Origin of the sequence: Pseudomonas sp. NPDC089422 (genome assembly GCF_044749405.1) — a bacterium.
Taxonomy (GTDB): domain Bacteria; phylum Pseudomonadota; class Gammaproteobacteria; order Pseudomonadales; family Pseudomonadaceae; genus Aquipseudomonas.
In genome coordinates, this window is record NZ_JBIVHW010000006.1 from 56,764 (window position 1) to 168,555 (window position 111,792).

At 63.8% G+C, this 111,792-nt stretch carries 101 protein-coding genes and 1 tRNA gene (2 of these 102 cut by a window edge); 54 read left to right on the top strand and 48 right to left on the bottom strand.

Annotated elements, in window-relative coordinates; genetic code table 11:
• Window positions 1-3,569, bottom strand: the 5' portion of a protein-coding gene (locus tag ACIPZ8_RS12825; RefSeq protein WP_400723402.1) for an AAA family ATPase. The gene continues 1,480 nt to the left of window position 1, outside the view; the window shows 3,569 of its 5,049 coding nt (coding positions 1-3,569); its start codon is at window positions 3,567-3,569; the stop codon falls past the left edge of the window.
• A gap of 239 nt (window positions 3,570-3,808) precedes the next feature.
• Between ACIPZ8_RS12825 and ACIPZ8_RS12830 the strand changes: the two genes are divergently transcribed.
• The 3 genes from ACIPZ8_RS12830 to ACIPZ8_RS12840 all read left to right on the top strand — a co-directional run bounded on the left by ACIPZ8_RS12830 (window position 3,809) and on the right by ACIPZ8_RS12840 (window position 5,653).
• A complete protein-coding gene (locus ACIPZ8_RS12830) occupies window positions 3,809-4,789 on the top strand; it encodes a response regulator (protein WP_400723405.1) in 981 nt (326 codons plus the stop codon).
• On the top strand, window positions 4,786-5,151 hold the full coding sequence (locus ACIPZ8_RS12835) for a response regulator transcription factor (RefSeq protein WP_400723408.1): 366 nt from the start codon (window positions 4,786-4,788) through the stop codon (window positions 5,149-5,151). Before ACIPZ8_RS12830 ends, ACIPZ8_RS12835 begins: the two co-directional genes overlap by 4 nt.
• 73 nt (window positions 5,152-5,224) lie before the next feature.
• Window positions 5,225-5,653 (top strand): DoxX family protein, encoded by a 429-nt coding sequence (locus ACIPZ8_RS12840; protein ID WP_400723411.1) that lies wholly within the window; start codon window positions 5,225-5,227, stop codon window positions 5,651-5,653.
• A 32-nt stretch (window positions 5,654-5,685) separates the two neighbouring features.
• Here ACIPZ8_RS12840 and ACIPZ8_RS12845 read toward each other — a convergent pair whose 3' ends face one another.
• On the bottom strand, window positions 5,686-7,176 hold the full coding sequence (locus ACIPZ8_RS12845) for a YifB family Mg chelatase-like AAA ATPase (protein WP_400723414.1): 1,491 nt from the start codon (window positions 7,174-7,176) through the stop codon (window positions 5,686-5,688).
• A 254-nt stretch (window positions 7,177-7,430) separates the two neighbouring features.
• Here ACIPZ8_RS12845 and ACIPZ8_RS12850 point away from each other — a divergent pair, with 254 nt between their 5' ends.
• On the top strand, window positions 7,431-9,443 hold the full coding sequence (locus ACIPZ8_RS12850) for a DUF4034 domain-containing protein (RefSeq protein WP_400723417.1): 2,013 nt from the start codon (window positions 7,431-7,433) through the stop codon (window positions 9,441-9,443).
• A 34-nt stretch (window positions 9,444-9,477) separates the two neighbouring features.
• On the opposite strand, the gene ACIPZ8_RS12855 is transcribed toward ACIPZ8_RS12850, so the two are convergent.
• Window positions 9,478-9,906, bottom strand: a complete 429-nt coding sequence (locus tag ACIPZ8_RS12855; protein WP_217840915.1) for a molybdopterin-binding protein — start codon at window positions 9,904-9,906, stop codon at window positions 9,478-9,480.
• A 22-nt stretch (window positions 9,907-9,928) separates the two neighbouring features.
• A complete protein-coding gene (locus ACIPZ8_RS12860) occupies window positions 9,929-10,192 on the bottom strand; it encodes an accessory factor UbiK family protein (protein WP_103448521.1) in 264 nt (87 codons plus the stop codon).
• A gap of 376 nt (window positions 10,193-10,568) precedes the next feature.
• Between ACIPZ8_RS12860 and glnK the strand changes: the two genes are divergently transcribed.
• From glnK to sutA, 3 genes are all read left to right on the top strand, one after another.
• On the top strand, window positions 10,569-10,907 hold the full coding sequence (gene glnK, locus ACIPZ8_RS12865; RefSeq protein WP_002555808.1) for a P-II family nitrogen regulator: 339 nt from the start codon (window positions 10,569-10,571) through the stop codon (window positions 10,905-10,907).
• Window positions 10,908-10,954: 47 nt separating this feature from the next.
• The gene (locus ACIPZ8_RS12870; protein WP_400723421.1) at window positions 10,955-12,289 is read left to right on the top strand and encodes an ammonium transporter; all 1,335 of its coding nucleotides are present in this window, start codon (window positions 10,955-10,957) and stop codon (window positions 12,287-12,289) included.
• 428 nt (window positions 12,290-12,717) lie between these two features.
• A complete protein-coding gene (gene sutA / locus ACIPZ8_RS12875; RefSeq protein ID WP_056794110.1) occupies window positions 12,718-13,047 on the top strand; it encodes a transcriptional regulator SutA in 330 nt (109 codons plus the stop codon).
• 82 nt (window positions 13,048-13,129) lie between these two features.
• On the opposite strand, the gene ACIPZ8_RS12880 is transcribed toward sutA, so the two are convergent.
• From ACIPZ8_RS12880 to ACIPZ8_RS12905, 6 genes are read right to left on the bottom strand one after another with little or no spacing between them, the layout of a single operon-like run.
• Window positions 13,130-13,825: an HAD family hydrolase gene (locus ACIPZ8_RS12880; protein WP_400723424.1), complete on the bottom strand. Its 696-nt coding sequence runs from the start codon at window positions 13,823-13,825 to the stop codon at window positions 13,130-13,132.
• Window positions 13,822-14,721 (bottom strand): tyrosine recombinase XerC, encoded by a 900-nt coding sequence (xerC, locus tag ACIPZ8_RS12885; protein ID WP_103448524.1) that lies wholly within the window; start codon window positions 14,719-14,721, stop codon window positions 13,822-13,824. The genes ACIPZ8_RS12880 and xerC overlap by 4 nt, the downstream gene beginning before the upstream one ends.
• Entirely contained in the window at window positions 14,721-15,425 is a 705-nt protein-coding gene (locus ACIPZ8_RS12890) for a DUF484 family protein (RefSeq protein ID WP_400723427.1), read from the bottom strand. Before ACIPZ8_RS12890 ends, xerC begins: the two co-directional genes overlap by 1 nt.
• Window positions 15,426-15,438: 13 nt before the next feature.
• Entirely contained in the window at window positions 15,439-16,269 is an 831-nt protein-coding gene (gene dapF, locus ACIPZ8_RS12895) for a diaminopimelate epimerase (RefSeq protein ID WP_400723430.1), read from the bottom strand.
• Between the two features lie 4 nt (window positions 16,270-16,273).
• On the bottom strand, window positions 16,274-17,521 hold the full coding sequence (gene lysA / locus ACIPZ8_RS12900) for a diaminopimelate decarboxylase (RefSeq protein ID WP_400723433.1): 1,248 nt from the start codon (window positions 17,519-17,521) through the stop codon (window positions 16,274-16,276).
• Between the two features lie 9 nt (window positions 17,522-17,530).
• A complete protein-coding gene (locus tag ACIPZ8_RS12905) occupies window positions 17,531-17,734 on the bottom strand; it encodes a lipoprotein (RefSeq protein WP_054886459.1) in 204 nt (67 codons plus the stop codon).
• A gap of 218 nt (window positions 17,735-17,952) precedes the next feature.
• Between ACIPZ8_RS12905 and cyaY the strand changes: the two genes are divergently transcribed.
• The 3 genes from cyaY to rnk all read left to right on the top strand — a co-directional run bounded on the left by cyaY (window position 17,953) and on the right by rnk (window position 19,042).
• Window positions 17,953-18,285: an iron donor protein CyaY gene (gene cyaY / locus ACIPZ8_RS12910; RefSeq protein WP_294339718.1), complete on the top strand. Its 333-nt coding sequence runs from the start codon at window positions 17,953-17,955 to the stop codon at window positions 18,283-18,285.
• Between the two features lies 1 nt (window position 18,286).
• Window positions 18,287-18,499, top strand: a complete 213-nt coding sequence (locus tag ACIPZ8_RS12915; protein WP_054886457.1) for a DUF1289 domain-containing protein — start codon at window positions 18,287-18,289, stop codon at window positions 18,497-18,499.
• A 132-nt stretch (window positions 18,500-18,631) separates the two neighbouring features.
• Window positions 18,632-19,042 (top strand): nucleoside diphosphate kinase regulator, encoded by a 411-nt coding sequence (gene rnk / locus ACIPZ8_RS12920; protein WP_110637922.1) that lies wholly within the window; start codon window positions 18,632-18,634, stop codon window positions 19,040-19,042.
• A gap of 15 nt (window positions 19,043-19,057) precedes the next feature.
• Here the strand turns inward: rnk and ACIPZ8_RS12925 are convergent, their stop codons facing one another.
• The 4 genes from ACIPZ8_RS12925 to ACIPZ8_RS12940 all read right to left on the bottom strand — a co-directional run bounded on the left by ACIPZ8_RS12925 (window position 19,058) and on the right by ACIPZ8_RS12940 (window position 23,604).
• On the bottom strand, window positions 19,058-19,900 hold the full coding sequence (locus ACIPZ8_RS12925) for a hypothetical protein (protein WP_400723438.1): 843 nt from the start codon (window positions 19,898-19,900) through the stop codon (window positions 19,058-19,060).
• 77 nt (window positions 19,901-19,977) lie between these two features.
• The gene (locus tag ACIPZ8_RS12930; RefSeq protein WP_400723441.1) at window positions 19,978-22,842 is read right to left on the bottom strand and encodes a class I adenylate cyclase; all 2,865 of its coding nucleotides are present in this window, start codon (window positions 22,840-22,842) and stop codon (window positions 19,978-19,980) included.
• A gap of 147 nt (window positions 22,843-22,989) precedes the next feature.
• Window positions 22,990-23,235 (bottom strand): TIGR02647 family protein, encoded by a 246-nt coding sequence (locus ACIPZ8_RS12935; RefSeq protein ID WP_103448533.1) that lies wholly within the window; start codon window positions 23,233-23,235, stop codon window positions 22,990-22,992.
• A gap of 69 nt (window positions 23,236-23,304) precedes the next feature.
• A complete protein-coding gene (locus ACIPZ8_RS12940) occupies window positions 23,305-23,604 on the bottom strand; it encodes a hypothetical protein (RefSeq protein ID WP_400723445.1) in 300 nt (99 codons plus the stop codon).
• 147 nt (window positions 23,605-23,751) lie between these two features.
• Between ACIPZ8_RS12940 and ACIPZ8_RS12945 the strand changes: the two genes are divergently transcribed.
• The gene (locus tag ACIPZ8_RS12945) at window positions 23,752-24,414 is read left to right on the top strand and encodes a glutathione S-transferase (protein ID WP_400723448.1); all 663 of its coding nucleotides are present in this window, start codon (window positions 23,752-23,754) and stop codon (window positions 24,412-24,414) included.
• Window positions 24,415-24,447: 33 nt separating this feature from the next.
• On the opposite strand, the gene argH is transcribed toward ACIPZ8_RS12945, so the two are convergent.
• Window positions 24,448-25,842, bottom strand: a complete 1,395-nt coding sequence (argH, locus tag ACIPZ8_RS12950; protein ID WP_027916957.1) for an argininosuccinate lyase — start codon at window positions 25,840-25,842, stop codon at window positions 24,448-24,450.
• A gap of 309 nt (window positions 25,843-26,151) precedes the next feature.
• On the opposite strand from argH, the gene ACIPZ8_RS12955 reads away from it, so the two are divergent.
• The 7 genes from ACIPZ8_RS12955 to rsd all read left to right on the top strand — a co-directional run bounded on the left by ACIPZ8_RS12955 (window position 26,152) and on the right by rsd (window position 32,527).
• Complete coding sequence (locus ACIPZ8_RS12955; RefSeq protein ID WP_400723451.1) at window positions 26,152-26,895, top strand: LytR/AlgR family response regulator transcription factor; 744 nt, start codon at window positions 26,152-26,154, stop codon at window positions 26,893-26,895.
• Window positions 26,896-27,009: 114 nt separating this feature from the next.
• Window positions 27,010-27,951: a hydroxymethylbilane synthase gene (gene hemC, locus ACIPZ8_RS12960; RefSeq protein ID WP_400723454.1), complete on the top strand. Its 942-nt coding sequence runs from the start codon at window positions 27,010-27,012 to the stop codon at window positions 27,949-27,951.
• Window positions 27,948-28,730 carry a uroporphyrinogen-III synthase gene (locus ACIPZ8_RS12965; protein ID WP_400723457.1) on the top strand — a complete coding sequence of 261 codons (783 nt, stop codon included), beginning with the start codon at window positions 27,948-27,950 and terminating at the stop codon, window positions 28,728-28,730. Before hemC ends, ACIPZ8_RS12965 begins: the two co-directional genes overlap by 4 nt.
• A gap of 31 nt (window positions 28,731-28,761) precedes the next feature.
• Window positions 28,762-29,862, top strand: coding sequence for a uroporphyrinogen-III C-methyltransferase (locus ACIPZ8_RS12970; protein ID WP_400723460.1), 1,101 nt, complete (start codon window positions 28,762-28,764; stop codon window positions 29,860-29,862).
• Complete coding sequence (locus ACIPZ8_RS12975; protein WP_400723463.1) at window positions 29,859-31,097, top strand: heme biosynthesis HemY N-terminal domain-containing protein; 1,239 nt, start codon at window positions 29,859-29,861, stop codon at window positions 31,095-31,097. Before ACIPZ8_RS12970 ends, ACIPZ8_RS12975 begins: the two co-directional genes overlap by 4 nt.
• A 220-nt stretch (window positions 31,098-31,317) precedes the next feature.
• A complete protein-coding gene (locus ACIPZ8_RS12980; RefSeq protein WP_400723466.1) occupies window positions 31,318-31,824 on the top strand; it encodes a disulfide bond formation protein B in 507 nt (168 codons plus the stop codon).
• Between the two features lie 232 nt (window positions 31,825-32,056).
• Window positions 32,057-32,527, top strand: coding sequence for a sigma D regulator (rsd, locus tag ACIPZ8_RS12985; RefSeq protein ID WP_400723469.1), 471 nt, complete (start codon window positions 32,057-32,059; stop codon window positions 32,525-32,527).
• A gap of 9 nt (window positions 32,528-32,536) precedes the next feature.
• On the opposite strand, the gene ACIPZ8_RS12990 is transcribed toward rsd, so the two are convergent.
• A complete protein-coding gene (locus ACIPZ8_RS12990; protein WP_400723472.1) occupies window positions 32,537-33,196 on the bottom strand; it encodes an FKBP-type peptidyl-prolyl cis-trans isomerase in 660 nt (219 codons plus the stop codon).
• Window positions 33,197-33,702: 506 nt separating this feature from the next.
• Between ACIPZ8_RS12990 and ACIPZ8_RS12995 the strand changes: the two genes are divergently transcribed.
• Window positions 33,703-34,728 carry an AlgP family protein gene (locus ACIPZ8_RS12995; protein WP_400723475.1) on the top strand — a complete coding sequence of 342 codons (1,026 nt, stop codon included), beginning with the start codon at window positions 33,703-33,705 and terminating at the stop codon, window positions 34,726-34,728.
• Here the strand turns inward: ACIPZ8_RS12995 and ACIPZ8_RS13000 are convergent.
• Window positions 34,704-35,186, bottom strand: a complete 483-nt coding sequence (locus ACIPZ8_RS13000; protein WP_400723478.1) for a TIGR02444 family protein — start codon at window positions 35,184-35,186, stop codon at window positions 34,704-34,706. The two genes, ACIPZ8_RS12995 and ACIPZ8_RS13000, sit on opposite strands and share 25 nt — an antisense overlap.
• 50 nt (window positions 35,187-35,236) lie before the next feature.
• On the opposite strand from ACIPZ8_RS13000, the gene ACIPZ8_RS13005 reads away from it, so the two are divergent.
• Together ACIPZ8_RS13005 and ACIPZ8_RS13010 are read left to right on the top strand one after the other, a co-directional pair.
• On the top strand, window positions 35,237-37,147 hold the full coding sequence (locus ACIPZ8_RS13005; RefSeq protein ID WP_400723481.1) for an ATP-binding cassette domain-containing protein: 1,911 nt from the start codon (window positions 35,237-35,239) through the stop codon (window positions 37,145-37,147).
• Between the two features lie 152 nt (window positions 37,148-37,299).
• Window positions 37,300-37,932: a LysE family transporter gene (locus ACIPZ8_RS13010; RefSeq protein ID WP_159412814.1), complete on the top strand. Its 633-nt coding sequence runs from the start codon at window positions 37,300-37,302 to the stop codon at window positions 37,930-37,932.
• A 29-nt stretch (window positions 37,933-37,961) separates the two neighbouring features.
• Here the strand turns inward: ACIPZ8_RS13010 and ACIPZ8_RS13015 are convergent, their stop codons facing one another.
• Window positions 37,962-38,714, bottom strand: coding sequence for a slipin family protein (locus ACIPZ8_RS13015; protein ID WP_400723484.1), 753 nt, complete (start codon window positions 38,712-38,714; stop codon window positions 37,962-37,964).
• A 2-nt stretch (window positions 38,715-38,716) separates the two neighbouring features.
• The gene (locus ACIPZ8_RS13020) at window positions 38,717-40,063 is read right to left on the bottom strand and encodes a nodulation protein NfeD (protein WP_400723487.1); all 1,347 of its coding nucleotides are present in this window, start codon (window positions 40,061-40,063) and stop codon (window positions 38,717-38,719) included.
• Between the two features lie 98 nt (window positions 40,064-40,161).
• On the opposite strand from ACIPZ8_RS13020, the gene ACIPZ8_RS13025 reads away from it, so the two are divergent.
• The 3 genes from ACIPZ8_RS13025 (at window position 40,162) to ACIPZ8_RS13035 (ending at window position 41,632) form a co-directional block, all read left to right on the top strand.
• Window positions 40,162-40,620 (top strand): aminoacyl-tRNA deacylase, encoded by a 459-nt coding sequence (locus ACIPZ8_RS13025; protein WP_400723490.1) that lies wholly within the window; start codon window positions 40,162-40,164, stop codon window positions 40,618-40,620.
• Between the two features lie 61 nt (window positions 40,621-40,681).
• Window positions 40,682-40,924: a DUF2789 domain-containing protein gene (locus tag ACIPZ8_RS13030; RefSeq protein ID WP_085678501.1), complete on the top strand. Its 243-nt coding sequence runs from the start codon at window positions 40,682-40,684 to the stop codon at window positions 40,922-40,924.
• A 69-nt stretch (window positions 40,925-40,993) separates the two neighbouring features.
• Complete coding sequence (locus tag ACIPZ8_RS13035) at window positions 40,994-41,632, top strand: NADH:ubiquinone oxidoreductase subunit N (RefSeq protein ID WP_103448550.1); 639 nt, start codon at window positions 40,994-40,996, stop codon at window positions 41,630-41,632.
• 7 nt (window positions 41,633-41,639) lie between these two features.
• Here the strand turns inward: ACIPZ8_RS13035 and ACIPZ8_RS13040 are convergent, their stop codons facing one another.
• From ACIPZ8_RS13040 to ACIPZ8_RS13050, 3 genes are all read right to left on the bottom strand, one after another.
• On the bottom strand, window positions 41,640-42,077 hold the full coding sequence (locus tag ACIPZ8_RS13040; protein ID WP_400723494.1) for a CBS domain-containing protein: 438 nt from the start codon (window positions 42,075-42,077) through the stop codon (window positions 41,640-41,642).
• A 132-nt stretch (window positions 42,078-42,209) separates the two neighbouring features.
• Entirely contained in the window at window positions 42,210-43,940 is a 1,731-nt protein-coding gene (locus ACIPZ8_RS13045; protein ID WP_400723497.1) for a dipeptidase, read from the bottom strand.
• A gap of 157 nt (window positions 43,941-44,097) precedes the next feature.
• A tRNA-Arg gene (locus tag ACIPZ8_RS13050) sits at window positions 44,098-44,174 on the bottom strand.
• Window positions 44,175-44,372: 198 nt separating this feature from the next.
• Between ACIPZ8_RS13050 and ACIPZ8_RS13055 the strand changes: the two genes are divergently transcribed.
• From ACIPZ8_RS13055 to ACIPZ8_RS13090, 8 genes are all read left to right on the top strand, one after another.
• Complete coding sequence (locus tag ACIPZ8_RS13055) at window positions 44,373-45,122, top strand: GntR family transcriptional regulator (protein ID WP_400723500.1); 750 nt, start codon at window positions 44,373-44,375, stop codon at window positions 45,120-45,122.
• Window positions 45,119-46,843, top strand: a complete 1,725-nt coding sequence (locus ACIPZ8_RS13060) for a fumarate reductase/succinate dehydrogenase flavoprotein subunit (RefSeq protein WP_400723503.1) — start codon at window positions 45,119-45,121, stop codon at window positions 46,841-46,843. The genes ACIPZ8_RS13055 and ACIPZ8_RS13060 overlap by 4 nt, the downstream gene beginning before the upstream one ends.
• Window positions 46,844-46,881: 38 nt before the next feature.
• Window positions 46,882-47,127 (top strand): ferredoxin family protein, encoded by a 246-nt coding sequence (locus ACIPZ8_RS13065; RefSeq protein WP_008096634.1) that lies wholly within the window; start codon window positions 46,882-46,884, stop codon window positions 47,125-47,127.
• A gap of 122 nt (window positions 47,128-47,249) precedes the next feature.
• A complete protein-coding gene (locus ACIPZ8_RS13070; protein ID WP_400723506.1) occupies window positions 47,250-48,656 on the top strand; it encodes an ABC transporter substrate-binding protein in 1,407 nt (468 codons plus the stop codon).
• Window positions 48,657-48,671: 15 nt separating this feature from the next.
• Window positions 48,672-49,454 (top strand): ABC transporter permease, encoded by a 783-nt coding sequence (locus ACIPZ8_RS13075; RefSeq protein ID WP_400723509.1) that lies wholly within the window; start codon window positions 48,672-48,674, stop codon window positions 49,452-49,454.
• Window positions 49,454-50,305: an ABC transporter ATP-binding protein gene (locus ACIPZ8_RS13080; RefSeq protein ID WP_400723512.1), complete on the top strand. Its 852-nt coding sequence runs from the start codon at window positions 49,454-49,456 to the stop codon at window positions 50,303-50,305. The genes ACIPZ8_RS13075 and ACIPZ8_RS13080 overlap by 1 nt, the downstream gene beginning before the upstream one ends.
• Window positions 50,302-51,267, top strand: coding sequence for a HEAT repeat domain-containing protein (locus tag ACIPZ8_RS13085; protein WP_400723515.1), 966 nt, complete (start codon window positions 50,302-50,304; stop codon window positions 51,265-51,267). Before ACIPZ8_RS13080 ends, ACIPZ8_RS13085 begins: the two co-directional genes overlap by 4 nt.
• Window positions 51,267-51,542, top strand: a complete 276-nt coding sequence (locus ACIPZ8_RS13090; protein ID WP_400723518.1) for a DUF971 domain-containing protein — start codon at window positions 51,267-51,269, stop codon at window positions 51,540-51,542. Before ACIPZ8_RS13085 ends, ACIPZ8_RS13090 begins: the two co-directional genes overlap by 1 nt.
• 39 nt (window positions 51,543-51,581) lie before the next feature.
• Here the strand turns inward: ACIPZ8_RS13090 and ACIPZ8_RS13095 are convergent, their stop codons facing one another.
• Both ACIPZ8_RS13095 and ACIPZ8_RS13100 read right to left on the bottom strand, forming a co-directional pair.
• Window positions 51,582-52,445 carry an ABC transporter ATP-binding protein gene (locus ACIPZ8_RS13095; RefSeq protein WP_400723521.1) on the bottom strand — a complete coding sequence of 288 codons (864 nt, stop codon included), beginning with the start codon at window positions 52,443-52,445 and terminating at the stop codon, window positions 51,582-51,584.
• Complete coding sequence (locus ACIPZ8_RS13100) at window positions 52,442-54,046, bottom strand: ABC transporter permease (RefSeq protein ID WP_400723524.1); 1,605 nt, start codon at window positions 54,044-54,046, stop codon at window positions 52,442-52,444. Before ACIPZ8_RS13100 ends, ACIPZ8_RS13095 begins: the two co-directional genes overlap by 4 nt.
• A 297-nt stretch (window positions 54,047-54,343) precedes the next feature.
• Here ACIPZ8_RS13100 and ACIPZ8_RS13105 point away from each other — a divergent pair, with 297 nt between their 5' ends.
• The gene (locus ACIPZ8_RS13105) at window positions 54,344-55,381 is read left to right on the top strand and encodes an ABC transporter substrate-binding protein (protein WP_400723527.1); all 1,038 of its coding nucleotides are present in this window, start codon (window positions 54,344-54,346) and stop codon (window positions 55,379-55,381) included.
• Window positions 55,382-55,417: 36 nt separating this feature from the next.
• On the top strand, window positions 55,418-56,323 hold the full coding sequence (locus tag ACIPZ8_RS13110) for a TauD/TfdA dioxygenase family protein (RefSeq protein ID WP_400723530.1): 906 nt from the start codon (window positions 55,418-55,420) through the stop codon (window positions 56,321-56,323).
• A 128-nt stretch (window positions 56,324-56,451) separates the two neighbouring features.
• On the opposite strand, the gene ACIPZ8_RS13115 is transcribed toward ACIPZ8_RS13110, so the two are convergent.
• Window positions 56,452-57,366, bottom strand: a complete 915-nt coding sequence (locus ACIPZ8_RS13115) for a LysR family transcriptional regulator (protein ID WP_400723533.1) — start codon at window positions 57,364-57,366, stop codon at window positions 56,452-56,454.
• A gap of 193 nt (window positions 57,367-57,559) precedes the next feature.
• On the opposite strand from ACIPZ8_RS13115, the gene ACIPZ8_RS13120 reads away from it, so the two are divergent.
• The 5 genes from ACIPZ8_RS13120 to ACIPZ8_RS13140 all read left to right on the top strand — a co-directional run bounded on the left by ACIPZ8_RS13120 (window position 57,560) and on the right by ACIPZ8_RS13140 (window position 66,372).
• The gene (locus ACIPZ8_RS13120; protein ID WP_400723536.1) at window positions 57,560-59,896 is read left to right on the top strand and encodes a TonB-dependent receptor; all 2,337 of its coding nucleotides are present in this window, start codon (window positions 57,560-57,562) and stop codon (window positions 59,894-59,896) included.
• 18 nt (window positions 59,897-59,914) lie between these two features.
• Window positions 59,915-61,591, top strand: a complete 1,677-nt coding sequence (locus ACIPZ8_RS13125; RefSeq protein WP_400723539.1) for an aryl-sulfate sulfotransferase — start codon at window positions 59,915-59,917, stop codon at window positions 61,589-61,591.
• Window positions 61,592-62,074: 483 nt separating this feature from the next.
• A complete protein-coding gene (gene gabD / locus ACIPZ8_RS13130) occupies window positions 62,075-63,517 on the top strand; it encodes an NADP-dependent succinate-semialdehyde dehydrogenase (protein ID WP_400723542.1) in 1,443 nt (480 codons plus the stop codon).
• Window positions 63,518-63,697: 180 nt separating this feature from the next.
• Window positions 63,698-64,975, top strand: a complete 1,278-nt coding sequence (gene gabT, locus ACIPZ8_RS13135) for a 4-aminobutyrate--2-oxoglutarate transaminase (RefSeq protein ID WP_054887246.1) — start codon at window positions 63,698-63,700, stop codon at window positions 64,973-64,975.
• 137 nt (window positions 64,976-65,112) lie between these two features.
• Complete coding sequence (locus ACIPZ8_RS13140; RefSeq protein ID WP_400723545.1) at window positions 65,113-66,372, top strand: HDOD domain-containing protein; 1,260 nt, start codon at window positions 65,113-65,115, stop codon at window positions 66,370-66,372.
• 27 nt (window positions 66,373-66,399) lie between these two features.
• On the opposite strand, the gene ACIPZ8_RS13145 is transcribed toward ACIPZ8_RS13140, so the two are convergent.
• Both ACIPZ8_RS13145 and desA read right to left on the bottom strand, forming a co-directional pair.
• Window positions 66,400-67,386 (bottom strand): GGDEF domain-containing protein, encoded by a 987-nt coding sequence (locus tag ACIPZ8_RS13145; protein ID WP_400723548.1) that lies wholly within the window; start codon window positions 67,384-67,386, stop codon window positions 66,400-66,402.
• Window positions 67,387-67,527: 141 nt separating this feature from the next.
• Window positions 67,528-68,709 (bottom strand): delta-9 fatty acid desaturase DesA, encoded by a 1,182-nt coding sequence (desA, locus tag ACIPZ8_RS13150; protein ID WP_400723551.1) that lies wholly within the window; start codon window positions 68,707-68,709, stop codon window positions 67,528-67,530.
• 147 nt (window positions 68,710-68,856) lie between these two features.
• Between desA and dibA the strand changes: the two genes are divergently transcribed.
• Complete coding sequence (gene dibA / locus ACIPZ8_RS13155; protein ID WP_400723554.1) at window positions 68,857-70,752, top strand: phosphodiesterase DibA; 1,896 nt, start codon at window positions 68,857-68,859, stop codon at window positions 70,750-70,752.
• 276 nt (window positions 70,753-71,028) lie between these two features.
• On the opposite strand, the gene ACIPZ8_RS13160 is transcribed toward dibA, so the two are convergent.
• From ACIPZ8_RS13160 to tcyJ, 9 genes are all read right to left on the bottom strand, one after another.
• Complete coding sequence (locus ACIPZ8_RS13160; RefSeq protein ID WP_400723557.1) at window positions 71,029-71,673, bottom strand: methionine ABC transporter permease; 645 nt, start codon at window positions 71,671-71,673, stop codon at window positions 71,029-71,031.
• Entirely contained in the window at window positions 71,663-72,772 is a 1,110-nt protein-coding gene (locus ACIPZ8_RS13165) for a methionine ABC transporter ATP-binding protein (RefSeq protein ID WP_400723559.1), read from the bottom strand. The genes ACIPZ8_RS13160 and ACIPZ8_RS13165 overlap by 11 nt, the downstream gene beginning before the upstream one ends.
• A gap of 1 nt (window position 72,773) precedes the next feature.
• Window positions 72,774-73,574 carry a MetQ/NlpA family ABC transporter substrate-binding protein gene (locus tag ACIPZ8_RS13170; protein ID WP_400723562.1) on the bottom strand — a complete coding sequence of 267 codons (801 nt, stop codon included), beginning with the start codon at window positions 73,572-73,574 and terminating at the stop codon, window positions 72,774-72,776.
• Window positions 73,567-74,958 (bottom strand): LLM class flavin-dependent oxidoreductase, encoded by a 1,392-nt coding sequence (locus ACIPZ8_RS13175; protein WP_400723565.1) that lies wholly within the window; start codon window positions 74,956-74,958, stop codon window positions 73,567-73,569. Before ACIPZ8_RS13175 ends, ACIPZ8_RS13170 begins: the two co-directional genes overlap by 8 nt.
• Entirely contained in the window at window positions 74,958-76,139 is a 1,182-nt protein-coding gene (locus ACIPZ8_RS13180; RefSeq protein WP_400723568.1) for an SfnB family sulfur acquisition oxidoreductase, read from the bottom strand. The genes ACIPZ8_RS13175 and ACIPZ8_RS13180 overlap by 1 nt, the downstream gene beginning before the upstream one ends.
• 28 nt (window positions 76,140-76,167) lie before the next feature.
• Complete coding sequence (locus ACIPZ8_RS13185) at window positions 76,168-77,409, bottom strand: SfnB family sulfur acquisition oxidoreductase (protein ID WP_400723571.1); 1,242 nt, start codon at window positions 77,407-77,409, stop codon at window positions 76,168-76,170.
• 237 nt (window positions 77,410-77,646) lie between these two features.
• Complete coding sequence (gene tcyN, locus ACIPZ8_RS13190) at window positions 77,647-78,405, bottom strand: L-cystine ABC transporter ATP-binding protein TcyN (protein WP_400723574.1); 759 nt, start codon at window positions 78,403-78,405, stop codon at window positions 77,647-77,649.
• A gap of 1 nt (window position 78,406) precedes the next feature.
• A complete protein-coding gene (gene tcyL, locus ACIPZ8_RS13195) occupies window positions 78,407-79,075 on the bottom strand; it encodes a cystine ABC transporter permease (protein WP_027917633.1) in 669 nt (222 codons plus the stop codon).
• On the bottom strand, window positions 79,072-79,866 hold the full coding sequence (tcyJ, locus tag ACIPZ8_RS13200) for a cystine ABC transporter substrate-binding protein (protein WP_400723578.1): 795 nt from the start codon (window positions 79,864-79,866) through the stop codon (window positions 79,072-79,074). Before tcyJ ends, tcyL begins: the two co-directional genes overlap by 4 nt.
• 273 nt (window positions 79,867-80,139) lie before the next feature.
• Here tcyJ and epsC point away from each other — a divergent pair, with 273 nt between their 5' ends.
• Both epsC and betT read left to right on the top strand, forming a co-directional pair.
• Window positions 80,140-81,072, top strand: coding sequence for a serine O-acetyltransferase EpsC (gene epsC / locus ACIPZ8_RS13205; protein WP_400723581.1), 933 nt, complete (start codon window positions 80,140-80,142; stop codon window positions 81,070-81,072).
• A 213-nt stretch (window positions 81,073-81,285) separates the two neighbouring features.
• Window positions 81,286-83,247 (top strand): choline transporter BetT, encoded by a 1,962-nt coding sequence (gene betT / locus ACIPZ8_RS13210; protein WP_400724092.1) that lies wholly within the window; start codon window positions 81,286-81,288, stop codon window positions 83,245-83,247.
• 25 nt (window positions 83,248-83,272) lie between these two features.
• Here the strand turns inward: betT and tauD are convergent, their stop codons facing one another.
• The 4 genes from tauD to tauA are packed head-to-tail and all read right to left on the bottom strand — an operon-like array spanning window position 83,273 to window position 86,778.
• Window positions 83,273-84,106 carry a taurine dioxygenase gene (gene tauD / locus ACIPZ8_RS13215; protein WP_400723584.1) on the bottom strand — a complete coding sequence of 278 codons (834 nt, stop codon included), beginning with the start codon at window positions 84,104-84,106 and terminating at the stop codon, window positions 83,273-83,275.
• Window positions 84,107-84,156: 50 nt separating this feature from the next.
• The gene (tauC, locus tag ACIPZ8_RS13220) at window positions 84,157-84,996 is read right to left on the bottom strand and encodes a taurine ABC transporter permease TauC (RefSeq protein ID WP_400723587.1); all 840 of its coding nucleotides are present in this window, start codon (window positions 84,994-84,996) and stop codon (window positions 84,157-84,159) included.
• The gene (gene tauB, locus ACIPZ8_RS13225) at window positions 84,993-85,781 is read right to left on the bottom strand and encodes a taurine ABC transporter ATP-binding subunit (protein ID WP_400723590.1); all 789 of its coding nucleotides are present in this window, start codon (window positions 85,779-85,781) and stop codon (window positions 84,993-84,995) included. Before tauB ends, tauC begins: the two co-directional genes overlap by 4 nt.
• Window positions 85,782-85,806: 25 nt before the next feature.
• Window positions 85,807-86,778 carry a taurine ABC transporter substrate-binding protein gene (gene tauA / locus ACIPZ8_RS13230; RefSeq protein WP_400723593.1) on the bottom strand — a complete coding sequence of 324 codons (972 nt, stop codon included), beginning with the start codon at window positions 86,776-86,778 and terminating at the stop codon, window positions 85,807-85,809.
• 508 nt (window positions 86,779-87,286) lie between these two features.
• Between tauA and ACIPZ8_RS13235 the strand changes: the two genes are divergently transcribed.
• From ACIPZ8_RS13235 to ACIPZ8_RS13265, 7 genes are all read left to right on the top strand, one after another.
• Window positions 87,287-88,636 carry an OprD family outer membrane porin gene (locus tag ACIPZ8_RS13235; RefSeq protein WP_400723596.1) on the top strand — a complete coding sequence of 450 codons (1,350 nt, stop codon included), beginning with the start codon at window positions 87,287-87,289 and terminating at the stop codon, window positions 88,634-88,636.
• A gap of 163 nt (window positions 88,637-88,799) precedes the next feature.
• Window positions 88,800-89,438, top strand: a complete 639-nt coding sequence (locus ACIPZ8_RS13240) for a peroxiredoxin (RefSeq protein ID WP_400723599.1) — start codon at window positions 88,800-88,802, stop codon at window positions 89,436-89,438.
• Between the two features lie 282 nt (window positions 89,439-89,720).
• Window positions 89,721-90,686 (top strand): sulfonate ABC transporter substrate-binding protein, encoded by a 966-nt coding sequence (locus ACIPZ8_RS13245; RefSeq protein WP_400723602.1) that lies wholly within the window; start codon window positions 89,721-89,723, stop codon window positions 90,684-90,686.
• A gap of 60 nt (window positions 90,687-90,746) precedes the next feature.
• Complete coding sequence (gene ssuD / locus ACIPZ8_RS13250) at window positions 90,747-91,895, top strand: FMNH2-dependent alkanesulfonate monooxygenase (protein ID WP_400723605.1); 1,149 nt, start codon at window positions 90,747-90,749, stop codon at window positions 91,893-91,895.
• A gap of 10 nt (window positions 91,896-91,905) precedes the next feature.
• On the top strand, window positions 91,906-92,703 hold the full coding sequence (gene ssuC, locus ACIPZ8_RS13255; protein WP_159412850.1) for an aliphatic sulfonate ABC transporter permease SsuC: 798 nt from the start codon (window positions 91,906-91,908) through the stop codon (window positions 92,701-92,703).
• Window positions 92,700-93,512: an aliphatic sulfonates ABC transporter ATP-binding protein gene (gene ssuB, locus ACIPZ8_RS13260; protein WP_400723609.1), complete on the top strand. Its 813-nt coding sequence runs from the start codon at window positions 92,700-92,702 to the stop codon at window positions 93,510-93,512. Before ssuC ends, ssuB begins: the two co-directional genes overlap by 4 nt.
• Window positions 93,513-93,557: 45 nt before the next feature.
• On the top strand, window positions 93,558-93,773 hold the full coding sequence (locus ACIPZ8_RS13265) for a molybdopterin-binding protein (RefSeq protein ID WP_008095172.1): 216 nt from the start codon (window positions 93,558-93,560) through the stop codon (window positions 93,771-93,773).
• 46 nt (window positions 93,774-93,819) lie between these two features.
• Here the strand turns inward: ACIPZ8_RS13265 and ACIPZ8_RS13270 are convergent, their stop codons facing one another.
• From ACIPZ8_RS13270 to ACIPZ8_RS13290, 5 genes are all read right to left on the bottom strand, one after another.
• Complete coding sequence (locus ACIPZ8_RS13270; protein ID WP_400723612.1) at window positions 93,820-99,297, bottom strand: dermonecrotic toxin domain-containing protein; 5,478 nt, start codon at window positions 99,295-99,297, stop codon at window positions 93,820-93,822.
• Between the two features lie 82 nt (window positions 99,298-99,379).
• Window positions 99,380-100,015 carry a TetR/AcrR family transcriptional regulator gene (locus ACIPZ8_RS13275; RefSeq protein WP_400723615.1) on the bottom strand — a complete coding sequence of 212 codons (636 nt, stop codon included), beginning with the start codon at window positions 100,013-100,015 and terminating at the stop codon, window positions 99,380-99,382.
• Entirely contained in the window at window positions 100,015-101,592 is a 1,578-nt protein-coding gene (gene gshA, locus ACIPZ8_RS13280) for a glutamate--cysteine ligase (RefSeq protein WP_400723618.1), read from the bottom strand. The genes ACIPZ8_RS13275 and gshA overlap by 1 nt, the downstream gene beginning before the upstream one ends.
• Window positions 101,593-101,746: 154 nt before the next feature.
• The gene (locus ACIPZ8_RS13285; RefSeq protein ID WP_400723621.1) at window positions 101,747-102,130 is read right to left on the bottom strand and encodes a PaaI family thioesterase; all 384 of its coding nucleotides are present in this window, start codon (window positions 102,128-102,130) and stop codon (window positions 101,747-101,749) included.
• On the bottom strand, window positions 102,130-104,454 hold the full coding sequence (locus ACIPZ8_RS13290; RefSeq protein WP_400723624.1) for a Tex family protein: 2,325 nt from the start codon (window positions 104,452-104,454) through the stop codon (window positions 102,130-102,132). The genes ACIPZ8_RS13285 and ACIPZ8_RS13290 overlap by 1 nt, the downstream gene beginning before the upstream one ends.
• Window positions 104,455-104,671: 217 nt before the next feature.
• On the opposite strand from ACIPZ8_RS13290, the gene ompR reads away from it, so the two are divergent.
• Both ompR and ACIPZ8_RS13300 read left to right on the top strand, forming a co-directional pair.
• Window positions 104,672-105,412: a two-component system response regulator OmpR gene (ompR, locus tag ACIPZ8_RS13295; RefSeq protein WP_085273867.1), complete on the top strand. Its 741-nt coding sequence runs from the start codon at window positions 104,672-104,674 to the stop codon at window positions 105,410-105,412.
• A gap of 13 nt (window positions 105,413-105,425) precedes the next feature.
• Window positions 105,426-106,739 (top strand): ATP-binding protein, encoded by a 1,314-nt coding sequence (locus ACIPZ8_RS13300; RefSeq protein ID WP_400723628.1) that lies wholly within the window; start codon window positions 105,426-105,428, stop codon window positions 106,737-106,739.
• Between the two features lie 58 nt (window positions 106,740-106,797).
• On the opposite strand, the gene rimK is transcribed toward ACIPZ8_RS13300, so the two are convergent.
• Window positions 106,798-107,703: a 30S ribosomal protein S6--L-glutamate ligase gene (gene rimK / locus ACIPZ8_RS13305; protein ID WP_015268602.1), complete on the bottom strand. Its 906-nt coding sequence runs from the start codon at window positions 107,701-107,703 to the stop codon at window positions 106,798-106,800.
• On the bottom strand, window positions 107,700-108,182 hold the full coding sequence (locus ACIPZ8_RS13310) for an ATP-dependent zinc protease (protein ID WP_085678653.1): 483 nt from the start codon (window positions 108,180-108,182) through the stop codon (window positions 107,700-107,702). Before ACIPZ8_RS13310 ends, rimK begins: the two co-directional genes overlap by 4 nt.
• Window positions 108,183-108,291: 109 nt before the next feature.
• Here ACIPZ8_RS13310 and ACIPZ8_RS13315 point away from each other — a divergent pair, with 109 nt between their 5' ends.
• The gene (locus ACIPZ8_RS13315) at window positions 108,292-108,693 is read left to right on the top strand and encodes an RNA-binding S4 domain-containing protein (RefSeq protein WP_400723633.1); all 402 of its coding nucleotides are present in this window, start codon (window positions 108,292-108,294) and stop codon (window positions 108,691-108,693) included.
• A 29-nt stretch (window positions 108,694-108,722) separates the two neighbouring features.
• Here the strand turns inward: ACIPZ8_RS13315 and ACIPZ8_RS13320 are convergent, their stop codons facing one another.
• Entirely contained in the window at window positions 108,723-109,517 is a 795-nt protein-coding gene (locus tag ACIPZ8_RS13320; RefSeq protein ID WP_400723636.1) for a phosphatase PAP2 family protein, read from the bottom strand.
• Window positions 109,518-109,636: 119 nt separating this feature from the next.
• Between ACIPZ8_RS13320 and hslO the strand changes: the two genes are divergently transcribed.
• Complete coding sequence (hslO, locus tag ACIPZ8_RS13325) at window positions 109,637-110,536, top strand: Hsp33 family molecular chaperone HslO (protein ID WP_085678662.1); 900 nt, start codon at window positions 109,637-109,639, stop codon at window positions 110,534-110,536.
• Between the two features lie 179 nt (window positions 110,537-110,715).
• Window positions 110,716-111,792, top strand: partial view of a phosphoenolpyruvate carboxykinase gene (locus ACIPZ8_RS13330; RefSeq protein WP_400723639.1) — the 5' portion only. 471 nt of this gene lie beyond the right edge of the window; only the first 1,077 of its 1,548 coding nucleotides appear in the window; its start codon is at window positions 110,716-110,718; its stop codon lies off the right edge, out of view.

Consider the following 111,792-nt stretch of genomic DNA (forward strand, 5'->3'; position numbering starts at 1 on the left):
GCGGCGGTCGCGGCGATCTGCGCCTGGTCGAAGCAGCGGATGGCCGCCAGGCCATCGCCTTCGAGCTTGGCGATCACCCCTTCGATCAGCAGCAGCTTGCTGCGGAAGGTCACCGGATTGAAGCCGGCCCAGCGGCCGAAGCGCTCGCGCAGGGCCTGCAGCTCGGCCAGCTTGTCGTCAAGGCTGCCGGGGGCTTCCGGGCTGCCCAGGGCCAGGCCGCGGAACAAGTGGTAGTCCGCCAGGTTGATATGTGCCGGTGCTGCCCAGGCGTTGTCGCCCGCAGCGTTCAGGCTGTGCATGGCTTGCGCGACATTGCCCAGATAGAAGGCTGACATGCCGCTGAACAGCTGCTGGAAGAACAACGTGGTGGGTGAGTTCACCTGCGCAGGCGCAAGCGTGCAGGGTGCACCGCTCAGATCGGCGACGAATGCCTGCTGGGCTTGCAGGATCTGCTCGATATCGCTGTAGCCGTAACCGCGCACGGTAGCCAGGCCTTGTGTCACTTCCTCGGCCACGTCCGGCAGATAGCGGCCCATGAACAGGGAGTCGGACACCAGATGGTTGCAGGCATAGCAGGTCATGGCCACGTCACCGCTCAAGCGTGTCGAGTCGAGTGCTTCCAGCGCCGTGCGGCGGGCGAACTCCATGGGCGAGGTCCAGGCACTGACCTGGTCCAAGGCCAGCAGCGCGCTGGTGAGGTCGGCCTCGAAACCGTGTCGCTCGATCAGCTTGAGCGCAGCCAGGCAGCAGGCATGGCCGTCGTGGTAGCTGCCGAAGCGCTCGGCGATCATCACCCCGTACCAGGCGAGGCCGTAGCTGCTGCCCGGGGCGACACCGTGCAGCAGCGACAGCTCCACGAGCTTGGCCAGGTGCAGGAAGCAGATATCGTCCTTTACGAAAAACGATGACGACAGGGTGGTCAGCAAGCCAATGGCAACCGCTACTTCTTCCGAGTCTGAGCGGGGTAGCGACGCCAGGCAATGGCGGCCTTGCTGTTCGATCAGGTCCTGCACAAGCGCATGGCTGGCCTCCACCCGCTGCGAGTCGACACCGCAAGTCAGGCTGATGCCCAGCAACTCGAGGCCGGCGACGGCGCTGCTGATGGCGGCCTGATAATCGCCGCGCACGGTGTACAGGCGTGCCTGCAGCCGGCATACCTGTGCCCGCTCCAGCGTCGAGCGCGCGCGCTGGCGGCACGCCATGACACGGCCCTCGGCTGCGGCCATGCGCGACAGCTGCAAATCGCACTCCGCCGCCATGCAGGCGATGGCAAAGGCATGGGTGGCGTGGCTTTGCGGCGTGGCACCCTGGCACAGCAGCTGCTCGCACGTCTGCAGGTAGGCCGCAGCTTGTTCGCAGGCGCCATTGTCGCGCGAGCGCAGCGCCGCTTCACGCAAAAGCGGCAGAAAGCGATCGCTGTCATCCGCTGCAAACCCACGAGGGCCGGCGCGTTGCAGCTGATTGGCGACCTCGAACACAACCGCCTGCACGTCGTCGCGCCACGCCTGGAGCATGGCCTGCGCAATGCTTGCATGCAGTTGGCCGCGATCATGCGCAGGCGTGAGTTGGTAGGCGGCCTCCATCACGCGGTCATGGGCGAAGCTCAGACCTTTCAGTCCCAATAGCAGGAAGCCCGCGTCAACCAGCGCCTTCAGCGGTTTGCCTGGTAGCGATGCAAGCAGCAGGCGCAGCAGGTGTTCATCGCAGCGGCTGCCTGCCGCGCTGGCGATCCGTAGTACATCGCGCTGGGGCGCCGGCAGGCGTGCCAGGCGGTGGATCATCAGATCGGCGACGTTGTCTGAGTAGCGTTGCCGGGCCACGGCTTGCAGGCACCACGACCAGCGCATGGTCTGGGTATCGAAGGTGAACAGCCGGTCCTCGACCATGGCCCTGAGGATCTGGTTGATGAAGAACGGGTTGCCTGCGGTCTTGCCGTGAATCAGCTCGGCAACCTGCAACGCCTCGTCGGGGCTGACGTGGTAGCGCTCGCCGACCAGCTCGGTGACAGCAGCGACGGTCAGTGGGCGCAGGTTCAGCGTGATGCTGCGCAATGTGGCGGGCGTGGCAAGTGGCGTACCAGTGGTTTGCGTATCGTTGCGTCGGGCGAAGATCAGCAACAGGTTGTCGGGCGCCTGGGCGAGCAACTGTGCCAGCAGCTGTTGGCTGGCACCGTCGGCCCACTGCAGGTCATCGAAACACAGCGCCAGCGGGTGGCCAGGGTGGCTGAACACTTGCAGGAATTCGACGATGGCCCGCTGTTCTTTCTGCAGTGCCAGGCGCGTAGGCTTTTCCGGCAGCTCGGGCAGGGGGCCGATGATCAGTTGCAGGTCTGGGGCCAGTTTGCCGAGCAACCGACCATGGCCTTTGATGCGTTGCAGGATCTCGCGGCGCAGGGTGTCCAGCTCCTGGCTGTTCTTGGCCAGCAGCTGGGTGGTCAGCGAGCCGAGGATCTCGACCCAGGGGGCATAGGGCACAGCCTGTTCCGGGCTGTTGCACTTGCCGACAGCCCAGTAGCCTTCGGCATGGGCTTTGAGTGCAGCCTCGACCAGGCTGGACTTGCCCATGCCCGCAGCGCCGTTGATGAACAGCACCTGGGATTTGCTGTGGGCACGCAGGGCGTCGAGCATCTGGGCGATGAGCTTCAGTTCGGCACTGCGGCCATACAGTCGCTGGCGGCTGGGCGAAACCGGGTCGGCGCAGCCGGGCTCGAAGGGGGCGATGGTCTTGCTGGCGGCCCATTGCCGTTGGCAGTGGGCCAGGTCCACGGCCAGGGCCCGGGCACTCTGGTAGCGGGCGTCGGGTTCCTTCGCCAGGGCCTTGGTCAGGATCCGGCTCAGCGGCTGCGGTACCTGGCTGTCGACCTCACAGGCGCTGCGTGGCTGAACGCCGGCATGCAACTGGCGCCAGTGCTGGGTATCGCGCCCGGCCAGCGGCAGCTCGCCCAGCAGCAGTTGGTAGAGGATCGCGCCCAAGGCATAGATGTCGCTGCGCCGGTCGCTGCTGCTGCCATGGGGGCAGACCTGCTCCGGTGCCAGGTAGGCCCAGTTGCCGAGGGCGTTGCCCTGTTCGCTGATCAGTTCTGGCGTATCGGCTCGAAAACAGCCCAGTCGCACCCGCTGGTCCGGCTGCAGGCACACGTGTTCGGGCTGCAACGCACCGTGCAGTACATTGTGCGCGTGGGCTTGAGCCAGGGCGTTGGCGGCGTTTACCGCGATGTCGAGAAAGGGCGCCAGGGCGACCGGGCCTTGGCTGATCAGGTCGGCGATGGAGCGGCCGGCCGGGTACACCAGCAACGGACCTTCGGCGGACCGGACGAACGCTGAGGGGATTACTGCCCATTGCGGGTCCAGTTGCAGGCGGTAGTCACGCTCCAGGCGCTGGCAGGCTGCGGGGGCCTCGAGCGGGGCGCGCACGGCGATCCAGGCCTGGCAGGTGGCGGGGTCGCGCAAGCGGAAGTAGCTGAGCTCACCTTCCTGGCCCAGTTGCGTGATATCGCATCGATTGAGCCAGTCGTCGTCGATTGACTGGTCGAAATCGATGGGCCTGTTTGCGAGGCGTTCATCGAGCATAAAGCACCCCCTGCTAGCGACATCCTGACGCGCGAGTATACGCAGCAGCTCCCTCAAGAATGCGGCCTGCAGCCGGCTTGGCAGAAACGGGTACACCGTTGTCCGTTATCAATACCTGGCGGCTGGTGGGCGCTTGTATAGGCTGAGGCCAACCTATCCCTCGGGATAATTGTCTGAATGCGGATGCTCACCTAGGCTGCCCGAGGCTGCGCAAACGCCCATGCCCGCGCGAGGAAACCATGATCCGAATAGGCAATGCCCAGGTGTCGCTGGAGCGGCGAGAAGCCTTTCTCGATGGCAAGCCGATCCCGTTGGGCGGGCGTGCATTCGAGGTGCTCGCCACGCTGATCAAGGCCAAGGGCCGGGTGGTCGGCAAGGATGAGCTGTTCAGCCAGGTGTGGGCCGGCACAGTGGTCGAGGACAACAACCTGCAGGTGCAGGTGTCGCTGCTGCGCAAGGCCTTCGGCGATCGCGGGCTGATCCAGACTGTGCCGCGCCGGGGTTATCGTCTTGCTGCGCAGGTCAGCTTCGACGCACCTTGCCTGATGCTGGGCCAGTCACCCTTGTGCGCTGTGGCCAATGCCACCGAACCGCTCAGCGACGCTGCGAACGTGCCGGTGCTGGTGGTGGATGACGACCCTTCGGTGCGCCAGGCACTGGGCCGCCTGCTGCGCTCGCAGGATATTCCGCACCGGTTGTTCGCCAGCGCCGAAGAGCTGTTCGACGCTCGCCTGGAAAGCCCCTGCGCCTGCCTGCTGCTGGACATGCATCTGCCCGAAACCACCGGCCTTGAGGTTCAGGCTGCGCTGCGCCGGCTGGCGCTGCCCTGGCCGATCGTGTTCATGACCGGCTTCGGCACCATCCCCATGACGGTCCAGGCGATGCGCGCCGGGGCCGTCGAGTTTCTGACCAAGCCCTTCGACGAAGACCATTTGCTGGCGCTGCTTGGGTCGGTGCGCGTGCGTGCCGTGACCGAGGGGCACAAATGGCAGCATGCGCGACAGGTCGAGGCGAAGTACCAGCACCTGACCCAGCGCGAGCGCCAGGTGTTCTCGCTGGTGGTCGGCGGCCTGTCGCACAAGCAGATCGCCAAGGCGATCGGCACCAGCGAGGTGACCACCAAGGTGCACAAGAAGAACATCATGAACAAGATGCAATCGCGCTCGCTGCTGGAGCTGGTGGCCATGCATAACGTCATCGAGGCTCGGTCTGGCGCATGAGCAGAGCGGTGTGCATCGTCGATGACGATGCTTCGGTGCGCAAAAGCCTGGGCAACCTGCTGCGCTCAGCGGGGTTCGAGTGCCTGGCCTTCGCGACGGGGGAGGCGTTTCTGGCTTCGGACCTGGCACGGGAGGCCGGGTGCGTGCTGCTCGACCTGAAAATGGCAGGGATGAACGGGCTGGAGGTGCAGCGTGAGCTGGCGCGGCGGGGTTGGCGCTTGCCGGTGATTTGCATGTCGGCGCACTGGGACGAGGGTGGGCTGCAGGCGGCGCTGCGCAATGGCGCGAGAAGTTGCCTGGGCAAGCCGTTTTCCGAAGAGGTATTGCTCAGGGTGGTCGAAGAAGCGTTGCCCGCTGAGTGAGCACACCTGAGCAATCAATTGTTACGCAATTGGGCAATGCTCGTTGGCTTGATAGCACCGTGAGACTTTTGCCATGCCACGCCTCCTGACCTTGCCCGCCGCCCAATCGCCGGCCCTGATCGCCAGCGGCCTGCTGTTCATGCGGGTGATGGCAGCCGTGCTGCTGTTTTCCATCCACGGGTTGCCCAAGCTGCTGGACTGGAGCGGGGAGTTGCAGCGCATCGAAGATCCTTTTGGCCTGGGGGCGCCACTGACCTTGGGCCTGGCGGTGTTTGCCGAGGTGGTCTGCCCGTTATTGCTGGTGCTGGGCGTGGCAGCGCGGCTGGCCTGCCTGCCGGTGCTGGCGGTGTTGCTGGTGGCGCTGGTGGTGGTGCATCCGGACTGGTCGCTGGAGCAGGGGCAGTTTGCCTGGTTACTGGTGGCACTTTATGGGGGGCTGGCGTTGACCGGGCCTGGGCTTTACTCGGTATCTGGATTGATCGGTCGAAGTAGATTTTCCTGATGGATTTTGGGGCTGCAAAGCAGCCCCAGGTTCTAACTGCTGCCCGGCCGGTACTGCAGGGCCTCGGCCAGATGCCCTCGGCTGATCGCCCGGCTACCTTCCAGGTCTGCCAATGTCCGCGCCACCTTCAACAACCGATGCGCCGCCCGCAAAGAAAGCGTCAGACGCTCGCAGGCACTTTCCAGCCAGGCCTGGTCTGCCGTTGCCAGCTGACAATGGCTGCGCAACCCCTCAAGGTTCAGAAACGCATTGGCACAGCCTTGCCGCCGCTGCTGCGCCTCGCGCGCCTCGGCTACCTTGGCCGCCACATCCGCACTGGTCTCCCCACATGGCTGGTTGTTGAGGGTGGTGGTCTCGCGGGCCACGGTCAGGTGCAGGTCGATGCGGTCCAGCAACGGGCCTGACAGCTTGTTGCGATACCGTGAGATCTGCTCGGTACTGCAGCGGCAGCGGCCAGTGGGGTCGCCCAGGTAGCCGCAAGGGCAGGGGTTCATCGCTGCCACCAGCTGGAAGCGCGCCGGGAAACGCACCTTGTCGCGCGCCCGTGCAATCACGATCTCGCCCGATTCCAGCGGTTCGCGCAGGACTTCCAGCACGCGCCGTTCAAACTCTGGCAGCTCGTCGAGAAACAGCACACCATGGTGCGCCAAGGTGATCTCGCCAGGTTGCGGCCGGCTGCTGCCGCCCACCAGCGCCGGCCCCGAGGCCGAATGGTGCGGGTGGCGAAACGGTCGCTGCGGCCAGCTGCTCAGCGGCGTGTGGCCACTGACCGACTGGATCGCCGCTACCTCCAGCGCCTCGTGTTCATCCAGTGGCGGCAGCAGGCCGGGCAGGCGGCTGGCGAGTAACGTCTTGCCTGTACCGGGCGGGCCGGTGAACAACAGGTTATGCGCTCCGGCTGCGGCCAGCAGCAATGCCCGCTTGGCCGCGACCTGGCCTTGCACTTCACTGAGGTCAGGGTAGGGTTGCTGCCGCAGAACCAGGCCATTGGCGGCAAATGGCGGTAGCGGCACCTGCCCGTTGAGATGCGCCACCAACTCCAGCAGATGCCCCACTGCATACACCACCAGCCCGCCCGCCAGGCTGGCTTCTTCGGCATTCTCCCGTGGCACCACCAATGCCCGGCCGGCCTCGCGCGCCGCCAGTGCCGCCGGCAACACGCCCTGCACCGGGCGCAACTTGCCAGACAGGGCCAGCTCGCCCAGGCATTCCATTTCAGCCAGGGCAGGCAACGGCACCTGGCCATCGGCGGCCAGGATGCCCAGGGCGATGGCCAGGTCATAACGCCCGCCGTCCTTGGGCAGGTCGGCCGGGGCGAGGTTCTGGGTAATGCGCCGCTGCGGGTAATTCAGCCCGGAATTGACGATGGCGCTGCGCACACGGTCCTTGCTCTCCTTGACCGTGGTTTCCGGCAGGCCGACCAAGGTGAGATGGGGCAAGCCGTTGGCCAGGTGCGTTTCGACGCTGACCGCCGGTGCCTGCACGCCGACCTGGGCGCGGCTGTGGACGAGGGCGAGGGACATGGACGCTCCGTTGTGACTGGATCCAGAGCCGCTTCCTGCGGCTTGTCGAAGCCTAGTGAGTTTCAGCAAGTAGGGCGCAAGAAAAATGCGACCTTATTTTGCATGCCAGGGTTTTCCCCTGCCATTTCACACAATCTGACAAATACTGGATCCAACATCTTTGCGAAGAGCCCGGCTATGGCTTAGTGTTCAAGAGCGACTGCTATTGCCATTGGATGGCAAAGCGACCCTGAAATGGACTTAAGGTACTGCCCGTGCAAACGCTCATTCGCACCCGCCAGCAGATCCGAGAACGGGTGCAGGCCAATGAATTCGCTGAACTCAACCGCCTGTTCGATGCGCTCCAGGCGCAGTGGCATCAGGCCCCGCCCGGTGAGTGCCCCGCCTATCTGGAGGCTCTGCAAGGCTACATGCTGGATTGGGACACTCAGGGTGGCAAAGCCCTGACACAAACCCTCAAGGCCTGGATCGACGCCTGCCCCAAGGCTTATCACCCGCATATGGTGATGGGTTTTCACTGCTTCAGCCATGCCTGCCAGATCCGCGGGCAGGCTGGCTCCCACGAGGTATCCGAAGAACGCTGGCTGGCTGCCGAACAGGCTTGTGAAAAGGGCGCGGCGCATTTTCTGCGGGCCATGGAACGTAGCGCACAGCCTGTTGCTGCAGTGATCGGCATGCTGCTGATCAGCTCGCAGTTGCGCGAGCCTGGCTGGTTGGTCGAACTGTTCGATGGCCAGGTGGCGCGTTATCGGCCCAGCGCCCATGCCGATGTGGAGGTGCAGGAGGCCGCTGCACCACTGTTGGTCAAATTCGGCCTGACACCCTTGCTGGAGCTGCCGCAATCATTACCTGCAAGGTTGAGCGCGCGTTTGCATGAGCAGGGCGAGAGCGCCCGGGATTACTGGCTGCGCCATGCGTTGGCGTGGTTTCCCGGCTGCTTCGAGGCGATCGAAGCCTATGCTTCCTGCCTGACGCCACGTTGGGGCGGCAGCGATGAGGCTATCGATGCACTGGCCAGCGGCCCGCTGTGCCAGGGTTGGCCTGAAGCACAGCGCAATGCGATCCGCTGGCTGGCCCTGGAAGAGACATTCTGGCTGCCGCATGCCAAGCAACTGCCACAGGTCGCGACCTGGCACAGAACCTTTGCCCAATGGGAACAGCGCGAACTCCGGCCGAAGGAGCGCGCTACGCTGCTGGCGCGGCGTGGCGCCCTGAAGCGCTATTCGATGCGTGATTACGCCGGTGCGCTGCGCGACTTTGCCGAGAGCGTCGCGCTCTACCCTGAACACGGCTTCGTCCCGGCCATTGGTGAACCTTTCCATAGCCTGGTCTGCCTGGTGCTGTTCAACGAGGCCGAGGACGACTCGCAGGTATTGCGCACCGTCATCGAGCGGCTGTGCGACGACCGTCGACAGGCGGCGGCCTGCGCTCTGCGGGCGGTGGGGCACCAGTTCGGTTTGTGGGGCTTTGGGCCATCTGCCGAGCAGGCATGCGTGTGGATGCGCATGGCGGTCAAGCGCCAGTGCGGGCGAGAGGGGCAGGGCTTCGATGTGCTCGATGTGCCGCGCCTGCTCTGGGCTGCCAACCTGCATGAGGTCGCGCATTTCCTGTATGAAGCCTGTGCGGAGCTGAAACTGCCGGGTGCTGCCATTGCGTTGTACGACCTGCACCGTGGCTGGCTGGACAACACCCCCGCGCACTACCTGAGTGGCAAGGCGGCCGAGCACTGGCTGCTGCGTGCGGCGGAGTCCGGTCACCCGCTGGCCAAGTTCGACCTGGCCCGCCAACGCATGAGTTCCCCGCAAGGGCTGGAGGACCGCAAGGCAATGCTGGCGGTCAAGCGGCTGCTGCTCGATGCACTGGGTGATCCGAAAATCCATGCCAGGGCGCAGTTGCAGTTAGGCATCCTGCTGCGCCAGTACGGTGATGCGCGGGAGCGTGTCGAGGCAGTCGACTATCTGCTCGGGCTGGCCGAGCACCCCGATGCCTGGACCGCCGCACGTGCCTGTGCGGAACTCGGGCTGGCCTGGATGCAGGGCTGCGGCACGCGCAAACAGAGCCGCTTTGCGGCCATCGAATGGGTCAATCGTGCCGTTGCGCTGCAGTCGAGCGATCCGCTTATCGAGGATATTCAGGCCGAGATCCGCAATTCGCACAGCCGGGTGAAGACGTTGTTCACGGTGTGTGGGGCGGCGTTGTTCCGTGGCGACCTGCATGCCAGCGAGCTACCGCCCAAGGCCACCGGCCAGCATCGGGCTTCGGCCTGAATGAAGTCGGGGCTGCAACGCAGCCCCAGAGCTGTCATGGCTTGGCGCCGAGGATGATGTGCGACGCCTTGATCAGTGCGGTGGCTTTCACGCCGGGGGCCAGGCCAAGTTCCTGCACGGCTTCGCGCGTGACGATGGCGAACACTTCGGTGCCGCCAGCCAGCTTGAGGACCACTTCGGCGTTCACCGCACCGTCGCCCACCCGCACCACTTCACCTTCCAGAGCATTGCGGGCGGACAGCCGGTAGCCGTCGGCATCGGTCATCAGCACCACCCAAGGTGCCTTGACCAAGGCCACGGCCTGTTTGCCGACATTGATGTTGAGGTTGTGCAGGCTGGTCATGGTTACCACAGCCACCAGCTTCTCGCCGCCGCCGAGGGTCAGTTCGACCTCGGCATTCACCGCGCCGGGCTGCACGGCGCTGACGGTACCTTCGAAGACATTGCGGGCACTGACTTTCATGGTGACTGGTCCTTATCGATTGTTATTCCTGCGACGCTGGCGCCATCCGCGCTTCCAGCTCGGCAACCTGCTTCTCCAGGGCCTCGAGGCGGGCGCGGGTGCGCGCCAGCACGACCATCTGGCTGTCGAATTCTTCGCGGCTGACCAGGTCCAGCTTGCTGAAGGCGCCTTGCATCAACACTTTGAACTGGCTTTCCAGTTCCGCGCGGGGCTGGGCGGTATCGCTGCTGAACAGGCGCGAGGCCTGGTCGCTCAGGGCGTCGAGAAGGGCTTTGGGCGCGAGCATAGGCGGCTGTCCACTGATACTGAAAATTGGTCCGCAGTGTAGCACGGGGCCAAGCGGCGCCATTGGCCCCAGCTCATTGCACATTTTTCGAGCAACTTGCCGGGCCTGCCTGCACCGAAGTTGTGCATGTTTTCCATGCTGGCGACTGGCCAATCCCGACCAATTCATGTAACTCGCTGTTTTCCGGTGGTTTAACCGAACTGGCAAGGTTTCTGCAAAGACCTGTACGAGCCATGCACTGATGCAGTTCCTTGTGACCAGGCAGTGCGCACGCGGAGCCGGATGCCGACGACGCGTTACAAAGCCAACCGCTGCGCTTAGACTTGAGACGGGTTTGTTTTCCTGGGGCAAGTCCACCAAATCGGGAGAGAGTTTCATGAAGCTAGTCACAGCCATCATCAAGCCGTTCAAGCTGGACGACGTGCGCGAGTCGCTGTCGGAAATCGGCGTGCAGGGCATTACCGTCACCGAAGTCAAAGGTTTCGGCCGGCAGAAGGGCCACACCGAGCTGTATCGCGGCGCGGAGTACGTGGTCGACTTCCTGCCCAAAGTGAAGATCGACGTCGCCATCGACGACAAGGACCTTGATCGAGTGATCGAAGCCATCACCAAGGCGGCCAACACCGGCAAGATCGGTGACGGCAAGATCTTCGTGGTGAATCTGGAGCAGGCGATCCGCATCCGTACCGGCGAAACCGATACCGACGCGATCTAAGCGCCGAAAAAAGCCTCACCAAACCCAACGCCCCAGGAGAAAACAACATGACTCTGCGTAAGATCGCAGGGCTAGGAGCCCTATTGTCCCTCGTAATGCCCGGGCTTGCCCTGGCAGAGGAAGCAGCTGCCCCAGCGCTGAACTCCGGCGACACCGCCTGGATGCTCACCTCGACAGCGCTGGTGCTGTTCATGACCATTCCGGGTCTGGCCCTGTTCTACGGCGGCATGGTGCGTTCCAAGAACGTGCTGTCGGTGATGATGCAGTGCTTCGCCATCACTGGCCTGATCAGCATTCTCTGGGTCATTTACGGCTACAGCATGGCCTTCGATACCACCGGTATGGAAAAGGGCGTGCTCAACTTCAATTCCTTCGTCGGCGGGTTCTCCAAGGCGTTCCTGAGCGGCGTCACCCCGGCCAACCTGACTTCGGCCACCGCACTGTTCCCCGAGGCGGTGTTCGTCACCTTCCAGATGACCTTCGCCATCATCACCCCGGCGCTGATCGTCGGTGCCTTCGCCGAACGCATGAAGTTCTCGGCGATGCTGGTGTTCATGGGCATCTGGTTCACCCTGGTCTACGCACCGATCGCGCACATGGTCTGGAGCGGTGACGGCGCGATGCTGTGGGACTGGGGCGTGCTCGACTTCGCTGGCGGCACCGTGGTGCACATCAACGCCGGTATCGCTGGCCTGGTCTGCTGCCTGGTCATGGGCAAGCGCAAAGGCTACCCGACCACCCCGATGGCTCCGCACAACCTGGGCTACACCCTGATGGGCGCGGCCATGCTGTGGATCGGCTGGTTCGGCTTCAACGCCGGTTCTGCCGCCGCCGCCAACGGCACTGCGGGCATGGCCATGCTGGTGACCCAGATCGCCACCGCCGCCGCGGCGCTTGGCTGGATGTTTGCCGAGTGGATCTTCCACGGCAAGCCAAGTGCCCTGGGCATCGCCTCGGGCGTTGTCGCCGGCCTGGTCGCCATCACCCCGGCCGCCGGTACCGTGGGCCCTATGGGTGCGCTGGTGATCGGCCTGGCCTCCGGCGTGATCTGCTACTTCTGCGCCACCACCCTCAAGCGCAAGCTGGGTTATGACGACTCCCTCGACGCCTTCGGCGTGCACGGTGTCGGTGGCATCATCGGTGCCATCCTCACCGGCGTGTTCGCGGCACCGGCCCTGGGCGGCTTTGGCACGGTCACCGACATCGGTGCCCAGGTCTGGATCCAGGCCAAGGGCGTGATCTTCACCGTGGTCTACACCGCCATCGTCACCTACGTGATCCTCAAGGTGCTGGATGTGGTGATGGGCCTGCGGGTCAACGAAGAAGAAGAGTCGGTCGGCCTCGACCTGGCTCAGCACAACGAACGCGGCTACAACCTGTAACCGCGACGCTGGAAAAACTTGCCCGGCTCGCCGGGCATTTTTTTGCCTGTTTTTTGCCATTTCCCGCAGTGCAAACGGTTTATCACTCACGTTCGCGACGTAGGCCAAAAACTTACAAGTCTTGGGGCGTTTATGGTGCTTTGCTTTTTCCACGGGCGCGCTAGAATGCGCGCCAAAGGGTGTTTGACGAGTAGTCCGCACGCTTCACCAGCCTTTGCTAGGCTTGCCAATAGCGTGTGGCCAGCAGGGTTCAAGGATTTGTCAGGTCCTGCCAGGAGCAGGGCCTGCTGGGTGCCGCCTCCCATCAGGAGCGCCGACCCAAGGGCAGTGGCCAAACCCACGGCCAGTTGAATTTTCACTGGTGGCTGCCGGTCTACGGCTGCACTGGTCTATAACTAACCTGCTTTTCGCAAGTCATGAGGTAGAACATGAGCGACGACGATCTGGAAAATGATGACCTCGAAGTAGGCGACGAAGACGAGGCTGATGAAGGCCTCGAAGCGGCCGCTGACGATGGCGCGGAAGATGCTGGCGATGACGACAGCAGCCCGGCACCGACTGCCAAGGGCAAGTCCAAGGCGGCGGTCTCGGTAGACGAGATGCCGAGCATGGAAGCCAAGCAGAAAGAGCGTGATGCCCTGGCCAAGGCGATGGAAGAATTCCTTTCGCGCGGTGGCAAGGTGCAGGAAGTCGAGGCCAACGTGGTCGCCGACCCGCCCAAGAAGCCGGACAACAAGTACGGCAGCCGCCCTATCTGAGTGGCTGAATACAAAAAAACCCGCCGTCGCTGCGGGTTTTTTTGTGCCTGTCTTCCAGGTTTACGCGGCCGCTCCCACAATGTCAGCGCCAGCTGGCCAGAATGTCAGGCAACTGGGACAGCCGCTGAATCTCTGCATCCGGCGCCTGATCGCCAGCCCAGGCCTTGCCCTGCGGGTTGAACCACACGGCGCGCAAACCGGCGCGCTGGGCCCCGGCGATGTCGTCGCCCGGGTGATCACCGATATGCACCGCGGCACTGGCTTCAGCCTCGCCACGCTTGAGGGCTTCCATGAACGGCGCCGGGTCGGGCTTGCCGATCCCCAGATCTTCCGCGCACAGCGCAAAGCGGAAGTAATCCGCCAGCCCCAGGCGGCGTACATCGGCGTTGCCGTTGGTGACCACGCCCAAGGTGTAGTGATGGCGCAGGAGTTCCAGCACCGGCTGCACTTCAGGGAACACTTCGACCTGGTGGCGGGCATGCAGGAACACTTCAAAGCCTTCGTTGGCCAGTTCCTGCGCCTGCTTTTCGCTGTAGCCGACCTCCTCGAGGGCGTGAAACAGCACACGCCGGCGCAGGGCGCTGATGCGGTGCTTGAGGCCTGGTTCGGCCTGCACCAGGCGTTCACGTATCGCGAACAGGTGTTCCACCGGCACGCCGCCAAGGATCGGGGCGTTGGCTTCGAGCCAGTCGCGCAGCACGACCTCGGCACTGGCAATCACGGGCGCGGTGTCCCACAGGGTGTCGTCGAGGTCGAAGGTAATCAGCTTGATGCTCATGAGTCTGTGCCTTTGCTGCGTTTGGCCCGAGGGTGGGCGCTGTCGTACACCGCGGCCAGGTGCTGGAAGTCCAGGTGGGTGTAGATCTGCGTGGTGCTGATGTCGGCATGGCCGAGCATTTCCTGCACCGCGCGCAGGTCCTGGGACGATTCCAGCACATGGCTGGCGAAGGAATGGCGAAGCATGTGCGGATGCAGGTGCTGGCCCAGCTCGCGCTCACCAGCGGCCTTGACCCGTAACTGGATGGCCCGCGGGCTCATGCGATTGCCTTGACGGGTGATGAACACCGCGCTGTCGCGCGGGCCACCGATGCCGCGCAGCTTGAACCAGGCCTGCAAGGCCTCACGGGCCTTGCGGCCGACCGGTAGCACGCGGGTCTTGCTGCCCTTGCCGAGTACCTGCACCAGGCCTGCGGCCAGGTCGAGCTGCTCGAGGTCGAGGTTGTTCAGCTCGGACAGGCGCAGGCCGGAGGAATAGAAAAGTTCCAGGATGGCCTGGTCGCGGCGGGCGATGAAGTCGTCGTCGACGCCGCCATCGAGCAGCTGCAGGGCGCGGTCGGTGTCCAGCACCTTGGGCAGCCGGCGTTCGCCCTTGGGTGCGCTCAGGCCGGTGGCCGGATCGTGCTGGCACAGGCCTTCGCGGTTGAGGTAGCGGTACAGGCCGCGCACCGCCGACAGCAACCGCGCCAGGCTGCGCGAGGACTGCCCTTGGTGGTGCTGGCGGGCGACCAGTTGGCGCAGTTGCTGGATCTGCAGCGCGCCCCAGCCAGCGATGCCCTGGCTGTTGCAGTATTCGATGACCTTGTCGAGGTCACGGCGGTAGGCCAGCAGGGTGTGCTCCGACACCTGGCGCTCGTTGCGCAAGTGTGCGCAATAAGCCTCCAGCTGGCGTTCCATCAGCGCACCGGACGCAGGGTCTGGGTCACGCGCGGTACCACGCGGCCGAGCACTTCGGCGATATAGCCGAGGAACAAGGTGCCGACGCTGCTCTTGTAGTGCTGCGGGTCGCGGCTGCCGATCGCCAGCACGCCATGCAGCCCTTGGTATTCGAGGGCTGCAACCGCACTGGAGCCGACTTCCTGGTGCTGCTCCTTGCCGAACAGGAAGGCCAGTTCATGCTCGCGCAGGTTGCCGCTGACGGTCTTGCCGCCGCCGAGCAGGCCGCCGATGGCTTGCTGGGCTTCGGCATTGCTCACCCAGCGGCCGACGGGCGCGGCGTTATCGCCGAACAGGATCAGGCTGACGAAAGGCACCTGGAATTCCTGGCGCAAGCTGTCTTCGACGGCCATCACCACTTCTTCCAGGCTGCCGGCATCGAGCAGGTCGAGGATCAGCCGGCGGGTCTTGTCGAACAGCCGGTCGTTGTCACGGGCCACGTCCATCAGTTGCGACAGGCGATGGCGCATCTCGATGTTGCGGTCGCGCAGCAGCTTGAGCTGGCGTTCCACCAGCGACACGCTGTCGCCGCGCTGGTGGGGGATGCGTTGCTCGATCAGCAGCTCGTCATGCTCGGCGAAGAAGGTGGGGTGGGCGCGCAGGTAGGCGACCACCGCTTCGGCATCGAGCTCATCGGGCTGCTGGGGTACTGGCTGATCGGTCATGGCGGTTACTCGCTTAGAGACGAACCTGTCCTTCGAAGACGCGTACGGCTGGGCCGGTCATCAACACGGGTTTGCCGGGGCCGGCCCATTCGATGTTCAGGCGACCACCCGGCAGGTCGAGGGTCACCGGAGAGTCCATCCAGCCCTGGCTGATGGCCGCCACGGCTGCGGCGCAGGCGCCGGTGCCACAGGCCTGGGTCTCGCCAGCGCCACGCTCCCACACCCGCAGGTTGGCGCGATGGCGGTCGATGACCTGGAGGAAGCCAGCATTGACCCGCTGCGGGAAGCGCGGGTGGTGTTCGATTTTCGGACCCAGCTCATGGACCGGCGCAGTGTGCACGTCATCGACGCGCAGCACGGCATGCGGGTTGCCCATGGACACGGCGGCAACCGAATGCACCTGGCCGTCGACCTCCAGCGGGTAGTTCAACGCCTGTTCGTCGGCAATGAACGGGATGTCTGCCGGGACGAAGCGCGGCGGGCCCATGTCGACACACACCTGGCCGTCGTTCTGCACGTCCAGCTCGATGATGCCGCCCTTGGTTTCCACGCGGATACGCTTCTTCGCGGTCAGGCGCTTGTCCAGCACGAAGCGGGCGAAGCAGCGCGCGCCGTTGCCGCACTGCTCGACCTCGGAGCCGTCGGCGTTGAAGATCCGGTAGCGGAAGTCCACTTCCGGGTTGCTCGGCGCCTCGACGATCAGCAGCTGGTCGAAGCCGATACCGGTATGGCGGTCACCCCATTGCTTGGCGTGCTTGGGCTGGATGTGTGCGTGCTGGCTGACCAGGTCGAGGACCATGAAGTCGTTGCCCAGCCCATGCATCTTGGTAAAGCGCAGCAGCATGGGCTCACTCCGGCAGCAGGCTTTCGCCAGCGTACAGTTCGGCGATGGTCTCGCGGCGGCGGACTTCGAAAGCCTGGTCGCCGTCGACCAGGATTTCCGCGCAACGGCCACGGGTGTTGTAGTTCGAGCTCATGACGAAACCATAGGCGCCCGCCGACTGCACGGCCAGCAGGTCACCTTCGGCCAGGTTCAGCACGCGGTCCTTGGCGAGGAAGTCGCCGGTTTCGCAGATCGGTCCGACCAGGTCGTAGGCACGGCCTTCACCGGCACGCGGAGCGACCGCGCTGACACCCATCCAGGCCTGGTACAGGGCCGGGCGGATCAGGTCGTTCATCGCCGCGTCGATGATGGCGAAGTCCTTGTGCTCGGTGTGCTTGAGGTACTCCACGCGGGTCAGCAGGGCACCGGCGTTGGCCACGATGTAGCGGCCAGGCTCGAACACCAGGGCCAGGTCACGGGTGCCGACGCGCTCGCGGATGGCCTTGATGTAGTCGGCCACCAGTGGCGGCTCTTCGTCGCGATAGCGCACGCCAACGCCGCCGCCCAGGTCCAGGTGGCGCAGGTGGATGCCGCACTCGGCCAGGCGGTCGACCAGGGCCAGCAGGCGGTCGAGGGCATCGAGGAACGGGTCGACGGTGGTCAGCTGCGAGCCGATGTGGCAGTCGACACCGACCACGTCCAGGTTCGGCAGCTGCGCGGCGCGCACATAGATGGCTTCGGCATCGGCGATGGCGATGCCGAACTTGTTCTCTTTGAGGCCGGTGGAAATGTACGGGTGAGTGCCGGCATCGACGTCCGGGTTCACGCGCAGCGAAATCGGGGCCACCTTGCCCATCTCGGCGGCCACCACTTGCAGGCGCTCGAGCTCATCGGTGGATTCGACGTTGAAGCAGTGCACGCCGACTTCCAGGGCGCGGCGCATGTCTTCACGGGTCTTGCCGACGCCGGAGAACACCACGCGATCGGCGCGCCCACCAGCGGCCAGCACGCGCTCCAGCTCACCGCCGGAGACAATGTCGAAGCCTGCGCCCAGACGCGCCAGGACGTTCAGCACGCCAAGGTTGGAGTTGGCCTTGACGGCGAAGCAGACCAGGTGGTCGGTGCCTTGCAGGGCATCGGTGTAGCTGCGGTACTGGGCTTCGATGTGAGCACGCGAGTACACGTAGGTCGGGGTGCCGAAACGTTCGGCGATGGCCGACAGGGCCACGCCTTCCGCGAACAGTTCACCGTCGCGGTAGTTGAAAGCGTTCATCTGAATTCCTTACTGCTCTGGCGTCTGCTCGGGCTGGATTGGCTGCTCTTCTTGCGGCTGGACCGCTGGAGCGTGCTGGTGCTGGTGCGACTTTTTCGGGCCTTTGCCGTCCTTGCCGTCTTCTGGCAGGTACAGGGGCCCCTTCTGACCGCAGGCCGAAACGAGGCAGGCAACCGCGACCAGCGCCGCGAGCGAGGAAATCAGGCGCTTCATGGGTGAAATCCTTTGAAATATGCAGTATTGCGCCCGAGTATACCGAGCGACCGGCGGATTGCCTATGCAAGAGCCGGTCCGTCGGGCGGGCTATGCTTAGGGGTTATCGCCGCTGATAATGGGCCCGTGTCGAGAGCGGCTAAACCTTTGCATTCATGGCTCGGCGCCCGTATCTTGCCCGGCTTGCCCGTAAAGCAGCCAATTTCGAGGTTCCTGCAATGAGTTTGAGCGAAGCGCGTTTCCATGATCTGGTCGACGCGACCCAACAGGCACTGGAAGACCTGTTCGACGAGAGCGGCCTGGACCTGGACATGGAAAATTCCGGCGGCGTGCTGACCGTCAAGTTCGAGGGTGGCGCCCAGCTGATCTTCAGCCGCCAGGAGCCGCTGCGCCAGCTGTGGCTGGCCGACCGCTCCGGCGGCTTCCACTTCGACTACGACCCGGAGAGCGGCAAGTGGGTGTGCGAGAAGAGCGAAGAGCTGCTGGGCGAAATGCTCGAGCGCATCGTCTGGGAGCGGGCCGGCGAGAAGCTGGACTTCAACGAGATCTGACATGACCAGCCAGGCGCGGCCACCCAAGCCGCTGTACAGCAACGTCAGCCCGGCGGTGCCTTCACCCTGCATCAGCGTTTGCCGGCTGGATGAGCAGCGGGTATGCACCGGCTGCCACCGGCATGTCGAGCACATCCGCGAATGGCGCTCGGCCGACGACGAACGGCGCCGGCAGATCTGCCGCGAAGCCGAGGCCCTGCGCGCACGGGCTTGAGTATTTGCCCGGCTGTGGTAGTGTCGGGTAGTGCGTCGGTGACGCAAAAGCATTCACAAACCCCGCCCTTGGGCGGGGTTTTGCTTTATCTGCCTGCAGGAAATCGCCTGTTCAAAGGAGTCTGACTGGATCATGAGCACCAAGCCTTCCCTCATCCTCACCCGATTGGACGTACAGCGTCTCGAGCGCCTGATCGACAGCCTCGACGAAAGTACGCCGGGTGTGCTCGCCTTGCAGGAGGAGCTGGACCGTGCCGGTCAGGTGGTCGGCCATGATGAAGTGCCCGCCGGTGTGGTGACCATGAACTCGCGCGTGCATTGTCGTGAGGAAGCCAGTGGCAAGGACTACCACCTGACCCTGGTGTACCCGAAAGATGCCGGGGGCGAGGGCAAGGTGTCGATCCTCGCGCCGATCGGCTGTGCACTGCTGGGCCTGTCGGTCGGCGAGCAGATCGACTGGCCGGCACCGGGGGGCAAGACCCTGAAGCTCAAGTTGCTGGAAGTCGAATACCAGCCGGAAGCGGCTGGTGATTTCGACCTCTGAGCGCCAAAGGGTCTTTCAGGGCGTGTTCTGCGCCCTGAGCTGGCAGGCATGGATGCAGTTGTCGACGATGCGGCTGCGCAGCGACCAATCGGTATTGATGATGCGAAAGCGTTGGATGTAGCTGTTCAGGTCCTGGGAGTCGAACCATTCATCGATCTTGTCGCTGAAGTCGTCAGGTCGCCCGAGCTCGACGACATTGTACTTGGCGCACTGGATGGCGTTGAGTTGACCGGGCGCGTTATCTGCGGGTGGCTGACTGTCCATGAATGCTTTGAGGGTATCGGCGGACGGTGTGTTCTCGCCGATCCAGATCTGCCTGACGCCAGGCCAGTAATCGCCTCTGTCCCGGTTGTTGTAGGCCACCACGATGTTCTTGCCGGGGTGCTCGCGCCATAGCGTTTCGAGCGTGAGATCGTGCAATGACCAGGGGATGAACATAGAACCGAAGTGTTTGTTCGCTGCCTCGCGCAACCACTGGTGTTCCTTTGTGCCAAAGCGATCGAACTGATGGAAGTCGAGGACGACGATCTCCCTTGCGTTGGCAGGATCCTTGAAAAATTCCCGAAGGGGGTTCAACACGTCACCGAACAAGGTTCGTCCCGAGCTGGTGAGGTGATAGAGCTGGTAGCGGTAAGGTTGCTCTGGCGTGTACTCGTGGTAGGCCCTGAGCCGGAGGTCCAATACCCGGATACCGCCACGAACCTGCTCGATGCAGGGTACGTCCTGGGTAATTTCCTGGGCGATCACGCCATTGATCTGCGCATCCATGCCCGAGTCGTGACTGCCGGGCAGGATCAGCTCGTCAATTCGCAGTCTGCCCAGATCGGGGGTGTTTCCCATCCAGTTTTCTTTGTTCATGCTGCACACTCCTCTTGATCGGGATGTGCAGCGTGGCGCTTGCCAACTGCTGAATGAACCGGGAAGGCTGGCCTGGTTCAGCCTTGCAGGCCAGTCCATGCCTGATTCATCGCCTCGTTCAGCGCCTGCTCCAGTTCACGTTTGTAGCGAAGGTAGAGCGAAGTCGAACCTTGTTGCTTGTCGAGCAGCTCCGACAGGTCGAGGTCAGTGATATAGCAGCGGTAGTGCCCGGCACTGCGGCGCTGGCCAAGGATCTGCCGGGCGACCACTTCATACAGCTGGTCGCCATGGTCCAGCTCGGAAAACTCCTGCTGGTCGCAATACAGCGTCACATGCACCTCATCCCCCGTGCCGGCCTGCAGAATGGCCTGAACCTCGTAGTAAGGTTGGTCGACCCCGGCGCTGGGCGCCGGGCGAGGCTCGATGCTGCGCGCCTTGCCCGGGCCGGAGGGCAGCAGCTGGGCATAGTGGATGGCCAGTGAAGCCTGCTGCAGGTGGTCGAGCGGGAGGCGGGCATCATGGCGCACCACCACCGAACGCAGGAAACGCTGCAACGGCAGCAGCAGATGACTTTCGTCAAATAACGGCAGGCGCTGCTGCCACAGGGCGTTGTACTCATCCAGCACGTACAGGTCGGCCCAGCCATCGAGCAGGCGGTAGAACACCTGGATGCAATTGCGCCGGCCTTGTTCCAGCAGCAGGGGCAGGTCGTAGTCCTGCAGGGCATTGCCATCCAGGTGCAACGGGCTGTAGTCGCTGCGCTCCTCGCCCAGGTGATCGAGCACGGCGTCATGCCCGGCCATGGTTGCCAGGCTGACCTGGCCGGGTAGTAGCTCCAGCACATGGGTGTACTGCGCCACCTGCAGCAGGTAACGGTGATTCAGGCCTTGGTCGAGCAGCAATTGCACCGTGTCGAAGATTTCCTCGACCCGCTGGCTGATGGCCTGGGCGCGGTTGTGGCAGAAGCAGCGCACCCGAACCTGCGGGCGGTGGCTGCGCTGGCCGAGGCTGTTGAGGAAGTCACGCAGGCAGCGCAGCAGCGCGTGTTCGCCGTCGTAGCGCTGTACCAGCACTTCGTTCCAGCTGTTGAGGGTGACCTGGTCGAGGGTCAGTACCAGGTTTTCGCGTACACCGGCGTAACTCAACGAGTCGGTGCGCTCGGTGGTCATCAGGATGTTCAGGTCGCGGTGATGGTGCAGTGGGTCGACGCCGACATTGACCAGCAGCAGGATTTCGTCAGCCACGCTTGGCTGCAGCAGGCGCTCTTCGCTGACGCCGTCCAGCGGCAGCGGGATGCTTTGCTGCAGGCTGCCCAACAGGTTGAACAGCTCGAACTCGCTGAGGTCGCTGTCGCCAGGGTGCAGGGCCAGGCGCGTGGTGCTGTCGATGACACCATTGCGGTGGGCCCAGGTCAGCAGCTCAAGCAATTCGCGGCAGCGCTTGATCGGGCTGAAATGCTCCCATTCGTGCACCCCCAGGTTGCCGTTGTACAGGCCCCAGTGATGAGTGCCAGGCTCCTTGCGGTTCGGCGACTGGACCAGCGTCAAGGTGTCTTCGGCGATGTCCGGAGCAATGCCCGGGTTGATCACTTCGATCTTGCCGGCGCGGCGTTCGAAGGCGGCGTACAGGCGCCGGCCCAGGACATTCAGGTCTCGCTGGTCGGCACGGCTGCTGGCCCCCTGGCTTTGCGCAAACTGGCCGAGGAAGCGATAGCTATGGTTGAGCTCCGCCACCAGCTCACGGCGTTCGACGGCGACCTGGCGCACCTTCCACTGGCTGCGGCTGTCGAGCATGGCCAGCTGGCGTTCGTCCCAGCCCCATTCATCGGCCAGGCGCTGCAACAGTTGGCGCTGCCAGCCGTTGCTGCGGGTGCGGTCCAGGCCGCTCAGCTTCTTGTTGACCTTCAGGTACAGGCTGCGCCGGACCAGTTCGAGCCGCGCGGTTTCGCCGCGTTGCTGCAGGTAGCGCTCGATGCGCCGGTACACCATCACGTAGGGGTCGAGTTCGTCGAGGTCGAGATGGTTGGCGAACACCGCCTGCTTGTAGTCCAGGCTCAGACAGCGCACGGTCGGGTGCTCACTGGCATAGACCTCGGTCAGCAGCAGCTTGAGCAGCGACTTGTAGGGCGAATCGATCCCCTTGAACAGTTGCCACAGGCCGGCCCCGACGTACTCGCCGGGCGGGATATGTGAAAGGTTGCCAAGGTCGAGAGCATCCTGGTTGCGGATGAAACGCTTGGACAGCAAGGTCTCGGTATAGGCCTGATAGTTGTGCTCTTCATAGACCGGCACCAGCCACCACAGCGGCGTGCGCCCGGCGAGCCAGATGGCCGTGCGGTAGAACTCGTCGAGCAGCAGGAAATGCTGGGTGGTGCCGCAGTCGTCGGAGCTGAGCTGGCTGTCGCGCAGGCCCTGGGCAAAGCTTTGTGGGTCGATGAGGAAGAAGTGCGCTTCGGCACCCTGGCTGGCTGCCCAGGCCTCCAGCAGCTGGCATTTGCGGCGCAGTTCCTCGCGCTCGGCTTCGGTCAGGCCGGGGGCATGGCACACCCACAGGTCCATGTCGCTCTGTTCGGCCTGGGCCAGCGAGCCGAGGCTGCCCATCAGGAACAGGCCGTGGATCGGGCGTGGCGGGTTGCCATGGCGCGCTTTGTAGGCGAACGAGCGCGCCAGGCGCTGGGCATCGGCGACCTGTTCGGCATCCGGCTCGAACCCCGCCACCCCGGCGGGTGTGGCGCCGGACACGTAACCGGGCAGCAGCGGGTGGTTGACGTGAAACAGCAGCGGCAGCAGGGTCAGGACCAGCTGCTGGCGGCTCGACAGGCCTTCCATCGCGCGTTCGAGGCGGCACTGGTTGATGTGCAGGAAGCGCGCACGCAATGTCGCCAGCACCTTGCGGTCGATGCCTTCGTCCAGGTCAGGGCGGATTTCGTGGGGGTGATTCATTGCGCACTCAGGGCGGGCCAGGAAAGCTGAGGCGAGTTTAGCCTGAGTGGGGTAGTCGGATAAGCGTAAATTGGGTTTTTGACGTCATTTTTATAGCGCCTGTTCTGGCCTCCTCGCGGGCTTGCCCGCGAAGAGGCCGGTACAGGATTAAGCGGGCTGTGTGGACTTGAGGATGCTAAGCAACAGTTGGACGCTTTCAGCCGCATCATTCCCGAGGCTGGTGAGGTAGCCACCATCGGGCTGGTCGGTGAGTTCTTTTTCATGAAGGCGCTTGGCCGCAGCGATCAGGGCGGGCGACGCGTTGCTGCCAACTTTGATGCCTTCCTGGTGATTGTCCAGGTTGAACAGGGCGAGCACTTCCAGTTCGGCGATCAGTTCGGGGGTAAAAGACATGGCGACTCCTGACTTCCAGACGAGGATGGCGGCACCGCCAGCGGTGCCTGATCCTGGAGTGTAGTCGGGTTATTCGTCGTCGCCTTGATCTGCCTCAGGCGGCAGTTCGGGCAGGGCGCGCAGGGCGGTCTCGTACCACTCGCCGTTGAACGGGCGGTCATCCTTGAGCATGTTGTCGATCTCGATGGCCAGCACATGGGCCATGAGGTTGAGGATGTCTTCGCGCTCGTAGCCGACCAGGGTCAGCTTGTTGAAGGTGGCCTTGGCCGCTGGCGGCTCGCCGCTTTCGATCTGGTTTTCGATGGCTTCGGTCAGCGTCGCCTCGGCGAAGGCTTCATCGTCATTGTCGATTTCGTCGTGTTCGCTCATGGCGCTACTCCTGTGGTGGGATGCACAGTTTGCCATGCCCGCGTCGGCAATGCCCGGTCATCGAGCAGGTGCATGACGCTGGTCAGGCACCGGCGTACGGTCTATAACAGCCGAGCCATCCCCACACGGCCTGGAGGCTGTAACCCCATGCTCAAGCTTCACGGATTCTCGGTCAGCAACTACTACAACATGGTCAAGCTGGCCCTGCTGGAGAAAGGCCTGCCTTTCGAGGAAGTCGCCTTCTACGGCGGGCAGGCGCCGCATGCGCTGGCAGTCAGCCCGCGGGGCAAGGTGCCGGTGCTGGAAACCGAACACGGCTTCCTCAGCGAAACCAGCGTCATTCTCGACTATGTCGAGCAGACTCAAGGAGGCAAGGCGCTGCTGCCGAGCGACCCGTTCGGCCAGGCCAAGGTGCGTGAACTGCTCAAGGAAATCGAGCTGTACATCGAGCTGCCGGCGCGTACCTGCTACGGCGAATCGTTCTTCGGCATGGCGGTGGAGCCGCTGATCAAGGAGCGTGCGCGTGCCGACTTGTTGGCGGGGTTTGCCACGCTCAAGCGCAATGGCCGTTTCGCGCCTTATGTGTCAGGTGAGCAGATGACCCTGGCCGACCTGATGTTCTGCTTCTCGGTGGACCTGGCGTGCGCAGTAGGCAAGAAGGTGCTGGGCATCGACTTCCTGGCCGACTTCCCGCAGGCCAAGGCGTTGCTGCAACTGATGGGCGAGAACCCGCACATGGCGCGGATCGTGGCGGACAAGGAGGCCTCGATGCCGGCCTTCATGGAGATGATTCGCAGCGGCAAGCGTTGAAAGCTGGGGCTGCAGGGCAGCCCCAGACTCTATTTAACGCGAAGCCAGCAGGGCCTTGCCGCGAACGACAGCGGCACGTACCTGCGCCGGCGCAGTACCACCGATGTGGTTACGGGCATTCACCGAGCCTTCCAGGGTCAGCACGGCAAACACGTCCTGCTCGATCTGGTCGCTGAACTGGCGCAGCTCGTCCAGGCTCATCTCGGCCAGGTCCTTGCCGGTGTCGACGCCATACTTCACGGCGTGGCCGACGATCTCGTGGCAATCACGGAACGGCAGGCCGCGGCGGACCAGGTAGTCGGCCAGGTCAGTGGCGGTGGAGAAGCCGCGCAGGGCCGCTTCGCGCATGATGGCGTGCTTGGGCTTGATCGCCGGGATCATGTCGGCGAAGGCACGCAGCGAGTCGCGCAGGGTGTCGGCGGCGTCGAACAGCGGCTCCTTGTCTTCCTGGTTGTCCTTGTTGTAGGCCAGCGGCTGGCCTTTCATCAGGGTCAGCAGGCCGGTCAGGGCGCCGAAGACACGGCCGCTCTTGCCACGCACCAGCTCCGGAACATCCGGGTTCTTCTTCTGCGGCATGATCGAGCTGCCGGTGCAGAAGCGATCAGGCAGGTCGATGAACTGGAACTGGGCGCTGGTCCACAGCACCAGCTCTTCGGAGAAGCGCGACAGGTGCATCATCGCCACGCTGGCGGCAGCGCAGAATTCGATGGCGAAGTCGCGGTCCGAGACACCGTCCAGCGAGTTGCCGGCCACGGCCTCGAAGCCCAGCAGCTTGCAGGTCAGTTCACGGTCGATCGGGTAGGTGGTGCCGGCCAGCGCGGCGCTGCCCAGAGGCATGCGATTGGCGCGCTTGCGGCAGTCGACCAGGCGCTCGTAGTCGCGGCTGAGCATTTCGAACCAAGCCAGCAGGTGGTGGCCGAAGGTGACCGGCTGGGCGGTCTGCAGGTGGGTGAAGCCGGGCATGATGGTTTCGGCTTCACGCTCGGCCTGCTCCAGCAGGCCCTGTTGCAGGCGGGTGATCTCGGCCAGGATCAGGTCGATCTCGTCACGCAGCCACAGGCGGATGTCGGTGGCCACCTGGTCGTTGCGGCTGCGGCCGGTGTGCAGCTTCTTGCCGGTGATACCGATGCGGTCGGTCAGGCGTGCTTCGATGTTCATGTGCACGTCTTCCAGGTCGACGCGCCAGTCGAAGCTGCCAGCCTCGATTTCGCCCTGGATGGTTTTCAGGCCATCGATGATGGTGTCGCGCTCGGCATCGCTGAGAACGCCGACCTGCGCCAGCATGGTGGCGTGGGCGATCGAACCCATGATGTCGTGGCGGTACAGGCGCTTGTCGAAGTCGACCGAGGCGGTGAAGCGGGCGACGAAGGCGTCGACGGGCTCACTGAAGCGGCCGCCCCAGGACTGATTGGTCTTGTCGGTGCTCATGGATTCACTCTATGCAGGCGTGAACGAAAAAGTGGCGGCGATAATAGCAGGGTTGGGCCTGACACCGCAGGACGTCGGTCGACAGAAAGCGGTGGAAAACTGCGGCAGAGCTGAGCGAAGACGATATTCAACGATTGAACGGCAGTGTTCCACGGACCGTCTACAGTTGGACAGAGGACTGGCAGCGATTCTGCCGGCTCAGTGAATCTTTGGCCTTCGTATCGGTCTAGAGCGTGACCGCAGTGTCGCTCGACCTGCTCTTGTCTACGCTATACCTGTGCGAGACTCACTCAGGAATCCAGAGCAATTATGAATGTCCTGATCGTTGATGACGAACCCCAAGCCCGTGAACGCCTCACACGGCTATTCGCTGAACTGGAGGGGTACTCCGTGCTGGAGCCCAGCGCCACCAACGGCGAGGAGGCCCTGGCATTGATCGAAAGCCTCAAGCCCGATGTGGTCCTGCTGGACATCGGCATGCCAGGCCTGGATGGCCTGCAGGTCGCCGCTCGCCTGTGCGAGCGCGAGGCACCCCCGTCGGTGGTGTTCTGTACCGGCGATGATGAATACGGTGCCGAGGCATTCAAGGAAAGTACCCTCAGCCATGTGACCAAGCCGATTCAGCCTCAAGCCCTGCGCGATGCCCTGCGCAAGGCCGAGAAGCCCAACCGTGCCCAGCTGGCGGCGTTGACCCGGCCTGGCAGTGAAGGCGGCGGCCCGCGCAGCCATATCAGTGCGCGCACGCGCAAAGGGATCGAGCTCATTCCTTTGCCCCAGGTGATCTACTTCATCGCCGACCACAAGTACGTGACCTTGCGCCACGAAACCGGGGAGGTGCTGCTCGATGAGCCGCTCAAGGCGCTGGAGGACGAGTTCGGCGAGCGTTTCGTGCGCATCCACCGCAATGCGCTGGTCGCGCGCGAGCGCATCGAACGCCTGCAACGTACGCCGTTGGGGCATTTCCAGCTGTTCCTCAAGGGCCTTGACGGCGATGCCCTGACTGTCAGCCGCCGGCATGTGGCAGGCGTGCGCAAGATGATGCAGACGCTTTGACGCTGTACCGGCGTCCTCGCCGGTACAGGCCGCTACAGGATCCTGCCCCACATCTGCTAGCGATGCCGGTGATGCTGTTATCATCAGCGGCATTTCTCTGGATCGGGGCGTTCCATGTCCACTCGCGAAATCCGCATTGCCACCCGTAAAAGTGCCTTGGCCCTGTGGCAGGCCGAATACGTCAAAGCCCGCCTTGAGCAGGCCCACCCCGGTCTGCTGGTGACCTTGGTACCCATGGTCAGCCGCGGCGACAAGCTGCTCGATGCACCGCTGGCGAAGATCGGCGGCAAGGGGCTGTTCGTCAAAGAGCTGGAAACCGCGTTGCTGGACAACGAAGCCGACATCGCCGTGCATTCGATGAAGGACGTGCCCATGGACTTCCCCGAAGGCCTGGGCCTGTACTGCATCTGCGAGCGCGAAGACCCGCGCGATGCCTTCGTCTCCAATACCTTCGCCAGCCTCGACGCTCTGCCGGCCGGCAGCATCGTCGGCACCTCCAGCCTGCGCCGCCAGGCCCAGCTGCTGGCACGCCGGCCGGACCTGAAAATCCAGTTCCTGCGCGGCAACGTCAACACGCGCCTGGCCAAGCTCGATGCCGGCGAGTACGACGCCATCATCCTCGCCGCCGCGGGCCTGATCCGCCTCGGCTTCGAGGGTCGCATCACCGATACCATCAGCGTCGACGACAGCCTGCCAGCCGGTGGCCAGGGCGCGGTGGGCATCGAGTGCCGCAGCGCCGACAGTGAAATCCATGCGCTGCTGGCGCCGCTGCACCATGCCGATACCGCCGACCGCGTCATCGCCGAGCGTGCCTTGAACAAGCGCCTCAACGGCGGCTGCCAGGTGCCGATCGCCTGCTATGCGGTGCTCGAAGGCGATCAGCTGTGGCTGCGCGGCCTGGTTGGCCAGCCAAGTGGCGGCACCCTGCTGGTGGCGGATGCCCGCGCGCCGCGCGCGGCTGCCGAAACCTTGGGCGTGCAGGTTGCCGAAGACCTGCTTAGCCAGGGCGCCGAAGCCATTCTCAAGGAAGTCTACGGCGAGGCCGGGCATCCGTGAGCCCCTGGCGCCTGTTGCTGACCCGGCCGATCGATGACTGCGCGGCACTGGCGAAGAGCCTGGCCGCTGCCGGTGTGGCCAGCAGTTGCCTGCCGTTGCTGGCCATCGAGCCCGTTGCCCTGGCTGACGGGCAGCGTCTTCAGCTAGCCGGGTTGGCGCAGTACCAGGCGATCATCGTGGTCAGCAAGCCGGCGGCTCGACTGCTGCTTGAGCATTTGCAGCGCGCTGGCCTGCAAGCGCCGTCCGCAGGCTGGTTTACCGTGGGCGAGGCAACGGCGGCAGTGCTGCAGAACGCGGGCCTTCAGGTGACATTTCCCATGCAGGGTGACGACAGCGAAGCCTTGCTTGCGCTCCCGGCCCTGCGCCAGTCTATGGCGGCGCCTGAAGAGCGAGTGCTGATCGTTCGTGGCGTCGGAGGTCGCGAACTGCTGGCCGAGCGTCTTGCAGAGCAAGGTGCTAGTGTCGAATATCTGGAACTGTATCGTCGCTGTCTGCCGGAGTACCCGGCGGGCACGCTGATGCGCCGCATTGAAGCGGAACGCCTCAATGGCCTGGTGGTCAGCAGTGGGCAGGGTCTTGAACATTTGCGGCAGATGGCCGCCGCCGACTGGCCGCGAGTGGCCAGCCTGCCGTTGTTCGTGCCCAGCCCGCGGGTCGCTGAACAGGCCCGGGCCGCCGGGGCCCAACAGGTTGTGGATTGCCGTGGCGCGAGTGCCACGGCCTTGCTGGCAGCCGTGCAGCGCAGCGCTGCACCTGCCTCTCAAGGCGCTTCGCACTAGCGCGAGGCGCCCCCATGCAAAGGATGGATACGTGAGCGAAACTGTCTTGTCCAACAATGATCAGCCGTCGGTGCAGGCGCCGGCGCAACCCGTCACCGACAAGCCTGTAAAGCGCTCTGGCAGTGGTCTGGCCGTGCTGGCGCTGTTGCTGGGTGCGGCCGGGGTTGCAGTAGGGGGTTGGGGTGTCTGGCAGGTGCGGCAGCTGCAAGGCAGTGCAGTGAACCAGGGCCAGCACCTCGAAGCCCTCAACCAGCGCGCCGCGGCACTGCAGCAGCGTGAACAGCAGATCAGTGCACAACTGGCCAGCCTGCCGGCCGCCAGCGAGCTGGAAGACCGCCGCCGCCTGGTGGCGCAGCTGCAAGGCGACCAGCAGCGTCTCAGCCAGCGTCTGGAAACCGCACTCGGCGAGAGCCGCAAGGAGTGGCGCCTGGCCGAGGCCGAGCACCTGCTGCGCCTGGCTACCTTGCGCTTGTCGGCGCTGCAGGACATCACCAGCGCCAAGGCCCTGGTCGAAGGGGCCGACGAAATCCTCCGCGAACAGAGCGACCCGGGCGCCTTTGCTGCCCGCGAGCAACTGGCGCGCAGCCTGGCCACGCTCAACAGCACCCAGCAGCCGGACCGCACCGGCCTGTTCCTCAAGCTCGCCGCCCAGCGTGAGCTGGTTCAGGCGCTCAGCGCCCAGTCGCCCGAGTTCGCCAGCAACGCCGATGCGCTCGGTGCGCTGACTGCCGATGGTGATGGGGCCAGTCGCTTGTCGCAGTGGTGGGCCGAAATCTCCAAGTACTTCCAGATCGACTTCAACGCTGACGACAATGTGCGGCCGTTGCTGGCCGGCCAGCAGCTGAACCAGCTGCGCCTGGCCCTGAGCCTGACCATCGAGCAGGCGCAGTGGGCTGCACTCAATGGTGAGGCCAAGGTCTACAGCCAGGCCCTGGATGATGCCCGCAGCGTGCTGCTGGCCAACTTCAATGCCGACAACCCGCAAAGCAAGGCGATGCTCGACAGCCTCAACGCGCTGGCAGAACAGCCCGTCTCGGTCGTGACGCCGGACCTGAGCGAAAGCCTGGCGGCGGTGCAGGCGTACATCCAGCGCCGCCATCTGCCAGCCGAGGCTGAGGGGGGCAAGCCATGAAGCGTGTCTACCTGTTGGCCGTACTGGCGATCGTGATTGCTGCAGCGCTGGGTATCGCGGTCGCCAAGCACAGTGGTTACGTGCTGATCGCCTACGGCGGTTTCCGTTACCAGTCCGGGTTGTGGGCGGCGCTCGCAGCGCTGGCTGGCGTGGTCGTGCTGCTCTTGCTGCTGCGTTACCTGGTTGGCCTGGTGCTGACCTCCAGTGGCGTGGTCAACCCATGGTCGCGGCGCAACCGCAGCCGACGCGTGCGGATCGCCATCGAACAGGGCCAGCTGGACCTGGCCGAGGGCCGCTGGGCCAGTGCCCAGCGCCACCTGCATCGTGCTGCCGAGGCCGAGCGCCAGCCACTGTTGTATTACCTCGGCGCCGCCCGCGCCGCCAATGAGCAGGGGCGCAAGGAGGACAGCGACAACCTGCTGGAGCGTGCGCTGGAGCGTCAGCCGCAGGCCGAGCTGGCCATTGCCCTGACCCATGCGCAATTGCAGATGGACCGTGGCGAGCGTGATGCCGCGCTGGAAACGCTGCTGGCCATGCAGGAGCGGCATCCCCATAACACCCAGGTCCTGCGCTTGTTGCAGCGTCTGCACCTGGAGCGTGGCGACTGGTCGGCGCTGATTCGTCTGCTGCCGGACCTGCGCAAGGGCAAGGTGTTGCCGGCCGATGAGCTGGCCGCGCTGGAGAAGCGTGCCTGGGGCCAGAACCTTGGCCTGGCGACCACCCGTGGCGAGGATGTGCAAAGTGCCCGTCAGGCGCTGGAGCGCGCCTGGCAGCAACTGACCGCGGCCCAGCGCCAAGAGCCGCAACTGGTGCTGGCCTATGCCGAACAGCTGCGCCAGGTGGGCGCCCAGGGCGAGGCCGAGCAGGTGCTGCGCAGCGCGCTCAAGCGTGAGTACGAAAGCCACCTGGCTCGCCTGTACGGCCTCGTGCGCGGTGATGATCCGGCACGTCAGCTACAAACCGCCGAAGGTTGGCTGAAGGGCCATCCAGAGGACCCGAGCCTGTTGCTTACACTCGGCCGCCTGAGCCTGCAGAACCGCCTGTGGGGCAAGGCGCGCGACTATCTCGAAAGCAGCCTGCGCATGGAGCGTAATCCGGAAGCCTGCGCCGAGCTTGCGCGCTTGCTGGCCAGCCTGGGCGAAACCGAACGCAGCAATCAGCTGTTCGAGGAAGGCCTGGGCTTGCTCGATGAGCGTCTTCTGGCACTGCCGCTGCCAGAGGGCGTACGCGCCTGAGTGCTGCATGGGCCCGCGCAGGGGCGCGGGCTCATGGGCCTGGTAACGTGTTCTGCGTTACACGTTAGTTCTGCGGCCTCTTCTTAGGAAACTTCCTACAGCCTGAATGGGAACTTTCCATCCAATACAGCGACTTGTCACTCCAGTAGTGCCTTGAAACAAGCCCGGCCTTTCCTCTACCGTTCCAAGCCACTTCAACTTTCCCGGGACCTTTCTTCCCATGCCGATGGCCAGTCTGCGCACGCTTTTCATTCCGGCATGCCTTGCTTCGCTGGCAGTGCTGGGCGCGTCTTTCTATCTCGAAAGTGTCGTTGGGCTTGTGCCTTGCCCGCTGTGTTTCAGCCAACGGATATTGCTGGCTGTGTATGCACTGGTGTGCCTCTGTGCGGCGCTGCATGCGCCTGGTATTGCCGGGGCACGGCGTTATGCACAGGCAGCGCTGCTGTGCGCGGCCAGTGGTGCTTTGCTGGCGGCACGGCATGTGTGGTTGCAGGGCGCGAGTGACACGAGCCATTTTTGCCCGTTACCCATCGGGCACATGTTCGAACAGTCGTGGCGTGAAGCTGCGCGGCAACTGTTGCTGGGCGGCCCCGATTGCAGCTCGCTGACCTGGAGCTTTCTCGACCTGACCTTGCCGGAGTGGAGCCTGCTGGCGTTTCTGCTGCTGGCGGCGCTGCCCTTGAGCTGCCTGCTGGCGTATCGTTTCCGCTCACTTGGCAATCCTTGACCTGGCGCATGCTGGTGGCCGATAGCGCGACCAATGGTGGTGCATCGGGGTATTAAACACTTGTATGAACTTTGTCTGCTGCGTACCTTGATGCTAAGCACGCGCGGGAATAATCTCCCAGCACGCATACCGAAAACACAACTGCTCGATGCCGTCCTGCTGATGTCACCTTTGTGCTGCACGGTCGTGGTGCGAGGTGCAGCGGCATCTACCCAGAAGGGAAGAGATCGCCATGCTCGATAGTTGTCAGAACGCCCAGGAACGCTGGGGTGGGGTTCACAAGCTGATCGACCGTTGGCTCGAGGAGCGCGAGGAGCTGGTTCAGGCTTTCCGCACCTTGCGCGAGGCCAGGCCGGCTTTTGCGGACAAGGACAAGAACCGGGATTTCTGCGCCATCCTGGTCGACTACGTTTCGGCTTGGCATTTTGAAGTCAGCGGGCAGCTGATCGAGGAAGCCAAGGCATTTGGCGATGCGCGAGGCCTTGAACTGGCCACGCAGATCAATCCGCGCATCGACGAAAGCACGCAGATCGCACTGGCCTTCAATGACCATTGCGAGAAGGGCGACTGCCGGGACATCGAGCGTTTTGCCGACAAGCTGGGCAAGCTCGGCGGCCTTTTGCGCGAGCGCTTCGAGCTCGAAGATTGCCTGATCGAGGTGTTGCACACCGCGCACAAGGAAGAGGGGGCGGTCGAGGTCTGACGCTGGGCGTCAGTCGCCGACGGCGAGCAGCTCGATCTCGAACACCAGCGGCGTGTAGGGCGCGATCAGGTCACCCGCGCCCTCGGCGCCATAGGCCTGTGCCGAGGGGATCACCAGGCGCCAGGTCGAACCCGCTTTCATGTGTGGCAGCGCCACCTGCCAGCCCTCGATCACCGAGTCCAGGCTGAACCACTGCGGCTGCTGGTTCTGGTCGAACACCGAACCATCTGGCAACCTGCCGACATAGCGCACCTGCACTTTGCCGCCGGCCTTGGGTTGCATGCCATTACCTGCTTTCAGCTCACTGTACAGCACGCCTTCCGGCAGCTCGTGCACGCCGGCACGGGCCCGCTCGTTGGCCAGGAAGCGAGTTTCCACGGCTTGCAACTTCGTTGCTTCGGCTTGTTCGGCAGCGCTGCTGGCCTGCTCTTCGTGCTGCTGGAGAATGGCCGCCATCCGCGCCTTGTCGAGCTGCAATGGCTGGCCCTGATAGGACTGGCGCAGGCCTTCGACCAGCGCATCCAGTTGCAGGCCGGGCACTTCCTGGCGCAGGCGCTCACCCAGGCTGGCGCCGAGGCTGTAGGCCAGGTCGTGATCATTGGCAGGAGCGGTATCGGCCAAGGCCAACGGCGCTATCAGGCATAGGCCGAAAACAAGATAACGAGGCATGGTCAGGTTCTGTTCCAGGTGTGTGTAATGGCTTGGGTGTTCGCCGTGATGGATGTGTTGTTGTTGAGATCGAGCGCCGCCCGCGCGGCGCATCGCAGGCAAGCCTGCTCCTACATTTGTTTCGGGCCAAGTAATTCTGATGCATTGGCGCGCGCCCCCTTGTTTGTACCTTTCGATATCGCGTCATGCACCCAGGGTCCGCGCGCATGGGACGCAGGATATATTGGCCCGAAACAAATGTAGGAGCAGGCTTGCCTGCGATGCGCCGCGCGGGCGGCGCTCGATCTATGCAGCGATAAATGACTCATGTCATGCACCCGGGAAACACCTTACTTCAGGCAAAATCCTGCAACGTTTTGTTAAGCAACTACACTTGCACGGAGCTGCAAGATAACAACTTTGCCCAGGCATGCAACGCGGCGCCATCAATACTGTCAACATGCCCTAGCGGCGGTAGCAGCAGAAGCATAGTATGAGCCGCAATCTCGTCAGCCAGGAGGTAAACCATGTCGGCCAAAAAGAAGCCAGTGAATACGCCGTTACACCTGCTCCAGCAACTTTCGGGCAGCCTGCTCGAACACTTGGAAGAGGCCTGCTCGCAAGCGCTGGCTGATGCGGAGAAACTGCTGGCCAAGTTGGAAAAGCAGCGCGGCAAAGCCCAGGAGAAACTGCACAACGGTCGCCTGAAGTTGCAGGATGCGGCCAAGGCAGGCAAAGCCAAGGCACAGAACAAGGCGCAAAAGGTTATTGGTGAACTTGAAGAGTTGCTCGACTCGCTCAAGGAGCGCCAGACTCAGACGCGTACCTACATTCAGCAACTCAAGCGTGATGCCCAGGAAAGTCTGAAACTGGCTCAAGGTGTCGGCAAGGTGCGTGAGGCCGCTGGCAAGGTACTCGACCAGCGTGCAGTGGCTGCCAAGAACGTGAAACCGGCTGCCGCCAAGGCCCCGGCCCGCAGTGCCGCGAAACCGGCCGCCAAGGCCCCGGCCAAACCCGCCGCGACCAAGGCCCCAGCCCGCGCGGCCGCCGCCAAGCCTGCAGCCAAACCAGCGGCCGCCAAGCCCACAGCAGCGAAGCCTGCAGCAGCCAAAGCCCCGGCCAGAACCGCCGCCGCCAAGCCTGCTACCGCCAAACCTGCCGCCAAACCCGCTGCGAAACCTGTAGCTGCCAAGGCTCCAGCCAAGCCTGCAGCAGCCAAGACCCCGGCCAGAACCGCTGCCGCCAAGCCAGCTGCCAAACCTGCCGCCGCTAAATCCGCAGCAGCCAAGCCTGCCGCTAAACCAGCTGTGGCCAAGGCTCCAGCCAAACCAGCAGCCAAACCTGCTGCTGCCAAAGCACCGGCCAAAGCAGCCGCAGCCAAGCCTGCAGCAAAGGCTCCGGCAAAGGCTCCGGCAAAACCCGCAGCAGCCAAATCTGTCGAAGCCAAACCGGCTACTCCAGCCGCCAGCGCGCCAGCGACCAGCTCAGCCGCTCCCGCCACGCCTTCGGCATCCGCCAGCACCCCAGCTCAGACGCCGTCTTCGGCCTCCTGAAGCCCTGCGGCCGCGACGCGCAAGTCAACCAGCGCGTCGTGGCCACGGGCTTGGTCCGGTGCCAGCCCGTCCAGCCAGTCGTCCGTGGGTTCGTGCGAGCCTGTCGGCCATTGTTGCGCGCAGGTTTCCAGCCGTTGCAGCAACTGCTTCTCCGCTTGTAGCTCCAGCCCCTTCACTTGCTCACGCAACACCGCCAGGTGTGGATCGTGCTGCGCGGGCGTGCGCCATTGCTGGCGCAGGCTGCGTAACGGCGCTACCACCTCGTGTTGCCATGGCCCGGCAACTGCACGCAGGGCCTGGGCGCGCGCGTCACTGAAGGCGACGGCACGTGCCTGCAGCCAGGTCGCGCACAGCAGCAGGCAGACGTCGCCCCCCATCGCCTGTAATTCCAGGCAGGCCGTTTCGACTCCCGGGCGGGCATACAGCGCCAGGGCGTGATTCCACAGGTCGGTGTACATGATTCCACTCACGCTGCGGGCCGAGGAAGCTGGTAGACTCCGCGACCACTATGATCAGACTATCCAACCTCACTTTACAGCGTGGTCCGCAGCGCTTGCTAGAAGGCGCCGAGATGACCCTGCACGCCGGTCACAAGGCCGGCCTGATCGGCGCCAACGGCGCCGGAAAATCCAGCCTGTTCGCCCTGCTGCGCGGCGAGCTGTCGCCCGATGCCGGCGATTGCCAGCTGCCCGGCGACTGGCGCATTGCCCACATGCGTCAGGAAGTCGATACCCTCGACCGCCTGGCCGTGGACTATGTGCTCGACGGTGACGCCCGTCTGCGCAAGGTTCAGGCCGAACTGGCCGTGGCCGAGCAGGCCCATGACGGCACCGCCCTGGCGCGCCTGCACAGTGAGCTGGAAGTTGCCGACGGCTACACCGCCGATGCCCGCGCCCGTAAATTGCTGGCTGGCCTGGGGTTCACCAACGAGCAGATGGACCGCCGCGTCGGTGACTTCTCCGGTGGCTGGCGGATGCGCCTGAACCTGGCCCAGGCGCTGATGTGCCCGTCCGACCTGCTGCTGCTCGACGAGCCGACCAACCACCTCGACCTCGATGCGATCCTGTGGCTGGAAGACTGGCTCAAGGGTTACCCGGGCACGCTGTTGCTGATCTCCCACGACCGCGATTTCCTCGATGCCGTGGTCGACCATGTGCTGCACGTCGAGCAGCGCAAGCTAAACCTGTACAAGGGCGGCTACAGCGCCTTCGAGCGCACCCGTGCCGAGCGCCTGGCGCAGCAGCAACAGGCCTACGAGAAGCAGCAGGCGCAGCGCGCGCACATGGAAAAGTACATCGCCCGCTTCAAGGCCCAGGCCACCAAGGCCCGTCAGGCGCAAAGCCGGATCAAGGCCCTGGAGCGCATGGAAGAGCTGTCGGCGGCGCATGTCGATTCGCCGTTCGACTTCGTCTTCCGCGAGTCGCAGAAAATCTCCAGCCCGCTGCTGAGCCTGTCCGAAGGCCGCCTGGGCTATGGCGACAAGGCGATCCTCGACAAGGTCAAGCTGCAGCTGGTCCCGGGTGCACGCATCGGCCTGCTCGGCCCCAACGGCGCCGGCAAGTCGACGCTGATCAAGAACCTCGCCGGTGAGCTCGAGCCGTTGTCGGGCCGCCTGGTGCGTGGCGAGAACCTCGCCGTCGGCTACTTCGCCCAGCACCAGCTCGACTCGCTGGACGACAAGGCCAGCCCGCTCTTGCACCTGCAGCGCATTGCGCCGACCGAGCGCGAGCAGACCCTGCGCGACTTCCTTGGCGGCTTCGACTTCCATGGCGACCGCGTCGACGAGCCGGTGGTGAATTTCTCCGGTGGCGAGAAGGCCCGTCTGGCCCTGGCGCTGATTGCCTGGGAGCGGCCGAACCTGCTGCTGCTTGACGAACCGACCAACCACCTCGACCTGGAAATGCGCCTGGCGCTGACCATGGCGCTGCAGGAATTTGCCGGTGCCGTGGTGGTGGTTTCCCACGACCGTCACCTGCTCAAGAGCACCACTGACGACTTCCTGCTGGTGGCCGATGGCAAGGTCGAGACCTTCGATGGCGACCTCGACGACTACAGCCGCTGGCTGGTCGAGTACCGCCAGCGCAGTGCGCCGGCCAGCAACGCTCCGGTCAATCCGGACAAGACCGACAAGAAGGCCCAGCGTCAGGCGGCGGCGGCCTTGCGCCAGCAGTTGGCACCGCACAAGAAGGCAGCCGACAAGCTGGAGACCGAACTCAACCAGGTGCATGCGCAGCTGGCCGAGGTCGAGACAGCGCTGGGTGACGGTGGTGTGTACGAGGCGGCGCGCAAGGATGAGTTGCGCGATCTGCTGGCTCGGCAGACCAAGCTCAAGCAGCGCGAGGGTGAGTTGGAGGAGGCATGGATGGAGGCCCTGGAAACCCTCGAGAGCATGCAGGCTGAGTTGGAAGCGCTGTCCTGAAAGTTCTCTGTCGCCTGAGCTGGCTCAATCGCGGATGAATCCGCTCCTACAAGGGCCAGTGCAGGCGATGGAAATCCCGAAGAATTTGCTGGTTATTTTTTCGCCAAAACCTTAGCTTAACGTTTTGCAACAACTGTTGAGCGAGGTGTGTGATGTCGATGGAAGTGTGGTTGGGCTTCTTTGCCGCGTGCTGGGTAATCAGCCTGTCGCCGGGTGCCGGGGCGATTGCCTCGATGTCCAGCGGGCTACAGTACGGCTTCTGGCGTGGATACTGGAATGCCCTGGGCCTGCAGCTGGGCCTGATCGTGCAGATCGCCATCATTGCCGCCGGCGTCGGCGCCATCCTCGCGGCTTCCGCCACGGCCTTCCAGATCATCAAGTGGTTCGGTGTCGGTTATCTGGTGTACCTGGCCTACAAGCAGTGGCGTGCCTTGCCCATGGACATGACCGATGAGTCCGGCGTGCGCCCGATCGGCAAGCCACTGAGCCTGGTGTTCCGCGGTTTCCTGGTCAACGTCAGCAACCCCAAGGCGCTGGTGTTCATGCTGGCGGTGCTGCCGCAGTTCATCAACCCGCACGCGCCGTTGCTGCCACAGTACATCGCGATCACCGTGACCATGATCTGCGTCGACATGCTGGTGATGGCGGGTTACACCGGGCTGGCTTCGCGGGTGTTGCGCCTGCTGCGCACGCCCAAGCAGCAGAAGCGCCTGAACCGGACCTTTGCCGGGCTGTTCATCGGCGCGGCGACCTTCCTCGCCACTTTGCGCCGGGCGCCGATCTGACAAATCCCTGGGGCGCAAAGCGCCCCCGGTCATTTCTGCTTGTCCACCAACCCCTTGAGCAAGTCGACCGGCAACGGAAAGACAATGGTCGAGCTCTTGTCCCCGGCAATCGCCCCCAGCGTCTGCATGTAACGCAACTGCATGGCCCCCGGCTCCTTGCTGAGCATCTGCGCGGCCTGCATCAACTTCTCCGACGCCTGCAGCTCGCCCTCGGCATGGATCACCTTGGCCCGCCGTTCCCGTTCGGCCTCCGCCTGCCGGGCGATGGCGCGGACCATCGATTCGTTGAGGTCGACGTGCTTGATCTCGACGTTGGCGACCTTGATGCCCCAGGCATCGGTCTGTGCATCCAGTACCTGGCGAATGTCCGAATTCAGCTGCTCGCGCTCGGCCAGCAGTTCGTCCAGCTCGTGCTTGCCCAGCACCGCACGCAAGGTGGTCTGGGCCAGCTGGCTGGTGGCGACGAGGAAGTCCTCGACCTGGATGATCGCCTTCTGCGGGTCGAGCACGCGGAAATACACCACCGCATTGACCTTCACTGACACGTTGTCGCGGGTGATCACATCCTGTGGCGGCACATCCAGCACCACGGTACGCAGGTCGACCCGGACCATCTGCTGGATGACCGGGATCAGCAGGATCAGCCCCGGCCCCTTGACCTGCCAGAAGCGCCCCAACTGGAACACCACGCCACGCTCGTACTCGCGCAGGATGCGGAATGCCGACAGTACCAGCATGGCCAGCACGATCAGCACGGCACCGAAACCCACTTGCATGAACATCGTCAGTCTCCTTGCGCCGCGGGCGCGGCGGCGCTCACTTCCAGCATCACGCCATGGCGTGCCGTGACCCGGACGTTCTGCCCGGCCTGCAGCGGCGTGGTGCACTGGACTTGCCATTGTTCGCCCTGGGCCTGTACCGAACCACAGAACGGGTTGTCCGCCATCACCTGGGTGACCATCACCAGGCTGCCGACCAGGCCGGCGTCACCGCTGACCGGCGCCCGTCGTCGCGCCTTGATGGCCATGCCCAGCACACCGCCGATGAGCAGCGCCGAAAGCACGGCGAGGGTGGCGATCAGCACCAGCGGGATGCCGAAACCTGGAGCATCGGTGTCGATCAGGATCACGGCGCCAACGACGAAGGCCACGATGCCGCCGAAGCCAACCACGCCGAAGCTCGGCAGGAACGCCTCGGCGATCATGAAGGCGATACCGAGCAGGATCAGCGCCACACCGGCGAAGCTCACCGGCAACAATTGCAAGGCGTAAAGCGCCAGCAGCAGGCAGATGCCACCGACCACGCCGCCCAGTGCCGAGCCTGGGTTCATGAACTCGAACAGCAGGCCGTACACCCCGATCATGATCAGGATCAGCGCCACGCTGGGGTTGGTGATGACGGCCAGCAGGCGCGTGCGCCAGTCCGGCAGATGCTCGACCAAGGCGGCATCGCGGGTTTGCAGGTGCTGCGGCTGGCCGGCAGCGACCAGCGTCTTGCCGTCGAGCTGACGCATCAGGTCGGGCAGGTCGTTGGCCACCTGGTCGATCACCTTCAGGCGCAGCGCCTCACTGGCCGACAGGCTGACCGCCTCGCGCACCGCCTGTTCCGCCCAGTCGGCGTTGCGTCCGCGCAGTTGTGCCAGGCCACGGATGTAGGCAGCGGCATCATTGACCTGTTTGCGGGCCAGGGTCTGTTCGTCGTCGCCGGGCTTGGCCTTGTCATCCTTCGGCACCCCGGACGGCCCACCGATCTGCACGGGCGTGGCGGCGCCGAGGTTGGTCCCCGGGGCCATGGCGGCGACATGGCTGGCATACAGGATGTAAGTGCCGGCGCTGGCGGCACGGGCGCCACTGGGGGCAACGTAGCTGGCGACCGGCACAGGGCTTGCGAGAATCGCCTTGATCATCTGGCGCATGGCGCTGTCCAGCCCGCCGGGGGTGTCCAGGCGCAGCACCACCAACTGGGCACCCTGGGCCTTGGCCTGCTCGAGGTTGCGCACCAGGTAGTCGGCGCTGGCCGGGCCGATGGCGTCATCGATGTCCAGCACCCAGACGCCACCGGGCGCTGCCAGGCCCGCCGGAGCAAGGCCAAGCAGAATCAGCAGCACGTAGCGGCAACATCGAGTGATCACCTGTCGTCACCTCGTTGACCTCTCTGCTAGAAGTTTAGCCATGCCGGCCGGCCCAAGGCCTAAAATTGGAAGTTGGGGGGCGAAACCGGAGGTGCATCATGCGTATGGCCAAGACCCTGCAGCAGCGCCTGGACCAGGCCAACTGCGATTACGACATCATTCCCCACCCACACTCGGCCACCAGCCTTGAGTCGGCGCGCACGGCTGGCGTACCTGCCGAGCGGGTGGCCAAGTCGGTCATGCTCGACGACCGTCATGGCAACTACATCATGGCCGTGCTACCGGCCAACCGGCACATGGACATGAGCAAGGTGCGCATGTCCGGCGCCTGGCAACTGACCCGCGAAAGCAATTTGCCAATGCTGTTCGGCGATTGCGAAAGGGGCGCCATCCCGGCAATGGGTGACGCCTATCAGATCAAGATGCTGCTCGATTCGAGTCTTACCCGCCAGGGCGATGTCTACCTGGAGGCGGGTGACCACGATCACCTGATCCACATGAGCATGGAGCAGTACCTGAAACTGGTACCGCAAGCCGAAGTACGCGAGCTGTGCTGATGTTTTCAAGCCAATGCCGGGCTGGCGTCGTGGACGGCCCGCCCGGCACACAGGAGGAACCATGGACGCACCGATTCATCCATTCGCCGAGCTGTTCAAGCAACTGGGCCTGCCCGACGACGCGCAGAGCATTGACCAGTTCATCACCAGCCATTCACCGTTGAAGAACGAGACCAAGCTGGTGGATGCGCCGTTCTGGACCGACTCCCAGCGCGCCTTCCTGAAGGAAAGCATCATTGAAGATGCCGATTGGGCGGTGCCTTTCGATCAACTCAACGAAGCGCTGCGCCGCCCCCGAAAATAAAGTGCCGAGCGGCACCTGACGAGTGATTGGCCGTTGCTATGCTCAGGGAAAACAAGAGGGGATAGCGTGATGAAAGATCCCTACGCACCAGGTTTCTGGTGCTCCGTGACGATCCTGGGCACCCTGACGGCCGGTTACTTCTACGGCATCCGCCACACCCAGCAAATGAACCAGGCGATACAGTTCCTCTACGCTGCCGCCGCCGTCACCGGCGCGGTCGTGCTGGTGGCGTTGACCTGGATTGCCTGGCAGCAGTTGCGCCTGAACAAGCGCGAAGTGATTCAGGGGCGAACATTGCTGACCATCTGGAACACCAAGGTCGCGCTACGCCGCGTCGAAACGGTGTTCGACCGCTATTTCTGGGGCAGCTACTGGCATTCCGGGCGCACCTTCGAGGAGGTGATGGGCGAGCTCAAGGGCACTCCGCTGGAGCAGAGCCTGGATGCGCTGAAACGCCAGTGCCGGGCACTCGACCGGGAAATCCACGACCATCACCATCACTGGCTGGCCAATGCCCGCGACCTGTCCAGCGTGGCCACGGCCATGGCCCGCGAGCGCTATCAGCTGGACCTGTGCGAGCCGTCGAGCAACGGCCATGGCAATACCGCCGTGCTCAATCGTGACCTGGAGGTACTGGTGTACACCTGGTCGGCGCGCCTGCGCAGTTTCGACCATCAGCTGGACGAACTGGAGCGCGCCTACCACTGACGCGCAGTCATTCGCCGCGGATGTACTGCTCCAGCTGCTTGATCAGGCCGGCCTGCTCGGCGATGGTTTCCTTCACCAGGTCACCGATCGACAGCAGCCCGAGCAGTTTGCCGTCCTCCACGACTGGCAGGTGGCGCAGGTGGCGGTCGGTCATTTGCTGCATGCAGTAATCCAGGTTCTTCTTCGGCTCAACCGTGATCACCGGCGCGCTCATGATTTCGCGCACCGGCGTGGCGGCCGAGGAGCGGCCCTTGAGCACCAGCTTGCGTGCATAGTCCCGTTCACTGACGATCCCGACCACCTGGCCGTTTTCGACGACTGGCAAGGCACCGACGTTTTTGTCTGCCAGCAGTTTCAGGGCGTCGAGCACCGAGTCATCCGGGCCGATGGTGTACACGGTCTGGTGCTGGGACTTGGTCTTGAGGATTTGTTCGACGGTCTTCATACGGGCCTCTGCGGGTGGAAAAGACGAGCGCTTGGAGTAAATAAAGCATCCGGCACGCAGGCCTGCACGGCAATGCAGGAAACGGCATGGAGTCGATTGAAAAACGTCATGGTCGTTTCCTGTACAGCGGACTCAAAGCTTCGGCATCTGCCCGATCCGCGCCACCATCTCGCTCACAACCTGCAGGTCGAGCATGAACTGTTCCACGGTCTTGAACTCGTTGTCATTGTGCCCGGTGTACTTCACATCCGGCATGGCCAGGCCGAACTGCACGCCGTTGGGCAGGTCATGCACCGAGGTGGCGCCGGCCGAGGTGCCGAATGCGTGTTTCATGCCCAGGTTCTCGCTGGCCACATCGAGCAGCGCCTTGACCCATTCGCCTTCGGGGTTTCGGAACATCGGCTCGTCGAGGCTGTAGTCGAAGGCGACCGAGGTGTGGCTCTGGCGGGTCCATTTGCCCAGCTTGTCGGCCAGTTGGTCCTTGAGCGTGGCCAGTGGCTTGCCTTTGGGAATGCGCAGGTTCACGGCCAGCTTCAGGCCCTTGTCATCCACGCCGACGAAGGTCAGCGAGGTGGTCAGCGGGCCCATGAACGTGTCTTCGAAGCCGATGCCGAGCTGCTTGCCCAGGTAGTCCAGGCCCCAGTTGTCGGCGGCGTAGCGGGCGGCGTCGGTGAAGTGGTTGTGCTTGAGCGGCACTTGCTGGCCCAGGCCATTGAGGAAGTCGAGCATGCGCGCCACCGGGTTGACGCCGGACTCTGGCTCCGAGGAGTGGGCAGAAACGCCGGTCACGGTGAGCAGCACGTTCTTGCCGTCGACCTTGGCATCGATGCTGAAGTCATTGCCATTACGCTTCACATAGTCAGCACCGGCCTTCTCCAGGCGTTCTGCCAGCCCGGCCGGGTTGTCTGCCACCAGGGTCGCTACCGATGTGGTTGGAATCTGGTTGGTCGCCAGGCCACCGGTCAGGTTGACGATTTCCGCACCTTGGCCCGTGGCCGGGCGTTTGCTGAAACTGGCCATGACCGTGCCGTAGCCTTTCTCGGCAATCACCACCGGGTAGCCGCCATCCAGCGCCAGGTTGTAGTCGGGGGTAGGATTGCGCTCGAAGTAATAGGGGATGGCGTCGCCGCTGGTTTCTTCGGTGGTGTCGATCAGCAGCTTGAACTGCCGGGCCAGTGGCAGGTTTTCGTCCTTGGCCACTTTCAGCGCATACAGCGCGACGATGATGCCGTTCTTGTCGTCCTCGGTGCCACGGCCGTACATGCGGTCGCCGACCAGGGTGACCTTGAACGGGTCGAGGCGGGTGCCGTCGGCCAGCTTCCAGTTGTCCGGGTTGACCGGCACCACGTCAGCGTGGGCGTGGATGCCGACCACTTCCTTGCCTTCGCCCAGGGTAATCTCGTAGACGCGGTTGTCGACGTTGCGGAAGGCCAGGCCGAAGCTTTCGGCCAGGGCCTTGATCTTGTCGGCGATCTTCAGAAACTCGGGGTTCTCGTGCTGGGGTACACCGTCGACGCTGAAGGTGGGGATGGCCACCAGCTCGCGCAGGTTTTCCGTGGCGGCCTTGGCGTACTTGATGCGGGTGTACAGGCCGAGCAGGCGGTTGATCTCGTTCTGTTGCTCGGCTGCGAGCGGCTTGCCGGCCAGGTAGGTGTCCAGGGTGGCAGCGAGGTTGTCGGCCTTGGCCAGGTCGCTACCTTTGAGTTTGCCGAGGAACTGCTTGAAGTCGGCCGGGTTGCTGCCGTCGAAGGCTTTGACGATGGCGGCAGACTGTTGCTGGGTCAGGTTGGCCTGGGCCGGTTGGGTGAACAGGCCGATACTGGCCAGCAGCAGGGCGGTGGAGGTGAGCTTTTTCAGGTGCATGAGCGCGCATTCCTTCGCGAATCATTGTTATGGGGTGCCCGTCGGAAACGGGAGGGGACCCACGCTAACATCAATGACCCATGGCACGGGAGTGCCAGGAACGCGACATGTCGCACAAATGAAAAAGCCCCGGGAGTGATCCCAGGGCTTTCTGATATGGCGCACTCGGCGGGATTCGAACCCACGACCCCTGCCTTCGGAGGGCAGTACTCTATCCAGCTGAGCTACGAGTGCAATGCGCACGCATGATACCCATCTGATTCGGCGGCGTCCATCGCCTTGATCTATGGCTGTTTTTCCACTGCGCCCGGCCCAGGCCAGCGAAAATCTATCTATCCATATGCGATATCAGTATTTCACTGTGGGTTCTTATGCCCTCTATTCTCTGGTCACAACTTGTTATAACAAGTCATCGAATCAGCGAAGAGACCCATGGCCGAACTGCTCCCCCTGTCCCCGGTACCGCTTTACACCCAGCTGAAGGAATTGCTGCGCGAGCGCATCCTCGACGGTACTTACCCACCGCATAGCCGCATGCCCTCGGAAAGCGAGCTGGGCAAGGCGTTCGAGGTCAGCCGTATCACCGTGCGCCAGGCGCTGGGTGATCTGCAGAAAGAAGGGCTGATCTTCAAGATCCACGGCAAAGGCACCTTCGTCGCCAAGCCCAAGGCGTTCCAGAACGTCAGCACCCTGCAGGGCCTGGGCGAGTCGCTGACGCAGATGGGCTACGAAGTGATCAACCGCCTGCGCAGCTTCCGCCATGTGCCGGCCAATGCGCTGGTCGCCGCGCGGCTGCAGGTCGAGGAGGGCAGCCTGGTTACCGAGATCCGCCGGGTACGGCTGATCAATCGCGAGCCGGTGTCGCTGGAGCTGACCTGGTTGCCCAAGGCCGTTGGCGAAAAGCTGGAAAAGGCCGACCTGGTCACCCGCGACATCTTCCTACTGCTGGAAAACGACTGCGGCATCGCCCTGGGGCACGCTGACCTGGCCATTGACGCAGTGCTGGCCGACAGCGACCTGACCCAGGCGCTGGAAGTGGAAGAAGGCGCGCCGATCATGCGCATCGAACGCCTGACCCACGCCGCCGACGGCACGCCACTGGACTTCGAACACCTGTACTACCGCGGCGATGCCTTCCAGTACCGCCTGCGCATCGACCGCCAGAAGGGGAGCAAGGCATGAGCATCGAGACCCAGGACTACGACATCATCGTCATCGGTGGCGGCACCGCCGGGCCGATGGCGGCGATCAAGGCCAAGGAGCACGACAAGCACCTGCGCGTACTGTTGCTGGACAAGGCCAACGTCAAGCGCAGCGGTGCCATCAGCATGGGCATGGACGGCCTGAACAACGCCATCATCCCTGGCCATGCCACGCCTGAGCAGTACACCAAGGAAATCACCGTGGCCAACGACGGCATCGTCAACCAGGCCGCCGTGCATGCGTATGCCACCCACAGTTTCGAGACGATCGAGCAGCTTGACCGCTGGGGGGTGAAGTTCGAAAAGGATGAAACCGGCGACTACGCGGTGAAGAAGGTCCACCACATGGGCGCCTACGTGCTGCCCATGCCCGAAGGCCACGACATCAAGAAGGTGCTTTACCGCCAGCTCAAGCGCGCCCGGGTCGAGATCAGCAACCGCATGGTCTGTACCCGAGTGCTGCTCGATGCCGAAGGTGCCGCTGCCGGTGTACTGGGCTTCGATTGCCGTAGCGGCGAGTTCCGCGTGGTGCGGGCCAAGGCCGTGATCCTCGCCTGCGGTGCCGCCGGGCGCCTGGGCCTGCCATCGTCGGGTTACCTGATGGGCACCTACGAGAACCCGACCAATGCCGGCGACGGCTATGCGATGGCCTACCACGCCGGTGCCGAGCTGGCCAACCTCGAGTGCTTCCAGATCAACCCGCTGATCAAGGACTACAACGGCCCGGCCTGCGCCTACGTCACTGGCCCGCTGGGCGGCTACACCGCCAACAGCAAGGGCGAGCGCTTCATCGAGTGCGACTACTGGAGCGGGCAGATGATGTGGGAGTTCCATCAGGAACTCGAAGGCGGCAACGGCCCGGTGTTCCTCAAGCTCGACCACCTGGCCGAAGAAACCATCCAGAACATCGAAGAGATCCTGCACAGCAACGAGCGCCCCAGCCGTGGCCAGTTCCACGCCGGGCGTGGCACCGACTACCGCCAGCACATGGTCGAAATGCATATCTCGGAAATCGGCTTCTGTTCCGGGCACTCGGCCTCGGGCGTGTGGGTCAACGAGAAGGCCGAGACCAGCGTGAAGGGCCTGTATGCCGCCGGTGACATGGCTGCGGTGCCGCACAACTACATGCTCGGGGCCTTCACCTATGGCTGGTTTGCCGGCATCAACGCGGCGCAGTACGTAGCCGGGCGCGAATTTGCCGAGGTCGATTCCGCTCAAGTCGAGCGTGAGCGCGCACGGGTATTCGCCCCGCTGCAGCGTGAGCATGGCCTGCCACCCGCGCAGGTGGAATACAAGCTGCGACGCATGGTGAACGATTACCTGCAGCCGCCGAAGGTGACCAAGAAAATGGAAATCGGCCTGGCGCGCTTTGCCGAGATCGAGCGTGATCTCGACCAGATGAAAGCCAGCAATCCCCATGAGCTGATGCGTGCCATGGAAGTGTCGGTGATCCGCGATTGTGCCGAGATGGCGGCACGCGCCTCGTTGTTCCGCGAGGAGAGCCGTTGGGGCCTTTACCACCACCGGGTCGACTTTCCTGAGCGCAATGATGGCGAATGGTTCTGCCATTGCCACCTGAAAAAAGGCGAAAACGGTGAAATGACCAGTTTCAAGAAAGCGGTCGAGCCTTACCTGATCGCGTTGGATGCCCAGGAGCAGACCGCTTACGACCGGCTGCGGGTGAAAGCCGACGCTGCCTGAATAACACAGAGGGCCGAAGGCCCCAAGGACCCCGTGAAATGGCCTACCAACCCCAGGAAATCTTCTTTCGCAGCAGCGCACCGGTCACCATCGACGAAGACAAGTGCATAGCCGAGAAAGGCTGCACCGTCTGCGTGGAGGTCTGCCCCATGGACCTGCTGGCGATCAACCCGGCCACGCAAAAGGCTTACATGGCCTTCGACGAGTGCTGGTACTGCATGCCCTGCGAGAAAGACTGCCCGACCGGCGCCGTCAAGGTCGACATCCCGTACCTGCTGCGCTGATTCATCCCCGCCATCCGGCGAACCACCGGACGCGCCTTCCTGCACTGCCCCTCGTTTCCCACCCCACAAGCCAGGCGGCGGAGACGATTCCAGCACTCAAAACGATTCGAGGGGAAACACCCATGCGCCTTGTAGCAACCGTGGCCGGCCTCGCGCTGGCGCTCACCGGCCTGAATGCCAGTGCCGAAACCATCCGCATCGCCATCGGCACCCAGGACACCACCATCAACTGCGCCACCGGCGGCCTGCTGATCCGCGAGCTGGGCCTGCTTGACAAGTACCTGCCGCACGACGGCAAGTACAAGGATGCCCAGTACCAGGTCGAGTGGAAGAACTTCACCAGTGGCGCGCCGCTGACCAACGAGATGGTCGCCGGCAAGCTCGACTTCGGCGCCATGGCCGACTTCCCTGGCTCGTTCAACGGCGTCGCGCACCTGGATGCCGGCAAGCGCAGCCTGTTCATCAGCGTGCTGTCGGGCAGTGTGCACGGCAGCGGCAACGGCATCGTCGTACCGGCAGCATCGAAGGTGCAGTCGCTGGCGGAGCTCAAGGGCCAGACCATCTCCGTGCCGTTCGCTTCCACCGCCCACGGCATGCTGCTGCGCGCCGTCGCGGCCCAGGGCTGGGACCCGCAGAAGGATGTGCGAATCATCGCCCAGGCGCCGGAGATCGCCGGTTCTGCCCTGCGCAGCAACCGCATCGAAGCCCACGCCGACTTTGTGCCGTTCGCCGAGCTGTTCCCCAACCGCGGCTTTGCCCGCAAGATCTACGACGGCGCCCAGGCCAACGCGCCTACGTTCCATGGCGCCCTGGTCGATGCCGACTACGCGAAGAAGTACCCGGAAGTGGTTACCGCCTACCTGCGCGCCAGCCTTGAAGCCGACCGCCTGATCGCTGCCGAACCGGAGAAGTACAGCGAGCTGATCGAGAAGGTCACCGGCATCGAGGCTGAGGTCAATTACCTGTTCCACGGCCCGCTCGGCCTGCAGACCCGTGACCTGACCTGGAAGCCGGAATACCGCCAGGCAGTAGCGACCTCCATTGACACGCTCAAGCTGCTGAAAAAGACCGACCGCGGCCTCGATACCGACCGGTTCATCGACGACCAGTACATCCGTGCGGCCTTCAAACAGGCCGGCCAGGACTACGACAAGGCGCTGAAAAACTACGACCCGCTGCCGCTCAAGGCCAACGACGCGCTCACGGGCAAGCCGATCACCGACTTCAGCCGCCTGGCGCAGATCTGGGTGCGCGGTGAAGACAAGGTGCGCCACTACGCCTCGCCGGAAGCCGCCCTTGGCGCTCTGGCCCAGCTGGAGCAGGAAGGCAAGGACATCCGCGCGATCTACGCCCAGGCTGCCGACAGCGGCATCAAGCTGCTGGCCAATCAGGCCTGGTTCGTGCGCAACGCCAAGGGTGAGCTGGCCGCATTCCTGCTCAAGGACCAGGCCGAGCAGTACGCCAAGGCCCATGGCGGTGAAGCGCTGGACTTCGTCAGTGCCAACCAGAAGCTGGTTGCCCAGCGTTGACCGGGAGGCATCGACATGACCCGCGACCTCAAGCGCTGGCCCGTGCGCCTGGCTTCGTTGCTGGCCTGCCTGTTGTTCTGGCAGCTAGCGGCCAGCGTCAAGCTGGACCTTGGCCTGCTGACCTTCACCTACGTCCCCACGCCGCAGTCGGTGCTGGCTGCGGCCTGGCAGTTGCTTGCCTCCAGCGCACTGCTGGCGCACCTGGGCAGCAGCCTGTCGCGGGTGTTTGCCGGTTATGCCGCTGCGGCACTGCTGGGCGTGGCCTTGGGGCTGTTGATCGGCCGCTCGCAATGGGCCGAAGACACCTTGCTGCCGCCACTCGAAGTGCTGCGGCCGATACCGGCAGTGGCGTGGATTCCGTTGGCGATCCTGATGTTCCCGTCGTCGGAGCTGTCGATGGTATTCATTACCTTCACCGGCGCGCTGTTCCCGATCCTGCTTAACACCATGCATGGCGCGGAGTCCGTCGACCCGCGGCTGGTGGCCTCGGCGCGCAGCCTCGGTGCCGGGCGCTGGGCGATCCTGCGCGAAGTGGTATTGCCCGGCGCGTTGCCGAGCATCGTCACGGGCCTGGCCATCGGCATGGGCACCTCGTGGTTCTGCCTGGTCACTGCCGAGATGATCGCCGGGCAGTTCGGCATCGGTTACTACACCTGGGAGTCCTACACCTTGCAGAACTACCCGGACATCATCGTCGGCATGCTGTTGATCGGTATGCTGGGCATGGGCAGCAGCGCGCTGGTCAAACGCTTCGGTGCATTGGCTACGCCTTGGTACCGCACGCGGAGGGCTGGCTGATGAACGGTTATCAGCAGGCGCCCGGGCGGATCGATGGGCGTGGCCTGTCGATTCGGCTGGGACAGGGCCGTGAGGCCTTCGAGGCGGTGCAGCGCCTGGATTTTGCCGTGGAGCCGGGGGAGTTCGTCTGTATCCTCGGGCCGTCCGGCTGCGGCAAGTCGACCTTGCTCGGCGCCCTGGCCGGGCACCTGGTGCCCAGCAGCGGCCAGCTGAGCGTGGATGGCCAGGCCATTGCCGGGCCGTCGCCGCAGCGCGGCATGGTGTTTCAGCACCACACCTTGCTGCCGTGGCGCAGCGTGCTCGACAACGTCGCTTTCGGCCTGAAGATGCAAGGCCTGGGCAAGGCCGAACGCCGCCAGCAGGCACGTGAAATGTTGCAGCTGGTAGGCCTGGCCGACTTCGCTGGGCGCTGGCCCAGCCAGTTGTCCGGCGGCATGCAGCAGCGTGCCGAGATCGCCCGGGTGCTGATCAACCACCCGCGGCTGTTGCTGATGGACGAACCTTTTGGCGCCCTGGATGCGCAAACCCGCTCGCGCATGCAGGAACTGCTGCTGGATATCTGGGCGCGCATCCGCACCACCGTGGTGTTTGTCACCCACGATATCGACGAAGCCTTGTTCCTGGCTGACCGCATTCTGGTGATGAGCCCGCGCCCCGGTCGCTTCATCGAGGACCTGCGCCTGGACTTTGCGCGCCCGCGCCGCGCCAGCCTGCTGACCAGCCCTGAGTTCACCCACCTCAAACGCCATTGCCTGGCCTTGCTGCGCCATGAAGAGGGCCGCGAACTGCCGCGCCTGACGCCGCTCGGCCTGCCTGTCACTGACCATTCGCCGCTAAGGATCGCGCTATGACCGAACGAAGCACCGACAACCCCGATATTCTCGAACTGCTGCCACGCCTCGACGCTGACGATGCGGGCGTGCGGCGCATTGCCCTGATCGAACTGGCCGACCTGGAAGACCCCGACGCTTTGCCGTGGCTGACCGATGCCCTGTTGGTCGATGGCGCCGACGACGTGCGCGCCGAGGCCGCGCGCCTGCTGGAAGCCTGGGAAGAGCCGGAAGTGGTGCAGGCCTTGTGCGCCGCTCTGGCGGATGCGGCCGAAGCAGTACGCCTGGCTGCCGCACAGAGCCTCAGCGAATTGAAGAGCCCGGAGGCCGGCCAGTTGATTCTGCCGTGGACGAGCCACGCTGATGCCTTTGTCCGCGCCAGTGCCTTGCGCGCCCTGCGGGAGCTGCGTCTGGAAGACGCCGCCCGGCCTGCGCTGCGGGCACTGCAAGATCAGGACGCAGCGGTGCGGCGCGAAGCCGTGGGTATTCTGGGTTGGCTCAAGCACGAGCCCGCGCTGCCTGCCTTGGCGAACCTGGCCGAGCACGAGCCCGACACCGAGGTCCGTCGCGCAGCGATAGGTGCCCTGGGGCTTGCGCGTGACCTTGCCGTTTTGCCGGCGCTGGTTGGCGCTTTGCGCGACCCCGCCTGGCAGGTACGCGAAGAAGCCGCAACGACGCTGGGCAAGGTCGGCCATGCCCAGGCGGGGCCGGCTCTGGTGGCGGCGCTGGGCGATGGCTTCTGGCAAGTACGCTTGCGCGCTGCCCGCTCGCTGGGCCGCCTGCGTCATGCCGAGGCGCTGGAGGCCTTGGCCGATCTGCTGGGCCATGACATCGCCAACCTGCGCAAGGAAGCCGCGCTGGCGCTCGGCGAACTGGGCCTGGCCCGCGCCTTGCCAGCGTTGCAGGTGGCTGAAGCGGACAGCGACCCGGAAGTGCGCAAGGCCGTGCGCATTGCCTTGGCGCAGCTGCGCGGGGCTGCTTGATGAACGGGCCGAGCGCGATCCGCAATCAGCGCGAGCCCGGATTGCTGACTTTGCAATGGGCCGAGACCGCAGCAGTGATCAGCCATGCCCGGCTGCGCGGCGCCTGCCCCTGCTCGCAATGCCGGGCGGCGCGCTTGCAGGGACGGGTTTCGGTGGTGAGTGCCGACGTGCGTGTCGAGCGGATTGTGGCGCAGGGGTATGGCGTGCAGTTGGTATTCAGCGATGGGCATGAACGTGGCATCTACCCTTGGCAATACCTTCGTGAACTTGGCTGACACTCGCACTGCCAGCGCAATTCCCGTTGCTGCCAGTGGCTACAGCGCGATCAACTCAGGCCTCAGGCCTTCCACCCGGCGTGCTGGCGGCGGCAGGTAGCCGCCGTCGCCGGTGATCTGGTGCAGCACCTTTTCGCGTAATGCATGCAAGGCCACCCCGGTGCGCAGACGTGGGTGCGGCAGGTCGACTTCCACCACCGACTTGATCCGCCCTGGGCGCGGCTCCAGCACCACCACCCGGTCGGCAAGGTAGGTGGCTTCTTCGGCATCGTGGGTCACCAGCAGCGTGGTGATGCCGGCCCGCTCGCGGATGGCCAGCAGCTCGTCCTGCAGCTGCTGACGGGTCAGTGCATCGAGCGCGCCGAATGGCTCGTCGAGCAACAGGATACGCGGGCTGGCCACCAGGCCACGGGCAATCGCCACACGCTGGGCCATACCGCCGGACAGCTGGTGCGGGTAGGCTGACTCGAAACCGACCAGGCCCACCAGTTGCACGAACTCGTGCACTCGGCGGGCGCGTTCGCCCTGGGTCAGGTGCTCGTTGACCAGGCCCAGGGCGATGTTCTGCTCTACCGTCAGCCAGGGGAACAGGCGATGCTCCTGGAACACGATGCCACGCTCGCCGCCGATGCCGCTGAGCGCCTGGCCATCTACGCGGATGCTGCCGCTGTAGTCGGTGTCCAGCCCGACCAGCAGGCGCAGTAAGGTCGACTTGCCGCAACCCGAGGCACCCACGATGGCGATGAACTCGCCTTCGTTGATGGCCAGGTTGAAGTTGCGGATGGCTTCGAGGGGCTGGCCATCGACGCTGAAGACTTTGCCGACGCCTTCGAAACTGACCAGCGGCGGCGTGGTGTCGGCCTGGTTGGCCGCGAGCAGGTGTGAAGCATTGAAGGCGTTCATGCGGTTCTCCAGCGCGTGGCGCGCGATTCGAGGCGTTGACCGAGGGTGCCGAGCAGGGCGCCGACCAGGCCGATCAGGAGCATGGCGGCCATGACCTGGTCCATGCGGAACAGTTGCTGGGCGCCGATCATCAGGCTGGCGATGCCACCGTCCGAGGGCATGAAGTACTCCGCACCGATGGTGCCCAGCCAGGCGTAGATCAGCGACAGGCGCAGGCCGGCAAAGATGGCCGGTGCAGCCCCCGGCAGCACCAGCAGGCGCAGGCGTTGCCAGAGGTTCAGGCGCAGCGTGCGGGCCGCTTCGCCCAGCTGCGGCGAGAGGCTGGCGATGCCGCGCTGGGTGGCGATCAGCAGCGGGAAGAAGGCGGCCAGGCCGACGAACACGTGCTTGGCCCCTTCGCCCAGGCCGAACCAGGCGGTGAGCAAGGGCACCCAGGCGAACAGCGCCACTTGGCGCAGGGCTGACAGGCTTGGCCCGAAGATGCGTTCGGCGTTGTGGAAAAGTCCCAGTAGCAGCCCGCTGAGCAAGCCGGCGCCCCCGCCCAGGAGCAGGCCGGTCAGGGTACGTTGCAGGCTCAGCAGCATGGCCTCGGGCAGCGAGCCATCGGCAAGGCCGCTGAACAGGGTGCGCAGTACGTCCAGCGGGGAAGTGAGGATGTTCGGGTCGACCCAGCCGAAGCTGTTGCTTGCCTGCCACAGCGCAAGCAATGCCGCCGGTAGCAGCAGGCTTTGCCAGCCCTTTGCAATGGGCCCGCGCTGCTGTTCGCCGGTGGCCGGCTGCGGCCAATACAGCAGGTGCTTTTCCAGGGACGAGAAGCCACGTTCCAGCAGCGCACCGACCAGGCCGATGACCAGGATGCACAGCAGCACCAGGTCGAGCATGAACAGCTGCCGGCCCCAGACCATCAGGTAGCCGATACCTTCGCTGGAGGCGAGCAACTCAACCGCCAGCAAAGAGGTCCAGCCCGTCGCCAGGGCCAGGCGCACACCGGTGAGGAAGGCGGGCAGGGCGGCCGGCAACAGCAGGCGCAGGAACATCAGGTGGCGTGGCAGGCGCAGAGCGGCGGCGGCTTCGCGCAGCTTGGGCTGGGCATCGCGTACGCCGACCAAGGTATGCAAGGTGACCGGCACCACCACGGCCTTCACCAGCACCACCAGCTTGAGCAGCTCGCCGATGCCGAAGAACAGCATGAACAGCGGAATCCAGGCCAGGGTCGGGATCTGCGCCAGGGCCACGAAGGTCGGCAGCACCAAGGTCTGCGCCTGGCGTGAGGTGCCCAGCCAGGTGCCGAGCAGCAAGCCGCTGCCAACGCCCGCCAACAGCCCCCAGAACAGCCGCTGCAGACTTATCCACAAATGCCCCCAAAGCTCACCGGAGCCAAACTCCAGCGCGCTTTGCCACACCAACGTAGGTGCCGGCAGGATCTGCTCGCTCATCCAGTGCTGCCGGCTCGCCACGACCCACAGCAGTGCAATCACTGCTGGCAGTAACCAAGGTAGTACCCGCTCTCCAGAAAGGGCGCGGTCCCTGTAGGAGCGGCCTTGCGCCGCGAATGGGCCGCGCAGCGGCCCCCCCCGATTCCTGCTGAGAACTCCATTCATCGGCCATCTCTCGAAGCGTTCCAATGTTATTCGCTTATGGAATTAAAAAATCTCACAAGCAACTTTCAAGAGATAAGAGCATGCAAGCCATGTATGCGGAACCCCCTCGCCATTGCGTTTTCCTCATATTTTCCATGCATTTCTCGCAAGCCGCCCGGCGCCCCGCATGAATCCTCATTTATGTCTTTCAGTTACTAAAAAATGAAGTTTTGATCTTTGTAGGTTCTAACCAGACCTGCCTAGCTTCTGGGCAAAGCGCCGGCCATCGCCGGTGGCAGCCTGCCAAGGAGCCTTGCCATGAAAACCCCACTGCGCCACCTGATCACCGCCCTCGGTCTGGCCTTCACCCTCGGCGCTCACGCTGCCGAGCCGAACAGGCCGGACACCATCCGCATCGCCGTGCCCGATCTGAGCGCTGGCAGCAAGCACAGCGCAGGCGGCGTGGTCGATGTACTGCGTGACCAGCAATTGCTGGAAAAGGAGTTCGCCAAAGATGGCATCCGCATCGACTGGCATTTCTTCAAGGGCGCAGGTCCTGTGGTCAACGAAGCCTTGGCCAACGGCCAGGCCGACTTCGCCTACCTGGGCGACCTGGCGGCGATAGTCGGCAAGGCCAATGGCCTCGACACTCGCGTGCTGTCAGCGGGCGTGCGGGGGGTGAAGAGCTATCTGGGCGTGGTGCCGGGCTCCGGTATCAAGACCCTGCACGACCTCAAGGGCAAGCGTGTGGCGGTCTTCCGCGGCACCGCCAACCAGTTGTCGTTCGCCAGCGCATTGGCCAGCCAAGGGCTGTCCGAGCGCGACCTGAAAGTGATCAACCTGGACTTCAACGCCGCCAACGCTGCGCTGGCCGCCAAGCAGATCGACGCCACCTGGGGCTTGTCCAACCTGCTGTCGCTGCGTGAGCGCGGGCTGGTCGAGCTGCCCGTCAATTCCCGAGACCTGAAAGGTGCTGGCAGCACCCAGGCGGTATTGCTCGGGACGGGCGATTTCATCCGCAAATACCCCGAGCTGGTACAGCGCCTGGTCAATGCCCAGGAGCAGGCAGCCAGCTGGCTGGGCGACGAGCACAACCGCGAGGCGTACGTCGACCTGGTGGCAAGCAACGCCAACTGGCCACGCAGCATCCTCAGCGATGACCTGGCCAAGGAAGACCTCGCCCATTACTTCGATCCACGACTGGACGCCGACTTCGTCGCCCAGTTGCAGCAGGGTGTTGATCTGGCCGCCCGCGAGCGCCTTATACGCCGCGGCTTCCAGGTCTCTGACTGGATAGAACCGCGTTTCCTCGATGCCGCACTGCAACACCAACAGGCCGTGCAGGCCGCCCGCTGAATCCATAACCCGACCATGACCGCAAGGACCACGACCATGAGCAATGCCGCACTGGCCTCCGCGCCACACGCCCTCGAACTCGACATCCACCCGGTTGCCGGCCGCATCGGTGCCGAAATCCGTGGGCTGAAGCTGTCCGCCGACCTCGATGCCGCTACCGTCGACGCCATCCAGGCTGCCCTGGTGAAGCACAAGGTGATCTTCTTCCGTGGCCAGACCCACCTGGACGACCTGAGCCAGGAAGGCTTCGCCAAGCTGCTCGGCGAGCCGGTCGCCCACCCCACCGTGCCGGTGGTGGACGGCACCAGCTACCTGCTGCAACTGGACGGTGCCGAAGGCCAGCGGGCCAACTCCTGGCACACCGACGTGACCTTCGTCGATGCCTACCCCAAGGCCTCGATCCTGCGCAGCGTGGTGGCGCCGGCTTCCGGCGGCGACACCGTCTGGGCCAACACGGCGGCGGCCTACCAGGAACTGCCCGAGCCGCTGCGCGAGCTGGCCGACAAGCTGTGGGCGGTGCACAGCAACGAATATGACTACGCGAGCATCAAGCCTGATGTCGACCCGGCGAAACTTGAGCGTTATCGCAAGGTGTTCACCTCGACCGTCTATGAGACTGAGCACCCGGTGGTGCGGGTACACCCGATCAGTGGTGAGCGTGCATTGCAGCTGGGGCATTTCGTCAAGCGCATCAAGGGGTATTCGCTGGCCGACTCGCAACACCTGTTCGCGGTGCTGCAGGGGCATGTGACGCGGCTGGAGAACACCGTGCGCTGGCGCTGGGAGGCGGGGGATGTGGCGATCTGGGATAACCGCGCCACGCAGCATTATGCGGTGGATGATTACGGCACCCAGCCGCGGGTGGTGCGCCGGGTGACCTTGGCCGGTGAAGTGCCGGTTGGGGTTGATGGTCAGTTGAGCTTGACCACGCGTAAAGGTTGATATCGCCGGGGCCGCTTTGCGGCCCTTTCCGACCGGTCCGGCGCCCCGGCAAGGCCGCTCCTACAGGGGGCCGCGATCTCCTGTAGGAGCGGCCTTGTGTCGCGAAACGGGGGCGGAGCCCCCGCCAGCTACACCTCGGTATCACAGGCAATCAGTTGCCTGACCAGCCCCTGCGCCAACGGCGACAAGCCATACCCCACCCGGCTCACCACCCCATAGCGGGTATAGAACGCTTCCTCCTGCTCCGGCGCCAGGTCCACCAGTTTCAACGCCACCAGCCCCCGCTCCATCTGGTAAGGCCGCAAGTTGGCATTGCAGGCGATGCCAATGGTGTCCGAATGCATCACCACGTTCAGCAGCGCATACCCATGCTCGCACTCCACCGTCGGCAGAAAGTCCTGGCGGCCGCTGAGCTCGCTGAGGATCTTGCGGATGTTCGGCGGGCGGAACGTGGTCGCCAGCGGGTAATCGAATACGTCCCGCGCCCGCACTTCAGCCAGCTCGGTCAGCGGGTGCCCGGCCCGGCAGCAGAAGTGCCAGCGCTGCGGAGCCAGCTTGTGCACGCGGTAATCCGGGTCGGACTCGAACTGGCGAGTATCGGCAACGAAGAACTCGATCTCCTCGGCGATCAGCTTGCGGTTCAGCGCCTGCCAGTTATCCACCTGGAAGCAGGTGCGCGCCGCCGGGTATTCGCCGACGAAGCGCGCCACCGCCCGTGGCACCAGGCCGCCAGCGGGTGCCGGGCCGGAGCCGAAGCGCACCACGCCAGTGGTAGCGCCATTGAACTGGTGGATCTCGTTGACCAGGTTATGTGCGCCATGCACCAGGCGCCGCGAGTGCTCCAGCACCAGCAGGCCCTGGCGGGTGGGTGAAAGCTCCTTGCTGGCGCGGTCGACCAGGCGGCAGCCGATGTTGTGCTCCAGGGTCTGGATGCTGCGGCTGAAGGCCGATTGCGACAGGTTTACCGCCGCAGCTGCGGCGACAAAACTGCGGTGCTCGACAAGGGCAATGTAGTGGCGCAGCTGACGCAGATCGATATGCATTTTCTACATTAAAACCTTCGGTCAAATGCAATTGCTGACAAGGGCGAGTCCCCTTATAAAGGGAGTCACTTATTCCACAAAATATGAATTACAAATATTTATATTTCCTAAAAGAATATAAGCCCGACTGACCGCGATTCGGTTCCGCCAACGGAAATGCTCGCCCAGGGCCCATGCCTCAAGGAGCATTTGCATGTCCGGACTTTCCCGCTGGCCTGCGCGCGCGTCGCGTTTCACCTTGCAACCCTTGGCCGCCGGCGTGTTGCTGGCGGCATCCAACGGCAGCTTCGCCGAAGAACCCGTCAGCACTGCACCGGCCGTGGAGCAGGAAGCCAAGCTCGGCACAGTCACGGTCAATGCCCGCCGCCGCGAAGAAACCGCGCAGAGCGTGCCCACGCCGATCAGCGTGCTCAGCAGCGAAACCCTGGAAACCCAGCGCATCTACCGTGTGCAGGATCTGCAACAGCTGGTGCCCAGCACCAACGTCGCCTATGTGCATGCACGGCAGTCGAGCATCTCGATTCGTGGCCTGGGCAACAACCCGGCCAGCGATGGCCTGGAAGGCAGCGTCGGTATCTATCTGGACAACGTCTACCTCGGCCGCCCAGGCATGGCGGTGTTCGACCTGCTCGATGTCGAGCAACTGGAAGTGCTGCGTGGCCCGCAGGGCACGCTGTTCGGCAAGAACACCACGGCGGGGGTGCTGAACATCACCACGCGCAAGCCGACCTTTCACCCGGAAGGGAGCATCCAGCAATCGGTTGGCGAGGACGGCTACCTGCAGACCCAGGGCAGCTACTCCGGGCCGATCACCGAGACATTGGCCGGGCGCATCAGCGCGTATAAGACCGAAGACGACGGCTACGTGAAGAACATCCACAACGGCGACGAGCTCAATGGCGGCAAGCGCCAGGGCTTTCGTACCCAGTTGCTGTTCGAACCGAGCGAAACCTTCAACCTGCGCTGGATCGGCGAGTACAACGAGGAAGACTCCAACAACGGCATCCTCAGCCTGTACAGCACCGGGCCGACCATCAATGGCGTCAACCGCTACGAAAGCCTGGCCGCCCAGGCCGGCGCGACCCTGGTTTCGGGCAAGGATCGCAAGGTCAACTTCGATGCCGACCAACAGGTGACGGTGTTCCAGGGCGGTACCTCGGTCGAGGCCAACTGGACCCTGCCCAACGACTTCACCCTGACCTCGATCAGCGCCTACCGCTGGTGGGACTTCACCCCGCGCAACGACGACGGCCTCAATGTGCCGGTGTTCTACAGCGCCGGGGTATCGGTGCGCGACAAGCAGTACTCCCAGGAGATCCGCCTGGCGTCGCCTACCGGTGGCGCCTTCGACTACGTGCTTGGCGCGTACTACTTCAAGCAGGACCTGGACAACAAGTCCTTCACTTATTACGGGCCGCAGGCCGATATCTGGAACCTGACGCCGGCTGGCGCTCTGAACAACGTCAATACCATCGGCAACGGCCATATCGATACCGACAGCTACGCGCTGTTCGCCCAGGGCACCTGGCACGTCACCGATCGCCTGGACTTCACCGCTGGCATCCGCGGCACCTATGAGGAAAAGAGCGCGTGGGTGACCCGCGATGCGCCAACCGGCGGCGCTGCAGTGACCGGCGCTGCTGCGGCTGCGCGCCAGGGCAGGGTAGGTGCCTACGACTCAGGCGACCTCAACCAGTACAGCTTCAGCCCCTCCGGCCTGCTCGGTCTGAGCTACCGCTTCAACGAGCAACTGCTGGGTTACGCGACCCTGACCCACGGCGAGAAGTCTGGTGGCGTGAACCTCACCGTCGGCGCCGCGCCACGCCTGGGCACCGACTCACTGCTGGTAGGCACCGAGCGGGCCAACAACGCCGAGTTGGGCCTCAAGAGCACGCTGTTCGACAACCGCCTGCAACTCAACACCAACCTGTTCTGGACCGAGGTGCATGGCTACCAGGCCAACGTCTACGACCAGATCAACCGTGTGCAGTACCTGGCCAACGCCGGCAGCGTGCGCTCGCGCGGCCTGGAATTCGAGGCCACGGCGCTGCCGATTCGCGGCCTGACGGTCAACTTCAACGGTTCGTGGAACGACGTGCGCTACCTGAAGTACGACGACGCACCGTGCCCGCCGGAAGTGAGCCTGGCCAATGCCTCCGCCACCTGCGACCTGTCCGGCCACCAGGTGGTCGGCGCCTCCAAGTACATCGCCAACCTCAACGGCGAATACAAGTGGCAGGCCAGCCAGCACGTCGAGCCCTACGTCACCGCCAGCTACGCGTTCCGCTCAAGGGCGGTGGGCACCATCGACGATTCCGACTTCGGCCAGATCCCCAGCTACGCGCTGGTCAACCTCTCCGCCGGTGTGCGCCTGGACCAGGGTGACGGCGTGGTCGACCTGTCGCTGTGGGTGAAGAACGCCGGCGACAAGACCTATTTCACCAGCCTGTGGAACTCCGCCAACGGTGGTTATGCCGGCGTGCTCGGTACCCCGCGCACCTTCGGCGCCACCGCCCGTTACGACTTCTGAGTAAAAAGGAGCTTTGCCATGAATGCCAAGACTGAAACCCCTGCACTGCCTGAAGGCGCATGCCTTACTGCCAAGGTCCCCGAGCGCGGCGAGGCGCTGCTCGGCGATGTGCTGGTCAACCCGTACCGCCTGGCGCCGCTGACCGCGATCATCCGCGACGGTGGGCGCAGCCTGAGCGCCGTCCATGTGCGGGTGCGCGGCAAGGGCGAGCGCGGTGTCGACATCGCCTACGAGGTGTCGGAGCGCTCGCTGTGGACCTATGGCGGCATTCCGGTATTCGGCCTGTACCCGGATCACGTCAACCAGGTGGAAGTGACCTACAAGCTCGACGGCGAGCGCATCCGCGAGCAGTTCCAGATCTACGCCCCGGCCGTGCGCCTGCCGGTGGTGGCGAAGCAGACCGCCGCGCTGCCGGAAGTGGAACCGGTCAAGGTGGCGCCAGGCTTCGAGCAGCGCCTGTACCTGTTCAACCACCTGCAAGGTGACATCCCCGGTGGCCGCGCCTTCAAGTGGAACGGCCTGGGTGGTGCCGCCGAGTGGGACCAGGTTGGCAACAACTGGATCGCCGACAGCAACGGCGACGTGCGCTGGTACCTGGACATCGAGCAGATCCACGATTCCAACCGCCGCGATGGCCTGGGCGGGACCATGGGCTTCCAGCAGACCCGCGACGGCAAGCTGATCTGGGGGCAGGGCCAGACCTATTCCAAGTTCGACCTGCTGGGCCGGCGCATCTGGCAGCGCAACCTGCCGGACAAGTTCGCCGACTTCTCCCACGAGATCCGCGAAACGGCCAACGGCACCTACCTGCTGCGTGTTGGCACCAGCGATTACCGCCGCCCGGATGGCAAGCGGGTGCGCTCGATCCGCGACCACATCATCGAGGTCAGCGAGGCTGGGGATGTGCTGGACTTCTGGGACCTGAACCAGATTCTCGATCCCTATCGCGGCGACTTGCTGGAAACCCTGGGCAAGGCGGCGATCCAGCTGCCCGAAGGTGTGCACAAGCAGGATGACCGCCTGGCCAACGAACTGGCCGAAGGCGACCTGCCGTTCGGCGATACGCCGGGGGTGGGCACCGGGCGCAACTGGGCGCACGTCAATGCCATCGACTACGATGCCGATGACGACAGCATTATCGTTTCAGCGCGGCACCAGGGTGTGGTGAAGATCAGTCGTGACAAGCAGGTGAAGTGGATTCTCGCGTCACCGCAAGGCTGGCCGCAGCACCTGCGCGAGAAGGTACTGACACCGGTCGCAAGCGAAGGCTTCGACTGGTCCTGGACCCAGCACACCGCCTGGCTGACCGGCAAAGGCACACTGACCGTGTTCGACAACGGCTGGGGGCGCGACTTTGCACCGACCAAGCTCAGTGGCAACTACAGCCGGGCGGTGGAATACAAGATCGACGAAACCAAGGGCACGGTCGAGCAGGTCTGGGAGTACGGCAAGGAACGCGGCGACGAGTGGTACAGCCCGGTGACCTCGGTGGTGGCCTACCGACCAGAGACCGATACCCAGTTCATCTATTCGGCTTCGGTCAACTTCCTCACGCCCGAGAAGCTGACCACCACGGTGCTCAATGAGGTACGTCGAGGGACCCAGGAGGTACTGGTGGAACTCAAGGTGCACAGCCGCCAGCCGGGTTCCGTTGGCTATCGTGCGCTGGTGATCGACCTGGCCAAGGCGTTCTGAGCTGGGGGGCCTGACGTAGATTTTGTGTTTGCACGTAAATCGAGCGCCGCCCGCGCGGCGCATCGCAGGCAAGCCTGCTCCTACATTTGTTTCGGGCCAGTAACGCCTGCACCATCGCGCGCGAACGCCTTGTTCGTTCCATTCAATATCGAGGCATGCACCAGGGGGCCGCGCGCGCAGGCTACATGAACACTGGCCCGAAACAGATGTAGGAGCAGGCTTGCCTGCGATGCGCCGCGCGGGCGGCGCTCGATCTCACAAGCGCAGAAGATGTCACGGCAAGCCCTACCTTTCACATTTCCCTCCACTCGTTCGTCTACCCTGTAGCGACATTTCCGGACAGGCTGTTCAACCATTCGTTCTTTTTTTCGAACAGCCTATTGTCCAACACCCCAGCAGCCGCTTAGCATTCGTTTGAGATTTCAAACGCTCGATGCCCTGCCTTGGGCGCTTTTCAAACAATCAACAATTCGGGAAGCCGACATGCAGCTCAAAGACGCTCAGTTGTTCCGCCAGCAAGCCTTCATCAACGGTGAGTGGTTGAATGCGGACAGCGGCCAGACCATCAACGTGACCAACCCGGCCACGGGTGAAGTCATCGGTACCGTGCCGAAGATGGGCACCGCGGAAACCCGCCGCGCCATCGAAGCCGCCGACAAGGCCCTGCCGGCCTGGCGTGCACTGACCGCCAAGGAGCGTTCGGCCAAGCTGCGTCGCTGGTTCGAACTGATGATCGAGAACCAGGACGACCTGGCTCGCCTGATGACCACCGAACAAGGCAAGCCACTGGCCGAAGCCAAGGGCGAAATCGCCTACGCTGCCTCGTTCATCGAGTGGTTCGCCGAAGAAGCCAAGCGCGTCTACGGCGACACCATCCCAGGCCACCAGCCAGACAAGCGCCTGATCGTCATCAAGCAGCCGATCGGCGTTACCGCGGCCATCACCCCGTGGAACTTCCCGGCCGCCATGATCACCCGTAAAGCCGGCCCGGCCTTGGCCGCTGGCTGCACCATGGTGCTCAAGCCTGCATCGCAGACCCCTTACTCCGCCCTGGCCCTGGTCGAGCTGGCCAACCGTGCCGGCATCCCGGCTGGCGTGCTGAGCGTGGTCACCGGCAGCGCTGGCGAAGTCGGCGGCGAGCTGACCGGCAACTCCCTGGTACGCAAGCTGTCCTTCACCGGCTCGACCGAAATCGGTCGCCAGCTGATGGAAGAATGCGCCAAGGACATCAAGAAGGTTTCCCTGGAGCTGGGCGGCAACGCTCCGTTCATCGTGTTCGACGACGCCGACCTGGACAAGGCGGTCGAGGGCGCGATCATCTCCAAGTACCGCAACAACGGCCAGACCTGCGTCTGCGCCAACCGTATCTATGTGCAGGACGGCGTCTACGACGCGTTCGCCCAGAAGCTGGCCGCTGCCGTCGCCAAGCTGAAGATCGGTAACGGCCTGGAAGAAGGCACCACCACTGGCCCGCTGATCGACGGCAAGGCTGTCGCCAAGGTCCAGGAACACATCGAAGACGCCGTTGGCAAAGGCGCCAAGGTACTGTCCGGTGGCAAGCTGATCGAAGGCAACTTCTTCGAGCCGACCATCCTGGTCGACGTGCCGAACACCGCTGCTGTCGCCAAGGAAGAGACCTTCGGCCCACTGGCGCCGCTGTTCCGCTTCAAAGACGAAGCCGAAGTCATCGCCATGTCCAACGACACCGAGTTCGGCCTGGCCTCGTACTTCTACGCCCGTGACATGAGCCGTGTGTTCCGTGTCGCCGAGGCCCTGGAATACGGCATGGTGGGTATCAACACCGGCCTGATCTCCAACGAAGTTGCGCCATTCGGCGGCATCAAGGCTTCGGGCCTGGGCCGCGAAGGCTCCAAATACGGTATCGAGGACTACCTCGAAATCAAATACCTGTGCATCAGCGTCTGATCGCCGGGTAAAAGGTTTTACCTCTGCCAGCGGGGCGCGAGAGCGACGTCTCGCTGGCCTTTTTGACATCGCAGTACCTGGTGGGCAGGGCGTTCACGGCAGTCGATCAACGAATACTGTTCGCGAACATACCCAGCCACCCCCGAATAAAAGCGCCGCTATCGGCGCAATGAGGGCTTTATGAGCAAGACCAACGAATCCTTGATGCAACGTCGTGTAGCCGCCGTCCCACGTGGCGTCGGCCAGATCCACCCGATCTTCGTCGAATCGGCGAAGAACTCGACGGTGATCGACGTTGAAGGCCGCGAACTGATCGACTTCGCCGGCGGCATCGCAGTACTGAACACCGGCCACCTGCACCCGAAAGTGGTTGCAGCGGTGCAAGAGCAGCTGACCAAGGTCAGCCACACCTGCTTCCAGGTGCTGGCCTACGAGCCTTACGTCGAGCTGTGCGAAAAGATCAACAAGCTGGTCCCAGGCGACTTCGACAAGAAGACCCTGCTGGTTTCCACCGGCTCCGAAGCCGTTGAAAACGCCGTCAAGATCGCCCGTGCCGCCACTGGCCGCGCTGGCGTGATCGCCTTCACCGGCGGCTACCACGGCCGCACCATGATGACCCTGGGCCTGACCGGCAAGGTCGTGCCGTACTCCGCTGGCATGGGCCTGATGCCAGGCGGCATCTTCCGTGCCCTGTTCCCGAGCGAGCTGCACGGTGTCAGCGTTGACGACGCCATCGCTTCGGTCGAGCGCATCTTCAAGAACGACGCCGAGCCGCGCGACATCGCCGCGATCATCCTCGAGCCAGTACAAGGCGAAGGCGGCTTCCTGCCAGCGCCGAAAGAGCTGATGAAGCGCCTGCGCGAGCTGTGCGACAAGCACGGCATCCTGCTGATCGCCGACGAAGTGCAGACTGGCGCTGGCCGTACCGGCACCTTCTTCGCCATGGAACAGATGGGCGTTGCGCCTGACCTGACCACCTTCGCCAAGTCCATCGCTGGCGGCTTCCCGCTGGCCGGTGTGTGCGGCAAGGCCGAGATCATGGACGCCATCGCCCCGGGTGGCCTGGGCGGCACCTACGCCGGTTCGCCGATCGCCTGCGCCGCGGCCCTGGCCGTTATCCAGGTGTTCGAGGAAGAGAAGCTGCTGGACCGCAGCAAGGCTGTTGGTGAGCACCTGACCACTGGCCTGCGCAAGATCCAGGAAAAGCACCCGATCATCGGCGACGTCCGTGGTCTGGGCTCGATGATCGCTGTGGAAGTCTTCGAGAAAGGCACCCACACCCCGAACGCAGCTGCCGTTGCCCAGGTTGTGGCCAAGGCTCGCGACAAGGGTCTGATCCTGCTGTCCTGCGGCACCTACGGCAACGTCCTGCGTATCCTGGTTCCGCTGACCGCCGAAGACGCGCTGCTGGACAAAGGCCTGGCCATCATCGAAGAGTGCTTCGCTGAACTCGCCTGATGTGACGCGCTTCAAAAAAAAACCCGCCTAGGCGGGTTTTTTTTATGCCCAGAAAAGCCGTGTCCGGCTATGGTGGTGAAAGGATTTGCCTTGGAAGCTGCGAAGGACTGTGTGTCAGGGATATTCAGGAGTTGGCCATGAGTGCTGCAGACCCCACCCCACCTTGCGTACTGATCGCCGAAGGCGACCCTTGGGTACGCGAAATGCTGAGCGAAATGCTGCTCAGCGTGCGTTGCGACGCCCGCTTGCAGGTCTGCGCCGACGGCTCTCAAGCGCTGACGGCGCTGGCCAGCAAACCTGACCTGATCATCGCTGCTCGCGAACTGGCAGGCTGCGATGGCCTCGACCTGCTGCGCAAGGTGCGCGCCAAGGGCCCGGGGCTGCCGTTCATTCTCATGAGCAACCGCAGCGATAGTGCCAGCGTGCGCGAAGCGTTGCCGCTGCACCCCACGGCTTACCTGAGCAAACCGCTGAACCTGGACAAGCTGCGCAAGAGCCTGGAAGAACTGCTGCTGGCCGTGGGCGAGCAGATCGCCTGCCCGGTGCCGCCGTTGCAGCCTGGCGCCAACCTGCCGGCCTACCTCGAGCAACGCCGTGCTACCGCCGATGGCGGGCCGCTGTTCGCCGATGTGCAGGTGGCGATCAAGCGCGCACTCAACCCGCAGGGCCTGAACCTCAAGGTGCTCGAAGAGGAAGTGCGCGACGACCCACAGATCACGGCGGTGCTCATTGCCGCTGCCAACAGTGCCAGCCTGCACCGTGACGCGCCTGTGCAGACGCTGATGCAGGCGCTGAACAAGCTCGGCAGCACTCAGAGCATGAACCTGATTCTTGGCCTCACCCTCAAGCGCAGTGCACGGCTCAGCGACCCGCTGCTGACGCAGCACGCCACGCATTACTGGAATCTTTCGCTGCACACGGCCGAATACGCCCGCACGCTGGCGCGCATGCTCGAACTGGATCAGGAGCGCTGCTATTGCGCCGGCCTGCTGCATTGCCTGGGCGACCTGGCGGTGCTGCGCTGCCTGCAGGAGTGGCGCCTGGCCGGTGGCGAGCTGGACGAGGACCGGGTGCAGCTGTCGCTCAATGAGTTCGGCGCAGCGTTCGGCTCGGCGCTGCGTACCCGCTGGCGCTTGCCGCTGAGCCTGCGCGAGCTGATCGCGGCGATCTACCAGCTGGGTGGCGGGGTGTATTCGCGGGAGATCCTGGCCTTGAACCTGGCCGGGCAACTGGCGCGCCTGCCGGCGGATCAGGGGCTGGAGAAGATCGCCAACAGCAAGACGGCGCGCTTGCTGAAGGTTGGGCTGCCGGAGTTGAGCCGGTTGCGCAAGGTGGAGAATCCGGAGGCCAAGGAACAGGAGGCACCGCCAGCCTCCGAACAGCCTGCATCGACTTGAGATCCTGGGGCCGCTTTGCGGCCCCAGTCAGCCTCGGACTATCTGATTCTTGCCCTGCCGCTTGGCCCGGTACATCGCCGCATCGGCACGGGCGAACAAGCTGTCCAGCGACTCGTCCTCATCCGTCAGCCCGGTCAGCCCTTGGCTCACCGTCACGTTGTATGCCTCATCACCATGGCTGAAGCCCTGGCGCTGAATCTCCCGCTGCAACCGCTCGGCAATCTGCTCCGCCACCTGCGCGTTGCAGCCCGGAAACACCGCCGCGAACTCCTCCCCGCCGATACGCCCGAACAGGTCGCCACGGCGTAGCACGGCCTTGCCGCTGTCGGCGATGCGCTGCAGCACCTGGTCGCCTTCCTGATGCCCGTAGCTGTCGTTGATGCGCTTGAAGTCGTCGATGTCCAGCAGCAGGAAGGCCAGTGGCGTGCCGTCTTCACGGGCACTGTCGAAGGCCTGCTGGGCGCACTCGAAGAAGTGCCGGCGGTTGCTGCTCTGGGTCAGCACGTCGGTGGTGGCCAGGCGCTGCAGCTCACCTTCGAGCTGCTTCTTTTCGGTGATGTCTTCGGCGATGCCGACGATGATCACCCGGTCGCCGTCGTTCTGCTGGTTGATGTAGCACTTGTCACTGAGCCAGCGCACCTGGCCGCTGGCGTTGAGGATGCGGTACTCGCGGTCTTCCACTGCGCCCTTGAGCAGCACCTGGGCCAGGCTGCGTTCGGCGAATTCCAGGTCGTCGGGGTAGATGCTGTCGCGCCATTCGTTGTAGTCGGCCAGCACCAGGCTGGCCGGGCGACCGAAGATGCGTTCGTAGGCGGGGCTGACGTAGAGCACCTGGCGGGTTTCCCAGTCGAAGGCCCAGAGCACGGCGTTGACGCTGTCGAGCAGCGAGCTGTAGAGCTGTTCGCGTTCACTCAGGCGGGCGACTTCGCCCTGGGCGTGGAGCAGGGCCAGCAAGGTTTGCGCAGCTTCGGGAGGCGGGGTACCTGACAACGACGGAGGAAGGTTCTTGGCCATGAGCACGGAGCAGTTCTCACTGATGAGGCGCGCGGCCACTAACCGGCCCGCCACGCGGGCGATGTGCTGGGTTTGAGTGGATTTTCAGGGGTGAAGTTCCAGCAGGCACGCCCCGTTGCAGGGCGTGCCGATCAGCGGCTATCAGGCGGTGGGGCGCAGGGAATAGGTTTTCAGCTGTGCTGCGAAGTCGCGCAGGGCATGGATGCCGCTGGCCTCGGCCTCGTGTACCCAGTCCTTCATGGCCGCCAGCATATCGTGGCCGTTGGCGCTGGTGCGGGCCCAGATCTGTTGCAGGGCCAGGCGCTTCTCGTAGATGGTCTTCAGTGCCTGGCTGTGGGCAAGCATGCCCTCGATGCGCACGTGGTGGCGGTCTTCCAGCAGGCTGGTTTCACGCGACAGCAGGCGTTTGGCACGGCGGAAACGGTGGCGTACCGAAGCATCGACCCTGGCCAGCTCCTGCTTGACCAGCGGGCCGATCACCAGCTTGCGGTACTGGGCCATGATCTGGAAACGGTTGTTGAGGATGGCCATGGCCGTGTCCATGTCCAGGCTGGCCTTGCCCTCGACGCGGTGGGCGATGGGCGCCACACGCTGCACCTTGGCCAGGCGCAGCAGGCAGAGCAGGCGGATCCATGCCCAGCCCATGTCGAACTCCCAGCGCTTGACCGACAGCTTGGCCGAGTTGGGGTAGGTGTGGTGGTTGTTGTGCAGTTCTTCGCCGCCGATGACGATACCCCACGGCACCAGGTTGGTGGCGGCGTCGCGGCATTCGAAGTTGCGGTAGCCGACTGCGTGGCCCAGGCCGTTGACCACGCCGGCGGCCCAGAACGGAATCCACATCATCTGCACCGCCCAGATGGTGATGCCGAGGGTGCCGAACAGCAACAGGTCGATGACCGCCATCAGCACGATGCCGCCGAGCTTGTAGCGTGAGTAGAGGTTGCGCTCGATCCAGTCTTCCGGGCAGTTCTTGCCGTAGATGCGCAGGGTCTCGGGGTTGCGTGCCTCCTCGCGGTAGAGCTCGGCGCCTTTGCGCAGCACCGTGCCCAGGCCCTTGTACACCGGGCTGTGCGGGTCGTCCGGGGTTTCGCACTTGGCGTGGTGCTTGCGGTGCACGGCCGTCCATTCGCGGGTGTTCTGTGCCGTGGTCAGCCACAGCCAGAAACGGAAGAAGTGCTTGAGCGCGCCATTGAGCTCCAGGGCGCGATGGGCGGAGTAGCGATGCAGGTAGATGGTGACGCTGACGATGGTCACGTGGGTCATCAGCAGGGTGACGCCAACCAGTTGCCAGGCCGACAAGTCGAGCAGACCGTTGTACCACATAGGTGTAGAAGCCCTCGGGAATGCGGGGGAAAGGGGTGATTATCCCTTGGCGGGGAAATAAAACCAGTCACCCTTTCAGATAGGAAGTCACGGCATGTTTCAGCCTTTATAATGCCCCATCCGTTTACATGGACTTTCCCCCCCGACATGTCTGTTTCCGTTCGCGACGCCTTGCGCATGGCCGCGCTGTATGTGGTGCTCTCGTTCCTCTGGCTGGTGCTGGCCGAGGTGGTCCTGCACAGTATGTCTGACGACCCCCTGGCATTGACCGTGGGGCGGCAGATCAACGTGGTGGTGTGGGTATTGGTCAGTGCCTTGCTGATCTTCGTGTCTCGCGCCCGCCTGCTCAACTTCATCGGTATCGGCGCGCGTCTGCGCAGCGAGGACCGCGAGCGCCTGCGCATGGCCGCGGCGGTGTTCGACAGCACCCTGGAGGGCGTGCTGGTCACTGATCGCCAAGGCCTGATCGTGCATGTCAACCGCGCCTTCATGCGCATTACCGGCTACCAGCAGGATGAGGTGCTGGGCCATCGCCCCAGCAAGTTCAAGTCGGGCCGCCACGGCGTGCCGTTCTACCAGCAGATCTTTGCGGCCTTGGCCGAAAAGGGCGAGTGGAGCGGCGAGATCTGGAACCGCCGTAAAAGCGGTGAAATCTATCCGCAATGGCAGACGATCTGCGCCATCCGCGATGACAGCGGCGAGCTGAGCCATTACGTGGCGGTGTTCAGCGACATCAGTGCGATCAAGCATTCCGAGCAGGAACTTGCCTACCTGGCTCACCACGACCCGCTCACCGGCCTGCCCAACCGCCTGCTGTTCAACGATCGCGCCGAGCAGGCGCTGGCTTCGGCGCAGGCCAACAAGCGCGGCTGCGCCTTGCTGTTGCTCGACCTGGATCACTTTCAGAGCATCAACGACGGCCTTGGCCATACCATCGGCGACCAGTTGCTCAAGCTGGTTGGCGAACGCCTGCGGGAGACCGTGGGCAACAACGTGACCCTGGCGCGCCTGGGCGGGGACGAGTTCGGCGTGCTGGCCGAGAACTGCCAGCAGGTTGGCCAGGCCGGCAAGCTGGCGCAGGGCATCATCGAGCGCATGCGAGAGCCCTTCGAGTTCGATGGTCACCGGCTGTTCATCAGTGCCAGCGTGGGTATCAGCCTGTTCCCCAATGACGCCCTGAGCGCCGAGCAACTGTTGCGCAATGCCGATTCGGCGCTGTTCAAGGCCAAGGGCAATGGCCGAGCCTGCTATGCGCTGTACACCGAGGAACTGACCGCCCACGCCCAGCACCGGGTGGAAACTGCGAGCGAGCTGCGCCGGGCGCTGGCCAAGGATGAGCTGCGGGTGTTCTTCCAGCCGGTGCATGACCTGTCCACGGCGAAGATGGTCGGGGTCGAGGCCTTGGTTCGCTGGCAGCACCCGCAGCGAGGGTTGGTGCCACCGAGCGATTTCATCCCCATCGCCGAGCGCACCGGCCTGATTGCCGAGATCGATGCCTGGGTGTTGCGTGAAGCCTGCCGGCAAATGGTGCGGTGGCGGGAGGATGGGCGCCTGCTGGCGTTCGTTGCCGTCAATATTTCCAGCCGCTTGTTCGGCCAGCGCGCGTTGTACCGGCAGGTGGCCGATGTACTGCATCAGACGGGGCTGGACCCGACGCTGCTGGAGCTGGAGGTGACCGAGAGTGCGGTAATGGAAGACCCTGAGGTGGCGCTGGAGCAGCTGCACCGCCTGCGCGAGCTGGGGCTGAACCTGGCCATCGATGACTTCGGCACGGGGTACTCGTCGTTGTTGCGGCTCAAGCGCTTGCCGGTGCAGAAACTGAAGATCGACCAGGGCTTCGTGGCCGGCTTGCCGCTGGATGACGATGACATCGCCATCGTCCGGGTGATCGTCGCGCTGGCGCGGAGCATGGGCATGCAGGTGCATGCCGAGGGGATCGAGCAGGCGGAGCAGGCGCGCTTCCTGCTGGAGCAACAGTGCCAGCTTGGGCAGGGGTACTGGTTCGGGCGGCCGGTGCCGGCTGCGGACCTGCACTGGGGCTGAGGGGTATGGCGGGAGTTCTTCAGCGCCTGCGAGATCGAGCGCCGCCCGCGCGGCGCATCGCGGATAAATCCGCTCCTACATTTGTTGCAACGTGCCGAACCTGTAACGCCATGGTTGTTAGCCCTGGCGCATGACTTGAGTCCTACAAACAAGGCTGACAACCATGGCCTCACAGGCATGGCCACGTTGCAACAAATGTAGGAGCGGATTTATCCGCGATGCGCCGCGTGGGCGGCGCTCGGTCTCACAGGCGCTGAAGATGGTGTGACTGGCACTTCACCGCTTGTTCAAACCCTTCGCCAACCGGTCCCCACCCAGCTGGATCAGCGCCACCAAGGCCACCAGCATGGCAATCACGGTCAACATGATCTGGCTGTCGAAGCGCTGATACCCGTACCGATAGGCAATATCCCCCAGCCCACCTGCGCCGATCGCCCCGGCCATCGCCGAGGAATTGATCAGCGTCACCAGAGTAATGGTGAACCCACCCACGATCCCCGGCAGTGCCTCTGGCAACAGTACATGCCAGACGATGTGCCAACGCCGGCAGCCCATGGCCTGCGCTGCCTCCACCAGGCCATGCTCGACTTCGCGCAGGCTCACCTCGGCAATCCGCGCAAAGAACGGCGTCGCGGCGATGGTCAGTGGCACCACGGCGGCCCACACACCGTAGGTGGTGCCCACCACCAGCCGGGTGAAGGGGATCAGCGCGACCATCAGGATCAGGAACGGGATCGAGCGGAACAGGTTGACGAAGGCGCCCAGCACCCGGTTCAGTTGCGGTGCCTCGAAGATGCCACCCTTGTCGCTGGTGACCAGCAGCACCGCCATCGGCACCCCCACCAGCAGCGCGACCAGCGAAGACACGCCCACCATCAGCAGGGTGTCGAGCAGGCCTTCGAGCAAGCGATCAAACCACATGGCCCAGTACCTCCACGTCTTCGGCCCAGCGGCGGGCGCGTTCGAGCAATTGATGCGTGTCATGGGGCGAACCCTGAATCGACAGGATCAACTGCCCGAGGGCATGCTCGCCGATGGTCTCCACGCCACCCTGAAGCAGCCGCACACGTCCGCCCAGTTCGGCGAACAGGTCGGACAGCGCCGGCTCGCCGAGCAGGGTGAGTTTGAGCACCACTGCGCTGTCACGGCCCACCGGCCTGGCGCGCAGGTTTGCCTGCAAGGCCGCGGGCAGCTTGGTCTGCAACGGTGCCAGCAGGGTGCGGGTGACCTCATGGCGTGGGCTGCCGAACACGCGCCAGACTTCGCCCTGTTCGACGATCGTGCCACGCTCCAGCACCACCACGCGGTGACAGATATCGCGGATCACGGCCATCTCGTGGGTGATCAGGACCACGGTCAGCCCCAAGCGCTGGTTGATGTCTCGCAGCAGTTCGAGGATCGACGCCGTGGTCTCGGGGTCCAGCGCCGAGGTGGCTTCGTCGCACAGCAGGATTTCCGGGTCATGCACCAGCGCCCGGGCGATGCCGACCCGCTGTTTCTGCCCGCCGGACAGCTGCGCCGGGTAGACGTGCTGTTTCTCCTGCAAACCCACCAGTTCCAGCAGCTCGCGAACCTTGCGCTGGCGCTCGGCCTTGGCCACGCCGGCCACCTTCAGCGGCAGCTCGACGTTCTGCCACACGGTCTTGGCCGACATGAGGTTGAAATGCTGGAAGATCATGCCGATGCGCCGGCGCAGGGCTACCAGGCGGTCCTCGTCGAAGGGGGCGATGTCCACCTGGTCGATCAGTACACGGCCCTGGCTTGGTTGCTCGAGGCGGTTGATGGTGCGCAGCAGCGACGACTTGCCCGCACCACTGCGGCCGATGATGCCGAAGATCTCGCCACGGCGGATATTCAGGTCGATGCCGTGCAGCGCGGGTTGCTGCTGGCCAGGGTAAGTCTTGCCGAGGCCGACGAAGCGCACGTGGGCTTCGTTGACCTCCGGGCGCAGGGCCTGCTCCCTGGCCGTTGCTGGCGATGGTTGTGTGGTGGGCGCCCGGAGCGCGCTGGCCTGGCTCATGTCAGCCCTCCCAACCGGCCTGGTACAGGCTGCCATGGGCCTTGTTCAACGCTGAACGCACGGCAGGCGAGTGTTGGTAGATGTCGACGAACCTGGCCAGGCGTGGGTCGTCCTTGCTTTGTGGGCGGATGACGAACTGGATCACGTATTCCTTGTTTTCCAGGCCATCGAACAGCAGCGCCGACGTGGCATCGAAGCTGTTGGCCAGGCGGATGTAAGCGGGATAGCCCTGCACCAGGTCGGCGTCGTCATAGGCGCGTACCAGTTGCACGGCTTCGACCTGCAGGATCTTCAGCTTCTTCGGGTTGGCGACGATGTCGTCTTCAGTGGCCTTGTAGCCGACACCCGGCTTGAGGGTGATCAAGCCGGCCTTGGCCAGCAGCTGCAGGCCTCGGCCACTGTTGATCGGGTCGTTGGCGATTGCCACGCTGGCACCCTCGGGCAGTTCAGCGAAGCTTTTGTACTTTTTCGAATACAGGCCGACGTTGTTGATGATGCCTGGGGCGTAGGGCACCAGGTTGAAACCGGCCGCAGCCTTGGCGTTCTCCAGGAAGGGAATGTGCTGGAAGTAGTTCACATCGATGTCGCCGCTGTTGAGGCTGACATTCGGCGCGATCCAGTCGCTGAACTCGATCAGCTTCACCTCCAGGCCTTGCTTGTGGGCTTCTTCCACCGCCGCCTCCAGGGGGATGGCGAAGGCCGCGGTGGTGCCGATCTTCAGCGGTTCGGCAGCGAACGCGGTGGTGGACAGGCCGAGGGTGAAGGCGATGGCCGCGACGGGCCGGAACAGTTTCTCAAGCATGGTGCAGGGCTCCAGTCGGGGCAGGGGTAGTGGTGTTGCGGTAGGTGGAACCTGGGTGGTCGGCGGGCAGGTGCGGGTGGTCGCTGGCAAACAGCTTCTCGCGCAGGGTGCCGTCGGCGTAGGCGGTCTTGTAGCGGCCACGTTGCTGCAGTTGCGGGACTACCAGCTCGATGAAGTCCTCATAGCTTTCCGGGGTGACGGTGCGGGTCAGGTTGAAGCCGTCCAGGCCGGTTTCGTCGATCCAGGCGATCAGCTGCTCGGCAACCTGATCGGGGGCGCCGACCAGGGTTACATAGCGCCCGCCAAGGGCGTGCTGCTCCAGCAGGCGGCGGCGGGTCCAGGCGTTGTCCTGCAGCTGGCGGGTGGCCGACTGGATGGCGTTGCCCTTGCTGGCGCCGATCGGGTCGTCCAGCCCGTAGGCGGCGAAGTCGATGCCGGTAGAGGCTGCGAAGTGCGCCACGCCGGCTTCCGCGCTGGCATGCTGCAGGTACTCGGCATGCTTGGCCTGGGCCTGCTGCTCGGTGGGGGCGACGATCACGGTGATACCCATGAACACCTTCACCGCCTGCGGATCGCGGCCAGCAGCCTGGGCAGCCGCACGGACCTTGTCGACCTGAGTGCGGGTGGCGGCCTTGTCCTGGCCGCTGATGAACACGCACTCGGCATGGTTGCCGGCGAACGCCAGGCCGCGCGGCGAGCTGCCCGCCTGGAACAACACTGGCGTGCGCTGTGGCGAGGGTTCGCACAGGTGGTAGCCCTCGACCTTGTAGAACTCGCCCTGATGGCGCACCTTGCGCACCTTGCCCGGCTCGGCGTACACCCGGCGCTCACGGTCGTTGACCACGGCGTCGTCGGCCCAGCTGCCTTCCAGTAGCTTGTACAGCACCTGCAGGTATTCGTCGGCCTGGTCGTAGCGACGGTCGTGCTCGGGCTGTTGCTCCAGGCCCATGGCGCGGGCGGCGCTGTCGAGGTAGCCGGTGACGATGTTCCAGCCGACCCGGCCGTTGCTCAGGTGGTCGAGGGTGGAGAGGCGCCGGGCGAACAGGTAGGGCGCTTCATAGGTCAGGTTGGCGGTGAGGCCGAAACCCAGGTGGCGGGTGACGGCGGCCATGGCCGAGACCAGCAGCAACGGGTCGTTGACCGGCAGCTGGATCGACTCCTTGAGGGTCACGTCGACGGAATTGCCATAAATGTCGTAGGTGCCGACGATGTCGGCGATGAACAGGCCGTCGAACAGCCCACGCTCCAGCAGACGCGCCAGGTCGGTCCAGTATTCCAGGGTCTTGTACTGGGTCGAGGTGTCCCGTGGGTGGGTCCACAAACCGTGGTTGATGTGCCCGATGCAGTTCATGTTGAAGGCATTGAGCAGGATCTGCCTGGCCATCAGATAGTCCCCCGGCGCGGTGGGTTTTCGTTGTTCAGGTAGTAGTTGCCGATGGCGTGGTACTTCCAGCGCACCGGGTCGTGCAGGGTATGCACGCGGGCGTTGCGCCAATGGCGGTCGAGGTTGTGCTCGGCCAGGGTGGCCTGGCTGCCGGCCAGTTCGAACAGCGTGGTGCCGACGACGAGGGAGACTTCCGTACTGATGGCCCGTGCTTCGGCAACGGCGATGGAGGCAGCGGCAACGGTGTCGGCATTGCTGTCGGCCTGGGCGCGGTCGAGGAACTCGCCGGCGCGTTCGAGCAAGGCTTCAGCGGCATGCAGGCGGCTCACCAGCTGGCCGAAGCTTTTCAGGGTCAGCGGGTCGTCGCTGGCCTTGTCCAGGCCGGAGTCGACCCACGGCCGGCTGCGCGTGCGCACGAAGTGCAAGGCATCATCCAGAGCAGCGCGGGCGATGCCGGTGTCGATGGCCGCGTGGAGAATCTGCGCCAGCGGGCCGACCGGCGTCGGGCGTTCAAAGGCACTCTGGAACGGCACCACGTCGTCGGCATCGACCCAGACATTGTCGAACGTCACCGAGCCGCTGCCGGTGGTGCGCTGGCCGAAGCCGCTCCAGTCGTCGATCACCTGCAGGCCTTGGCTGTCGGCGGGGACGAAGGCCAACTGTTGGCGGCCCTGGTCGTCGATCACCGAGGTCGGGATACGCTGGGCGTACAGCGCGCCGGTGGCGTAGAACTTGCGGCCGTTGATGCGGTAGCCGGTGCCGTCGCGGGTCAGGCGGGTGGTGCGGTCGTGGGCGGTTTTAGTGCCCAGTTCGGCCAGGGCGTTACCGAAGCGGCGGCCAGCCAGCACTTCGGCGTAGAGGCGCCGCTGCTGCTCGGGGTTGCCGTTTACCCGCAGCACTTCGAGGGCGTAGAAATGATTCTGCGGAATCTGGCCGAGGGAGGCGTCGGCCTGGGCGATGCGGGCGATGACCTGGGCCAGGGTGACGTTGGACACGCCCGCGCCGCCGAAGGTTTTGGGGACGCTGATGGCCCACAGGCCGGAGCGGGTGAACAGCTCCAGTTCGGCGTGGGGCAGGCGGCGTTCGCGGTCGCGCAGGGCGCTTTCGCGTTTGAGTTGCTGGGCGATATGTTCGGCGGCAGCCAGGGCTTGGCTGTCGCTGGTGATAACGGATGTTGTCATGGTGTTCTCCAGCCCCAATGGCCGCAAGTCAGATCCAGGAATGCCGGGCGGGCAGGGTGCCGTTGAGGTGATAGGCGCCAATCGCGTGGTACTTCCAGCGCACCGGGTCGTGCAGGGTGTGCACCCGGGCATTGCGCCAGTGCCGGTCGAGGTTGAACTCGGCCAGGCTTGCGCGGCTGCCGGCCAGTTCAAACAGCTTCTCGCTGGCCTGCAGCGAGATCTCGGTGGTCAGCACCTTGGCCTCGGCCACGGCAATCGACGCCCGCGCTGCTGCGGCAGCATCGATCGGCCCGGCATTGACCTCGTCGAGCACGCGCGCGGCCTTGCGCAGCAGCGCCTCGGCGGCATGCAGCTCAAGTTTCAGGCGGCCGATGTCGGCAATCACGTAAGGGTCATCGCTGGCGCGCTCGACCTTGGCCTCGATCCATGGCCGGGATTTTTCTCGGACGAAGGTGATGGCGTCGTCGATGGCGGCCTCGGCGATGCCGGCATCGATGGCGGCCTGAATCAGCTGCGAGGCCGCACCCTGGATATTGGGGGTATCGCGCTGGCGCCAGTTGTCGATGACCAGCTCCGCATCGACCGGTACCTGGTCGAGCAGCACGGTACCGCTGGCAGTGGTGCGCTGGCCGAAGCCGGACCAGTCGTCGACGATGCGCAGCCCCGGGCTGCCGCGGCGGACGAAGGCCAGGCGCTGGCGGCCTTCGTCGTCCAGCGCCTTGACCGCCACCCAGTGGGCGAACAGCGCGCCGGTGGAATAGAACTTCTCGCCGCTGATGCGATAGCCGTCACCGCTGCGGCTGATCCTGGCCTTGAGCGTCAGGGTGTCCTTGGTGCCGCGCTCGGGGCCGGCGTTGCCGATGCGCCAGCCGTCCAGCACGCTGCGGAAGATCAGCGCCTGCTGGGCTTCGGTAGCGGTCAGGCGCAGCAGTTGCAGCATGCCGAACTGGTTTTGCGGAATCTGCCCCAGGGCCGGGTCGGCGGCGCTGATCAGGCGGAACACCTCGGCGACGGTTGCGAACGAGACGTCCGGGCCGCCGAAGGCCTTGGGCACGCTGATGCTGCCCAGGCCGCTGCGGGTGAACTGTTCGATTTCTGCCCAGGGCAGCTTGCGTTGCTGGTCGCGGCGGGCGGCCTGCTCGCGGGCGCTCGCGGCCAGTTCACGGGCAGCTTGCAGGGCTTCGGCGTCGTTGCGCAGGACCTTGGCCGGCAGCAGCAGGGGCGAGCTGTCGAGGTCGCTATGGAATAGGGTATTTGGCTGGGTGGTCATCAGAACCGAACCTCACAAAAGTGGATGCGTCGCTTCAGCTGATGGCGACAGACATTTGCTGGTCCGGTGGTCCGGTTTATATACCCTAATGGCTTATCAAAAGTTTATGAACTAACTCTTTGGAATATATATAGAAGAGAGGACTTTCAGTGGCCGTGCCGACGCCATCGCGGATAAATCCGCTCCTACAGGGCAGCGTGCAGGAGCGGATTTAGCCGCGATGAGGCCAGAGAGGGTTTACTCGGAGGCAGCAGTCCCGAGGAACTTGCGCAGGAACTGCCGGGTACGCTCTTCCTTCGGGTTGGCAAACAGCGCCTTGGCTTCGCCCTGTTCCACGATCACGCCCTTGTCGAAGAAGATCACCCGGTTCGCGACATCCCGGGCAAAACTCATCTCGTGGGTCACGATGATCATGGTGCGCTTCTCCTCGGCCAGGCCGCGGATGGTCGCCAGCACCTCGCCAACCAGCTCCGGGTCGAGGGCCGAGGTGGGTTCGTCGAACAGGATCACTTCAGGTTCCATGGCCAGCGCGCGGGCAATGGCCACGCGCTGCTGCTGGCCGCCGGAAAGGCGCCGCGGGTAGGCGTCTTCCTTGCCCGCCAGGCCGACCTTGGCCAGCAGCCGCCGGCCGAGTTCGATGGCCTGTTCGCGAGGCGTCTTCTTGACGATCACCGGGCCTTCGATGACGTTTTCCAGCGCGGTGCGGTGGGGGAACAGGTTGAAGTTCTGGAACACGAAGCCAGCCTGCTGGCGCAGGCGGCGGATCGCACTCTGCTGGCCGCCGAGCGGGCGGTTGGCATCGATGCTGATGTCGCCGATCTGGATCTGCCCGGCATCCGGGGTTTCCAGCAGGTTGAGGCAACGCAGGAAGGTGGTCTTGCCCGAGCCGCTGGGGCCGATGATGGCCACCACTTCACCGGGTTGCACGGTCAGGTCGATACCGTTGAGCACGGTCTGGCCCTTGAACTGCTTGGTCAGGCCTTTGGCGACGATCATCTCATTGCTCCTGGTCGTGCTGGTTGACCCGCGCTTCCATGCGGTTCTGGAAGTGCGCGAGGATGCTGCAGAGGATCCAGTAGATCACGGCAACGGCCAGGTACATGGTGAACACTTCAAAGGTGCGCGCGGTAATCAGCTGGGCCTGGCGGAACAGCTCGGGCACCTGGATGGTCGCCGCCAGGGCGGTGTCCTTGACCAGCGAGATGAAGCTGTTGCCCAGCGGTGGCAGCGCGGTGCGCAGTGCCTGGGGCAGGATCGCCCGGCGCATGGCCTGGGTGCGGGTCATGCCGATGCTGGCCGCGGCTTCCCACTGGCCGCGGTCGATCGAGGAGATCGCCGCACGCAGGATTTCGCAGATGTAGGCCGCCATGTTCAGTGACAGGCCGATCAGCGAAGCCGGAATCGGGTCGAGCTCGATACCGATCTGCGGCATGCCGAAGTAGATCACGAACAGCTGCACCAGCAGTGGCGTGCCACGGAAGAACGACACATAGACCCGGGCCAGCCAGTTCAGCGGCAGGATCTTCGACAACCGCATCAGCGCCAGGGCAAAGCCCAGCACCAGGCCGAAGAACATGCCGCCAACACTGAGCAGCACCGTATAACCCGCGCCCTTCAGCAGGAAGGGCGTGGAATCGGCAACGAGTTGCAGGCTTTCAGCAATCATTTGGTGACATCGGCACCGAAGTATTTCTTTGACAGCTTGGCCAGCGTGCCGTCGGCCTTGAGCTTGTCGATGGCCTTGTTGACCGCAGCCAGCAGCTCAGGCTCACCCTTGCGCAGGGCCACGCCGCTTTCCAGGCGCGAGAAGGCGTCGCCCGCCAGTTCGGTATCCTTGGCCTTCTGGGCGTATTCCAGCGCAGCCAGGCGGTCGATCAGGATGGCGTCGATGCGGCCGTTGCGCAGGTCGGCGAATTTGCTCGGGTCGTCTTCATAGGTGCGCACGTCAGCCTTCGGCACGTCCTGCTTCACCCATTGCTCGTAGTTGGTGCCCAGGCCCACGCCAACCTTCTTGCCGGCCAGGTCCTGCGCGCTCTTGATGTTCAGCTGCTCGGCCTTCTTCTTCAGGATCAGCGCCTGAATGCCGGAGATGGTGTAGGGCTCGGAGAAGTCGTACTTCTTCTTGCGCTCCTCGGAGATGGTCACCTGGTTGATCACCACGTCCAGGCGCTTGGACTCCAGCGCGGCGAGGATGCCGTCCCATTTGGTCGGCTGGATCTTGGCCTTGACCCCCAGCTCCTTGGCCAGCAACTCCGACAGCTCGACCTCGAAGCCGGTCAGTTTGCCGTTTTCGTCCTGGAAGCTGAACGGTGGATAGGTACCCTCGAGGCCGACGTTGATCACGCCTTTTTCCTGGATGGTCTTCAGCTGCTCGCCGGCGAAGGCCTGGCCGAGCAGGCCGGCGCCCAGCAGGATGGCCAGGCTGGCGTTGAGAAGCGGTTTGGCAAATTTCGACATGTCAGGCCCCGCGCTTGTTGTGGAAGTAGTGGGTGGCGACTATAGAGTTGGCTTTATAGGCCTGGAAATAATAAAAACTTATTTTGTTATTCCCGTTTTGATCGATGCTGGGTTCGGGCTGCTATGAGGGTAGGCCAGGATGCTGCCGCCGTCATCGCGGCTTATGCCCGACTTAGCGCAGGATGGAATAAAGCGTTGTTTTTTCCAAGGGACGGATTTGCCGTAGAGTGGATTACATAACGACAGATTGGCCACCTTCGGCAGGAGAACACCGTGAGCGAACAACCTTCATCTGGGCACTGGCAACTGCACAGCATCGTCAGCGGCCTGCGCGGCGCCCGCGAGCAATGGCGCAGTCGCAATGGCCGCAGCAGTGGCGAGCAGGGCGGACGCGAGCTGCCTTCGCGCGAGGCCATGCGGCAAATTCTCGAGCAGCTGTGCGGGGCGCTGTTCCCGATGCGGCTGGGCCCGGTCGACCTGCGTGAAGAAAGCGAGGACTTCTACGTCGGCCATACCCTCGACGCGGCGCTGACGGCCTTGCTGGCGCAGGCGCGGCTGGAGCTGCGTTACGCCGCACGCCAGAGCAAGGCGGAACTGCAGGGCATCGATGCCCAGGCGCTGCGCCTGATCCAGGACTTCGCGGCGGCCTTGCCGGGCCTGCGTGTGCTGCTCGATACCGATGTGCTCGCGGCCTATCACGGCGACCCGGCGGCGCGCAGCGTAGACGAGGTACTGCTGTGCTATCCGGGGATCCTGGCGATCATCCACCACCGTCTGGCCCACCATCTTTACAACGCGGGCCTGCCGCTGCTGGCGCGGATCAGCTCGGAGCTGGCGCATTCGGCCACCGGTATCGACATTCACCCCGGCGCCCAGATCGGCCAGAGCTTCTTCATCGACCACGGTACCGGCGTGGTGATTGGCGAGACCGCGATCATCGGTGAGCGGGTACGCATCTATCAGGCGGTTACCTTGGGCGCCAAGCGCTTCCCCAGCGATGAGTCGGGGACGCTGCACAAGGGGCTGCCACGCCACCCGATCGTCGAGGACGATGTGGTGATCTATGCCGGGGCGACGATCCTGGGGCGGATCACCATCGGCAAGGGCTCGACCATTGGCGGCAATGTCTGGCTGACCCGCAGCGTGCCGGCCGAAAGCAACATCACCCAGGCCAACCTGCAACTGGATTGCCAGGACAAGAACTGATTCACAAGGGGCGCCAATCGGCGCCCCGGTTCGCTTTGAAAGCCGATCCATGTTTAACTTGAACGCTTGTTCAATGAAAAACGCTGGTCCGCTGCCGGTGTTCAACAGGAGGATTCCTTTGCTGAACCCGTTCATTCCGAACCTCACGTCGATCGACGAGGTGCCTGTTTCATGAGTGCACCGTCCGCATCCCTTGCCACTGGCAAGATCCGCATGAACCCGCCGGTTTTCTACTTCGCGGCAAGTTTCATTCTCCTTTTCGGCCTGGTGGTCATCGCCTTCCCGCAGGCGGCCGGCGAGTGGCTGCTGGCGGCGCAGAACTGGGCGGCCAACACGGTCGGCTGGTACTACATGCTGGCCATGACCCTGTACCTGGTGTTCGTGGTGGTCACCGCCTTGTCCGGCTACGGCAAGATCAAGCTGGGTGCCGACCACGACGAGCCCGAGTTCAGCTACTTGTCCTGGGCCGGCATGCTGTTCGCCGCCGGTATCAGCATCACGCTGTTCTTCTTCTGTGTCTCCGAGCCGCTGACCCACATGCTCACCCCGCCCCAGGGCGAAGGCGGCACGGCCGAGGCCGGGCGCCAGGCGATGGAGATCCTGTTCCTGCACTGGGGCCTGCACGGCTGGGGCGTGTTCGCCTTCGTCGGCATGGCGCTGGCCTACTTCGCCTACCGGCATAACCTGCCGCTGGCCTTGCGTTCGGCGCTGTATCCTCTGATCGGCAAGCGCATCAATGGCCCTATCGGCTATGCCGTGGACGGCTTCGGCATCATCGCCACGGTGTTCGGCCTGGGCGCCGACATGGGCTTTGGTGTGCTGCACCTGAACGCCGGCCTCGACTACCTGTTCGGCATCAGCCACAGCCAGTGGGTACAGGTGATCCTCATCGCGCTGATGATGGGGGCGGCGGTGGCGGTAGCCGTGGCGGGTGTGGAAAAGGGCGTGCGGGTGATGAGTGACATCAACCTGTTCCTGGCCTGCGCATTGCTGCTGTTCGTGCTGTTCGCCGGGCCCACCCAGCACCTGTTCAATACCTTGATCCAGAACCTCGGCGATTACCTCGGCGCCTTGCCGCGCAAGAGCTTCGACGTCTATGCCTATGGCGAGCAACGTGACTGGCTGGGTGGCTGGACGGTGTTCTACTGGGCCTGGTGGATTGCCTGGGCGCCGTTCGTGGGCCTGTTCATCGCGCGCATCTCGCGTGGGCGCACCATCCGTGAGTTCGTCTTCGGCGTGCTGCTGATCCCGCTGGGCTTCACCCTGGCGTGGATGTCGATCTTCGGCAACAGCGCGCTGGACCAGGTGATCAACCACGGCATGACCGCGCTCGGCCAGTCGGCCTTGGACAACCCGTCGATGAGCCTGTACCTGCTGCTGGAAACCTACCCGTGGAGCAAGACGGTGATCGCCGTGACGGTGTTCATCAGCTTCGTGTTCTTCGTCACCTCGGCCGACTCCGGCACGGTGGTGCTGTCGACCCTGTCCGCCAAGGGCGGTGGTGCCGATGAAGACGGGCCGAACTGGTTGCGCATCTTCTGGGGCGCGATGACTGCGCTGATCACCAGCGGCCTGCTGTTCGCCGGTAGCATCGATTCGCTGAAGTCGGCGGTGGTACTCACCTCGCTGCCGTTCTCGCTGATTCTGCTGTGCATGATGTGGGGGCTGCACAAAGCCTTCTACCTGGAGAGCCAGCGGCAGATCGCGCAGATGCACTCGCTGGCACCGTTCGCCCAGTCACGCCGTGGCCGTGGTGGCTGGCGTCAACGCCTGAGCCAGGCCGTGCACTTCCCGTCGCGGGATGAGGTGTACCGCTTCATGGACGACGTGGTACGCCCAGCAATTGCTGAAGTGCGTGAGGTGTTCGAGCAGAAGGGCCTGGTGCTGGTGACCCAGGATGACCCGAGCCACGACAACGTCAGCCTGAAGGTTGGGCATGGCGAGGAGCAGCCGTTCATCTACCAGGTGCAGATGCGTGGCTACTTCACGCCGTCGTTCGCGCTGGGTGGGCTGGGTACGCAGGAATTGAAGAATCGCCGGTATTACCGGGCCGAGGTGCACCTGAGCGAAGGCAGCCAGAACTATGACCTGGTGGGCTACAGCAAAGAGCAGATCATCAACGACATCCTCGACCAGTACGAGCGGCACATGCAGTTTCTGCATCTGGTCCGTTAGATCGCCGGGGCCTCCCAGCTGCCAGTCAGAACGGCGCATCCCCAAGAATGGTCGCCCGATGCATCACCCGCCGATTCGGCCGGTAATCATCCACCGCAAAATGCTGGGTCACGCGGTTGTCCCAGAACGCCACGTCATTCTCCTGCCAGCGCCAGCGAATGCTGAACTCCGGCCGCGTCGCATGGCTGAACAGCAGCTTCAGCAGCGCCTCGCTCTCCAGTTCGCTCAGCTCATTGATGCGCGTGGTGAACCCTTCATTGACGAACAACGCCTTGCGCCCGCTCACCGGATGCGTGCGCACCACCGGGTGCGACAATGGCGGGTTGTTGCGCCGGGTCGCTTCCCAGCGCGCCAGGTCTTCGGCCGTGGTGCCAAAGCGCTCCAGCGGGAACGACTTGGTGAAGTCATGGGTGGCGGTCAGGCCATCGAGCATTTCGCGCAGCGGCGCCGACAAGGCTTCGAACGCGGCAATACCGCTGGCCCACAAGGTGTCGCCGCCATAGGCCGGCAACTGCTTGGCGCTAAGCACCGCGCCCAGCGCCGGGGTCGGCAGGAAGGTCACGTCGGTGTGCCACACGGCGTTGTCGCGCACGTCAGTGACTGCCGTGTCGAGGATCAGTACCTGTGGCGTCTCTGGCACGTTGGGGTAGATCGGGTGGATGTGCAGGTCGCCGAAACGGGCGGCGAAACGCGCCTGTTGTTCCGGGTTGATCGGCTGGTCGCGGAAAAACAGCACCTGGTGCTGGAGCAGCGCCTGCTCGATGGCATCGCGCTGTTCGGCGGTGATGTCGCGGCTGATGTCCACGCCGCTGATCTGTGCGCCGAGCGCCGGGCTGAGGGGAGTGATGGTCAGGCTCATGTCGGTCTCTTCAATTCAGGCGCCAGGCTGCTGGCGTGGTCAACAGGAATTCAGTGGCTCTGCCCGTGCCAGGGCACCAGCTTGCGTTGCAGGGCGCGCAGGCCCATTTCCAGGGCGAAGGCGATCAGGGCGATCAGCAAAATGCCCAGCACCACCACGTCGGTGACCAGGAACTGCGCCGCTGACTGCACCATGAAACCCAGGCCGCTGGTGGCCGCGATCAGCTCGGCGGCGACCAGGGTCGACCAGCCGACCCCCAGGCCGATGCGGATGCCGGTCAGGATGTCGGGCAGGGCGCTGGGCAGGATCACGTGACGGATCAGCTGCGCCTTGGTCGCGCCCAGCGACTGCGCCGCACGCAGCTTGGCCGGGTCGACGGTGCGCACGCCGGTGGCGGTGGCGATGGTGATCGGGGCGAAGATCGCCAGGTAGATCAGCAGCACCTTGGACAGCTCGCCGATGCCGCACCAGATGACGATCAGCGGCAGGTAGGCCAGCGGCGGGATCGGCCGGTAGAACTCGATCAGCGGGTCGAGGATGCCACGGGCCACGCGGCTGTAGCCGATGGCGATGCCGACCGGGATGGCGGTCAGGGTCGCGGCGGCCAGGGCCAGGCCGATGCGGCCCAGGCTGGCGCCCAGGTGCTGCCACAGGCTGGCGTCCATGTAGCCTTGGGTGAGCAGGGTCCAGGCCTTGGCCAGGATGTCGCCGGGTGAGGGCAGGAACAACGGTTCGATCAGGCCCGCGGCCGTTACCAGCCACCAGGCGAGCAGCAAGCTGGCCAGGGTCAGGGCGCTGATCCAGCGGGTAGACAATGGGCGGCGGGCCTGGGGGGCGGGCCGGGTTTGATTGTCGCGTTTACCGGCGACCGGCAGATCCAGGCTGCTCATGCGCGCTCCTGCAGGCTTTGGCGTTGGGAGAACACGCGGGCCAGGACATGCTCGCGGGTTTCGATGAAGCGTGGGTCGGACTTGATCGCCCGGGCCGACTCGCCAGCGGCGTAGCGCTGGCCGAAGTCCAGCTGCAGGCGCTCGACCACGCGGCCGGGATTGGGCGCCAGCAGCACCAGCTCGCTGGCGAGGAACACGGCCTCCTCGATGTCGTGGGTGATCAGGAACACCGGTTTGGCGGTACGTTGCCAGACCTGCAGCAGCAGCTCCTGCATCTGCTCGCGGGTGAAGGCATCGAGGGCGCCGAACGGTTCGTCCATCAACAGCACTCGCGGGTCGGCGGCCAGCGCCCGGGCCAGGCCCACGCGCTGCTTCTGGCCACCGGACAGTTGCCAGATGCGCCGCTCACCGAAGCCGTCGAGGTCGACCAGGGCCAGCATCTCGCGGGCCTTGGCCTCACGCCGTTCGCGTGGCACGCCGGCCAGTTCCAGGCCGAAGGCGACGTTGCCCAGCACGTTCTGCCAAGGCAGCAAGGCATCATCCTGGAACACCACGCCACGCTCGGCTCCCGGGCCCTGTACCGGCACGCCGTCGAGGGTGATGCGCCCGCTGCTCGGGGCGACGAAGCCGGCAATCAGGTTCAGCAGCGAGGTCTTGCCACTGCCGGATGGCCCCAGGGCCACCAGCAACTGGCGCGGCCCCAGGCTCAGGTTGATGTCGGCCAGCACCGGGGCGGTGGCGCCGGGGTACTGTGCGCTGATGCGCTCCAGTTCGAGCAAGGCCATGGCAGGCTCCGTGCGGTTGCAGTGTTTAGTTGGGGATGTACTGGGCGCTGACGTACGGCGAGTAGTCCGGCAGCACCGCGTCGACCTTGCCTTGCTGCTTGAGGAAGGTGGCCGTGTCGGTCAGTGCCTGGGTGGTGGGCGCACCCAGTTCCCTGGCCTGGTCGGCGGCCAGCGGGTAGACGTTACCCTGCAGCAGTACCGGGATATCAGCCGGCTTGGCGCCGGACAGCTTGGCCAGCTTGGCGACGTTGTCCGGGTTGGCCAGCCAGGCTTTAGGGTCCTTGCGGTAGTCGGCATAGGCGTCAAGGGTGACCTTGGCGAAGGCCTTGACCACGTCCGGGTGCTTGGCGGCGAAGTCCTTGCGCACGATCCAGGCATCGAAGGTCGGTGCGCCTTTTTCGGCCAGCTCGCCCGAGGTGATCAGCACCTTGCCGTTTTCCTTGGCCACGCCCAGGGCCGGGTCCCAGACGTAGGTGGCGTCGATGTCGCCGCGCTTCCAGGCGGCGATGATCGCCGGTGGCGCGAGGTTGAGGATCTGCACCTTGGACGGGTCGATGTTCCAGTTTTTCAGCGCGGCCAGCAGGCTGTAGTGGCCTGTGGAAACGAACGGCACGGCGACTTTCTTGCCGACCAGGTCCTGCGGGGTCTTGATGCTGTCGCGGGCGACCAGGGCCTCGCCGGCACCGATCTGGGTGGCGATGAGGAAGGTCTCGACCGGCAGTTTGCGGGTGGCGGCGGCAGCCAGCGGGCTGGAGCCGAGGTAGCCGATCTGTACGTCGCCGCTGGCCACGGCGGTGATCACGTCCGCGCCGTTATCGAACTTGCGCCAGTCGATGCTGGCCTTGCTGGCTTTTTCGTAGTTGCCATCGACCTGGGCCACCTTGGCCGGGTCGACAGTGGTCTGGTAGGCAACGGTCAGGTCGGCGGCCTGGGCCAACCAGCTGGCGCTGGCGAGGGTCAGGGCGGCGAACAGGCGCAGCGGAGCGTGCGGGATCATGGTGAACCTCTCGTCAGGCAATGGATGTATTGGATGGCGAGAAGACTAGATGATCTAAGAAATCGAAAATAAATAACTTTTTAGAATTAGCTTAGGAGCCAAACGCTTTAACGCTGGCCAAAGCCGGAAAAGGCAGAAAGGCGGCTGGCGCAACGGCAATCCGTAGCTAATCTACCTTCCCTTCATCACGAGCGGGTGTTGGTTGTTGGTCGGCAAACGTTTGCAAATAACCTAAAGGTATGATTGACGACGCCGATACAACTTTTCGCAGTAAAGGTTCCTACGATATTCCTTAAAAATCTTACAAATTCATAAAACGGTCATTTTGGATTTATAGGATTGTCATTATCCTGTAGCGCAGGGGGCGTCTTAGACCAAAGTCGAGAAACGTTTAGAAACGATTGACTTAATGGTCACGCTTTGGGGCTAATCGCCCATCCACGGCTGAGCGGGGCAACAGATCCTGCCGCCAGAGATACACAAGAATTAGAACGTAGAGGAGCAAAACATGTACAAATCCAGCCTGGCCGTGGCCGTGGCCGTGGGGGTTTTCGCCCAAGCAGCAGGTGCCGCCGGTTTCGTTGAGGACAGCAAGCTGTCGCTGAGCTCGCGCACCATGTATTACAACAACGACAACCGTGAAGCGCACGCCAGCAGCTCGACCAACTTCGAGCGCCCGGATCAGCGTGAGTCGGGTCAGGGCTTCAAGCTCGACTACATCTCGGGCTTCACCCCAGGCACCGTAGGCTTCGGTGTTGACGCTCAAGCACTGTGGGGTATCCACCTGGATGGTGGTGAGGGTTACCACAAGACCGGTTTCTTCCCGGATGACGGCAAGGGCGCAGCTGCCCAGTGGGCTCGCTTCGGCGCCAACGCCAAGGCTCGCTTCTCCAAGACCGAAGTCCACTTCGGTAGCGCCCTGGCACCGAACCTGCCAATCCTGGTTGCCAACGACGGCCGTCTGCTGCCACAAACCTTCGAAGGGGGCACCATCCAGTCGAAGGAAATCGACAACCTGACCGTCAACGCCGGTCAGCTGACCCACGCCATGGGTCGTGCTTCGAGCAACCGCACCGGCCTGTCGGTCGCTGGCGCCACTGCCGACAGCAACAAGTTCCGCTTCGGTGGCCTGGATTACAAGCTCACTCCAGACCTGACTCTGCAGTACTACTACTCGAACCTGGAAGACTTCTACAAGCAGCACTTCCTGGGCGCGACCCACGTCTTCAAGATCGCTGACGACCAGTCGTTCAAGACCGACCTGCGCTACTTCGACAGCAGCAGCGACGGCAACAACGGTCACGGCGGCGGCTACAACTTCAACAACAACGGTGGCTATGCCAAGAACACTGGCAAGGTCGACAACAAGACCTGGTCCGCCATGTTCACCTATACCCTCGGCGGTCACGCGCTCATGCTCGGCCGTCAGCAAGTCAGCGATGACGGCGGTTTCGTCTGGCTGAACCAGGGTAACGTGGTTGACGGAAACGGCAACAACGAAGGTGCCGCCGGCTCCAGCTTCTACCTGTTCACCGACAGCATGATCAACCAGTTCGCCCGTGCTGGTGAGAACACCAACTTCGGTCAGTACTCCTATGACTTCGCCTCGCTGGGCGTACCGGGCCTGAAGGCTTCGGTTGCCTATCTGCGCGGTGACGACATTCGCTTCAAGAGCGGCCACGGCACCTACAACGAGTGGGAGCGGGACGCACGCGTCGACTACACCATTCAGCAAGGCACCCTCAAAGGCCTGGGCTTCAGCCTGCGTCAAGGCGTTTACCGTGGTGGTAGCAACGAAGCCAGCGCCGACCAGGACCAGACTCGCTTCATCGTGAACTACACTTACAGCTTCCTGTAAGTCGTAGCCACACAGAAAGCCTCGCCTAGTGCGAGGCTTTTTTGTGGCCGCAATTTCGTATGCGCAAAAGTTATAAATAAATCATTATTTATTCTTTTTATTTCTCATCGAATGCAGGCACATTGAACCCACACGCCAGAACACAGCACAGGAGCCGCACCCCATGAGCCTCAAACTCGGCGACATCGCCCCGGACTTCGAGCAGGAATCCAGTGAAGGCAAGATCCGCTTCCACGAATGGCTGGGCAACAGCTGGGGTGTGCTGTTCTCCCACCCGGCGGACTTCACCCCGGTGTGCACCACCGAACTGGGCCTGACTGCCAAGCTCAAGGAAGACTTCGCCAAGCGCGGCGTGAAGGCCATCGCCCTGTCGGTCGACCCGGTCGACTCGCACCTGAAGTGGATCGAGGATATCAACGAGACCCAGAACACCGTGGTCAACTTCCCGATCATCGCCGACGCCGACCGCAAGGTCTCCGACCTGTACGACCTGATCCACCCCAACGCCAGCGACACCCTCACCGTGCGCTCGCTGTTCGTCATCGACCCGAACAAGAAGGTGCGCCTGACCATCACCTATCCGGCCAGTACCGGGCGCAACTTCAACGAAATCCTGCGGGTGATCGACTCGCTGCAGCTCACCGACAACCACAAGGTCGCCACACCAGGTAACTGGCAGGACGGCGACGAGGTGGTGATCGTGCCTTCGCTGAAGGACGAAGACGAAATCAAGCAGCGCTTCCCGAAAGGGTATCGGGCAGTGAAACCCTATCTGCGGCTGACCCCGCAACCTAATCGTTGATGAATTCCTCGTTGCATTGCTCTTAGCCATAGCAGGGATTTTCGGGCCGTTTCGACGGCCCTTTTTTATGCCTGCGAAAAGCTGAATGACATAGGCAAAAATGGAATAAACAAATAAATAAATATGATTTCTAGATATATGAGCGGGCTGGTAATGTCACTCCAACAGAACACCAGGCAACGCCGAGACCACTGACCGGCCGAGCCATCGCTCCACCACCTTACTCGCCCGCCAACGAGGCAAGCAGGTGCAACCCGAACCTCAATCGCACAGGAGAGCGCCATGCGCACAGTCTTCTTGCGTCGTGGTCTGGTCGCCCTGTTTGCGGCGGCTGTGTCCTTCGGCGCCATCACCCAAGCCCAGGCCGAAAGCCTGCGTATCGGTTACCAGAAGTACGGCACCCTGGTGCTGCTCAAGGCCAAGGGCACGCTGGAGAAGCGCCTGGCCGAGCAGGGCGTGCAAGTGCAGTGGACCGAGTTCCCCGGCGGCCCACAACTGCTCGAAGGGCTGAACGTCGGTTCGATCGACTTCGGTGTCACCGGTGAGACCCCACCTGTGTTCGCCCAGGCCGCTGGCGCCGACCTGCTCTACGTGGCCTATGAGCCACCTGCGCCGCACAGCGAAGCCATCCTCGTGCCGAAAGGCTCGCCGATCCAGTCGGTGAAAGAACTCAAAGGCAAGAAAGTCGCCCTCAACAAAGGCTCCAACGTTCATTACCTGCTGGTCCGTGCCCTGGAAGACGCCGGCCTCAAATACAGCGACATCCAGCCTGTGTATTTGCCGCCTGCCGATGCCCGCGCCGCCTTCGAGCGTGGCAGCGTCGATGCCTGGGTGATCTGGGACCCGTACCAGGCGGCCGCCGAGCAACAGTTGCAAGCCCGTACCTTGCGTGACGGCAAGGACCTGGTCGACAACCACCAGTTCTACCTGGCTACCCGCAGCTACGCCACCCAGCACCCGGCGGTGATCAGCACCCTGATCGACGAAGTGCGCGCCGTGGGCCAGTGGTCCCAGGCCAACCCGCAGGAAGTCACTGACCAGGTCGCGCCACTGCTCGGCCTGCCTGCCGACATCACCCTGACCTCGGTGAAACGCCAAGGCTACGGTGCCCAGGCGCTCACCCCGCAAGTGGTGGCCGCACAACAGAAGATTGCCGACACCTTCCAGGCGCTCAAGCTGATTCCCAAGCCGCTGAGCATCAAGGACGTGATCTGGACACCCCCGGCCAAGGTCGCCACCGCGCCTTGATCGATTCGCCTGCGCCGGGGCGCCGCCTCGGCTTGAGCCACCCTTGAGGAGACAACTCCAATGAGCCTGAACATTTTCTGGTTCCTCCCTACCCACGGTGACGGCAAGTACCTGGGCACGTCCGACGGCGCCCGCGCGGTCGATCATGGTTACCTGCAGCAGATCGCCCAGGCTGCCGACCGCCTTGGTTTCGGTGGTGTGCTGATCCCTACCGGGCGTTCCTGCGAAGACTCCTGGCTGGTGGCGGCGTCGCTGATTCCGGTGACCCAGCGCCTCAAGTTCCTGGTGGCCCTGCGCCCGGGCATCATTTCGCCGACCGTCGCCGCACGCCAGGCCGCGACCCTCGACCGCCTGTCCAACGGCCGTGCGCTGTTCAACCTGGTGACCGGGGGCGACCCGGACGAACTGGCCGGCGACGGCCTGCACCTGAACCACCAGGAGCGCTACGAAGCGTCGGTCGAGTTCACCCGCATCTGGCGCAAGGTGCTGGAAGGCGAAAACGTCGACTACGACGGCAAGCACATCCAGGTGAAGGGCGCCAAGCTGCTCTACCCGCCGATCCAGCAACCACGCCCGCCGCTGTACTTCGGTGGCTCGTCGGAAGCGGCCCAGGACCTCGCGGCCGAGCAGGTCGAGCTGTACCTGACCTGGGGCGAGCCACCGAGCGCCGTTGCCGAGAAGATCGCCCAGGTGCGTGAGAAGGCTGCAGCCCAAGGCCGCGAAGTGCGCTTCGGTATCCGCCTGCACGTGATTGTGCGCGAAACCAATGAAGAAGCCTGGGCCGCCGCCGACAAGCTGATCTCGCACCTGGACGACGACACCATCGCCCGTGCCCAGGCCTCGCTGGCGCGTTTCGACTCGGTCGGCCAGCAGCGCATGGCGGCCCTGCACAAGGGCAACCGTGACAACCTGGAAGTCAGCCCCAACCTCTGGGCGGGTGTCGGCCTGGTACGCGGCGGTGCCGGCACCGCGCTGGTCGGCGATGGCCCGACCGTGGCGGCACGGGTCAAGGAATATGCTGACCTGGGTATCGATACCTTCATCTTCTCCGGCTACCCGCACCTGGAAGAGTCGTATCGCGTCGCCGAACTGCTGTTCCCGCATCTCGATGTGCAACGCCCCGAGCAGGCCAAGACGGGAGGCTACGTGAGCCCGTTCGGCGAAATGGTCGCCAACGACATCCTGCCCAAGTCCGTCGCGCAGAGCTGAGGGCCTGGCCATGAGTCGTGCAACCTCCACCACCCTGAGCCAGCGCCTGGCGCCGTGGGCCCTGCCGGTACTGCTGCTGGCGGCCTGGCAACTGGCGGTCAGCGCCGGCTGGCTGTCGACCCGCATACTGCCTGCGCCAAGCGCGGTGGTCAGTGCTGGCGTCGAGCTGGTGCGCAGCGGTGAAATCTGGACCCACCTGGCCATCAGTGGCTGGCGGGCCGGGCTGGGCTTCGTCATCGGCGGCAGCATCGGCCTGGTGCTGGGCTTCATCACCGGCCTGTCGAACTGGGGCGAACGCCTGCTCGACAGCTCGGTGCAGATGATCCGCAACGTGCCGCACCTGGCGCTGATTCCGCTGGTGATCCTGTGGTTCGGTATCGACGAGTCGGCAAAGATCTTCCTGGTCGCGCTGGGCACGTTGTTCCCGATCTACCTGAACACCTACCACGGCATCCGCAATGTCGACCCGGCACTGGTGGAGATGGCCCGCAGCTATGGTTTGTCCGGTTTCGGCCTGTTCCGCCAGGTGATCCTGCCCGGTGCGCTGCCTTCGATCCTGGTCGGGGTGCGCTTCGCCCTGGGCTTCATGTGGCTGACGTTGATCGTTGCCGAGACCATTTCAGCCAACGCCGGCATCGGTTACCTGGCCATGAATGCGCGTGAATTTCTGCAGACCGACGTGGTGGTGCTGGCCATCGTCCTGTACGCCGTGCTCGGCAAGCTCGCCGACCTCGCCGCCCGCGGCCTGGAACGGGTGTGGCTGCGCTGGCACCCGGCCTACCAGGTGGCCAAGAAGGAGGGCGCATGACCGTGCTCAAGGAACAGCCGCCACGCCTGCTGCGTGGCATCCCGCTGGCCGCCAACGGCCTGCGCAAGGCCTTCGGCCAGCGTGACGTGTTGAAGGGTATCGACCTGCATATTCCGGCCGGTCAGTTCGTTGCCATCGTCGGTCGCAGTGGTTGCGGCAAGAGCACCTTGCTGCGCCTGCTGGCCGGGCTCGACCAGCCGAGTGCCGGTGAGTTGCTGGCCGGTGCCGCACCGCTGAGCGAGGCCCGTGAGGAAACCCGCCTGATGTTCCAGGACGCACGCCTGCTGCCCTGGAAGAAGGTGATCGACAACGTCGGCCTGGGCCTGCGCGGTGATTGGCGCCAGCGTGCGCTGGATGCCCTGGAGTCGGTTGGCCTGGCCGATCGTGCCAATGAATGGCCTGCGGCCTTGTCCGGCGGCCAGAAACAGCGTGTGGCCCTGGCCCGCGCCTTGATCCACCAGCCGCGCCTGCTGCTGCTGGATGAGCCGCTGGGTGCGCTGGATGCGCTGACCCGCATCGAGATGCAGCAACTGATCGAGCGTCTGTGGCGACAGCATGGCTTTACCGTGCTGCTGGTCACCCATGACGTCAACGAGGCGGTGGCCGTCGCGGATCGGGTGATCCTGATCGAGGACGGCGAAGTCGGCCTGGACCTCAACGTCGATCTGGCTCGGCCCAGGGCGCGTGGTTCGCACCGCCTGGCCGCGCTGGAAAGCGAAGTGCTCAACCGTGTTCTGTCGGCACCGGGCACCCCGCCCGAGCCGGACCCTGTAGCCCCTTTGCCCACGCAATTGCGTTGGGCGCACTGAATGACTCACTTACCAGACTGAAGCCAATAGAGAAGGAATCAAGCCATGACCATCAAAGCCATCAACGTCCGTAACCAGTTCAAAGGCACTGTGAAAGAAATCCTCGAAGGGCCTGTATTGTCGGAAATCGACGTGCAGACCGCCTCCGGCATCGTCACGTCGGTGATCACCACCCGCTCTGTGAAAGAGCTGGAACTGCAGGTGGGCAGTGAAGTGATTGCTTTCGTGAAGTCGACTGAAGTGTCCATTGCCAAGCTGTAAGCATTCGCCCCCTGGACTGCTTGGCAGTTCAGGGGGCAATGCTGGGTCAATCGTTTGGCCGCAGGTTGCCGAACATTTGGTTGGCTTGCGCTTCGTTCATGGCGCCCCGCCAGGCTCCTTCCCCCTGATTGCGTTCACTGGCAAGCTTTAAATGGCCTGCCTCCAGCCGAGTGAAACCGTGCGCCGGTCTCCGTCGGAAGTGGAAGTGCGCATACCACAACGGTTGGCGCGTGATTCGGTCAATAATCCGATACTCCTCGAGATACTCTAGCGGGTTACCCTGCCGATCCAGCTGAGGTCTCAATGTGCGCGACCACGTTATCTCCACTTCCTGATGTTCGAGCAGGTATTCCAGATACCCCACCGTAGGCCTGAGAGTCGCTTTGGTCTGGGCTGTGCGCAACTGTCGGCCGAGTTCCTGCATTTTCTCTGCGGCATCATCCAGTCTGCGTGACAAGGCGGTTTGGTCGGGTGTAATCGAGCCAGCAGCTTTCTGGCGGATCCTGTCGGCGATGAAGTGCAGTTGTTGTGCGTGCCCTAGGGCGATGTCCTCCAGGTCGACGGGGAGCGCGTGTGGAGTCTGGTAGCCGCGCAGCGTGGCCTGTTGCCTTGGCAGATCGTTCAGCTGAGTGGTAGCGGTTTCCACGAGCGATGCCATCGACTGGCCGGGCGCTGCGCGTTGCGGTGCGGATAACTGCCACTGGCCTGCGGCGTCACGCGTGTAGACGGTATGGGGTTGATCAGAATGGGGTTGATTGATCCGCATGCGCGGCTGGCCTCGCTCGACATATTCAGTACCGATGAGCGGGCCTTCGACAGTTTCGAACAGGCGTGGACGGCTAGGGCCTTGACCAGGCTGAGCGGCTTGACGTTGTCGGGGTGTGTTCCTGCCGAGGTAGTCCTCGATTTCATCGATCAGCTGGCCCAGCAACTGGCGCAGGGAGCGCGTTTCCTGCGTGGACAACAAGTCACGAAAGCTGTCCTCCCATGCTGTGACATGACTGAGGAAGCGGCGGTATTGACGCTGCGCGCTGCTCAGGAACATACGTTCGCGGGCACGGGAAAGGTCGGCCGCGGGTAGACTTATGTGACTGAACAGGGTGCTGCGCAAGGCCTTTTTTTGTTCATGGAAGTACGTCATGAAGGCTTCCAGTTGCCGATTTTCGATGGCGCCAACGTTGAACAGTGAGGTCGCAAGGAAGGATGCACGGGCCAGCCTTACGCTGGTCACGTCCAGCGTCAATCCTGTGGTTTCAACTTTCATCAGGTAGTTGGTCAGTGCACTACCCTGCAGGTGATTGCGCCAGGCGTGATGGCGAATGGATAGGCGCTCCATCTCAAGCAATGTCTCGATCATTTCCTGATTCGCCTTCGCTGTGTTCCGGGTCAGACGTTTCAGCAGTTCGAGGGGGGCGGAGGCCGGCAGTTCACGGAATGCGGCGACCGCCTTCCTGATCTGCTCTGCGGCCAGAGTGGAGCGATCGAGCGCGAGGTGCATTTCGAGCACGCTCATCTCGCTGATGTTCAGCTCGGACAATGAAATGAACCTGGCATTCTCCCGTCTGTTAAGTGTTGCACGCTGCTCCGTCAGGCGTGCGATGCTGTGCTGGTTGAATTCGATGTTCTGCCTGACTTCATCGCTCATCCTTGAGCGTGCCTCAATGATCACCACTTTTTGCGCGTCGCTTGGTTGTGTACCGTCCGCGACGGCTTGCAGTGCTTTGCGGTAGTCCGCCTGCTTTATCTGTATGCTCTTTTTCGCGCGTTTGAGCCCGTCGTTTATGTCGTGGACGAGCTCCATGCCGGTGAGTTGCCGCGGCTGCCGGCGAATCATTTGGCGCCAGTAGGCAACCCCATGGTTGTAGAGCGTGCCAAGGGCACCGCCACCGCCTTCCAGCCCATTCTCCACCAATAGCCCGTTGAGTCGGCCGGGGGTTTCCCATCTTCCGTGCTCGCTCAGGCGCACGGGCTGACGGTAGGAGCGGACACCCTGAGGCTTGAGCCGCCAGGTCAGATACGCCGGGTCCCATTCCACCGCATACCAGGCACTGCTACGCGAAATGTAGTGTTGTCGAGTCCCGGCATGCTCGAAAATACCGGCGCCGTGTGCAAGCGTGGATCGTTGTAACGGACCAGCAGGCAGTTCAGCCTCATAACCGGCGAATGGGCTGGGCGGTGTCTTGCGAAGGCGGGTTGCCGGCCTGAGAGGGTCAAGTCGCTGGCGTTGCTGGGTCAATAGGCGTGCGGTCACTGCTGGCGTGCCAGCGCTCGCTGCCAATGGCGCCAGTGTGAGAAGGGCATCGCTCAGCGACTGCAGCAAGCTGACGAGCTGTTGCAGGCCGTCTTCCGCGTCGCCCTCTTCAAACGCCCTGACTGCAGCATTTGCCGCATGCCAGCCATCGTAAAATGCCAGGGCGGTGCCGACGCCCGGTACGATGCCTAGCGCCATTCTCAGCCCCATGAAGAAATAACGGTTGAACACCTGGGGGGCGGCAATGGCAATGTCGGCCTGGCTGCGTGAAGTGGCGCGGTGAGCGCGAATGAGTTCACCCATGTCTTCGGCAGACTCGTGAGCTGGTAAGCTTTTGGTACGTGCCGAGCCTGGCTCCAGAAAGGCCCGAAACCCTGCGCGCAGTGCCTTGTCGATGTAGCGCTCATGTTCGTCAGGGCTGCCGGAGAGGCACCGGGTTGCAAGGAAACGGGCCATCTTCTTGTCCAGTGCCATGGTCTGCAGCGCCTCGCAAGCCGCTGTGCTGGTGGCATGCTGGCTGATCACCGTGCCGTTGGGTGCATCGGGCATGTACAACAGCACCGGGCCACTCGCGCTCTCTATTACAGTGATGCCTGAAAGATACACACGGCTGCTGCTGCCGTCTGCCGCCGTGCCAGGTTTGAGCATCAACGAGCAGTGGTTGATCGTTCTGGCAGAGTTGGTGTTGACCTGTTCGTGGTAGAACTTTTCCAGCAGTTGCTGACCTTCGCGATCAAGGCTGGTTGGTCTGCTCAGTACCCAGAGATGCAGGCGATGCTCATAGGGGGTGCGGAAGGTTTCCTGGCGCCATTGCACTTGCCAGGGGGTTTCGTGCGCAAAGCCCAGGTAGGCGTTGACGATGCGTTGTTCATAGCTGCCAGCGGCATCCAGTTGTGTCACCAGTTCGGCAAGGTAAGCCGGTGTCAGTGCCCGCTGCAGCGTGGAGTTGGCCGGCTCGAGCTTCAGGATGGCATTGTCCAGCCTTCTTTGCCGGTCATCATCGAGTGCCTCCAGGATGAAGGTCTCGAGGCGGATGTCACTTCGGGCCTTGCTGTAGACCGGCACCTCCCGGGACCCGGCCCCGCCGGTTGCCGATTGCCCCGTCACTTCCTTCTTCACGGTGACGCTGTCAGCAATATTCAGGGTGATCTGCGGAACGTCCTGTACATTGAACGCACTGCGCAGGTGCTGGTGCAGTCTGTCACGTGCGAACTGCTGGGGTGACGGCAAGCTCAACCTGAGCAGGTCAGCCGACGCGCGCAGCGAGTCTTGCAGTCTTTCGACCTGGTCGGCCAGTGAGGCCAGCTGCGTTGCATCAAGGTGGCGCAACGGGTTGAGTTGCGTCTGAATATGGCTGCTACGGTTCTGCTCCGCAAACCGCGCCAGGGCCGCTGTTCTGGCGCGGTTCTCGCTGATGCACAGGCGTTGTCGGGCATGCTCCCTGGGGGTTTCGGCAGGCAGAGCCGTGACGATGGCTTGCACGCAATGTTGCATGAAGTGGGACTCGATGATCGGGTGGTGGAAGCGAGCCGAGCCAGAGCTGGTCAGCTGCTCAAGCACTCCAATGCCCTCGTCTGGGTGAGTCGACTCCAGCAATGCGTCGGGCCAGGCGCCGTTGAGCGTCGCCAGCAGACGTCGGGCAAGCTCCGATTCGTTATTGAAAGCGAGTATTCCGCCCCGTTGCCCCGGCCTGTACAGCAGCACGCCAGGGTCCTGGATTTCTTCATCTTCCGAAGGGAGCGCACGGAATGTCATGTAGCCGCAAAGGGGCCATTTGCGATCGTTGACGACCAGCTCAAGCGAGCGGACCTCAACTGCGCGTCGCAGGCTTGGTTCAGGCCTGGCGGCCAGTTGCTCGACCCAACCTAGATGAGTCGCGGACAGCTCTCCCAGTGTGTGCTGCAAGCGGGCCTCCTTCTGCATCGCCTGGCAGAGCCCATCGCTGATTATTGCCAGCCAGGTTTTTTCACCGACAGGCGTCTGCAAATCGAAATCCGTCATCCGCTCAGGCAACTCCAGCAACTGAATGTCGTGGGAGTCCTGTAACAGGTCCAGCGCTGCCTGACGCTCGCGCAACAGCGTTACCTTGGCCGACGCCGGCTCTGCTTCGCCAGCAAGAAACTGCTCCAGCAGCGTCTCCTGGCGCTCTATGAGCTGGTTGCGCCAAGCAATGGGCAGGTGTTGCTCCAGGCAGGCGAAGTGGACCTCTTCTTCTGCCAGCGCGGCATCGTTTGCATTCACCTCGTCAATGGCAGCTTCCAGGGTGGCATCCAAGGCCTCGCGAACCAGCGCGCTTCGCTCGTTTTCCCAGCTTTGCAGGTCGGACCAGTCGAAGGGATCGGTTTCGCTTCGCAGACTGGCTTGCAGCAGATGATGATCGGCAATGTCCTGATGTTGTCGTAGCGCCTCCGCAATCAGGCTGGCGAAACCCTCGCTTTGCACTGTCGAGATGAGCACGTTGTCGCGCGTGCCAGGGTTGATTGGGGATCTGGGGTCCGACCAGAAGCTTGCGCGATGCTGGAAGATCCAGTCGCGCAAACGCTCAAGGTCAGAAAATGCGAGCACGGGATGCAGCATGGCCGGGAGGTAGAGTAGCCAGGGCGCTTGTTCGGCTCGAGGGCTGATCAGTAACGCTGCCGTGCTGGTCAGTCGCCTCCCGGTCGGCAACTGCCATTGCAGGTGTGCGTAAGGCGCGAGGGGGGCTCTGCCCTGCAGCCAACTGTCGGTATCTATCGCTCCAAGGCCATACTCAATGTCCAGGCAGCTGTTGAAATGCTGGCGAAGCAGATGGCTCGCATGGGTTTGCCGGGAAATGTCAGTGTCAGGCATTCGCGCATTCCAGTAATTGGATGCAGCGCGAAATTTCGCTGCGTTCACCACAGGGCCAAGCGCTTGCGTCCAATCAGCGCCGGTCATCTTCGCCTGTACTGTCTCGTCGGCGAATCCCCAGCCAGACCAATCGGCAAACGGATTACCAAACACCGGACCTGCCAGCAGGCGGGCGGCGAGCGTCAGCAAGGTCACCTGCCGTTCGCCGTCTTGCACACCGCACTGGGAAGGATCGAGTTGCATATGCGCTTGCAGCGTATCGAGCAGGGTTTGCCGCTGATTGGGCGCTTGGGCCAAGAGGCTTCGCAACTGTTTCGAACTTTGGTTGAGGGTGCGTCGTGCAGCGCTCAGCAAATTGCCCTTGCCGGCTAACTGCTGGCTCAGGGTAACGGGAATGGGTGGGGTGTTGACGATGTCGCGTAGAAGGATATCGGGCGTAGGCATGAAAATGATCTCTCGTTGGGCTGGCATTGGCCGGCCTCATTGAAATCATTGCCTTGCTGTAAACGGTGGTAGATGTGTCTGCTCAGGCTTTACGGCGCAAGGGCAGGAAGGGTGGCAAGTAGAGGGAAAGATACGCCTCGAACACGCGCATGCCTTCTTCTGCCATGCGGGGAGTGATCTGCTCGAACAACTGCATCGAGCGGGCATAAACGCGGTCGCTCAGTTCCATGGCCAAGGCGAAGACATCCACGTCGATTGGCATTGCCGGCAGCTGAAAATGCCGATCGAACAAGCTATGCATGAGGTTTCCCAGCTCCATATCGTGCTGGCGGTCAGCCTGCACCACTTCGCTCAAACCATGCTGCGCCAGGATCAGCTGACGTGCCGCGGCATCCTCGTTGTAGATGTCGAGCATGCGCTGCTCGATCAGCCGCGACAGTTCGTGCCAGGTGGCAATCGCGCTGCTGTCGATCGGTGCGTTCAAGGCCTCGCGAAACGCCCGATGTACATCGGCGGTCAGCGCCTCCAGCAGGGCCGGAACGCTGGCGAAGAAGTGGTAAACCGAGGAAGGTGGAATCTGTGCCCGCTCGGCCACGCTGTAGATCGACAGCCCGGCCACGCCTTGCTCGGCCAGCAATTCACGTGCAGCGGCCAGGATCGCTTCGATCCTGGCCTGGCTGCTGGCGCGTGGTTTGCGCGTGGGGGCGGTACGGTTCATCAGTTGCTGATTGCCAGGATGCTGGCCTGGTAGGCGCCGACGAACAGGTCGAAGTCTCCGACTTCTTCTTGCTCCAGCTCGGACTGCTTGGCGAGCGACTCGCGGGCCAAGGTCTCGAAGGCCTGTTGCTGCTCGACCGACAGCGGTTGCTCGCGGAAGGTCTCAGCGTGCAGGCGGCTCTGACGCAGGGAGAACTGGACGAAGGTTTCGTCATGTTCGGTCATGCGCGCCAGCACCTGGGCCGACGGGGTCAGCGAGGCGTCATCGACCTTGGCCTGCTGGGTGGCCAGGGCCTTGGCGTGTTCGTCGCCACCCTGGGCGCTGTCGAGCAACGCCGCCAGCTGGCCGATGCGACCGATCAGTTCGGTGGCCCACTCGCGCAGGGCGACTGGCTGGCCGTTGCGCTGCAGCTCCAGGCCCGGGCGACGGCCTTCCTTGACCACGGTAAGGAAGTTGCTGGTGCACTGGCCGCACTCGCCGTTGTCCAGCTGCGGGCTTTCTTCGAGCGCGCAGAACAGCAGGAACGCGTCGAGGAAGCGCGCTTCGGTCAGGTCGATGCCCACCGGCAGGAACGGGTTGATGTCCAGGCAGCGCACTTCGACGTACTGCACACCGCGCGAGGTCAGCGCCTGGATCGGCCGCTCACCGGTGTAGGTGACGCGTTTCGGGCGGATGTTCGAGTAGTACTCGTTCTCGATCTGCAGGATGTTGGTGTTCAACTGCACCCATTCGCCATCCACGTGGGTACCGACCTCGACATAAGGCGGGTAGGGCGTGCCCACCGCCTTGCGAAGGCTGTCGGTGTAGCTGTCGAGGTTGTTGTAGCAGGGCGTGAGGCCGGCCTGGGCGTTGCTCTGGTAGCCCAGGTCGCTCATGCGCAGGCTGGTGGCGTACGGCAGGTACAGGGTTTCGGCATCGAACTCTTCGAGCTGGTGCGGGCGGCCACGCAGGAAGCCCTTGTCCAGTGCCGGCGAGGCGCCGAACAGATACATAAGCAGCCAGCTGTAGCGGCGGAAGTTGCGGATCAGCGCGATGTACGCCGACGACTGGTAGTCACGGTCGCTTTGCGCGCCGCCTTCGGCATCGCGCAGCAGGGGCCACAGCGCTTCAGGCAGCGAGAAGTTGTAATGGATACCGGCGATGCACTGCATGGTGCGGCCGTAACGCAGGGCCAGGCCCTTGCGGTAGACGTGCTTGAGCTTGCCGATGTTCGAGGTGCCGTACTCGGCGATCGGGATGTCCTCCTCGGCCGGCAGCGTGCAGGGCATCGACGGGCTCCACAGGTATTCGTCGCCGAGCTTGCTGTAGACGAAGCAGTGAGTCTGTTCGAGGCTTTCGAGCACCTTGGCCGGGTCAGGCAGGGCCGGGGTGATGAACTCCAGCAGCGACTCGGAGTAGTCGGTGGTGATCTGCTCGTTGGTCAGCGCCGACCCCAGTGCTTCCGGGTGCGGGGTCTGGGCCAGGCGACCTTCGTCGGTCACGCGCAGGCATTCGCGCTCAATACCGTGCAGGCACTGCTTGAGCAGGGGAAGATTGGCGCCGAGCAGGCTCAGGCGGCGGTTGAGGAGGTCGCTCAAGATGTATTCCTTCACGCGTCAGTCGCCCCAATATGGGGGTAGAGATGACGGTCTACAAGGGTAGGAAAAAAGGAACTGGCGTTGTCGCCTGGTTTACGCGGTTCCGGCAGTGCCAGCGCACTGCCGAAAAATACCGCAGATACCCCTTGGTGAGCTAGAGAACCGCGAAGGTTCCTTGCGCTTTCGCCACCAGTTTGTCGCCTTGAACTACGTCGGCGTCGACCACCAGGGTACGCCGCCCGGCGTGCAGCACACGGGCGGTGCACAGTACCTCACCGTCGCTGACGGCGCGCATGTAGTTGATCTTGCATTCGATGGTCACGCTCTGCTGGTCAAAACCGTGGCTGGCCGAGCAGGCCAGGCCCATGGCGATGTCCACCAGGCTGAAGATTGCACCGCCGTGCAGCTTCTGGCCGCGGTTGCGCAGGTGCGGTTCGAGCGCCAGGGCCACCTCGGCAACGCCTGTTTCCAGGCGTTGCACACGGCAGCCAAGGAGCTGGCTGTAGGCGCTTTCGACATATTCGCGTGGTACGTCCATCACTTCTTCTTCAGCTGTTTGGCGTTGGCGAACAGTGCAGCCATGGCGTTGTTGGCCGGGGCAGCAGTGGTGGTTTCACGCGGGCGTGGCGCCTGCTGCTGGCGGTTGCCATCATTGCCACGGCTGCCGCCGCGGTTGCCTTCGACTTTCTCGCCAGGGGTGTCGCTCATGCGCATGGACAGGCCGACACGCTTGCGCGGGATGTCCACTTCCATGACCTTGACCTTGACCACGTCTCCGGCCTTGACCGCTTCGCGCGGGTCTTTGACGAACTTCTCCGACAGCGCGGAGATGTGCACCAGGCCGTCCTGATGCACGCCGATGTCGACGAAGGCGCCGAAGTTGGTGACGTTGGTCACCACGCCTTCGAGGATCATGCCGGGTTCCAGGTCCTTGAGGTCCTCGACGCCATCCTGGAAGGTGGCGGTCTTGAACTCGGGGCGTGGGTCGCGGCCGGGCTTGTCCAGCTCCTGGAGGATGTCTGTGACGGTCGGCAGGCCGAAGGTCTCGTCGGTGAACTTCTTCGGGTCCAGGCGCTTGAGGAAGCCGCTGTCGCCAATCAGCGAGCGGATGTCGCGGTCGGTGTCGGCAGCGATGCGCTGCACCAGTGGATAGGCTTCAGGGTGAACGGCGGAGGCGTCGAGCGGGTTGTCGCCGTTCATCACGCGCAGGAAGCCGGCGGCCTGTTCAAAGGTTTTTTCGCCGAGGCGGCTGACCTTTTTCAGTGCTGCACGGGTAGCGAACGGGCCGTTGTCGTCGCGGTGGGCGACGATGTTCTGCGCCAGGGTCGCGTTCAGGCCGGAAATACGGGTCAGCAGCGCCACCGACGCGGTGTTGACGTCGACGCCCACGGCGTTCACACAGTCCTCGACCACGGCGTCCAGGCCGCGGGCCAGCTTGATTTGCGAAACGTCGTGCTGGTACTGGCCGACCCCGATGGATTTCGGGTCGATCTTCACCAGCTCGGCCAGCGGGTCCTGCAGGCGGCGAGCGATCGAGACCGCGCCACGGATCGACACGTCCAGGTCCGGGAATTCGCGGGCGGCCAGTTCAGACGCCGAGTACACCGAAGCACCTGCCTCGGAGACCATGATCTTGGTGATCTTCAGTGCCGGGTACTTCTTGACCAGCTCGGCCACCAGCTTGTCGCTCTCGCGGCTGGCGGTGCCGTTGCCGATGGCGATCAGCTCCACCGAATGCTTGGCGCACAGGGCGGCCATGATGGAAATGGTGCGGTCCCAGTCGTTCTTCGGCGCGTGCGGGTAGACCGTGGTGTGGTCCAGCAGCTTGCCGGTAGCATCGACCACGGCGATCTTGCAGCCGGTGCGCAGGCCCGGGTCGAAGCCCAGGGTGGCGCGCGGGCCGGCCGGGGCGGCCAGCAGCAGGTCGTGCAAGTTGTGGGCGAAGACGTTGATCGCCTCACCCTCGGCATTGTCGCGCAGTTCGCCGAACAGGTCGGTTTCCAGGTGGGTGTAGAGCTTGACCTTCCAGGTCCAGCGCACCACCTCGCCCAACCATTTGTCGGCCGGGCGGCTGCGGTTTTCGATGCCGACGTGGTTGCCGATCATCAGTTCGCACGGGTGCAGGGTGCCAGGCAGCTCTTCGCCGACCTTGAGCGAGGCGCTCAGCACGCCTTCGTTGCGGCCGCGGAAGATCGCCAGGGCACGGTGCGAAGGGGCAGTGCGCAGCAGTTCGTCATGGGCGAAGTAGTCGCGGAACTTGGCGCCTTCTTCTTCCTTGCCGGCCACCACACGGGCGCTGAGTACCGCTTCCTGCTTGAGGAAGTTGCGCAGCTTGTCGAGCAGGGCGGCGTCTTCGGCGAAGCGCTCCATGAGGATGTACTTGGCGCCTTCCAGCGCGGCCTTGACGTCGGCCACGCCTTTCTCCGCGTCGATGAAGCGCGCAGCTTCGCTTTCCGGGGCCAGGCTCGGGTCGTTGAAGAGGCTATCAGCGAGCTCGCCGAGGCCGGCTTCCAGGGCGATCTGGCCCTTGGTGCGGCGCTTCTGCTTGTACGGCAGGTAGAGGTCTTCGAGGCGGGTCTTGGTGTCGGCCAGCTTGATCTCGCGGGCCAGTTCCGGGGTCAGCTTACCCTGTTCCTCGATGCTGGACAGGATGCTGGCGCGACGCTCGTCGAGTTCGCGCAGGTAGCGCAGGCGCTCTTCCAGGTGGCGCAGCTGGGTGTCGTCGAGGCTACCGGTCACTTCCTTGCGGTAACGGGCGATGAAAGGCACGGTCGAGCCTTCGTCCAACAGGCCCACGGCCGCCTCGACCTGCTGGGGGCGTACGCCCAGTTCCTCGGCGATACGGCTGTTGATGCTGTCCATGTAAACCACCTGACATTTGTGAATACGGGGGTCGCCGGTGGGCCTGTGGCCCGGTGGCGCTGGATGAAAGCCGCGCATTATACCCATCGCAAACGGCTTGCGGTGATGGCGCCCGGCCAGCCGGAACTGGCGCCCGGGGAAAAATCTGCTAACAATGCTCACGCAACGTGCAGCAATGGCTACGCCATAATGCGCGGCGATATCAGAGGAGTTATTCATGACCGGCACCGCAAACACCGCTGAAGGTGACAAGATTCTCATCGTCGACGACGATCCGGGGCTCAGCAGCCTGCTGGAACGTTTCTTCACCAGCAAGGGCTACCGTGCCCGTGCGGTGCCCAACACCGAACAGATGGACCGCCTGCTGGCCCGCGAAGTGTTCAACCTGGTGGTGCTCGACCTGATGCTGCCAGGCGAAGACGGCCTGTCCGCCTGCAAGCGCCTGCGCCAGTCGAACAACCAGATCCCGATCATCATGCTCACCGCCAAGGGGGACGAGCTCAGCCGTATCAAGGGCCTGGAACTGGGCGCTGACGACTACCTGGGCAAGCCGTTCAACCCGGACGAGCTGATGGCGCGGGTCAAAGCCGTGCTGCGCCGCCAGGCACCGAGCGTGCCGGGTGCCCCGGGCAGCGAGGATGAGTCGGTCACGTTCGGCGACTACGAGCTGTCGTTGGCCACCCGTGAACTCAAGCGCGGCGACGAAGTGCACATGCTCACCACCGGTGAGTTCGCCGTGCTCAAGGCGCTGGTGATGCACGCCCGTGAGCCGCTGACCCGCGACAAGCTGATGAACCTGGCCCGTGGCCGCGAGTGGGACGCCCTGGAGCGCTCCATCGACGTGCAGATCTCGCGCCTGCGCCGCATGATCGAGCCGGACCCGTCCAAGCCACGCTACATCCAGACGGTCTGGGGCGTAGGCTACGTGTTCGTACCCGACGGAAACGCTGGCAAATGATGCTTCGCCGTCGATGAAAACGCCGCTCTGGTTCCCGCAAAGTTTCTTTGCCCGCACCTTGTGGCTGGTGCTGATCGTTGTCCTGTTCTCCAAGGCACTGACGCTGGTCTACCTGCTGATGAACGAGGACGTGCTGGTCGATCGGCAGTACAGCCACGGTGTGGCGTTGACCCTGCGCGCCTATTGGGCGGCGGATGAAGAAAACCGCGACAAGATCGCCGAAGCCGCCGGGCTGATCCGGGTCACCGGTTCCGGCGTGCCGGAGGGTGAGCAGCACTGGCCTTACAGCGAGATCTACCAGCGGCAGATGCAGGCCGAGCTGGGTGAGGACACCGAGGTGCGCCTGCGCATCCATGCGCCGCCAGCGCTGTGGGTGAACGCTCCGAGCCTGGGCCCGGGCTGGCTGAAGGTGCCGTTGTACCCGCACCCGCTGCGTGGGCAGAAAATCTGGAACGTGCTGGGCTGGTTCCTGGCCATCGGCCTGTTGTCCACCGCCTCGGCGTGGATCTTCGTGCGCCAGCTCAACCAGCCGTTGAAGCGCCTGGTATTCGCGGCCCGGCAGGTGGGCCAGGGGCGCAGCGTGCGCTTGCCGATCAGTGACACGCCCAGCGAGATGACCGAGGTGTACCGGGCCTTCAACCAGATGGCCGAAGATGTCGAACAGGCCGGTCGCGAGCGGGAGCTGATGCTGGCGGGGGTTTCCCATGACCTGCGCACGCCGCTTACACGCCTGCGGCTGTCGCTGTCGCTGCTGAACAGCGACAACGAGCTGAGTGATGACATGGTTCGCGACATCGAGGACATGGACGCGATTCTCGACCAGTTCCTCGCGTTCATTCGCGATGGACGGGACGAGCCGGTCGAGGAGGTCGACCTGGCCGACCTGGTGCGCGAAGTGGTGGCGCCCTATAACCAGCCGGAAGAGCGTGTGCGCCTGTGCCTGGAGCCGATTCCGCCGTTTCCGCTGCGCAGGGTTTCGCTCAAGCGCATGCTCGGCAACCTGATCGGCAATGCCTTGCATCACGCGGGCAAGGGCGTCGAGGTGGCGGCCTATGTGTCCGGTGACGAGAGCGCGCCGTATGTGGTGCTCAGCGTGTTGGACCGGGGTGCCGGGATCGACGAATCGGAGCTGGAAACCATCTTCAACCCGTTCATTCGCGGGGACCGAGCCCGCGGGGGCAAGGGGACCGGGCTGGGCTTGGCGATCGTCAAGCGGATCGCGGCGCAGCATGGCGGGAATGTCGAGTTGCGCAACCGCTCCGGTGGCGGTATCGAGGCGCGAGTGCGATTGCCATTGGGGTTGCTGCTGCCGCGTAATGCGGTGTGAGGTGCACCGGCCTCTTCGCGGCTAAAGCCGCTCCGACAGGGGCCGGTGCAGGCTTGAATCAGCCTTTGCCTTTGGTGCGGGTCTGATTCGGCCCGCCATTCTTCTCGAGGTGCTCGATGATCATCCCGGCCACGTTCTTGCCGGTGGTCACTTCTATGCCCTCTAGCCCCGGCGACGAGTTCACTTCCATCACCAATGGCCCGTGGTTGGAGCGCAGGATATCCACACCCGCCACGCTCAGCCCCATCACCTTGGCGGCACGAATGGCCGTCATGCGTTCTTCGGGGGTGATCTTGATCAGGCTGGCCACCCCGCCGCGGTGCAGGTTGGAGCGGAACTCCCCCGGCTTGGCCTGGCGCTTCATCGAGGCGATGACCTTGTCGCCTACCACGAAGCAGCGGATATCCGCACCGCCGGCTTCCTTGATGTATTCCTGGACCATGATGTTCTGCTTCAGCCCCATGAACGCCTCGATCACCGACTCGGCGGCCTTGGTGGTTTCGCACAGCACCACACCGATCCCCTGGGTGCCTTCCAGCACCTTGATCACCAGCGGCGCGCCATTGACCATCTGGATCAGGTCGGGGATGTCATCCGGCGAGTGGGCGAAACCGGTGATCGGCAGGCCGATGCCGCGACGCGACAGCAATTGCAGCGAGCGCAGCTTGTCACGCGAGCGAGCGATTGCCACTGATTCGTTCAGTGGGTATACGCCCATCATCTCGAACTGGCGCAGCACTGCGCAGCCGTAGAAGGTCACCGAGGCACCGATGCGCGGGATCACTGCATCGAAGCCTTCCAGCGGCTTGCCGCGGTAGTGGATCTGCGGCTTGTGGCTGGCGATGTTCATGTAGGCCCGCAGGGTGTCGATCACCACCATTTCATGGCCCCGCTGGGTACCGGCTTCGACCAGGCGGCGGGTGGAATACAGACGCGGATTGCGCGACAGCACAGCGATCTTCATGCAGCACCTGTGACAGGGGAGAGGGTGGCCGGATAGGCCGGTTTGTCTTGCACGTATTTCAGGCCGGGGTTGACCACCAGTTGGCCGTGTATGAGCGCCTTGGAGCCCAGCAGCAAGCGATAGCGCATGTTCTTGCGACAGGCCAGGGTAAACTCGACTTCCCAGACCGCATCGCCCAGGGCCAGTGTGGTGCGGATGACGTAACGGGTCTGCGCCTGGCCGTTGGAGCTCTTGATGGTCTTCATGGTCACCAGTGGCGCTTCACAGCGACGGTGGCGCAGTTGCACGACCGAGCCGAGGTGGGCGGTGAAGCGTACCCAGGGTTGGCCGTCGCGTTCGAACGGCTCGACTTCGGTGGCATGCAGGCTGGAGGTGCTGGCGCCGGTGTCGATCTTGGCGCGCAGGCCCGCCACGCCGAGGTCGGGCAGAGCCACCCACTCGCGCAGGCCGATCACTGTCAGATGGTCAAATTTCTTCACGAAGCACACCCTGCGGATAAGGTGGTGAACTGTAAGCACGGCGGGGACTTTTTGCATCCGTCAGTTACGGTAGTACAGTTCGATGAAAGACAGAATTCGAGGTAACGAGATGGCACAAAAAGCCGAGGACGACGACAAGGCCCGCCTGGACAAATGGCTGTGGGCCGCGCGCTTCTACAAGACCCGTGCGCTGGCCAAGGCGGCGATCGAAAGCGGCAAGGTGCACTGCCGGGGCGAGCGCTGCAAGCCGGGCAAGGAACCTCGGGTAGGTGATGAATTCGTGTTGCGTACCGGGGTCGACGAACGCACGGTCGTGGTCAAGGCGCTGTCGGTGGTGCGGCGCGGGGCGCCGGAAGCGCAGACGCTGTATGAAGAGACAGAAGACAGTGTGCGCCGTCGCGAGCAGGCGGCCGAGATGCGCAAGGCGGGGGCGATGGGGGTGACTACAGATGGCCGGCCGAACAAGAAGCAGCGGCGGCAGATTCACCAGCTGCATGGCAGCTTTGAATAGCTGGGGGCTGCAAAGCAGCCCCCAGCGATTTAGCGGATTACCGCCAGTCGCCCGACCAACGGTAACTTCTTGGCAATAGCAAACAGAGGTGCCGTCCAGCGCAGCAGCAAGGCACTGCCCTTGGCCGCCAACGGCGTATGGCAACTCCAGCCCAGCGCCAGTAGCGCCATCAGCAGGCCGCCGATGTAATCGTCCTGGCCCCAATGAGCCCCGGCCACCAGCCGCGGCATCATGAACAGGAACGCCAGGCCCCAGACCATCAGGTGCTGCACCAGGCGGCGGCTGAACAGGCTCATGAACAAGGCCCAGATCAGCAGCACCGAAGCGTGATCGCCAGGGAAGCTGTTGCTGGAACGGTCCTTCAGCTCCCAGGCCTTTTCCAGGTTCGGGTAGTAACTGCTGAGGTGTATCACGTTGTCGAATACCATCGATGGGCTGTCATGTTGCCAGCCCATTGCATCCACCCACTTGGAAAACAGCGCGCGAATCACCACTAATAGGAGCAGCGTGACCAGAAAGCCAAAGAAGGCTTCGCGAACCTGGCTGGCCTTGAACACCCAATTGCCACGGATCAGCACGGCCAGAAGGGTCAGGCCGACGACGATGTCGAAGGGGCGCAGGCTGCCGATGGTCCAGATGTAGCGCCAGGTCGTGTTGTCGGCCAGTGGCGTGTTGAGGCTATGGAATAGCCACTCGTCGAAAGTCAGGCACAGGATCTGGCCAATAGGCCATAACCAGAAACACAGTAGAGCGATGGGAAGCAGCGTACAGGCTGCCAATGGCCCCCAGGACCACCTTGCTTGGAACAGTGGTCGATTGTCCATAGAATACCTCTATTGCAAACAGGAATCAGAGCGCCTTGTGAGCGCTCTACCACGGGGTCTCGCAGTGGTTCGATCTCCCGTGCAACCATTTTGTCATCATTTTCAGATAGCCAAAACCTATGAGCGATTTGCCTGATACCGATTTCACCCAACGTTTCATCTTCGACGAGCGCGATGTGCGCGGCGAGTGGGTGTCTCTCGATGACAGCTACGCCGCGGTGCTGGCGCGTCACGAGTACCCGCAGCCGGTGCAGGCACTGCTTGGCGAACTGATGGCCGCCACCGCCTTGCTGGTGGGCGCGCTGAAGTTCGACGGCCTGCTGATTCTGCAGGCGCGTTCCGAAGGGCCGATCCCGTTGCTGATGGTTGAATGCTCGGGCGAGCGTGATATCCGCGGCATGGCCCGCTATGAAGCGGAGCAGATCCCGGCCGATGCCACTCTGGAGCAGCTGATGCCCGGCGGCCACCTGACCCTGACCATCGACCCGGTCAAGGGCCAGCGCTACCAGGGCACCGTCGACCTGGACGGCGCCAACCTGTCAGAGTGCTTCACCAACTACTTCGTGCAGTCGCAGCAGCTCAACACCCGCTTCTGGCTCAACGCCGAGGGTGGCAAGGCCCGTGGCCTGCTGCTGCAGCAGCTGCCGCGCGATCGCCAGCCGGACGATGAAGAACGCGAGGACAGCTGGCAGCACGTGATTGCCCTGGCCAAGACGCTCAAGCCAGAAGAGTGGTCGGAAGACAACGAAACCCTGCTGCACCGCCTTTACCACGAAGACGCGGTACGCCTGTTCGACATCCAGCCGCTGCGCTTCAAATGCAGCTGCTCGCGCGAACGTTCCGGCAATGCGCTGGTCAGTTTGGGCGAGCACGATGCCAAGGCGCTGGTCGAGGAGTGCGGCGGCACGGTGGAGATCGATTGCCAGTTCTGTAACCAGCGCTATTTCTTCGATGCCAGCGATGTTGCGCAACTGTTTGCCGGTGGCGGCACAGAAGCGGCGTCAGAAACTCGCCACTGAAACGTTTAATTTCAGGGGAATCTCCTGTCGAATTGCGCAAAAGCGCAGTTCTGACAGGAGGGGCCTACTTTTTTTGGGCGTTTCTGGCATAATCCGGCCACTTTTTTCGCTGTAGTAGTTTTTTCGAGACAACTACAAAACGTTTGGAGCACTCGGCCTCGGGCCGGATGGGGTATCTCATGACGCAAGCCAACAACACCGTGTACACCGACCTGAGCGTCGATAAGCTGGTTGAAGAAGCGCTGCAACGCGGTGAAGGCGTGCTGGCCGATACCGGCGCACTGGTAGTCGAAACTGGCCACCGTACTGGCCGCTCGCCGGCTGACCGTTTCATCGTCGAAGAACCTTCCACCCAGGCCGCCATCGCCTGGGGCCCGATCAACCGCAAGTTCCCGGCCGACAAGTTCGATGCCCTGTGGGACCGCGTCGAGGCGTTCAACAACGCCCAGGATCACTTCGTTTCCTACGTTCACGTAGGGGCTGCTGCCGAGCACTACCTGCCGGTGAAGATGACCACCCAGACTGCCTGGCAGAACCTGTTCGGCCGTTGCCTGTTCATCAACCCGGAGCAGGGCCAGTTCAACCCGGCCGGCCGCGACCAGTGGCAGATCCTCAACGTCGCCAACTTCGTCTGTGAGCCTGAGCGCGACGGCACCAACTCCGACGGTTGCGTGATCATCAACTTCGCCGCCAAAAAAGTGCTGATCGCTGGCATGCGCTACGCCGGTGAAATGAAGAAAGCCATGTTCTCGGTGCAGAACTTCCTGCTGCCGGCCGCCGACGTGCTGCCGATGCACTGCGCTGCCAACATCGGCGAAGAAGGCGATGTCACCCTGTTCTTCGGCCTGTCGGGCACCGGCAAGACCACCCTGTCGGCCGACGAAAGCCGTTACCTGATCGGTGACGACGAGCACGGTTGGGGCGAAGGCGTTGTCTTCAACATGGAAGGCGGCTGCTACGCCAAGTGCATCGACCTGTCCGAGAAGAACGAGCCGGTCATCTGGAAAGCCATCAAGCATGGCGCCGTGCTGGAAAACGTCGTGCTCGACGCCAACAAGCACGCCGACTACGCCGATGTCAGCCTGACCCAGAACAGCCGCGCCGCCTACCCGCTGGAGCACGTCGCCAAGCGCGCCGAAGCCAACCTGGGTGGTGAGCCGAACGCAGTCATCTTCCTGACCTGCGACCTGACCGGTGTTCTGCCTCCGGTTTCGATCCTGAACAACGAGCAGGCGGCCTACCACTTCCTGTCCGGC

Excerpts from the sequence above, each read along its gene's own strand:
- ACIPZ8_RS12830 (WP_400723405.1), top strand. The coding sequence starts at position 3,809 with ATGATCCGAATAGGCAATGCCCAGGTGTCGCTGGAGCGGCGAGAAGCC.
- ACIPZ8_RS12835 (WP_400723408.1), top strand. The coding sequence starts at position 4,786 with ATGAGCAGAGCGGTGTGCATCGTCGATGACGATGCTTCGGTGCGCAAA.
- ACIPZ8_RS12840 (WP_400723411.1), top strand. The coding sequence starts at position 5,225 with ATGCCACGCCTCCTGACCTTGCCCGCCGCCCAATCGCCGGCCCTGATC.
- ACIPZ8_RS12845 (WP_400723414.1), bottom strand. The coding sequence starts at position 7,176 with ATGTCCCTCGCCCTCGTCCACAGCCGCGCCCAGGTCGGCGTGCAGGCA.
- ACIPZ8_RS12855 (WP_217840915.1), bottom strand. The coding sequence starts at position 9,906 with ATGAAAGTCAGTGCCCGCAATGTCTTCGAAGGTACCGTCAGCGCCGTG.
- ACIPZ8_RS12860 (WP_103448521.1), bottom strand. The coding sequence starts at position 10,192 with ATGCTCGCGCCCAAAGCCCTTCTCGACGCCCTGAGCGACCAGGCCTCG.
- glnK (WP_002555808.1), top strand. The coding sequence starts at position 10,569 with ATGAAGCTAGTCACAGCCATCATCAAGCCGTTCAAGCTGGACGACGTG.
- ACIPZ8_RS12870 (WP_400723421.1), top strand. The coding sequence starts at position 10,955 with ATGACTCTGCGTAAGATCGCAGGGCTAGGAGCCCTATTGTCCCTCGTA.
- sutA (WP_056794110.1), top strand. The coding sequence starts at position 12,718 with ATGAGCGACGACGATCTGGAAAATGATGACCTCGAAGTAGGCGACGAA.
- ACIPZ8_RS12880 (WP_400723424.1), bottom strand. The coding sequence starts at position 13,825 with ATGAGCATCAAGCTGATTACCTTCGACCTCGACGACACCCTGTGGGAC.
- xerC (WP_103448524.1), bottom strand. The coding sequence starts at position 14,721 with ATGGAACGCCAGCTGGAGGCTTATTGCGCACACTTGCGCAACGAGCGC.
- ACIPZ8_RS12890 (WP_400723427.1), bottom strand. The coding sequence starts at position 15,425 with ATGACCGATCAGCCAGTACCCCAGCAGCCCGATGAGCTCGATGCCGAA.
- dapF (WP_400723430.1), bottom strand. The coding sequence starts at position 16,269 with ATGCTGCTGCGCTTTACCAAGATGCATGGGCTGGGCAACGACTTCATG.
- lysA (WP_400723433.1), bottom strand. The coding sequence starts at position 17,521 with ATGAACGCTTTCAACTACCGCGACGGTGAACTGTTCGCGGAAGGCGTG.
- ACIPZ8_RS12905 (WP_054886459.1), bottom strand. The coding sequence starts at position 17,734 with ATGAAGCGCCTGATTTCCTCGCTCGCGGCGCTGGTCGCGGTTGCCTGC.
- cyaY (WP_294339718.1), top strand. The coding sequence starts at position 17,953 with ATGAGTTTGAGCGAAGCGCGTTTCCATGATCTGGTCGACGCGACCCAA.
- ACIPZ8_RS12915 (WP_054886457.1), top strand. The coding sequence starts at position 18,287 with ATGACCAGCCAGGCGCGGCCACCCAAGCCGCTGTACAGCAACGTCAGC.
- rnk (WP_110637922.1), top strand. The coding sequence starts at position 18,632 with ATGAGCACCAAGCCTTCCCTCATCCTCACCCGATTGGACGTACAGCGT.
- ACIPZ8_RS12925 (WP_400723438.1), bottom strand. The coding sequence starts at position 19,900 with ATGAACAAAGAAAACTGGATGGGAAACACCCCCGATCTGGGCAGACTG.
- ACIPZ8_RS12930 (WP_400723441.1), bottom strand. The coding sequence starts at position 22,842 with ATGAATCACCCCCACGAAATCCGCCCTGACCTGGACGAAGGCATCGAC.
- ACIPZ8_RS12935 (WP_103448533.1), bottom strand. The coding sequence starts at position 23,235 with ATGTCTTTTACCCCCGAACTGATCGCCGAACTGGAAGTGCTCGCCCTG.
- ACIPZ8_RS12940 (WP_400723445.1), bottom strand. The coding sequence starts at position 23,604 with ATGAGCGAACACGACGAAATCGACAATGACGATGAAGCCTTCGCCGAG.
- ACIPZ8_RS12945 (WP_400723448.1), top strand. The coding sequence starts at position 23,752 with ATGCTCAAGCTTCACGGATTCTCGGTCAGCAACTACTACAACATGGTC.
- argH (WP_027916957.1), bottom strand. The coding sequence starts at position 25,842 with ATGAGCACCGACAAGACCAATCAGTCCTGGGGCGGCCGCTTCAGTGAG.
- ACIPZ8_RS12955 (WP_400723451.1), top strand. The coding sequence starts at position 26,152 with ATGAATGTCCTGATCGTTGATGACGAACCCCAAGCCCGTGAACGCCTC.
- hemC (WP_400723454.1), top strand. The coding sequence starts at position 27,010 with ATGTCCACTCGCGAAATCCGCATTGCCACCCGTAAAAGTGCCTTGGCC.
- ACIPZ8_RS12975 (WP_400723463.1), top strand. The coding sequence starts at position 29,859 with ATGAAGCGTGTCTACCTGTTGGCCGTACTGGCGATCGTGATTGCTGCA.
- ACIPZ8_RS12980 (WP_400723466.1), top strand. The coding sequence starts at position 31,318 with ATGCCGATGGCCAGTCTGCGCACGCTTTTCATTCCGGCATGCCTTGCT.
- rsd (WP_400723469.1), top strand. The coding sequence starts at position 32,057 with ATGCTCGATAGTTGTCAGAACGCCCAGGAACGCTGGGGTGGGGTTCAC.
- ACIPZ8_RS12990 (WP_400723472.1), bottom strand. The coding sequence starts at position 33,196 with ATGCCTCGTTATCTTGTTTTCGGCCTATGCCTGATAGCGCCGTTGGCC.
- ACIPZ8_RS12995 (WP_400723475.1), top strand. The coding sequence starts at position 33,703 with ATGTCGGCCAAAAAGAAGCCAGTGAATACGCCGTTACACCTGCTCCAG.
- ACIPZ8_RS13000 (WP_400723478.1), bottom strand. The coding sequence starts at position 35,186 with ATGTACACCGACCTGTGGAATCACGCCCTGGCGCTGTATGCCCGCCCG.
- ACIPZ8_RS13005 (WP_400723481.1), top strand. The coding sequence starts at position 35,237 with ATGATCAGACTATCCAACCTCACTTTACAGCGTGGTCCGCAGCGCTTG.
- ACIPZ8_RS13010 (WP_159412814.1), top strand. The coding sequence starts at position 37,300 with ATGTCGATGGAAGTGTGGTTGGGCTTCTTTGCCGCGTGCTGGGTAATC.
- ACIPZ8_RS13015 (WP_400723484.1), bottom strand. The coding sequence starts at position 38,714 with ATGTTCATGCAAGTGGGTTTCGGTGCCGTGCTGATCGTGCTGGCCATG.
- ACIPZ8_RS13025 (WP_400723490.1), top strand. The coding sequence starts at position 40,162 with ATGCGTATGGCCAAGACCCTGCAGCAGCGCCTGGACCAGGCCAACTGC.
- ACIPZ8_RS13030 (WP_085678501.1), top strand. The coding sequence starts at position 40,682 with ATGGACGCACCGATTCATCCATTCGCCGAGCTGTTCAAGCAACTGGGC.
- ACIPZ8_RS13035 (WP_103448550.1), top strand. The coding sequence starts at position 40,994 with ATGAAAGATCCCTACGCACCAGGTTTCTGGTGCTCCGTGACGATCCTG.
- ACIPZ8_RS13040 (WP_400723494.1), bottom strand. The coding sequence starts at position 42,077 with ATGAAGACCGTCGAACAAATCCTCAAGACCAAGTCCCAGCACCAGACC.
- ACIPZ8_RS13045 (WP_400723497.1), bottom strand. The coding sequence starts at position 43,940 with ATGCACCTGAAAAAGCTCACCTCCACCGCCCTGCTGCTGGCCAGTATC.
- ACIPZ8_RS13055 (WP_400723500.1), top strand. The coding sequence starts at position 44,373 with ATGGCCGAACTGCTCCCCCTGTCCCCGGTACCGCTTTACACCCAGCTG.
- ACIPZ8_RS13060 (WP_400723503.1), top strand. The coding sequence starts at position 45,119 with ATGAGCATCGAGACCCAGGACTACGACATCATCGTCATCGGTGGCGGC.
- ACIPZ8_RS13065 (WP_008096634.1), top strand. The coding sequence starts at position 46,882 with ATGGCCTACCAACCCCAGGAAATCTTCTTTCGCAGCAGCGCACCGGTC.
- ACIPZ8_RS13070 (WP_400723506.1), top strand. The coding sequence starts at position 47,250 with ATGCGCCTTGTAGCAACCGTGGCCGGCCTCGCGCTGGCGCTCACCGGC.
- ACIPZ8_RS13075 (WP_400723509.1), top strand. The coding sequence starts at position 48,672 with ATGACCCGCGACCTCAAGCGCTGGCCCGTGCGCCTGGCTTCGTTGCTG.
- ACIPZ8_RS13080 (WP_400723512.1), top strand. The coding sequence starts at position 49,454 with ATGAACGGTTATCAGCAGGCGCCCGGGCGGATCGATGGGCGTGGCCTG.
- ACIPZ8_RS13085 (WP_400723515.1), top strand. The coding sequence starts at position 50,302 with ATGACCGAACGAAGCACCGACAACCCCGATATTCTCGAACTGCTGCCA.
- ACIPZ8_RS13090 (WP_400723518.1), top strand. The coding sequence starts at position 51,267 with ATGAACGGGCCGAGCGCGATCCGCAATCAGCGCGAGCCCGGATTGCTG.
- ACIPZ8_RS13095 (WP_400723521.1), bottom strand. The coding sequence starts at position 52,445 with ATGAACGCCTTCAATGCTTCACACCTGCTCGCGGCCAACCAGGCCGAC.
- ACIPZ8_RS13100 (WP_400723524.1), bottom strand. The coding sequence starts at position 54,046 with ATGAATGGAGTTCTCAGCAGGAATCGGGGGGGGCCGCTGCGCGGCCCA.
- ACIPZ8_RS13105 (WP_400723527.1), top strand. The coding sequence starts at position 54,344 with ATGAAAACCCCACTGCGCCACCTGATCACCGCCCTCGGTCTGGCCTTC.
- ACIPZ8_RS13110 (WP_400723530.1), top strand. The coding sequence starts at position 55,418 with ATGAGCAATGCCGCACTGGCCTCCGCGCCACACGCCCTCGAACTCGAC.
- ACIPZ8_RS13115 (WP_400723533.1), bottom strand. The coding sequence starts at position 57,366 with ATGCATATCGATCTGCGTCAGCTGCGCCACTACATTGCCCTTGTCGAG.
- ACIPZ8_RS13120 (WP_400723536.1), top strand. The coding sequence starts at position 57,560 with ATGTCCGGACTTTCCCGCTGGCCTGCGCGCGCGTCGCGTTTCACCTTG.
- ACIPZ8_RS13125 (WP_400723539.1), top strand. The coding sequence starts at position 59,915 with ATGAATGCCAAGACTGAAACCCCTGCACTGCCTGAAGGCGCATGCCTT.
- gabD (WP_400723542.1), top strand. The coding sequence starts at position 62,075 with ATGCAGCTCAAAGACGCTCAGTTGTTCCGCCAGCAAGCCTTCATCAAC.
- gabT (WP_054887246.1), top strand. The coding sequence starts at position 63,698 with ATGAGCAAGACCAACGAATCCTTGATGCAACGTCGTGTAGCCGCCGTC.
- ACIPZ8_RS13140 (WP_400723545.1), top strand. The coding sequence starts at position 65,113 with ATGAGTGCTGCAGACCCCACCCCACCTTGCGTACTGATCGCCGAAGGC.
- ACIPZ8_RS13145 (WP_400723548.1), bottom strand. The coding sequence starts at position 67,386 with ATGGCCAAGAACCTTCCTCCGTCGTTGTCAGGTACCCCGCCTCCCGAA.
- desA (WP_400723551.1), bottom strand. The coding sequence starts at position 68,709 with ATGTGGTACAACGGTCTGCTCGACTTGTCGGCCTGGCAACTGGTTGGC.
- dibA (WP_400723554.1), top strand. The coding sequence starts at position 68,857 with ATGTCTGTTTCCGTTCGCGACGCCTTGCGCATGGCCGCGCTGTATGTG.
- ACIPZ8_RS13160 (WP_400723557.1), bottom strand. The coding sequence starts at position 71,673 with ATGTGGTTTGATCGCTTGCTCGAAGGCCTGCTCGACACCCTGCTGATG.
- ACIPZ8_RS13165 (WP_400723559.1), bottom strand. The coding sequence starts at position 72,772 with ATGAGCCAGGCCAGCGCGCTCCGGGCGCCCACCACACAACCATCGCCA.
- ACIPZ8_RS13170 (WP_400723562.1), bottom strand. The coding sequence starts at position 73,574 with ATGCTTGAGAAACTGTTCCGGCCCGTCGCGGCCATCGCCTTCACCCTC.
- ACIPZ8_RS13175 (WP_400723565.1), bottom strand. The coding sequence starts at position 74,958 with ATGGCCAGGCAGATCCTGCTCAATGCCTTCAACATGAACTGCATCGGG.
- ACIPZ8_RS13180 (WP_400723568.1), bottom strand. The coding sequence starts at position 76,139 with ATGACAACATCCGTTATCACCAGCGACAGCCAAGCCCTGGCTGCCGCC.
- ACIPZ8_RS13185 (WP_400723571.1), bottom strand. The coding sequence starts at position 77,409 with ATGACCACCCAGCCAAATACCCTATTCCATAGCGACCTCGACAGCTCG.
- tcyN (WP_400723574.1), bottom strand. The coding sequence starts at position 78,405 with ATGATCGTCGCCAAAGGCCTGACCAAGCAGTTCAAGGGCCAGACCGTG.
- tcyL (WP_027917633.1), bottom strand. The coding sequence starts at position 79,075 with ATGATTGCTGAAAGCCTGCAACTCGTTGCCGATTCCACGCCCTTCCTG.
- tcyJ (WP_400723578.1), bottom strand. The coding sequence starts at position 79,866 with ATGTCGAAATTTGCCAAACCGCTTCTCAACGCCAGCCTGGCCATCCTG.
- betT (WP_400724092.1), top strand. The coding sequence starts at position 81,286 with ATGAACCCGCCGGTTTTCTACTTCGCGGCAAGTTTCATTCTCCTTTTC.
- tauD (WP_400723584.1), bottom strand. The coding sequence starts at position 84,106 with ATGAGCCTGACCATCACTCCCCTCAGCCCGGCGCTCGGCGCACAGATC.
- tauC (WP_400723587.1), bottom strand. The coding sequence starts at position 84,996 with ATGAGCAGCCTGGATCTGCCGGTCGCCGGTAAACGCGACAATCAAACC.
- tauB (WP_400723590.1), bottom strand. The coding sequence starts at position 85,781 with ATGGCCTTGCTCGAACTGGAGCGCATCAGCGCACAGTACCCCGGCGCC.
- tauA (WP_400723593.1), bottom strand. The coding sequence starts at position 86,778 with ATGATCCCGCACGCTCCGCTGCGCCTGTTCGCCGCCCTGACCCTCGCC.
- ACIPZ8_RS13235 (WP_400723596.1), top strand. The coding sequence starts at position 87,287 with ATGTACAAATCCAGCCTGGCCGTGGCCGTGGCCGTGGGGGTTTTCGCC.
- ACIPZ8_RS13240 (WP_400723599.1), top strand. The coding sequence starts at position 88,800 with ATGAGCCTCAAACTCGGCGACATCGCCCCGGACTTCGAGCAGGAATCC.
- ACIPZ8_RS13245 (WP_400723602.1), top strand. The coding sequence starts at position 89,721 with ATGCGCACAGTCTTCTTGCGTCGTGGTCTGGTCGCCCTGTTTGCGGCG.
- ssuD (WP_400723605.1), top strand. The coding sequence starts at position 90,747 with ATGAGCCTGAACATTTTCTGGTTCCTCCCTACCCACGGTGACGGCAAG.
- ssuC (WP_159412850.1), top strand. The coding sequence starts at position 91,906 with ATGAGTCGTGCAACCTCCACCACCCTGAGCCAGCGCCTGGCGCCGTGG.
- ssuB (WP_400723609.1), top strand. The coding sequence starts at position 92,700 with ATGACCGTGCTCAAGGAACAGCCGCCACGCCTGCTGCGTGGCATCCCG.
- ACIPZ8_RS13265 (WP_008095172.1), top strand. The coding sequence starts at position 93,558 with ATGACCATCAAAGCCATCAACGTCCGTAACCAGTTCAAAGGCACTGTG.
- ACIPZ8_RS13270 (WP_400723612.1), bottom strand. The coding sequence starts at position 99,297 with ATGCCTACGCCCGATATCCTTCTACGCGACATCGTCAACACCCCACCC.
- ACIPZ8_RS13275 (WP_400723615.1), bottom strand. The coding sequence starts at position 100,015 with ATGAACCGTACCGCCCCCACGCGCAAACCACGCGCCAGCAGCCAGGCC.
- ACIPZ8_RS13285 (WP_400723621.1), bottom strand. The coding sequence starts at position 102,130 with ATGGACGTACCACGCGAATATGTCGAAAGCGCCTACAGCCAGCTCCTT.
- ACIPZ8_RS13290 (WP_400723624.1), bottom strand. The coding sequence starts at position 104,454 with ATGGACAGCATCAACAGCCGTATCGCCGAGGAACTGGGCGTACGCCCC.
- ompR (WP_085273867.1), top strand. The coding sequence starts at position 104,672 with ATGACCGGCACCGCAAACACCGCTGAAGGTGACAAGATTCTCATCGTC.
- ACIPZ8_RS13300 (WP_400723628.1), top strand. The coding sequence starts at position 105,426 with ATGAAAACGCCGCTCTGGTTCCCGCAAAGTTTCTTTGCCCGCACCTTG.
- rimK (WP_015268602.1), bottom strand. The coding sequence starts at position 107,703 with ATGAAGATCGCTGTGCTGTCGCGCAATCCGCGTCTGTATTCCACCCGC.
- ACIPZ8_RS13315 (WP_400723633.1), top strand. The coding sequence starts at position 108,292 with ATGGCACAAAAAGCCGAGGACGACGACAAGGCCCGCCTGGACAAATGG.
- ACIPZ8_RS13320 (WP_400723636.1), bottom strand. The coding sequence starts at position 109,517 with ATGGACAATCGACCACTGTTCCAAGCAAGGTGGTCCTGGGGGCCATTG.
- hslO (WP_085678662.1), top strand. The coding sequence starts at position 109,637 with ATGAGCGATTTGCCTGATACCGATTTCACCCAACGTTTCATCTTCGAC.